The organism is Actinoallomurus sp. NPDC052274 (genome assembly GCF_040679475.1).
GTDB lineage: Bacteria > Actinomycetota > Actinomycetes > Streptosporangiales > Streptosporangiaceae > Actinoallomurus > Actinoallomurus liliacearum.
In genome coordinates, this window is the sequence record NZ_JBFAUT010000005.1 from 57,216 (window position 1) to 170,082 (window position 112,867).

Here is a 112,867-nt window from a genome sequence, read left to right on the forward strand (position 1 = left end):
AACCCGCGCTCACCGCCCTCCATCTGGAGGCCCCGATGCCGGTCCCGTACGCGGCCCAGGCGGTCGATGAGACCACCGTTCTCGACCTGCCGGTGGTCGAGGGATCGCTCGCCGGCCTGAACACCCGGACCATCGCCGTCGACCGCTCCTGGCACCGGCACGTCGGCGACACGATGCCCGTCTGGCTGGCCGACGGTACCCCGGTCGCCCTCCGCGTCACGGCGGTGGTCGACGCCGGTCTGGGCGATGGCCTGGTGATCGATTCGCGGAACGCCGGACGCTCGCTGCCGGAACGGATCTACGTGCGGATACGGCCGGGAGCCGATCGGCCCGCGGCCCTGGCGGCGTTGCGCACCGCGACCCACGGCGTGGGCGCACAGGCCGTGCCGACCGGGCGGTGGACGGCCGTGGCGCGCGACCGGCAAGGCCGCCAGACCGAACTCGGCCTCGTCGTGCTCCTCGGCGTCGCGATCGCCTACAGCGCCCTCGCGATCGCCAACACCTTCCTGACGTCCGTCGCGGGACGGGGCCGTGAATTCGCCCTGTTGCGCCTGACCGGAGCGACCCGCCGCCAGATCCTGGCGATGGCGGCGGGCGAGGCCCTGCTGTTGACGGCCGTCGGGGGGGTGCTCGCCGCCGTGGCCTCCGCGCTCCTCCTCGCCGTGGTGGGCGCCGCCCTGGGCAGGCTGGTCGGGACTCCCGTCATCGCCGTGCCCTGGTCGACGATGGGCCTGATCGTCGCCGGCAGCGCTCTGCTCGCCGTCCTCGCCTCCGTGGCGCCCGCGGGACTCCGGCTCCGCGCACGCCCCATGGAGGCCGCCGGAGTCCACGACTGACCCGTACGACCCTCCACACAAAGGAGAGCACACCGTGCTGTTCTCGTTCATACGGCCGGAGGCGGAGGCGTTCGCGCGCGCGGGCATCGCGGCCCTGATCTACGACAAGCGCACCGTCGGCTACTCCAAGGTCCACCGCGACTATGGGCTCCTCGCCGACGACGCGGCCGCGGGCGTCGCCGCGCTGCGCGCCGTGCCGGGCATCGACCCGGCGCGCGTGGGGCTGTGGGGATTCAGCGAGGGCGGCTGGGTCGCGCCGCTCGCCGCCGTACGCAGCGGGCACGTCGCGTTCCTGGTGACCCTCGGGGCCTCCGGCCTGACCCCGCTGCGCACGCAGACCTGGTACCTGGCCAACATGGCACGGCACAACGGAGTCACCGGCTCGCTGGACGGCGCGGTCACCGGACCGGCGGCCCGGCTCGTCGCGGGTGCGGGCCTGTTCCCCGAGGCGTCGTACGACCCGCTGCCGGTCCTCGCCCGACTGCGGATGCCGGTGCTGGCCCTGTGGGGCGAGCACGACATCGAAGTGCCACCCGCCGAGAGCGCCGGCATCCTGCGCCGCGCCCTGGCCGCCGACCGGTCCGTCACCATCGGGTTCCTGGCCGGCGCCGCGCACGACGGGCGGCAGACCGGCGACGGCTTCGACCGCATCGGCGGCCCGTCGATCCAGGGCCACCGACTGGGCGCACTCGCACCGGGCTACACCGCGACGATGGCCACCTGGGTACGCCAGGTCGCCGCCGGACACCCACCGGCGTCCAGCGCGCAGCGACCACCGGTACAGGCGGCGTCCAGCCGAGCGGCCGGCGGCCACTGGGATGACAACGCCCTGGTTCAGGCCATCGTGCTCGCGGCCATCACACTGACCTTCCTCGGATGCCTGATCGCCGGTCTCGCCCTCCGCCGCCGCGCGCTGCCGCGGACGGTCCGCCGGCTGTCCCGATGGCTCGCCGCCTGTGGTCTCCTCACGGTGCTCGGCACGGTGCTGTTCGTGCTCTCGGTGTACCTGACCTCCGCGCAGACCGCGGCGCCGGCCGCGCTCGGCCGTGCCGTGCCGTGGCTCGTCCTCCAGGTGCTCGCGCTGGCCACCGCGGTGCTGACCGTCGCGACCGGCACCGCCGTCGCCCGCGGCCGAGACGCGATCCTCGGCGCGCACCGGATACGACTCATCATCCTGATGGCCGCCGGCATCCTGTGCGTGGCGTGGTCCGCCCGATGGGGCCTGCTCACCCCCTGACCCCGGCCGCGCCGTGCCGGTGCGGTCAGAACTCCTCGTCGAGGCTGACCGTCCCTTCGACGGCGACCTGGTAGGCCGACACCCGGCGTTCGAAGAAGTTGGACAGCTCCTGAACGTCCTGCAACTCCATGAACGCGAACGGGTTGGCGGTGCCGTACCGGATCGGCATGCCGAGGCGGGCGAGGCGCTGGTCGGCGACGTTCTCCAGGTAGGCGCGCATGTCGGTGGCGGTCATGCCGGACAGGCCGTCGCCGCACAGGTCATGGGCGAAGGCCAGTTCGGCGGCGACGGCCTCCTCCAGCATCCTCGTCACCTGCCCGGTCAGCTCATCGTCGAACAGGTCGGGCTCCTCGGCGCGTACGGTGTCCACGACGCTGAAGGCGAACTCCATGTGCATCGACTCGTCGCGGAACACCCAGTTCGTGCCCGAGGCGAGGCCGTTGAGCAGGCCGCGGTCGCGCAGCCAGTACACGTAGGCGAAGGCGCCGTAGAAGAACAGCCCCTCGATGCACGCGGCGAAGCAGATGAGGTTGAGCAGGAACGCCCGCCGGTCCTCCCGGCCGCGGAGCCGGTCCATCGCGCCGAGGGAGTCGATCCAGCGGAAGCAGAACTCCGCCTTGTCGCGGATCGAGGGAATGTTCTCCACGGCGGCGAACGCCTTGGCCCGCTCGTCGTGGTCGGGGAGGTAGGTGTCGAGCAGGGTCAGGTAGAACTGCACGTGCACGGCCTCTTCGAACAGTTGCCGTGACAGGTACAGGCGGGCCTCGGGCGCGTTCAGGTGCGTGTAGAGGTTGAGCACCAGGTTGTTGGCCACGATCGTGTCACCGGTGGCGAAGAACGCGACCAGCCGGTTGACCAGGTGCAGTTCCTCGGGCGTGAGCCGGGCCAGGTCGGCGAGGTCGGAGTGCAGGTCGACCTCTTCGACGGTCCAGGTGTTGCGGATCGCGGCGCGGAACCGGTCGTAGAAGGCCGGGTAGCGCATCGGCCGCAGGGTCAGATCCATACCGGGGTCGAGCAGACTCATTGGCATGCCTCGCAGGTCTCGGGGTTCTCCAGGGAGCACATGAGCGCCTCCACCTCCTGGGCGGGGGCGACGGTCGTCTGCGCGATCCGGGTGGCCGGGCGCGACCGCAGGTAGTACGTGGTCTTCAGGCCGGACCGCCACGCGTAGGCGTACATCGACGACAGCTTCCCGATCGTGGGAGTGGCCATGAACAGGTTCAGCGACTGGGACTGGTCGATGTAGGGCGTCCGCGCCGCGGCCAGGTCGATCAGCGCCTTCTGCGGAAGCTCCCAGGCGGTGCGGTACAGGTGCCGCAGTTCGCCGGGAAGCTCGTTGATGTCCTGCACCGATCCGTCGGCGCGCTTGATCGCGTCACGGACCCGCGGTGTCCACAGCCCACGCGCCTTGAGATCCGCCACCAGGTAGGTGTTGATCTGCAGGAACTCCCCTGACAGGGTCTCGCGCTTGAAGATGTTGGACACCTGCGGCTCGATGCACTCGTAGCAGCCGGCGATGGAGGCGATGGTCGCGGTCGGCGCGATCGCCACCAGCAGTGAGTTGCGCAGCCCGACCGCGGCGATCCGGGCCCGCAGCGCCTCCCACTCGTCGGCGTGCGTCCGGTCGGCGTCCGGCCAGTGGTCCGGGTGCAGGACGCCGCGGGCGGCGCGGGTCTGGTCGTAGGACGGGTGCGGGCCGTAGGCCGCGGCGAGGTCGGCCGACTCCCCGTACGCCGCGAGCGCGATCTCCTCGGCGATGCGGGTGGACAGCGCGAGCGCCTCGGGCGAGTCGAAGGGCAGCCGCAGCCGGAAGAACACGTCCGCCAGGCCCATCACGCCGAGCCCGATCGGCCGCCAGCGGCGGTTCGCCCGCGCCGCCTCCGGCGTGGGGTAGAAGCCGCGGTCGATCGTACGGTCCAGGAACCGCACGGCCGTACGCGCGGTCGCCCGCAGCCCCGCCCAGTCGACCCCGTCGTCGGTCACGTGGGCGGCGAGGTTGATCGAGCCGAGGTTGCACACCGCGGTCTCGGCGTCGTGGGTGACCTCGAGGATCTCGGTGCACAGGTTGGACAGGTGGACGACGTTGCCGGGCTCGGCGGTCTGGTTGCAGGCGCGGTTGGCCGCGTCCTTGAACGTCATCCAGCCGTTGCCGGTCTGGGCGAGGGTGCGCATCATCGCCCCGTACAGCTGCCGCGCCGGGATCTGCCGGACGAATCGGCCCTCGGCCTCGGCCGCGCGGTACGCCCGGTCGAACTCCTCGCCCCACAGGTCCACCAGCTCCGGCACCTGCTTGGGGTCGAACAGCGACCAGGTCGCGTCCGCCTCGACCCGGCGCATGAACTCGTCCGGCACCCAGTTGGCCAGATTGAGGTTGTGCGTGCGCCGCGCGTCCTCCCCGGTGTTGTCCCGCAGCTCGAGGAACTCCTCCACGTCGGCGTGCCAGGGCTCGAGGTAGACGCACGCGGCGCCCTTGCGCCGGCCGCCCTGGTTGACCGCCGCGACGCTCGCGTCCAGCGTCCGCAGCCACGGCACGATGCCGTTGGAGTGCCCGTTCGTGCCCCGGATCAGCGAGCCCCGGCTCCGCACCCGGCTCCAGGAGATCCCGATGCCGCCCGCGTACTTGCTCAGCCGGGCCACCTGGCCGTACCGCTCGTAGATCGCCTCGAGCTCGTCACGCGGGGAGTCCAGCAGGAAGCACGAGGACAGTTGCGGGCGGGCGGCGCCGGAGTTGAACAGCGTCGGCGAGCTCGGCAGGTACGCCAGCCGCGACATCAGCCCGTAGAGCTCCGCGGCCTCGGCCACGCTGTCGGCCAGCCCGCAGGCCACCCGCAGGAAGAAGTACTGCGGGCGCTCCAGCACCCGCCGGGTCGTCGGGTGCCGCAGCAGGTAGCGGTCGTAGACCGTGCGCAGCCCGAAGTAGGTGAACCGGTCGTCGGCGTCGTGGTCGACCAGCGCGTCCAGCGCCTCCGTGTTACGGGCGACGAACCCCGCGGTTCGCTCGTTGAGCAGCCCCTGCTCGTAGGCGGCCGCGACGGACTCGGCGAACGTCACCGGGCCGGTCTCGTTCGCGATGGACCGGGCCAGCAGCCGGGCGGCGACCGTGGAGTAGACCGGGTCGGTGACGACCAGCGCGGCGGCCCGCCGTACGGCCTCGGCCAGGTCACCGGCTCCGGCGATGAGCAGCGGATCGGCGTCCGGCAAGCCGGCGCAGACACGCTCGATCTCGGCCGCGAGCGTCGGCTCGGGAGCGGCGATGGCCGTGGGGGACGCGATGAGCTGTTGTGTCACGTGCTCTCTCCTGGCGGGCTTCACGCTCGCGGAAAGGAGGCGCACGGACGACAGACTCCGCCGCCGACCCTCCCGCGAGGCCTGGACGACCGCGCGCTCTCACGCACGGGTCACTGGCAGGTCTTCGGACTCGCGGGCAGCACACCCGTCCATCGGGTGCGTCCTACTGACCGTCGCTTCCCAGGCCCGATCGAGCCCAGTGCCGTTGACGGCGGTCGTTCCCGCTCACCGCTGCGGGGCAGTCCCGGAATCCCACCGGGTTCCCTCTTGACACCCGCCACACGAGGCGCAGGTGAACCAGCAACACCAGAACCATACATGTAGTGGTGATGGAAACGCATCACCCCTAGATATTGGGCGCGTCGACCAAGAATCACGAGAACGCAGGCACGCCGAACGGCCCCCGGCGGTGATCCGCCGAGGGCCTTCGGATGGAACCGACTGCTACGCCGTGGCCTGCGCCTGCGTCTGCGCGCTCCGGGGGACCTCGGCCGTACGGGCGAGCAGTCGTTCGGCCATCGGCGCGAAGCACAGGCCGATCGCCGCCCACATGATCGCCTGTGCGGCCACCGAGTACAGGCGGAAGGAGAACAGCACGTCAGCCGGGAACCCCGGATAGACGATCTGCCCCTGCCGGTTCCGCAGCGGCAGCGGCGTCTCCGTCGCGTGCCGGCCGTACTCGTGGACGTTCGCCGACAGGTGCCCGAGCGAGGGCAGCACGGCCATCACGATGCCGAGCGCCACGACGCACGCCAGCCCGGCCAGCAGGGTCGCGTTCCAGTTCCCGAACCGGGGCTTGAGGCGCTGCCCCAGCCAGACCGCCAGGATCAGGAAGGCGATGGAGAATCCGACCATCAGCAGGTACAGGCCGCCTCGGTCGCGGATCGTGTCCTCATGGCCGATCGCGGGCGGGTTGGCCGGGTACTTGGCGAAGGGGATCAGGTAGAACCCCAGGAACCCGCCGAGTGCGACCAGCATCGCCAGCGTCCGCGGCCGTAGGTTGCCGGTGCGGCCGCAGGCCAGGATGTAGGCGACCGCGTACAGGCCGCCCATCGCGGCGCCGAACACGATGACGCCGACACCGATGCCGACGTTGGCCTGGATCGTGCGGCTGAAGATGTCCGACTCGGCGGCCTCGGGCGCGATGCCCGCCGCCTTGTCGAGCATGGCCTGGGCGGCGTCCCGGCCGCTCTCGTAGTCGATGGCCGCCTGGATCTGCGGCTCCGCGAAGATCCGCGCGAAGACGAACGCCAGGATTCCGCCGATCGCGCCCACGAGCAGCCCACGCAGGATGAATCGCCGTTCCACGGCGTACTCCCTCAGGTGTGGTGTCGCGGACGGGATCAGTGGCAGGGGAACCCGAGGAAGTGCCGGGCGTCGTGGACGAACTCGTGGATGGCCATGTTGTTGCCGAAGACCGAGGTCGCGCCCTGGTCGACGCCGATGAAGTAGTAGGCGGCCAGGCACAGCAGCACGGTGCCGAACAGCCACAGGGCGGCACGGCTGCCCGACACCACCACCGGCGTCGCAGGAGAAGTGGGCAGTGTCGAGGTCGTCATGTCACAGCCTCCTAAAGGGATCCAGCGTCCCTGTCTCGGTGGAGCGCTTCGATGGCGGAGGGTCTGACTCTCCGGCTCAGGGCCGGATCACAGTGGCGCGACCGTGCCGGATTTGCACCGGCTTCCTCTTAGCATCACGTTCGCCCGGATCGTACGGCCGAAAATCGGTACCGTCAACGTCGCAGGAGGTCACCCACCCCATGACCGTTCGGCTCGCGCTCATCGCGCACGCGGCCACCTCCGCCACCCGCGAGGCCCGTTTCCCCGACGACGAACCCCTCGACCCGCACGGCGCCGAGGCGGCCACGGCCGCCATGGGCGCACTGCGCCGCGTCACGGCGGCCTACCGCGGGCCCGAGGAACGCTGCCGGCAGACCGCCGCCGCGCTCGGCATCGAGGCGGTCACCGTCCCCGCCCTGGCCGACCTGGACGCGGGCGCCTGGCGGGGCAGGACCCTCACCGAGGTGGAGGCGGACCACCCCGCCGACCTGTACACCTGGCTGACCGATCCCCACGCGACCCCGCACGACGGCGAGTCGCTGGCGGAACTGATCGCCCGGGTGGCGAAGTGGCTGACCGAACTCCCCACCGACACCGGCAGGGTCGCGGCCGTCACCCACCCCGCGGTCATCCGCGCCGCCGTCCTGCACGCCCTGGGCGCCCCGCCCGAATGCTTCTGGCGCCTCGACGTGACCCCCCTGTCCCAGACCTGGCTGACCCACCACGGCGGACGCTGGCAGCTACGCGAGACCGGCCACCCGCTCGCCCCGCCACCCGCGGGCTGATCACGGACCGCGTTGTCCCGCCAGGGCACGACGCCTAGACTTCCGAGCGCAGCTGGTTCGCCCTGCCCGCCAGGCAGACGCGTCGTAAGAGGGAACCCGGTGTGAGTCCGGGACTGCCCCGCAGCGGTGAGCGGGAACGACCGCCGTCATGAAGCACTGGCCCCGGAGGACGGGGCCGGGAAGCGACGGCCAGTAGGTGTCTGCCCCGGCAGACGTGCCCGCGAGTCCGAAGACCTGCCACTGCCCGCGCGCGATCGGCGCGCGCGGAGAGCTCGGTGACCTCGAGGGCGGGTCGGCGGACGCAGCAGGGGATACCCCTGTGCTCCGGCACCCTTCGCGCTCTCATCCCGGCCCGGGCTCGGCAGAGATGCTCGCGAAGGAGAGTTTCAATGACAGCCACCACCGGAGCCGCGGCGACCCGCGCCACCGTGTACGGCCATCCCCGTCAGGGCCCCGACCGGGAGCTGAAGCGGGCCATCGAGGGCTACTGGAACGGCCGCCTCAGCGCCGGCGACCTGCGGTCGACCGCGACCGAGTTGCGCCACGCCACCTGGCGGCGGCTCGCGGCGGCCGGCATCGACGAGGTCCCGACCGGTGACTTCTCTTACTACGACCACATGCTGGACACCAGTGTCATGGTCGGCGCGATCTCCGAGCGCCATCGCGCCGCGGTCGACGCCGACGCGCTGGACGGCTACTTCGCGATGGCCCGCGGCACCCACGACGTGGCGCCGCTCGAGATGACCAAGTGGTTCGACACCAACTACCACTACCTCGTCCCCGAGCTCGGCCCCGACGCCGACTTCCGCGCCGACTCGACCAAGCAGGTCACCGAGCTCAAGGAGGCCCTCGCGCTCGGCCTCGCGGCGCGCCCGGTGCTGGTCGGGCCGGTCACGTACCTGCTGCTGGCCAAGCCCGCCCCCGGCGTCGCCGCCGACTTCGAACCGCTGACGCTGCTGGACCGGCTGCTTCCCGTCTACGCCGAGGTCCTGGCCGACCTGCGCGCCGCCGGCGCGGTGTGGGTCCAGCTCGACGAACCGGCCCTCGTCCAGGACCGTACGCCCGCGGAGCTGAACGCCGTCGCCCGCGCCTACCGCGAGCTCGGGAACCTCCCCGACCGGCCGAAACTGCTGGTCGCCTCCTATTTCGACCGGCTCGGCCAGGCGCTGCCGGTCCTGGCCGACGCGCCGGTCGACGGGCTCGCGCTCGACTTCACCGGACCCGCCGCCGCCAACCTCGACGACCTCGCCGCCGTCGGCGGCCTGCCCACGAAGCGCCTCGTCGCGGGCGTCGTCAACGGCCGCAACATCTGGATCAACGACCTGACCGCGTCCCTGTCCACCCTCGGCACGCTCCTCGGCCTGGCCGCCCAGGTCGACGTCGCCGCGTCCTGCTCACTGCTGCACGTCCCGCTCGACGCGGACCTCGAACACGACATCGACCCGCAGATCCGGCGCTGGCTCGCCTTCGCCCGCCAGAAGACCACGGAGATCGCAACACTCGCCCGAGGGCTGCGGCACGGCACCGACGCCATCGCCGCGGAGCTCGCGGCCAACCGCGCCCACCTGGCCTCCCGCGCCGCTTCCACCATCACGCGCGACCCGGCGGTACGGGCCCGGGTGGCCGCCGTCACCGGCGAAGACGCCCGGCGCCCCCAGCCGTACGCCGAACGCGTCACCGCACAGCGCGCGCGACTCGGGCTGCCGCCGCTGCCGACCACCACCATCGGATCGTTCCCGCAGACCGACGAGCTCCGCCGCGCCCGCGCCGACCTGCGCGCCGGCCGCATCGACGACGCCGCCTACGAGCAACGCATCGAGGCGGAGATCGGTGAGATCATCGCCTTCCAGGAGAAAGCCGGACTCGACGTGCTGGTACACGGAGAGCCGGAGCGCAACGACATGGTGCAGTACTTCGCCGAGCGGCTCACCGGCTACCTCGCCACCCGGCACGGCTGGGTCCAGTCCTACGGCACCCGCTACGTACGGCCGCCGATCCTCGCCGGGGACATCTCCCGTCCCGAGCCGATGACCGTCCGCTGGGCCGCCCACGCCCGGTCGCGCACCGACCGCCCGGTCAAGGGCATGCTCACCGGCCCCGTCACGATGCTCGCCTGGTCATTCGTCCGGGACGACCAGCCGCGCGCCGACACCGCCCGCCAGGTCGCCCTCGCCCTCCGCGACGAGGTCACCGACCTGGAGGCCGCCGGCATCGCCGTCATCCAGGTCGACGAACCCGCCCTACGCGAGACGCTGCCGCTGCGCACCGCCGACCACACCGCCTACCTCGCCTGGGCCACCGAGGCGTTCCGCCTCACCACCAGTGGCGTCCGCGCCGACACCCAGATCCACACCCACATGTGCTACGCCGAATTCGGCGACATCCTGGACGCCATCGACGAGCTGGACGCCGACGTGATCAGCCTGGAGGCCGCCCGCTCCCACATGCGCATCGCCGGTGAACTCGCCGCCGCCGGCTACCCCCGCCAGGTCGGCCCCGGCGTCTACGACATCCACTCCCCCCGCATCCCGAGCGCCGACGAGGCCGCCGGCCTCATCCGAGAGGCCCTGCGAGCGGTTCCGGCCGAACGGCTGTGGGTCAACCCCGACTGCGGCCTGAAGACCCGTGGCTGGCCGGAGGTCCGCGCGTCGCTGGAGAACCTGACCGCCGCGGCCCGCGCCGTACGGGACACCCTGCCCGGCGGTTCCTTCTGAGGCCGCTGGGGCGGACCTCCGTGATGTCCGCCCCGGCAGGCCGGGACGACGGCCGCCGCGCTGGAAGCGGTGACCTGGGACCTTCGTCCCTATCGTCCGAAAAACGGATGGTGTCGGATGAGGACCATGAGGACGCTGGGACCGTACGGGCGCACCACCACTCGCATGTCTCCGCGTGATCGGGCTCTGTGAGCAGGGAGACCTGCTGAGACCTTGACGAGTGGAAGGAGACGCCCCCGTGGCGAACGAACACGGTGAGAAGCATTACCGGATCGTGGTCGGCGTTGACGGATCCGAGCCGTCGCGGGCGGCCCTGCGCTGGGCCCTGCGGCAGGCGCGACTGACCGGGGCGGCGGTGGAGGCGGTGATCGGCTGGGAGGTCCCGACGAGCTTCGGCTGGGACATGGCCGTCGTGGGAGCGGACGACATCAAGGCCGCCGCCGCCAAGACGCTCGAGGCGACGATCGAGCAGGAGGCCGGGCAGCGACCCGGGGTGCCCGTCAACGCACGCGTCATGGAAGGAAACGCCGCCCGGGTACTGCTGGACGCGGCCGAGGGCGCCGACCTCATCGTGGTCGGCAACCGGGGACACGGGGGTTTCACGGGCGCGCTCCTCGGCTCGGTGAGCCAGCACTGCGTGCACCACGCGAAGTGTCCCGTCGTCGTCATTCGCGGAGAACACCGCTCGTGACGGGCGCCGCGCGCGGGTTCGCCGGCGGGGTCCCGGGAACTCCGGGTTCGTGGGCTCCGCCGATTCGGACAGGACCATCTGGACTATCGATGTGGGTGATGACATGACTGGTGAGGTAGCCGGCGGCTCGGCTCAGGCCGGGACCACGGGGTCGGGTCCGGTCAGTGGCGCGCCGGCACTGGTCTCCCTCGACGAGGCCGAGTGTCTGCGACTGATCTCGCCCGGCGGTGTCGGGCGGCTGGGTTACAACGGCCGGTACGGTCCCACGATCCTTCCGGTCAACTACAGGCTGTACGAGGACACGATCGTGTTCCGGACCGCCCAGGACAGCCCGACCGATGAGGACCTCCGCACCGGGATCGCGAACGCCGAGTACAAGGTCGCGTTCGAGATCGACGAGCTCGACCCTGCGGCGCGCGAAGGATGGAGCGTCCTCATCCAGGGTTCCTTGCACCATGTGGAGTCCGAGGACGAACGCGCGTCGGTCCGCGAAGCGGGCGTCGAGCCATGGGCGGGAGGTCCGAGGGAACTGTTCCTGCGGATCCGGCCCAGCCGCGTCACGGGCCGCCGTATCAGCAGGGACGCGCCGACCGGCGACGCCCGGTGACCTGAGCCGTCCGCGCGACCGGCCGGTCGGCATCTCCACTGCCGACCGGCCGGTCTTCGGCGTGCCGAAGACCGGCCTCGCGGCCCCTCCGCAGCGAAGGACGAAGGTCCCGCCGCCCGTGTGCTTTCGCCTCTGCGGCCGCCCCTGGCGCGTGGCGTTGAGTAAGGGCAGCCGGAAGTTCTCCGGTACGCCGAAGGAGTGAGCCCCCATGGCCGTCACCGACCGCAAGCCCGACACCCGTCACCCCGTCCGCCCGGCAGATCACGCGCCCCGCCCCACCTCCCCGGTCACCCCGTACGTCTGGGCCATCGCCCGGCTGTCGCTCGGATTCGTGTTCATCTGGGCGTTCCTCGACAAGCTCTTCGGGCTCGGTCACGAGACCGCCGCCAAGCAGGCGTGGATCCACGGCGGGCACCCGACGCTGGGCTTCCTGAAGTTCTCCGCGGCCGGTCCCTTCAAGGGCTTCTACCACGGCATCGCCGGAGCGGCGTGGGCCGACTGGCTGTTCATGCTGGGCCTCGCCGGCATCGGCGCGGCGCTGATGCTGGGCATCGGCATGCGTGCCGCCGCCGCGGCGGGCACGCTGATGCTGGTGATGATGTGGAGCGTCGTCCTGCCCCCGGCGAGCAACGTCTTCATGGACGACCACCTCATCTACGCGCTGCTCATCATCGGCCTGGCCCTGGTCCACGCCGGCGACACCCTCGGCCTCGGCGGCCTGTGGAGCAGGACCCGGCTGGTCCGCCGCTTCCCCGTCCTGAGGTGACAGTGACCGGCACCGACAGCGCGGGCGCACACCGCCCGCGCTGTCCTCTCTCCCGAAGACCGAGAACCACCGCCGTCCACGGCGAGTTCGGCGTTTGCGCAACCGATCGGATCCTTTCGGGAAGCGGCCTTTCCGTGCACCATCGCGGCCACCGGCCCGCGGCTGACGCGTTAGGGAGCGGGAACGCTCGCGTTCCTGCTCCCTACGGCCCCGTATGCCGGGCCTGTTCCGTTCGGGGTGGGTCAGGGGAAGTTGACGCCGTTCCTGGTGGGCTGGAGCGTGCCCAGGGTGAGGCTGTCGCAGATCGGAGGTTGGTAGCCGTCGTCGAGGCCGTGGTAGGTGAGCGGGATCCAGGTGCTGTGCCAGGCGACGCCGAGGCCGTCGGTGGTGCCGCCGGGGCAGCCCTTGGTGGTGTGCCACTTGGTTCCGGCTGTAGGTGATCAACTAATTGAGCAGCCTGGCGATCAAGGAATTGAACGGTGATGACGGAGACCGCCATCACGTTATTGAGCATGCTCACGACGTACGAGTCCGGAATGTCTCGTTCATCCTGAACGTTGCCAGGCGCGGACGGGTTGGTCAAAGGTATGCAGGCCCTTGGCCAGGATTGCTGGTTCCTGTGCGGGCAGCGCTCCATGATCGATGAGTAATTTGCCCGAACTCCAGGCTGATGGCTCGCCGTCGATGTGGAAGTGTGATCGCGGTTGCCGCCTGCCTTCCGCCGTCTCGCGCGCTGGGCGCCGCGCTCCAGCTCATCGTGGAGTGCTGGGAACAGGATCGGTGTGCCGTCGATCCGCTGCCCTACCTTTCGCCGTCGTCGGCGGGCCGTAGGGCCGCCCGTGCCCTGGCAGTGCGGGCGCACGCGAGAATCGGATACGGCAGCAGCAGGAACGTGATCACGACGGCGTTCAAGAACACGCGTCCGATGGTCTCCATCGGCTCGTCATTCATCAACTCGAGCAGGATCCACAGCGTGACCAACAGGACCGGCCAACCCAGATGCGCGAACGCGCGGGGGGATGGCAGCCGCAACAGCTTCGCCGCCTGAACGCCTGTGACCGCGGCCAGAGCGGGCGTCAGGAACGCGGCGAACACCATCCGCCCGAAGGAGCCCCGCACCGGCCCCTCGAAGAACCCATATGGCTGTTCGAGGCCCACCACGATGACGGCCATCCCGACCGTTCCGGCGATCAGCAGCGCTACGACGCCCGTGAGAAGCCCGCGTGCCGACGCCAAGACCAGTCCGGCTCCAAGCGACCGCATATTGTCCGGTTCGTCCCGCATGCTTAACCATGATGGTGCACGGCACCGGCGTTCCGCACACGAATGATCAAGGCCCTATCGTTGTGGTTTGTCGGTGTCGACGGAGGACGCGGGGCGTCCGGGGCGTTTGTTGGGCCGGTAGCTGGGGCCGTCCATGAACACCTGGTAGGAGTTGTTGATCAGCCGGTCCAGCAGGGACTCGCCGACGACCTTGTTCGGGAACAGCGGATACCAGTCCTTCGGTGCCCGGTTGGAGGTCAAGATCAGCGGCTTACGGGCCACGGCGCGTTCGCTGACCAGCTCATACAGGTCATCGGCTTGGGTGGCTTTGAGCTCGCGCATCGCCCAGTCGTCCAGGATGAGCACGGCGGGGCGGGCGAGTTCGGCCAGGCGTTTGTTCCATGATCCGTCGGCGTGCCCGCCGGACAGGTGCGCCAGAGCGCGGGAGGCCTTGATGAACCGGACGTCGTAGCCGGCGCGGATGACAAGCTGCCCCAACGACTGAGCGACATGCGTCTTACCGACCCCGACCGGGCCATACAGGATGACCGAGCTGCCCTCGTGCAGCCAGTTCAAGGTGGCCAGGTCCCGGATAACCGCGGCGGGGATTTTGGTCGAGGCCTTGAAATCGAACCCTTCCAGGGTGACTTGTTCTTCGAACTTGGCGCGGCGTTGCCGGCGGGCGATGGCGGCGGGCGATGGCGGAGGCTTCGCGGCGGTTAATCTCGTCCTCGCACAACGCGAGTAGGAACTCCACGTGCCCAAGGTCGCCGGCGTGTGCCTGGGTCAGGCGGGCGTCTAGGGTCTCCAGCATTCCCGACAGTTTCAGCTTGCGCAGCGCTTTGTCCAGCGCGCCGATCTCGAACTGGCTGGTCATCGGTCCGTATCCTTATCCGTTGTCTGATTCACTTTCGGGCGCCCGGCCGCCACGCCGGGCACCCGATGCCGTTGGGCCAGGGGTACCGGGGAGGTCGGGCGGTCAGGATGCTTCGGCTGACCGCGCCGCCGACAGCGGGACGACGTTGTCGGCGAACAGGCCCTGTGGGCCGCGCAGGAACGCCGCCGCGCCGCCGTCACCCGCGGGCTCATCGGCCGGCACCGCTTGGTCAGGTGCGGCGGCCAGGATGCCTTTGATCGTCCGGTAAGACGGGTCGTCGGCGGTCAGGGCCTTGGCGCAGGCCGCCTCCAGCCGGTCGGCGTCGTGCCGGTCGGCCAGCCCGAGGACGCCCTGGGCACTGCGCAGGTGATGCAGCGCGTTACCGGCCAACAGTTCTTCGATCACCGCGACGCAGGCCGGGCCGACCTCGGCGGCGCGCCGGCGGCACCACACCGGGGCGCGCTGGAAGAACGCGATCTTCTCCGGTGGGTAGTCGTTCAGATCGGTCTGCTTACCCTTCGGCTTACGAACGTGGGTCTTGATCAGCTCACCCTCGAGAAACAACTGGACCGCGTTCGCCGTGGAGCGGGCATCGATGGTCTTGCCGATGTACTTCCACGGCACCGAGTACAAGGTCTTGCCGACCTTGACGTGGATGTCCGGGCCGACCTTGCCCCGCGACCCGCCCGCATCGCCGGCGCCACGTACTTGCTGATCGTGTTACGCGCCACACCCAGACTGGCTGAGATGTCCTTGATCGACCGGCTCGCATACCAGTGCGTCAAGATCTCGGCGATATCGACCATCTCGAAGGTTCTCCTCGCCACGGCTCCCCCGACACCGTTGAAAAGACCCCCAGAGGATCTTGGGTCGCCGCTGACCAGATCCACCCGACACGCGCACGTCGTGAGCATGCTCAATAACGTGATCGCGGTTCGCCAGATCGTGCTCAAAACCGTGATCGCACCGCACGACTCCGGGCTCAATTACATGATCGGGTGCTCAATAACGTGATCGTCGACAGTTCCGGCGAAGGCCGAACGTCCGGGCCGCAGCGTGACGGTCATACCGGGACCGGGGTAGTTCACCTGGGTCGCGGGAATCGCGGTGTAGTTGTTCCGCCCGCCCTCCCCGAGCGGTGTCCAGCCGGCCGGCAGGTAGCAGGTTTCGCTCGACCGGTTGGTGAGGGTCAGCGTGGCGATCGCCTTTTCCGCTTCCAGCTCCGCTCCCAGTCCGTTGGAGCTGGGATCTTGAATCTGCAGATCGGCGTTGAGCTCGGATGCCATCAGCTCGGCGTGTCACCCCCGATCGGTGCGCGCCGCGGCCGCCTTCCCGTCGTGGGTGCCATTGGTGGCCGGTGCCGTCTGCGCCGACGAACCCGGCGCCGTCTGCGCCGATGAGCCCGACGCCGTCGACACCTTGCCGTCGACGTTGCAGCCGGTGAGGGCCAGAGCGGCCATTCCGACACCAAAAGCCAGAGCGGCAGTCGTACGCAGGTTCTTGAACTGCATGGATAAAACCTCCCCGGTTGCTTACTGACTCGACCAATAAGTTCGATGTCCGGCAATGCCGTGGATGTTCACAGGAAGATCCGGATTCCCCATTTTTCTGCCGTGACGGATGTCACGCGAATCTGGAAGGCCAACAAAGCATCTTTTAGAGAAATCGCCCTGCCCTGGGCGGTCGGCTCCGTGGCACTGCGGCGCGGGCGACCCACGGTCGTCCAACCCGTGGGAGCCGCCGCGGCGTGAGGTGTCCAAGGACGCACGAATGGCTGAACAAGGACAGTCGATGATCGGCGAATGTACAAGTGGTCCAGCAGGGTAGTTTTTCGAACTAAGGGACCCTGAGGGCCGAGTGAAGTGTCGGAGTTCCTGAAATATTGCACTGGTTCACCAGCAGGTTCTTGACCTCTGGCGCGGTCGTCGGCTGCCGGTGTGGACGGACTGCTGGCTATGTTTCCACGATGGCGAGGTGGTCGGCGGTCCCCCCGCGCCATTCGACCAGGAAAAGGGTCGCGTCGTCGGTGGTGACCCCGCCACGTTCCCGCATCAGCGCGTGGGACAGGGCCCGCACCATTTCCCGCACACTCTGACTGACGCGCCCAGTGCTCTCGACGAAGTCGATCAGGCGTTCCTCACCGAACTGCTCCCCACCGGTCTCGTGCTCCTCGACGAGACCGTCGGTGAAGAACAGGACCCGGTCGCCGGGGCGGAGCGCTTGTTCGCTGATCAGCGGCTGGGCGCCGCCGAATCCGACCGGCAAGGTTCCGGGGCTCTCCAGCCTCTTGATCACCCGACGATCGCGGATCAGCAGCGGTGCGGGATGCCCGGCGTTGACCCATTGCAGGTGCCCTGTTGTGATGTTCAGGCGCATCATTTGCGCCGTGACGAATTGGTCGGGCCCGAACTGCGCGTCGATGGACGTGTCCATGAAGGCGTAAAGTTCCGCGAGCCCGATGTCGGCGCGTCTGGCGTGCCGGTAGGCGCCGATGGCCACGGTGGCCAGTACGGCGGCGTTCAGCCCGTGGCCCATCGCGTCGACGACGGCCATGTGAAGGATGTCGTCGTTGAGGGCATAGTCGAAACTGTCGCCGGCGACGTCGTAAGCCGGCTCGAGGATTCCGGCCACCGCGACCTGCGGAGTGACCATGGCCAGCGGGGGCAGCAGTGACCACTGGATCTCCGCGGCCACGCTCATCTGCTCGCGACGCCGGGCCCGGAAGAACTCATCGGTATAGCTGTTCTTGGTGACCAGCATGCCGGCGATCAGACCGGCCAGTCGCCGCAGCAACCGCCGGTCGTCATCATCGACGGTGTCGAGGGTGACCGCCATGACCCCCACTTCGTCGCTGCCGTCCAGAAGCGGCAGGAACATCCGTACGCCGTCGGCCAGCGGCTGTTCGACGGGGAGCGCGCGAAGAAAAGCCCGGCCGGCCAGGGACTCATCGATGCTCTCAGCGGCGCCCACCGTGAGCCCCCGACCCGAGAGAGGCGCGAGCAGCAGGTGGTCATAGTCCTGCAAGAGGATCGAGATGTCCCGACCACCGATTTTGGCGACCTCTTCCGCGACCAGCGGGGCGATCAGCTGGGGCGGCATCTCATGAGCCCGGTCAAGCAGTGCCCCCAGCAGCCGCTCACCGAACCCTTCCGAGCGATCAATCCCGATCTTGCGAGACTCCGGCTCGTTCTTCATTCCCCCACACCAGTCTTTGCCCGTAACGTCTCATGTCACCTACTCCACGCGGCTGACGCGATCAATCCCATCGCGACGGGCAACTGTCGCTCCACGTGCCTCAACCGGGCGGATACCGACCAGCGCCATCGGCACATGGCGTGCGCCGATGGCTCGGCATCGCCACCACCGCCCACCACAATCGCATCCTCACCGTGCTGAAGGGGCATGGGCGCGCCCCTTGTACAGGCTCGCACGGCGTGCGTCCCCCCGGTTCGGAGAGCGCCGGCGCTCTGGACGACGCGTCAAGCTCTTGCACGCGGGTACGACCCGCCACACGGGCAAGGGCCATCTTCGGCGGTTAGACGATGGAGCCACGGTCATGAACGATCGATCACCAGCCGCCCCGAACGGCCCCACAGGCAGGCCGCCTCCGACGGCCATCAGGCCGACTCCGCCATCGCTCCCGCCGGAGATCATCGCCACGAGGAGCGGGCCGGACCGGTCGCACATCATCGGACACGATCGAGCGCCGATGGCAGCGGCAGGGTCACCCGGCGACGGTGCGGCACCAGGTCCGCCGACGACGGGTGAGATCCAGCCAGGCGAAGCGTCCGAAAGGCGCGCCGGCGACGGTCTGCCGGCAGCGCCGAATCGCGATTTCGGTGCTCCGGGGGAGCCCCCGGACGGCCATGCAGGCGACTCGGCCAGGGTATGGCAGAGCCTGACCGACGAACATGACCGCATCGCCCACAATCTGAACGACACCATCGTCCGCCAGATGTTCGCCGTGAGCATGCACCTGCACATCGCCTTGACGCGTATCGACGACGCCCACGCGACCGAAAGGATCTGTCACGCCATCGGCGGGCTGGACGAAGCCATCAAGGATCTTCGCATCACCACTTTCGGGTTCCGGCGGTCCGAACGCACTCCAAGACCGTCGCCCTGCCGACACCAGCAGGAATCGTAGCGGTGGGCACGATGTTCGCAGGCACGAGAACGGCTTCGTCCTCGGCCACGCGGACAGAGCCGGAGGTGCCGGCGCGCGGCACGCGCAATCATGCGTGACTCCCATCGGGGCCCGAGGATCCGGCCATCGCCCTCGGGCACTTCTCGAAGATGGGCAAACGGTTGCCCGTGGCGAAGATCTCGTTCGGCCGGCCCCTCGACCGGGCGGCGGGCCGGGACATGCATACCCGGCTCCGGCCCCGCCTGTGCGCGCCAGACATCGTGTGCGCCGGCTCTTCCTCTGGCCCGACGGCCGACCTGAACGGCCTGACGACGTGGCGATGCTACGACCAGGGCTCCGGTGAGCCGGACCGGTCCTCGTTCGGGCCACCGGCCGTACGTGCCCGGCGTTCGGTGAACCGGGTCGCCGTCACCTCCAGCCGTTCCAGGAACTCCGCCAGTTCCTGGCGTGCCTTGTCCCCGTCGCCGTTCAGGTCTTCCCGTTCGAAGACCCGCCATTGCCGCAGGACGGGGAGTACGACGTCGTCGAGGTGGATGCGCGGGTCGTAGATGCCCGCGTTGGCGATGGCGGCCGACTTCCGCAGGAAGCCGTCGATGGTGTGGCCGGGCATCTGGAAGTTGGTCACGACGTCGGTGACGGCGCGCATCGTCTCGTCGGGGGACAGCTCGAAGGCCGCGGCGAGCAGGTTGCGGTAGAAGAGCATGTGGAGGTTCTCGTCGGCGGCCACTCGCGCCAGCAGCCGCTCGCATACCGGGTCGCCCGAGGCCTTGCCGGTGTTGCGGTGAGAGACGCGCGTCGCCAGTTCCTGGAACGAGACATAGGCCAGAGTGTGGAGCATCTTGTCGCCGTGGTCGGCCTGGTAGCCGCCCTGCATGTGCGTCATGCGGGCCCGTTCGAGCGCGACCGGATCCACGGCCCGGGTGACCGTGAGGTAGTCGCGGATCACGATCCCGTGCCGGTTCTCCTCGGCCGTCCAGCGGTCCACCCAGGTGCCCCACGCGCCGTCCCGCCCGAAGATGGCGGAGATCTCGCGGTGGTAGCCCGGCAGATTGTCCTCGGTGAGAAGGTTGACGACCAGCGCCTCCTTCGCGGAGGGCGAGATCGTGGAGTCCTCGGGTGACCATGCTTCACCGTCCAGCGGACCGTCGAAATCCCGGCCGAGGCTCCACGGCACGTACTGATGCGGGAACCACTCCCTCGCCGTGGCCAGGTGACGGTCGAGCTCGGCCGCGACGACCGGCTCGAGCTCGATGAGCAGCTCGAACGTCGTCTCCGGCCCGGCTGTGTACGGCATGTGATCCCCCCGAATCGTGCCATGAACGGCGCCTCGCCGGCGTCAGTGATCTTTATCCCCTGAGCCTGCTCTCCCATGCCCCGTGTCATGGCCACGGCGCGGTTCGGTCGTTCCCGCCCATTGGGAGGACGCCGGCTCATGGGTCAGGCGGTCACGCCGCCGTGCGGTGAAGGGCCGGCAGGTGGCCGAGCCGTGTGGCGGCGAGGGCGGGGTGAATGACGAAGGCGCGGTCGAGCCCGGTGATGCGCAGGAGCTTGGTCACGTTGGGGCGGGGTGCGGCGAGCGTGAGGGGGACGCCGTGCAGGCCGGCGCGGCGCCAGGCGCCGACCAGCAGGGCCAGGCCGGAGGCGTCGCAGAAGGGAACGGCGGACAGGTCGATCACGACGGGTTCCGTGGTGTTCGCCACGATGGTGAAGAGCCGGGCGCGAAGGGGGGCGGTGGTCGCGATGTCGAGTTCTCCGTGGATCGCGATGATGGTCTGGCCGGATGCCCGTCGGCTGAGCAGCCTGGTTCGAGTGGTGGAGTGATGCATCGGTGAGCTCCGATCGAGATGACACGGCCGGGATCGGCCGTGATAAGCGGGGATGCGAGGCGGAATTCGCCTCAGCGTGAAACGTGTGACCCTTTGGGGCAGCGCGCCCGGTTGCGCCGGACGGTCGGATCACGGCAACGAGCAAAGCCGCTGAAAGCCGCGTCCGTCTGATGGCGTGGGGCGGGGCCGGAAACCGGCGGAGGAGAGCGCGTCGCTGTCCGGCGGCATGATCGCCGACCTGTCTTGGCCTGTGATTGAGGGCCGAGCTAGTAGGTACGCCGGGAAGGCGTCGGCTCGGCTGCCGGCACGAAGGCTCCTCGGTTGTCTCCGAGCATATCTCTTCGCCGCGCGATCGGGTCGGTAGTCACGCCCGTCCAACGGTAAGGTCCGCAGCGGTTTCGGCCTACGGGGCGACCATTACGCCGAGTCAGAAAGTCACGCCTCTTCCGCAGATCGTGACGACAACGCGGGCCGCGACGACGAGGGAGAAGTTGACGAGCAGCGTATGAGGCTGGTTGGTTCCCTGCTCGGCGACCAACAGCCGCGCCACCGCTCCATTCTGCATCCAGCCCGCCAGTTGATCTTCCGTGGGGGGCTCGTCGAGGAGTAGCAGCTTCCAGTCCGTAGTCTGCCCCACCACCCGCAGATGAAGCTCGGCCATGGGCTTGGATTCAGGCATCTCGATCCCCGTAGTCGCCTCAAAGGGAAGTCTACGACCTGAGCGCGGCCGGGGTCCTGGTGGGTGGGACCGCATGGGCGGGACCCGCACCTCCGGCGCGAGCCCCGCGACACGCTGCAGTTACGTCAGGCGGGAACGATGTTCTCGGCCTGTGGGCCTCGCTGGCCCTGCGTGATGTCGAACTGGACCTTCTGCCCCTCCTGCAGCTCGCGAAAGCCCTGAGCGGCGATGTTCGAGTAATGCGCGAAGACGTCGTTGCTGCCGTCGTCCGGCTGAATGAAGCCGTAGCCCTTATCCGCGTTGAACCATTTAACGGTGCCTTTGACCATGATTGCTCCTTCGGATGTCGTCAAAACCCACGCCATGTGGGCTTCAGTCGCCGAAATGCCCCCGACCGGAGGAATCCGGCATAAATAAGAATGCGCCTGTGGTCGAACCAGCAGGCGCACATAAAGTCTATGGGAACCAGAACTGCAACTATCGCTAAGTTATCACATGAAAATGAATCCGCAGCTCGGTCGCATCAAAAACTTCATCGTCCGTTGCGCCGAGCCTGTCGCTCGGCGATGGCGGCCACCACCTCGGTGACATGGCGGCGGCACACTGGATCACGAGAATGACGTCCGCTGAACCAATTGGTGTCCACGACCAGCTCTGCGGGATCGCCACACAGGCAGGCATCCGACGCGTCCGGCGGCAGGGGCTGGACGTTTGGCCGCTGGCTGGCCCGTCTCGAGCGGAGATCCACGGTCTCAGGATGATCGGCCCGCTCGGTACGGCCGGTCTCTGGAGGGTGTCCGCTGGGAACGCTCTGCGGTCTCGGTGTTTTGGGGGCTCGTGCGGCGAGTGGCCGGATGCCGGACATCATGCCCGCGTCCGCGCGGCTGTCGGGTGGTTGGGGTGTCATGTCCGCCGACCCGTCCCGGCCGTGAAGGCCGCATCAGTGAGCGGCCGAGAACACACCGACTCCGCCGTCGGCGCGTGATCCTCAGCCGTACCGACCGTATCGCGATCAGCTGTACCCGTCACGGCCGGGATCGCCTCCGGCACCGTCGGCCCGAGCGCCAGGCGGTCATCTGGAGCAGGGTACGTAGACCCGCCGACGACCGCCGTGTAGTGACCGCTGCGAGAGAGGACAAGCGGCCGGAACGCCGGATTCTCGGCGGCCTGCTCCGCGATTGTCTTCAGGCGCCGGCGCTCTGGGTTGCCGCGAGTCGCGGGGAGCGGCGGTTCCGCCGGCCGCGACGGCCCGGCGCGGAGCCGCCGTTTCGGGAGCCTGGGGTGCCTGGAGAAGGCAGGGTGACGGGGATGCCGGAGGGCGTGCGGGCACCGGTGATGCGGGTGAGTTCGGCATCGCCGGACCGCACTCGCGCGGAGTGCGGCGTGATTCCGGCGGTGGCCATCAGCCGGTCCATTTCGCGGCGCTGATTGGGCAGGACCAAGGTGACGACGGTACCGGATTCACCCGCGCGGGCGGTGCGGCCGCCCCGATGCAGGTAGTCCTTGTGGTCGTTGGGCGGATCGACGTTGACGACCAGGTCCAGTCCATCGATGTGGATGCCGCGCGCGGCGACGTTGGTGGCGACCAGTACCGTCACGTCGCCCGTGCGGAACCGCTCCAGGGCGCGGTTACGCTGCGACTGGGACTTGCCTCCATGCAGTGCCGCGGCGCGTGCACCCCCGGTCAGCAGCTTGCGGGTCAGCCGGTCGGCGGCGTGCTTCATGTCGACGAACATGATGACGCGGCCATCGCGGGCGGCGATGTGCGCGGTCGTATCGTGCTTGTCCGCCTCCGTGACGTGCAGGAGGTGGTGCTCCATGGTGGTCACCGCCCCGGCCGACGGGTCGACCGAGTGGGTCACCGGATCGGTGAGGAAACGGCGGACCAGACGGTCGACGTTGCGGTCCAGAGTCGCGGAGAACAGCATCCGCTGGCCTTCCGGGGCCACCTGGGCCAGCAGCGCGGTGACCTGCGGCAGGAAACCCATGTCGGCCATTTGATCCGCCTCGTCCAGGACGGTGATGCGTACGTGGTCCAACCGGCAGGCGCCTCGGTTGATCAGATCCGCGAGGCGCCCCGGGGTGGCGATCAGGATCTCCGCGCCGCGGTTGAGAGCGGCGACCTGTCGTGAGATCGATACGCCGCCGACGACGGTGGCCGATCGAAGGTCGACGGACGTGGCATAGGGGGTTAGTGCGTCGGTGACCTGCTGGGCCAGTTCCCGGGTGGGGACGAGCACCAAGGCCAGCGGTCTACGCGGCTCAGCGCGCCGACCGGCGCTTCGAGCCAGCATCGCCAGCCCGAACGCGAGGGTCTTTCCCGAGCCCGTACGGCCGCGGCCGAGGACATCGCGGCCGTTCAGCGCGTCCGGAAGGGTCGAGGCCTGGATCGGGAACGGTTCCGTCACGCCCTGCCGGGTCAATGTGGACAGCAGGGCCGCCGGCAGCTCCAGCTCGGCGAACGACGCAGCCGGGGGAAGGGGGGGCGTGGAACTCACGGGCAGTGCGAAGTCGCTCTGCGGCCGGGCGGCCGGTTGACGCGAAGCTCCGGTACGGGTGTGGGAGGAGTGACCGCGGGACGAACGGGTGGGACGGGTCATGCGTAAGCCTTCCTGAAGCGGCACGTCTCGAGGAAGGCTCCGCAGCCCATGGCCTGGAGCAATCACAAAACGAACCGAAGTGAGCCGCGAAACAGCGCCGAAGACGAAGATGTACGGCGTCAAGACGGCCGAGGCCCTTCGCGGAAGGGCGTCTGAGGGCCGAACTCAGATGGGCTGCACCGGCCTGGGGCCGGGGACACGGGGCCGTGGGCCGGATCTCCACCGAAGGGTCGCACCCTGGACGACAGCCGTCGTTATCGCTGGAAACATGAGATCCCAGGCCGGCTGGCAGGGCCCGGACCTTCGCGTACGGGCCTACGGCATACCGCGTGATGCTCAGGCAGGAATGATGTTCTCCGCTTGGAGGCCCTTCTGGCCCTGCGTGATGTCGAACTGGACCTTCTGCCCCTCTTGGAGCTCACGGAAGCCCTGGGCCGCGATGTTGGAGTAGTGGGCGAAGACGTCCGCGCCGCCGCCGTCCTGCTCGATGAAGCCGAAGCCTTTTTCCGCGTTGAACCACTTCACGGTGCCGGTAGCCATATCTGTTTCCTTCCGGGGCCTTGACGGAACCCGCACTCTGCGAGCCTCGCGTCGCCGTAATGACCCCACCCGGATGACTCCGGTGAAAAAGGCGCCTGAAGTGAAGATCGGCAGGCGTACATGAAGTCCATGGAACCACAACTGCAACCATGCGACCTTACCATCGGTAGCCGAAGCAAGCAACCTGCCGCGCCTGCCGTCTCACGCCACCAGCCTGGCCCCGCGGGCCGACGCCGACCTCAAGCTCGTCTCGGACCACTTCGGGCACTCGTCCATTGCGCCGACCACCGATGCGAATCAGCGGCCCACACGAGCACCCGAACCGTCGGTAAAACGTGCGCTCGAACCCCACCACAGCCATGTCATTGACGTCATCGACCCAGCGGTGACGCTCACCGGGGCGGCGATGAAACGAGGACATCGACCCGCTCGACCGGCATGTCCAGCGCGGTAGAGAGGGCCCGCAGTTCATCGCGTTCCCGCGTGGTTATTCCCGGGGCGAGACGGTCCAGGACCGTGATCAGCTGGTCGACGGCCTGTTCCCACTGCCCGGCGGCGGCCGAGCCGGTGATCTGCCGGAGCGTGCTCGTGGGAACCCGGTCGGTGTATCGGCCGGGCAGGCCGCGCATCGCACCGGCCAACGCTTCGCGCTGTCTCGGCGTTGTCGGCGTGCTCTCGATCTGGTAGCGCCAGCGCTGGATCACCCGATCGCCGGTCCGGCGAACGACCCACAACGCCGTGGTCCAGACGGCCAGCATGCGCCCTCCTCGAGCCGTGGTGACTTTCATCGGTCCGTCGCCCGCGTTATCCCGAGGAACGCCTTCGCTCACTGCTCCAATACCGCCGCCCAGGGCTTCCGGAAAGCTGCGGAAGGACAGCAGGTGGGGTCGGACATCACGCTCGGGGTCCCGCACATGGCTGCCGACCCATCCTCTTTCCCGCCTTCGCGGCTGCCTCAGTTCGGGCGCCCCGCCGGGAGGTCCGGGGAGGGTGCGCCGTCGTCGAGCCAGCGGCCGATCTCACCCCGCTCATCTTGCCGGGCGTCCTCGATCACCATCGGGCGTACGCTGCCGGCGCCCGCAGGGCGAAGTCCCCGGCCATCTGAGCGAACACCATCGTCCGGGACCGCGTGGCGCGTGTTCGTCCCGACCGTGTTCTCGATGCCGGCGGCGGCGAGGATCTCCTCGGGCCTGCCGCTGTTCTTGCCTGCGGCCGCCATCGCCAGGGCGGCCTTCGCCGAAGCCCTTGACGCCCGGGACGGTATGACCAGTAGCAGGATGTGGTCCTGCGGGCCGCGGGTCACGATGATCTTGTGGTTCACGTCGGCGAACCGACCGACCCGCACCACGTGCCCGCCGACCGTGAGGCGGCGGGGAATGTCATCCCAGTCGCGGGCATCGATACCGAGCCGCAGAATCACGCCGACCCGCGGGTTCAGCGACGAGATGAGGAGCGGCAGCTCCACGCTCGCGTCACGGGAACGCGGCCACCAACCGCCGTCGAGGATTCCCCGGCGCTTCAACGCCGGATCCAGGCTCAACCTCGACGCCGGCGGGATGACGGAAGAAAGGAGATCTGTGGGATCAACGTGCGGTGCCATGACGTCGGCCCCGTCCTCGGTCCCGAAGGGAACCGGATTTTCAAACGCCCAGGACGACGTCAACTTGGCCATCGGCGCACGAAATGCCCTCGGTAAATAAATCATACCCAGAAGAATCCGACGCGAACCGATGTGGCGCTTTTGATTCCGCTGTCATCTCGCCCATCAACGGCGTCAGCATGCGCGGTCTCCATGCCGGGTACCACGGGATCATGGGGGCTGAGCTGATCGATGGGGGCGACCGGCGGTCGAGGTTCTGGCCGCAGGCCCTTCGCTGGAGACCTGCTTCTTGAGCACGCCCGGCTCCGCCGTCCGGTCGGCCGTCTTGCGGCGGTTGGCGGGCGCCGTACGGTCGCTGACCACGCCGCTGCTTCCGGATGACTATCTGGCGCTGTTCGATCCGCTGTTGTGCGGGTCGGAGGTACGCGGCCGGATTCAGGCGATCCACCCGGAGACCGCGGACGCGGTGACGCTGGTGATCCGTCCCGGCCGTGGCTGGGTCCGGCACAGGCCGGGGCAGTGGGTCCGGATCGGCGTCGATATCGCGGGGGTGCGTCACTGGCGGACCTTTTCGGTGTCCTGCCCGCCGGGACGCCCGGACGGATGTATCACCATCACCGTCAAGGCGGTCCCGGACGGACTGGTCTCCCGCTACCTGGTGCGGCAGGCGGCGCCTGGCGTGATCGTCCACCTGGGCGCGCCGGATGGGGAGTTCGTTCTCCCGGAGCCGCCACCGCCGCGGCTGCTGTTCCTGACGGCCGGCAGCGGGATCACGCCGGTGCGGGCGATGCTGCGCGGCCTCCTGTCCCCCGCGGCTACGGGAGGCGCGGCGGAGCCCGGAGTCGCCGTGTCGCACCGAGATTCCGGGCGCCATGGGGTGCCCGACGTGGTCTTGATGCACTCAGCGCCTACGCCGGCGGACGTCATCTTCGGCGCGGAGCTGCGGGCGTTGGCGGCGCGGTTCGCGAATCTGCGGCTGTATGAGCGGCACACGCGAACCGGGGGGCGGCTCAGGCCGGCCGACCTGCCCGATCTGTGCCCGGACTGGGCCGAACGTACGGCGTGGGTCTGCGGGCCGGCCGAGATGCTCCAGGAGGCCGAGGAGCACTGGGCCGGATCGGCTGATCGGCTGCATGTCGAGCGCTTTCGCCCGGCCGCGCCGACGGCCGGGGGGGAGGGTGGCCGGATCCGGTTCACCCGGAGCGGCCGGCAGACCGACGCCGACGGCGGTACGCCGCTGCTGATCGCCGGGGAGCAGGCGGGTGTCCTCATGCCGAGCGGCTGCCGGATGGGGATCTGCCACAGCTGCGTGGGACGGCTCGCCTCGGGGCGGGTACGTGACCTGCGCACCGGCCAGATCCACGGCGAAGCGGGCGACCTCGTCCAGACCTGCGTGTCGGCCGCCGCCGGACCAGTCGAGATCGAGCTTTGACGCAAAAAAGGGGGACCATGTCGACCACCGCGCTTGTCAGCCCGACCGACGTCGAGGAGTTCGGACGTGAGCTGGACAGCATCCGCGACGAGGTCATCGCGAGCCTCGGGGACAGGGACGCACGCTACATCCGCGGCGTCATCGCGACCCAGCGCAAGCTGGAGCTGGGCGGCCGCGTCCTGCTGTTCGCGTCCTGGCTGCCGCCCGCCTGGGCGGCCGGCACCGCGGCGCTGGCCACCGCGAAGATCCTGGAGAACATGGAGATCGGCCATAACGTTCTGCACGGGCAGTGGGACTGGATGCGCGATCCGAAGATCCACTCCACAACGTGGGAATGGGACGTCGTGTCACCGGCCGACCAGTGGAAACACTCCCACAACTTCGTCCACCACACCTGGACCAATGTGCTCGGCAAGGACCGTGACATCGGCTATTCGCTGCTGCGGGTCAGCCCGGAGCAACGCTGGCACCCGGTCTACCTTCTCCAGCCGATCTACAACGTGCTCCTCGCACTCGTCTTCGAATACGGAATCGCGCTGTACGACCTGGAGGTCGAACGCATACCGGCCGGGGACAAAAGTCTGAAAGAGACCTGGACGCAGCTACGCGCCATCGCCGGCAAGGTACGGCGCCAGATCATCAAGGACTATCTGGCATTCCCGCTGCTGGCCGGCCCCGGCTTCATGCCCGTCCTGCTCGGCAACCTCACCGCGAACCTGACCCGCAACGTATGGGCGCACACCATCATCTTCTGCGGCCACTTCCCCGAAGGCGCCGAGACCTTCACCGAAGAGCAGTTGGAGGGCGAGACCCGCGGCGAGTGGTACGTCCGCCAACTGCTCGGCTCCTGCAACATCGACGGCGGCCGCCTCCTGCACCTCATGAGCGGCAACCTCAGTCACCAGATCGAACACCACCTGTTCCCCGATATCCCGAGCAACCGGTACGCCGAGATCGCGCCACGAATCCGCGCACTTTGCGAACGATTCGAACTCCCCTACACCAGCGGCTCACTGGCCCGCCAGACCGGCTCGGTCTACAAACGCATCCTGCGACTCGCCTTCCCAGGACCTCGGCACCACGAGGCCCCACCGGCAGAACCACCAGCCTCAGATCTCCGGGCGATCGCCTGAAGCACGATGGGTTAACCCGCCGGTCTTTCAGCGGGCGGGTTCGGGTTCTTCGGTCGGGAGGGTGGCCGGGGACGTGGGATTCACCGGGGCCGCCGTTGGTCGCGGGTCGAGACGAGGAGTCCGGGCAGACGTGTGCGCCAAGCCGATGCCCTCCGGTCCAGGCCCGAGGCGGTCGAAGAAGCGGAGCAGTTCGACGGGGACGGGCATGACGAGGGTGCTGTTCTTCTCCGCGGCGACTTCGACGACGGTCTGCAGGAGTCGCAGTTGCAGGGCGGCGGGATCGGCGGCCATGGTGGCGGCGGCTTGGGCGAGCTTTGTCGAGGCCTGGAATTCGCCGTCGGCGGTGATGACGCGGGCTCGGCGTTCGCGTTCGGCTTCGGCCTGACGGGACATGGAGCGTTTCATCGTTTCGGGCAGTGCGACGTCTTTGAGCTCGACTCGTTCGACCTTGACCCCCCAGGGCGACTCGGTGGGGCCGTCGATGATCGCGGTGAGTTCGGTGTTCAGCCGGTCGCGCTGCGACAACAGGGCGTCCAGGTCGGCTCGGCCGATGACCGAGCGCAGCGAGGTCTGGGCGACTTGAGAGACGGCGAAGGGGTAGTTCTGCACGTTCACGGTGGCCTTGACCGCGTCGACGACCCGGAAGTAGACGACCGCGTCGACGCGAACGCTAACGTTGTCCTCGGTGATGCCGTCTTGGGCGGGGACGCTCATGGTGATGACCTGGACGTTAACCTTACGAAGCCGGTCCACGACCGGTGCGATGAAGGTGAGCCCCGGCAGCCGCACACCGTCTTGGAGGCGTCCCAGCCGGAACACGACGCCGCGCTCATACTGCTGCACGACCCGCACCGACAGCATCAGGGCCAGCAGGGCCACGGCGACAAGGACGACGGCGACGGTGATGATGACGGTCATGCCATCAGCCAACCGGCATGTCCCTGGCACGGAAAGCATGAACCTGAGCAGGGCTCATCACGTCAGCTGATGGGCGGCCGCCGGCTCGGCGTCTCAGCCGGCTGTCCGGTCCGGGATCGCCAGCCAGCCCAGTCGCTGCGACATCGCCCGCGCGCAGGTGACGATGGCGCGTACGTGATCGGAGGCGTCGGTCGCCCGCCACAGGATCGACCACGGGTAGTGGGAGACCGGTTCGATCAGCGGCCGCCAGATGGTTCCGGGGAGGGCGGAGATGCAGGAGGAGGGTACGCAGTACAGGCACCGTCCTGCGGCGACCAGTGCGGCGGCGGCGCGAATGCTCTCCACGCTGCCTTCGTAGACGGCGGGCGTGAACCCCGCCGACCGGCACATCTCAACCACGAACTGATTGAACTCCGGCGCCTGCACGTCCTCTGCGAGCAGCAGAGGCTCTTGTGCGAGCGTGGCGACCGGCACACCGTCCAAAAACGTGAAGCGGTGTCCCTCGGGGACCAGTACCCCCAGCGGGTCCTTGCGGAAGAGGTGTGAGGCCACCCCCGGCGGGGCGAGCGCGGCCCGTCCGATGCCCACGTCCAGGCGGCCGTCGAGGAGTTGCTGGTACTGCTCGGGCACGCCGGCCTCGACCTGGTGGATCACCAGACCGGGGTATCTGGCCTGGACCTCGTGCAGGATCTGCGGCATCGAATCGTAGCTCGCGTCGATGATGCCGACGCGCAGGCTGGGAGATGTTCCGGCCGCGCTGCGGGCGACCTGCGCGGCCCGGTCGGTGTGAGCGATGATCTGCCGAGCCTCGACCAGGAACGCCGCTCCCGCCGCCGTCAACCCGACGTGGTGGGTGCTGCGCTCCAGCAGGCGTACCCCCAGTTCGCGTTCCAGCCGCTGCAACTGCTGGCTCAACGCCGACTGCACGATGTGCTCGCGCGCGGCCGCCCGGCCGAAGTGCAGTTCTTCGGCCAGTGTCACGAAGTAGCGAAGCTGGCGAAGCTCCATGGCCGCCACCTCCACTCACCGGCCAGGCCGACCTGCCACCGTCGCCCGGCGCGCCCGGTATCCCAGGCGCCGGTCCATGCGCGTCATGTACAGACTCGCACGTGCCGCGGGCCGTGATCCAGGCCTGCGACGAGGCTCCCGTCGGTCGGCGCCATCGCCCGCGTCCGGAGTGGCTGCCCGTTGACCGCCGCGGGCGCTCGCCTGGTGATCAGGGCAGATGATGAGCCTTGCTCGGGTTGCCGGTTTCCATCCGGCCTCGATGCGGGTCGACTGGGAGTGAATCAGCCCGCGTGGCACCGCGCGGGTTCCGGGGAGAGGGGGCGCAGATGGCCGCGGATAGAGCCGGCATGGCGCTCAATGCGCGACGCATCAGCGGGAACGGGTCGGCACCCCGATGTGAGCATGTCGATGCGCTCGTTCCGGTGGCCCCCAACTCGAGCACGTGCTGGGAATGCCGGGCCACCGGTGAGCGCTGGGCCGGCCTTGTGGCGTGCCTGACGTGCGGATGGGTGGCGTGCTCGGATGACTCGCCCCGTCGGCACGCGCTCGCGCACTACGAAGAGACCGACCATCCGGTGGTACGCGCGTTGCGGCCCGGGCCGGCCTGGAGATGGTGCTATGTCCACCGGCGTGCCGTCTGAGCAGGCCACGCCCTCGTAACAGTCGAGCAGGCCACGCCCTGCGATCTTTCAACAGTCGAAGGAGTAAACAGAATGGTCGTCGACGCCGTAGAACCGGGCACACGCTCCCGCCGAGGGCCGCCCGCCGCCGGACGCGGGAGCGCGTACGCCGAGTTGTCCCGCCAGGTCAAGCGAGCGGGACTGCTCGATGGCCGGCCCGCCTATTACGCGTTGAAGATCGCGGCGAATCTCACGTTCTTCGCTGCCGGGTGGGTCGTCTTCGCCCTGCTCGGCCGCTCCTGGTGGCAACTGCTGGTGGCGGTCTTCCTCGCGGTGATGTTCACCCAGGTCGCGTTCGTCGGGCACGACGCCGGGCACAAGCAGATCTTCGGTTCCAAACGCGCGAACGACCTGCTCGGCCGCCTGCACGGTGGTCTGTTGGTCGGGCTGAGCTATGGCTGGTGGGTCGACAAGCACAACCGCCACCACGCCCACCCGAACCACGAAGGCCACGACCCCGACATCGCAGGCGGTGCCCTCGCCTTCACCCCGGACCAGGCTCGCGCGCGCCGCGGACTCGGCGTCCTGCTGGCCAAATGGCAGGCCTACCTGTTCTTCCCGATGCTCCTGCTGGAGGGGCTCAACCTGCACGTCGCAAGCGTCCGCGCGCTCCTGGGCCGCACCGGAACATCGCCGAAGGCGAAACCGACCGAGGCGATCCTGCTGCTCACCCACACGGCAGGCTATCTGGGGGCCCTGTTCCTCGTCCTGTCTCCCTTCCAGGCCGTGTGCTTCCTGCTCGTGCAGCAGGGCCTGTTCGGCGTGTACATGGGATGCTCGTTCGCCCCGAACCACAAGGGCATGCCCATCCTCAGCGAGGACGAAAAGGTCGACTACCTGCGCCGTCAGGTCCTGACCTCCCGTAACGTGCGCGGCGGCCGATTCACCGACTTCGTACTCGGTGGTCTGAACTATCAGATCGAACACCATCTGTTCCCCAGCATGCCGCGCCCCAGCCTGCGGCGCGCCCAGGCGCTGGTCCGCGCCTCCTGCGAACAGCACGGCATCACCTACACGGAGACCTCCCTCGCCCGTTCCTATGCCCAAGTGCTCCGCCACCTCCACGCGGCCGGCAGCGGCACTGTGTGACGGCGAAGCCGCCTGGCCGCGACTCGAGACCGGCGGATGACGCCCGCGCGGCGTGATCCACAAGGAAGGACCGGACGATGTACAGGCGAATCTTGGCCGCGATCGATTGGACGCCCAGTACGGAGGCTGTGCTCGACCAGACCCGGCAACTTGCGTCGCTGACCGGCGCCGCGGTCCTCGTTCTGCACGTGCGGGCCACCGACTTCCCCTCCCTGCCATCGATACTGGGCGCCCTGGCGAGTCAGGCACTGGCCGGCGAACCGGCAGAGAATGACGTGAGCAGCGTGGCGCGACGGATGGTCGACGACGCCGTGGTCCTCCTGTCCGCGGCGGGCGTGCACGCCGAGGGCCTGCTGCTGGAGAGTACGCCGGGATACACGCCACGAGCCGTACTGGATCAGGCACGGAAGCTGGAGGTGGATCTGATCGTCCTGGGTTCCCCGCACCACGGCGGCCCCTCCGCGCTGTTCCGGTCCAACGTCGCCGACGAGGTCTCCCGACACGCGAAGTGCCCGGTCCTCATCGTGCCCTGACATGGACCCGCACGACATGTCCGCCGACCGGGAAGCGGCGCGGGACGTCACCCGGACGCGTGCGTCGACGCCCACGCACAAGTCGCTGGGCCGCCCATCAGACGATCACCGGCCCGGCCCACGCCGAGCGGGGTTGCGCCCTTCTCGCATTGCATCCGTGGCCGGCCCGGGCGTCCGGTCCGCGGGAAGCGTCGCCGGGCCGGTTGGGTCGTCCTGGTTCCTGGGACCGGGGACGAGGGCACACTTGAGAGTGTCGGGGTCCGCGCCGAGGTGCGGACTGGGGGCCGGGGTCAGCCCGGCGGGGCCGCCCGCCTGGATTCCGCGCAGAGGGGGATCGGCCGTGCCTGACAAGATCGTACTTGTCCTACGATTCCACCCGGTGGGCGGGGAAGATGTCTCCGTGGTGTGCCGGGACTTCAGTGACGAGAATGAGGCGCTCGAAGCGGTCGCCCATGCCATAGACGAGCATCGCAGCCTGGTCCTGAACGAGGCGAGGTATGAGCGCGAGTCCGATGAGAGCGGCATCGTCATCAACATGGCCAATGTGGTGTCGATGCGGGTGTCGAGGACCAATGGCGCCGCGACGGGCCAGTACCTCTAACCGAAGCTGCTGCTGGGGACATGGACGGCTTCGAACGGCGTTCTCGTCGGTGTGCGGCGGGAGGGTGAGCAGGCCGACGCGGTGACCATCGGCACTGATCGCGATGAGCGGGCCGACCCGCAGGGTGTGGAACCAGCTGAGCCGCCCGACGCGGGTGTCGATCAGCTTCCGTGCCCTCGATGCGCAGCCGACTTGGCCCTGGAAGGCCAGGACCAGGCCCGGCGGCTCCGCGACCGGGTCGGTCGACGCTCGCTGTGCGCCGGCACGCCGGTCACGCACCGGTTCGTCGACGAGGTCATGGGTGAGTTGGCCGCGCTCAGCCCCGGCCGCTACCTGCACATGGGAGGGGATGAGGCGGCGCGCACCGACCCTCGCGACTATGTGCGGTTCGTGACCATGACCGGCGCGGTCGTCCACGGCCACGGCAAGGCGGTGATGGGCTGGGAAGAGATCGCCGCCGGCGACCTGCCACCCGGCTCGGTCATCCAGCACTGGCACACCACCAGCGCCGCCAACGCGCTGGCCCGGGTCGGCGTGCGCAAGGGCGCCAAGATCGTCATGTCCCCCAGCCCGCTGGCCTACCTCAACAGGAACGCCTCGGTACGCCAGTCCTATGAGTGGGAACCGGCCACCCTCGTGAACGGCGTCACCGAAACCGACATCCTCGGGGTGGAGGCCCCTTTCGGCTCCCGCGCGGGACAGAAGGGTTATCCGCCTACTTCACGCGCCCATTCAGAAGCGGTGGCTCTTGAAGTCGGCCAGCAGGACCTTGAGTTGCTTCTCCTGCTTGGCGGCTGGAGCCGGCTTAATGTGGCCGTGGTCGATGGCGTACGTCTTGAGGACCGCGTCCATCTGGTTGTCGAGCAGGGTCCAGGTCTTCTTGTTGACCGCCTGCAGCGAGGTGGCGTCGGCGTCCCAGTCATCGCGCATCTTCTGCACGGTGGCGTGGGAGGCTGCGGCCTTCCCGGCCCGGTCCTGGGCGATCGCCGTCTGGGCGAGGTTCTCGTACTTCGTCACTGCGGCGGTCGTCTGGTCGCCGGTCAGGGGCGGCTTCGGACAGGCCGGCATCGTCTCGCTCTGACCGGTCGGGTCGCAGGTGACGTGGGGCTGGTTGTGGGCCCAGACCATCAGCGCGGCGGTGCCGGCGGCGATCACGCCGACGGCTCCCAGCGCGATGCGCTCCCGGCGCGCGTTGGTGGTGACCGACGGCGCGTGCGTCGCCTCGTAGGTCTCGGCGACGTCGCTACGGCTGATCGACAGGTAGATGACCGTCGCCAGGATGGCGCCGAGGAAGATCAGGCTCGTGATGAAGGTGCCCAGGCCGAGTCCGACCGGGTCGCCCGGGTTGGCCGCGACCTTCGGGGAGGCGAGCCAGTCACCGATGTTGGCGCCGAGCGGGCGGGTGAGGATGTAGGCCAGCCAGAACGAAAGCACCGGGTTGGCGCCGAACTTCCACAGCCCGGTGATCAACACGATGAGGCCCAGCGGCAGGAACACCGACTGCGCGGGCGTCCAGTTGGTCAGCTCCAGCGTCCAGTCACCGGTGGCGGTGCCCAGCGCGAACGTCACCAGGACGGTCAGCCAGTAGAACGCCTCACGCGGGAAGGTGGTGATGCTGTGGATCGACAGGGTCCGCTCGCGCAGCCACCAGACTCCGAAGACGATGGCCAGCAGGACCGAGAAGACCGTCGAGCTCAGCCACAGCGGGACGTGTTGCTTATCGGTGAGCATGTCGGTGTACAGCGTGCCGGTGACACTGACCACCACCACGGTCAGCCAGTACGGGAACGGGCTGTAGCGCTTGGTACGGAACTGGACCGTTAGCACGACCGCGAATACCACGGTGAACAACAGCATGGTGTTGGTCAGGCCGAAGCCGAGGGTTTCGTTGATGTAGTCGGCGAAACTCTCGCCGACGGTCGTGCAGAGGATCTTGATGATCCAGAACCAGACCGTGACCTCAGGCACCTTGTTGAGCATCTGCCGGCCGGTCGGTTCGCCCATCCGGATCTGCTGGGTTGTTGTCATCGGGGAAGGCTGGCACGGCGTGCCTGAACACAACCTGAACGCTTCGGCAGGCAGGTGGGCTCAGGTTACGGGAAGGTCCGTAACCTGACGATGTGACCATCCACCGCGTCCTGGTCGTAGAAGACGACCACGGACTTCGTGACGTTCTCGCCAGGGGCCTGCGCGAGGAGCATTTCGAGGTGTTGACAGCCGCGGACGGAGCAGGCGCGCTGCGGACGGTAGATGACCAGATCGACGCAGTCGTGCTGGACATCGGGTTGCCCGACTCCGATGGCAGGGACGTCTGTCAGGCCATGCGCGCTGCCGGGTTGGACATGCCGGTCATCTTCTTGACCGCTCGTGATGGCCTCACGTCCCGGCTTTCGGGCTTCTCCGCAGGCGGCGACGACTATCTCGCCAAGCCCTTCCACCTGGCCGAACTCGCTGCCAGGGTCCGCGCGGTGCTGCGCAGAGCCGGCCGCGAGGCGGCCACCGAGGTCGACGGGCTGCGGCTGGACCCGGTCGCACACGTCCTGAAGACCGCGGACGGCACACAGGTGCCCCTTACACCCACCGAGTTCCGGCTGCTGGCCTGCTTGATGGCGGCCCCTGGCGCGGTCGTCCGGCGCCATGCCCTGGTGCGCTCGGCCTGGCCCGAAGGCGCCCAAGTCAATGACAACACCCTCGACCAGTACCTGAGGCGCCTGCGCCGTAAGCTCCGTGAAGCCGGGTGTGAGCGGGGCATCAGCACCATACGCGGCGTCGGCTACCGATTCACATGAGGGCCCTCACGCCGGCGACTCTACGCGGCCGCCTCGCTCTGCTCGCGCTGACCACGACGGCGATCTGGGTCACGCTGCTCACCGTCATCTTCAACCTGGCGCTTCACGCACAGCTGCGTAGACAGTCTGATGACCTGCTGCGGACTCGGGCGGCGGCCGTGGCAGCGACTCTGCAGACCTGGCCGGACGGCCATATCCGAGTGCTGGAACCCTCCGACGACCGTGCTTTGGATGTCGGAGTCTGGATCTACCAGGGTTACACGGCCATCGAGCGCCCCAGAGCACCCAAGGGGCTGCAGGCGAGTGCGGACCGCATGGCCGGGCAGCGCAAGACCTTCATGGATATCAAGACGCCTTACGCCTGGAGGGTTTACTCGCTGCCGGTGATGTCCGAAGGCCGGCGGGTGGGCACGGTGGTCAGCGCGGTTGATCTTGACCCCTACAGCGACCTGGCCCGTCTGGTGCTGGCCGGTTCCGCCGTCCTCGGCCTGCTGTTGCTCTTCGGCGTCTACCTGCTGACTCGCGCGGTCGTTCGCGGTGCCCTCCGGCCGGTGACACAGATGAGCGAGCAGGCCACGCAATGGGGAGAGCACGGAACCCATCACCGGTTCGGCGCGGAACACCGTCCTGCCGAACTCGCCGGGCTGGCGAGAAACCTTGATCAGCTACTCGATCGGCTCTCCGCCGTCCTGCGCCACGAACAACAGCTCACCGCTGAACTCTCACACGAACTACGGACCCCGCTGACTCGGATCACTGCGGAGATCGACTGGCTGATCGCGCGAAACCGCACCGCTGCCGAACGAGACACCTCACATCAAGCGATCGCGGCGAGCGCGGCCACCATGCAGCAGATCTGTGAGTCACTTCTCACCATTCCCACCGATCGCATCCGTGACCGATGCTCGCTCCTCCACCTGGCCCGTGATCTGGCCGAGCGCAACACGGAGGGGCCGTCGATCGTGGTAATCGGTAAGAACGTGACGGCTGGGGTACCCGCGAACCTGGTCGAGCGCATCCTCGTGCCCCTGCTGAACAACGCACGCCGCTACGCGCGGACCCAGATCACCGTGGAGTGCACGGCCGACGTGGAGATCATCATCACCGATGACGGTCCCGGCGTACCAGTGGAACTCCGTAACGCAGTGTTCGAACCGGGTCGGCGCGCCAACCCCGACGACGGTCACGACGGCGTCGGACTCGGGCTCGCGCTCGCTCGACGCCTGGCCCGTACCGCTGACGGAGACATCGCCATCGACGCGGCCGGACGGTTCGTCATCTCCCTGCCCCGCGGCTGATCACCCGATCCTGGTCCTTACGCGAGACGGCGAGGTAGACGAAAGGCCCAGGATCGTCACGAGAAAGAGCGCGCTGGTGACGACAGCGCCCAGGCCGAGGCCGCCATCGCCGCGGGCTTGGGATAGGTAGTCGCCGATGGAGGCGCCGAAGGGGCGGGTGAGGATTTAGGCGGTCCAGAAGGTCAGAACGGCGTTCACCTTGACGCCGAACGAGCAAGGGGCGCTCACCAGGTGATCTGCGCCTGGCGGCTGCTTGTCCGACTGGCGATCACCAGATGTGATCGCTGGAACGTAGCGGTCTCAAGATCCGCCTGCTTTCGGCGGCGCGGCGCACTAATGTCTCTGACTCGCCGGCGGTAGCGTGAGCCGGCATGCACATTGGGCTCGCGGTCGAAGCCGGCCGACCGGAGCTGACACGCCAACGTTCCGCGCCGGAATCTCGAGGGGAATCAGGCGCCCACTGACGAGCGTTGACGCTATGGCCCTCGGCGGCGGCAGAGATCAGCTTTAGATTTGCGTTCATGAAGTCAAGCGCCGACCGGAAATCATCAACGCACTTCACGGAGATTCCAAACGTTGGTCGACGTTCCCTTTCGGATACCGCATCGATCCATGCTTCATCGGCGCTTTGGGTGGTTGGCGGTCATCGTTGTGGCTTGTGTTGCGGGCGAGGCCAGCGAATCGGTCGTACCCGCCTCGCACTTGCTGATTCCGCTGCTCGCCGGGTTCGCCGCAGCGATGAGCGGGCTCGTGACCGGCCAGGTCCCATCGCGGGTCAATCGCGTCTCCCACGCGGTCCTCGGCGTGATGATCGGTGCTTCCCTGAGCCCGGTCGGCTTGCACCGGTCAGCCGGAGCGATTCTCCCGCTGGTCGCTGTGACTGTGATGACCGTGGTGTTCAGCCTGGCCGCCGGAGTGGTGCTGCACCGAGTCGGCCGGGTCGACCGAGCCACGGCGTTCCTGGGCATGGTTGCGGGAGGCTCCGCCGCCGTGGTCTCCTGCGCCGAGGATCTGAAGGCCGACGCACGGATGGTCGCCATCATGCAGTACTTCCGCGTGGGCTTGGTCGCCGCCACCGCACCGGTACTGGCCGGCTGGCTGCTGACCTCACCCGACGTGTCCGTCGGCCCCGGTAACGCCACTCAGCCGGCCTGGCATCCGATATCCGGTCCGCATCAGGGCGCCGGGCTGGTACTGGTGGCGGTCGTCGCCATCGCCGGAGCCGAGGCGGGCAGCCGGCTCCGCCTGCCCAGTGCCGGGCTGCTGGGGCCGATGCTCGTGGCTGCGGCCCTCACCATGACGGGTGCGGCCAGCGACTTCGCCCCCTCCGGCGTATTGCGGAGCGCGCTGTTCACCATCATCGGCCTCGACGTCGGCCTGCGATTCACCCGGTCGGCCATCACCCGGATGGGTCGGATTCTGCCGCTGGCGCTCGCCTGCACCGTCGCCGTGAGCATCGCCTGCGCCGCCGCGGCGTGGATACTGTCCAGGCTGGCGCACATCCCTCTACTGGACGCTTACCTGGCCACCACACCCGGCGGCATCAACGCCGTTCTGGCCGCTGCCGCCACCTCCCACGCCGACATCTCTTTGATCTCGAGTGTGCAGAGCCTGCGCCTGTTCTCCATGGTGCTGATCACCCCGCTCCTCCTCCGCGTGACGGAGCGATGGATCAACCGACCATGCATTCCGTAGTACCGGCCGACGGCCGTGTGATCGGCGGCGGGGGCGAGGGCGAGGCGGACGCGGACGAGTCGGCGCTGAAAGCCGCCCGTGAGGAAGAAGCGGGCCGCGTGGTCTACTCCGGCTCGGCGGTCTCTCGCGACGGCCCGTCACGCGCGTGCTGTGCACCGGAGCTCGCACCGTGTTCGGCCGTACCACGAGACTGGCGGGCCGCCGGCAGTGCGCGGTCATCCGCATCGGCACCAACCTGATCCTGTTCGCGACCGGGCCGGGCCGATCGGCATTGCAGGTTCGCGAGCACTCGTGGCCTTGAGCGGCGACGGCGTCCGGCGCAACCCATGGCCCCGGTGCCGGGACCGCCCGAATCAGACAACACGCCGGGCCGTTTCCCGAACCTTCACTACTACCCGTGTAGTAGATTATCCGACAGTAAGCGAGCGACTGCGGAGAGTCGCGGTCGCCTGCATGCCGACAGTCGAACCCTGGGGAACGGATGACGAAGCCGGAAGCCTTCACCGAAGCCGACATCGCCGGCGCCGGCCGATACACGGTGAAGAAGCTGCCAGCGGTCACTCTGGCCTTCTGGATAATGAAGATCGCCGCGACGACGCTCGGCGAGACCGCGGGCGACCTGTTCGCCCAGACGCTGGAGCTGGGCTACTTCCTCACGACGATCGCCCTGTTCCTCATCTTCCTCGTCACGCTGGTCATCCAGCTCGCCTCAAAGCGGTACAACCCGCTGTTCTACTGGACGGTGATCCTGTCCACGAGCATGGTCGGCACCACGACGTCGGACTTCATCAACCGCGACGCGAGCACCAAGTACCTTCCCGAAGGCGCGAAATCGCTCGGCTGGGGACCACAAGGTCTCGGCCTGAATTACCCGGTCGGCGCCGCGATCCTGGTCTCGATCCTGATCGCCGTCTTCATCATCTGGAAGTGCACGGGACTGAGCTTCGCGATCCGCGACATCGACACCTTCCGCGGCGAAACGCTGTTCTGGTCGGCGATCCTCGTCTCCAACACGCTCGGCACCTCGATGGGCGACTTCCTGTCGGACAGCTCAGGTCTCGGCTACGGCGGCGGCGCCCTGCTCATCACCGGGCTGCTCGCCGCACTCCTCGCGCTCAGATACGTGCCCGCGGTGCCGAACGTGCTGCTGTTCTGGGTCGCCTTCGTCCTGACCCGCCCGTTCGGCGCCACGGCCGGCGATCTCCTCACCAAGCCGACCGCGAAAGGCGGCCTCGCCCTCGGCACCGCCGGCTCATCCGCCGTCCTGCTCGCCGTCCTGTTCGCACTCATAGGCTGGGCCCACCTCCGGAACAACCGGCGGCCGCTCACGGCGACCACCCGCATCTCCTGACCCACCGGCCCCAGGCCGCCGACGACCCGGTGACACGGCGCGCGGGCGACGCACCGCGAGGATCGCGAGGATCGCGAGGATCGCCGCCAGGCCGATCAGTACGTAGAGGTTGCCGCGAACGAGTTCCAAGCCGTGCCAGTGGTCTTCCCGGTGCCGTCCGAACGGAACGGTGCGGATCAGGCCCTGCGGCAACGCCGGAAGGCCGGGAACCGCGAAGATCCATGCCCCGAAAAGGGCATCGAGCCCTGCGGTTCCGACGGCCCAGACCCACGCGCGCCGCGATGGCCCGGCCATCCGATCGGCGATGAGTACGAGAGCCGGGGCGATCCACACCCAGTGGTGCGACCAGGAGATCGGCGAGATCAGCAGACCGGTCGTCGCGCAGGTCAGGGTGGCGACCGGCTCGCGGCCGCTGCGGCTCTGTCGGGCCGCGAGCCACAGCCCGGCGGCTCCGACCACTCCTACAGTGGCCAGCCAGTACGGCCGGGCCGTGTGCTCGCCGCCGAAGAAGCGTACGAGCATGCCGTACAGCGACTGGTTTCCCACCCAGTCGGTCGGGCCCACCCGGCTCGGCGTCATGAACAGCCTGTTCCCCCAGTACTGCCGGGACTCGTGCGGGAGGGCCACGAAACCCACGACGATCGTCGACAGGAATACGGCGATCGCGACTGCGGCCGCGCGGAACCTGCGGGTGAGGAGCAGGTAGGCGATGAAGATGCCAGGCGTGAACTTGATGCCCGTGGCGATGCCGATCCCGGCGCCCTTCCAGCGGCGACCGTCGCCCTGCCGGAGGTCGGTCAGGACCAGCGCCATCAGGATCAGATTGATCTGGCCGAACCACAGCGTCTTCTGCACCGGCTCGGTCCACAGCGCCGCCGCGGTCACCAGGAGCGTCGCTCCGAACAATGCGGGGCTGCGACGGCGGCCGGCGAGCCGCCACGTGGTCCAGACGGCCGTCACCAGCGCGGCCAGGCTCACCAGCGTCATGACCCAGCGCAGCACGGCCATCGGAAACACCGACAGGCCGGCGAAGATCACGGCCGCGACCGGCGGATAGGTGAAGGCGAAGCCACCGGTCGTCCGGTCGTACAGGTGGTCGGAGCGCCGGGCGAGCAGGCCGCCCCAGCGGTAGACCTTCAGATCCGACATCGCCCACAGGTCATGGGGATGGACCAGCACGGTCATCGTGTAGGCGGCGACCGCGACGCCGAACGCGAGCAGGCCGGCGGCCGACAGGACGAGGTCGCTCCGGCGCGCCGCGCCACCGGTCATCCGCGCGGTGCCCGCCCGCCGGTGAGGAGGGCGAACTGCCGTTCCCAGCGGTCGAGGATGGTGTCGGGCTCGTAGCGCCGGACCGACTCGCGGGCCGCCTCGGCCAGGGTGTTCCGCAGGCCGGGGTCGCTGATCAGGCGGTCGAGGGCGGCGGCGAGTTCCGTCGTGTTGCCGGGGGCGACGATCAGGCCGTCGTGGCCGTCGGTGAGCAGTTCACGGACGCCCGGCGCGCAGTCGAAGGCGACCGTGGGCAGCCCGTACGCCATCGCCTCGATGATCGACATGGGGAAGCCCTCCTCGCGCGAGGACAGGGCGAAGATCGACGCGCCGGTCAGGGCCCCCTCGATGTCGGAGGTCGGGCCGGCGAACTCCACGCTGCCGGACAGGCCGAGTTCGGCGGCCTGCGCGCGCAGCGCCGCTTCTTCGGGCCCGGAGCCGTACAGGCGCAGCCGCCAGGACGGGTGACGCGGTGCGATCTCGGCCCACGCCTCCAGCAGCATGTCCTGGCCCTTCTCGAAGGCCAGGCGTCCGTGCCGGACGACGACAGGTTCGGTTCGTGGTGAGACCGTACGCGGGGTGACGTGCAGGGGGTTGGGCATCGCGCCGGCGTTGGACATGTCGTCGAAGGCCCACGCGTCCGCGTCGGCCTCGGTGAGCGCGAGCAGGAGGTCGGCATCGGCGAAGTGGCGTTTCACCCGCTTGTACCGCGAGGACCGGCGGGTCGCCTCGTACGACTCGTGGCTCATGCCGATCACCGGCATGCCCGCGGTGTCGGCGCGCGCCACCCATTCCATGGCCCAGACCTGCGCCGCGATGACGACGCCGCCCGGGCTCGCGGTGCGGAACAGCGCGCTGAGGCGTGCGGCGCCGCGCCGGACCCTCAGGTGATGACGCAGTCTCCGCAGGCCCGCTCCGACCGGTCCACGGGCCGGCGGCAGGGCGCGTTCGTGCAGCACGGTGACGGTGTACGGCAGGTCGCGGCCGTAGTCGTGGGGGTGTTCGGCGTGCGTGATGCCGACCAGGTGCACGCGGTGGCCACGGGCGGCGAACATCCGGCCGATGTCGTGCGCCCAGCGCTGCAGGCCGCCGAGCTCTTCGGCGTTGTTGCAGACGATGAAGACGTCGCGGGTCTCAGCCACGGTCACCTCCGGTGAAGAAGCGCTCGACGATCGCCTTGGCCGCGGTTCCGGTGTCGTACTCACCGAAGCGTTCGACGAAGCGCCGCCGCCGGTCGGCGTGGTCACGGCGATTCCCGTCCAGATCCCCGAGTGCGGCGAACAGCCCCGCCTCGTCGCCGACGACCGGGCCCGGCACGTGCTCGGCGAGGTCGAAGTACGCCCCGCGCCGTCGGCTGACGTAGTCCTCGGCGTCGGGCGTGTAGAAGATCATCGGTCGCTCCAGCAGCGCGTAGTCGAACATGACGGACGAGTAGTCGGTGATCAGGGCGTCGGCCAGCAGCATCAGCGTGGTGACGTCGTGCTCGCCGCCGACGTCGATCACGGTGCCGCGCAGGCCCGGTGGCACGACCACCCGGCTGAGGTAGTGGGCGCGGATCAGCAGGACGTGCGTCTCACCGAACTCGCGGACGAAGCGTTCGAGATCGAACGGTATCTGGAAGCGCTCGGCGGGCCGGCCGTTCTCGCCGGTCCGGAAGGTCGGCGCGTACAGCACGACGGTGCGCTCGTCGTCTTCCAGGCCGAGCCGACGGCGCAGTGCCGTCTGCTCTTCCGAGTCGCCGCCGGTGACCAGCGCGTCGTTGCGCGGGTACCCGATCCGCAGGAGGTCTGCCGTGACACCGAGTCCCTTGACGAGGGTTCGCACGTCGTGCTCGGAGCGTACAAGGAAGTGGTCGTACCGGCCGACCATCGTGGCCAGTCGTGCGTGCTCGGATCGGGTGGCCTGTTTGACCGTCGGCTCGTCGAAGCCCATCCGTTTGAACGCCGAGCCGTGCCAGGTCTGGATGTAGGTCGTCTCGGGACGTTTGACCAGCCCGGCGGGAAAGCCCTGGTTGTCGATCCAGTACTCGGCGCGGGCCAGAGCCCGGTAGTACGCCCATGAGCCGCGCCTGACCAGCGTCGCGTCGGAGGGAAAGCCGCGGCGGCTACCGCTGTAGGACCAGATCGCCTGGTACGGCACGCCGGACTCGCGCAACGCACGGTGAATGTACTTGGGATTGTCGGAGTACTGGGCGCCGAGGTGGCTCTCGAAGACGATCGCCCCCTTCTTCACCGGCAGCCGGACCAGCAACCGGTTGAACACCGCGACCTTCGTGGTGCGGCCGGTGAGCCTGCGGATCAGCGCCCGCTCGATACGGCCGAACCACTGCCACCAACGCCGACCCACAGCGGTCCGGGCGACGCGGCGCAGGACGGGCAGTGTCACGCGCGCGGGCCACCGGTCGCCCACGATGCGCAGCGCCAGCTCACCGGACTCGGCGACGTAGGCCTCCAAGTGGTCGCCGGCCAGCCGGGTCAGCCGTGGCCGAACGGGCACCCGCACACCGTCGTGCGCGGTCCCGTCCGAGGTGAGCCGGACGGTGACGGTATCGCCGCCGACCTTCAGACGCAGCCAGAGGCCCCAGGTCTGATCGACCAGCCCGAACGGCCGGATTTTGCGGGCCGGCGCGAACTCGGTCTCCCACCGGATGCGGTCCGCCTCGTGCCGTACGGTCACCGGAATCCGGAAGGCCCGGTTCTTCCGGCGACGGTCGCGGATCTCCAGCGTCCCGGATGGTTCCAGGTCGGCGCCGAGACGGCCGAGCGGGTTGACGACCGTACCGGCGAGGCGGAGCTCTCCCCCGGCTCGATTGATCGCGGTGACCTGACCGCCCAGGTCGAAGGCGTCCAGCGGAGCGGAGTGGAGACCCAGGTCGGTGACGTCCAGGATCCGGCGGCGCAGCGCGGCCTGAAGATGGTCACCGGACCAGTAGATCCTCCCGTCGCGCTCGACCGGTTCGACGGACAGGACGGGTTTGCGGCCTCTCTTCGCGGCGTAGTCGGCCGCCGCCACGGCCCCCTCGATGTCCCCGCGCCGGACCAGGTACGCGCCGATGGCGGGAAGCGGATTGCACTCCGCGAACACCGCAGGGTCCAACTCGGCGAGGTAGGACCGGGCCAGTTCGAGGAACGCTCGCCGGTACTCCGGATCCCGGCTGCGCAGTTCCCGCAGGTAGAGCAGCAGGTCGTGGTTGACGAACTTCACGTTCTTCAACCGGGCGAGCTCATCGGCCCCATGCGCGTGGAAGACCGCGTCGATCCGCCGGTGGATCTCCAACCGGTCGGCGAAGTTGCGCAGCTCCGCACGGCGATTCGTGATCGACAAACTGTCGTCCCGCGGGACCACGAACCAGTTGTAGACCCGGTGCGGGATGGTGACGATCCTTCGCGCGGCGACATACGCCTGCGCGCTGAACAGCAGGTCCTCGTAGTGCAGCCCGTCCACGAACCACAGGTCGGCCCGGTCGAGGAAGTCGCGTCGGTAGCACTTGTTGGTCGACAGGGTGTCGTACAGCAGATCGGGGTCGTCCAGGACGCTTTCGTACACCCGGCGCTCGCGATAGAGCCACGGGTACCAGTTCTGCTCCCGATCGGGAAAGACACGGACGCAACGGCCCGAGACCAGGTCGGCTCCGGTCTCATCCGCGGTCGTCACGAGGTTGCGGCAGGCATGACGGTCAAGGGTGTCGTCGCTGTCGAGGAACATCACGTACCGACCACGAGCTGCATCGATCCCGACGTTGCGTGGTCGCCCGCATCCGCCGGAGTTGGCCTGCAGCGTGAACACTCGTATCCGATCCTGGTGGGCGGCGGCCAGCCGGGCGGCCACCTCCGGCGTCGCGTCCGTGCTCGCGTCGTCGACGATGACGACCTCGACCCCCGGCAGTGACTGCTCCAGCACCGAGCGGACCGCGCGGGCGAGCCGGGCCGCGTCGTTGTAGACGATCACGACGACGGTCACATCGGGTTCCAGAAGCAAACGGTCCCACCACCTTCGTCCTTGAACACAACTACTATCGCGATAGTACGATTCAGATAGTAATTGCAACGTAAGACGTCGATCCGGACGGATCGGCAGGTGAGACGAGGGCAATGCAGCACTTCATCGCCGACTTTGGGTACGTGGCCGTCTTCCTGTTGATGGCCGCCGAGTCCGCCTGTGTCCCCGTGCCGTCCGAGCTGATCATGCTGTTCGCCGGGGCGCTGGCGGCCGGGGCCGTCCCGGGAAGCAGCCCGGATCTCACCCTGATGATCGTGAGCGGCACCGCAGGGAACGTCGCCGGAAGTTACGTCGCCTGGGCCGTCGGGCGGTACGGCGGCCAGGCCGCGCTCCGCCGCTGGGGCCGGTACGTCTGGCTGAAAGAGGAGGACATCGACCGGGCCGCCCGCTGGTTCGACCGGTACGGCGGCAAGGCGGTCTTCTTCGGGCGGCTGCTGCCCGTCGTGCGGACCTTCATCTCCCTGCCGGCCGGGTTCGCCCGCATGTCACCGGGCCGGTTCGGCGTCTACACGCTGGCGGGCTGCATCCCGTGGACCGCGGCACTCGGCATCGCCGGCTACGCCGTCGGACGCAACTGGCAGCGCGTCGCCGACGCCTTCCACGGCCCCAGCTACGCCATCGCCGCCATCGTCGCCGTGGCCGCGGTCGTCGCCGTCATCATCTTCGTCCGCCGGCGACGACGTACGGGCCAGGCCACTGGTCGCTCCATCTGAGAGCGGGAACTCTCACCGGGAGGCCTCTTCCTGCGGGTTCACCCTCGGCCGGTCGTCCACACGTCGGTGATGGGGCTGCGCGAGGCGCTCGTCCCGGCGTGGGAGAGGCCGTAGGCGTCCGGACATAGCCGTCGAGGTTGCTCCGGTCTTCACCGGGCAGTTGTGCATGTCGTCGCACATGTCCGGGATCACGAACGACACCGCGGGCAGCGCGGAGTAGTCGGACGGGAAGTCGGCGAAGGACCGGCTCACCGCGTCCGACAGGTCCGGGAAGTTCGCCCACGGGACGTGCTTGCGCGCGAAGCGCCCGCTCACACAGGAGGCCCGGTCGAACGCCGGGAGTCCCTCGGCGAACCCGGCGAAGGTCAGCCCCGCAGCGGACAGTTCCGAGGCGAGGTTCGGAGCCGTGTAGGAGTGCGGGCAGGAGTCGTCGGTGAGCCCTTGCGTCGACCCGGAGAACAGCGCCAGGTAGTTCGGCTGGCTCGGGTGCCGGACCGCGTAGGAGTTCGTGAACAGCGCACCGCTCCGCGCCAGCGACGTCAGGTACGGCGCGTCACGGGCACCGATCACCTGAGAGTCGGACTTGTTCTCCAACACGACCACGACCACGTGCCCGAACCGCGGCACCGTACCCGTCGTGGGGTGCGGACTGATGGCAGGGACGGGCCCGCCCTTGGCACACGCTGCCGTCAGGCACCCGGTGAGGGCCATCACCGTAAGGAGCAGAGCGCGGTGGACACGCCGTTCTTTCACGACCGGCCTCCGGGATGATGCGTAGGCTAGGTCCCGGCCGGGGCTCAGGCTCCTGCGGCGGTCACGATGGCATCGGTGGCGAATCCGGCCAGCACGCCCAGCAGGATGCCCCAGGTGGTCAGCGTCTTCAGCCCCAGTTTGCGGGCCACGGCCAGCAGTTCGATCACCACGTACAGGATGGACCCGGCGGCCAAGGTGAGGAATCCAATGGACACCGTGTCATTGACGACACGCTGGCCGATGAGAGTGCCCAGGAACGTCGGGCCGCCACCGATGAGGCCGAGTAGTGCCAGGTAGCCCCATGACGGGCGGCGGTCTTCGGCGGCCATCGGGGCGACGATTCCGAATCCTTCGGTGGCGTTGTGCAGGCCGAATCCGATGATGAGCAGGACGGCGAGTTGCAACTCGCCGTGGGCGGCGGAGTTACCGATCGCCAGTCCCTCGGCGAAGTTGTGCAGCCCGATACCGATCGCGATCATCATTGGCAGGTCGCCCAGACGCGACAGACCGGTGGGATCGGCCCGGAATTCGGTGGCCGACGCGGTGCCGGGACCGGATCGTGCCGGGGCCGCCGGCCTGGCGCGGCGGGCGACCGCGCGATCGAAATGAACGAGGCCCAGCAGACCGATACCGAAGCAGACCGCGAACACCGCCCCGTTGCCGGTCGCCGCGCCGTACCCGTGATGGCCGAGGGCGGTGTCGATCGGCTCCCATGCGTGTGCGAGCACGTCCCACAAAAGGAAGATCAAGATACCGGTGGCGGTCGCGTTCAGCAGGGCTCGAACCTTCGGCAGAGGCGCGCGCAACCGACCGATCGGCAGGCCGAGGTAGATGGTGAAGCCGGCTATTGCTCCCAGCACGGCGATCTGAGCGGATCCCATGAGCACACTCCGAGGGGTCGAAAGGTGACGCGCGCCCTTGCCACACCGTCCGCGCACGCTAGATTAGGCAAGGCTCACCTAATACTATTGGAATAGTAGTGACCGCCGGTGCTCAGCCGGCGTTGTCGTGGCGCACAAGTTGCTGCAACAGGCGTTCGTCCTCGGGGGCCAGGTCGGACACGAAGCGGGCGAGTACGGCCGCGCGGTCATGACGCCGCTGGAGCAGGTCATGCATGGCGGTGGCCGTGTGCGCCGCCTCGTCGACGTTGGGCGAGTAGACGAATCCACGCCCGACCCGCGTGCGGGCGGCCAGGCCTTTGCGATGCAGCCGTGCGAGCGTGGTCGTCACCGTGGTGTAGGCCGGGGCCCCGGGAAGGACCGCCTGCACGTCGGCGGGGCTCATCGGCCGGCCGCCCTGCCACAGCGCGGCCAGCACGGCGTCCTCGAGCATACCGGCGGGCCGTCGCCCCTGCTCGCGCTCCTTGGTCACGCCGATCTCCATGCACGTTGGTATTACTTCGATAGTAGATCACCCGGCGCGAGAGGGCGTCCGAGCGACCACGGCGCGTACGCCCATAATGAGGGGCATGGTCCTCGCCGTATGGATGCCGCTGCTGATGCCTTTGCTCGCGGTGCCGCTCATCCGTCTCCTGACGGACCGGCTGTCACCGCGGTCGGCTTCGTGGCTGCTGGCCGCCACCGGCGCCCTCCTGGCCGGCTGCACCACGCTCGCCCTCCTCTCATTGACCGGCACCGGACTTCTTCAGATTCCGTTCGTCGCGGCCATCGAGCACCTGTCCCCCTTCCTACTGCGGCGAATGTCGCCGGTCCCCGTACCGGTGGCTTGCGCGGCCGGCACGGCGCTGGCCGCGACGCTCGTCCTCGCGGCCCGGAGGCTTCGCCGACGGCTGGCCGCGCTGGCACTGGCCCGGAACGCCGTCCGGTCCCGGCCGGGCGGCCTGGCCGTGCTACCGGACGACCTGCCCGACGCCTATGCCGTCCCCGGCCGCCCCGGCACGGTCGTGGTCACGACCGGCATGCTGCGGGCGCTGGACGCCCGCGAACACGATGTGCTGCTCGCCCACGAGCATGCGCATCTCGCCGGCCGCCACCACTGGTTCACCCTGGCGATGGACGTGGCGACCGTCGTCCATCCCGCACTGACCACGCTTCGCGCCCCCTTGCGCTATCACCTCGAGCGCTGGGCCGACGAGTCGGCGGCGGACGCCGTCGGAGACCGGCGTCTCGTCGCCCGTGCGATCGCACGGGCCGCGCTCGCGCGGAGCCGGGCGGGAGTGCCCGGATCCACACCCGGCCCGGTCCTGTCCGCCACCGCCGGTCCCATCCCCCGCCGCGTCGCGGCGCTCCTGACCTCGCCTACGCCGCGACGCTCCCGGTTGCTGCCCGGCATAGCGACCGCCCTGGCCGCCTGCCTGGCGATGTCCGGAGCCGGAGCGCTGGACGCCGCCACCGATCTGCACGGGAACATGGAGGCCATGGAGGAACGCCATCACCCTGAGGTCGGCGGCCCTCACCGGACCTTCAGCGGCCATCGGCACGCCAGGAGCGAGGCCGGCAGGCTTACTCGTGATCACCACGGCAAGGCCCGCCCGGTCGGTCGCTCAGTGGTGACCGGTGGTGAATCGACCCAGGTCGGCCGCGACGCCGGGCGCCGAACGCGGACGTGAACCCGGCCGGGCACGACCCGGAATGCGGCCTTGATCGGGCGTGGCGGTCGGGCGGCCGGCCCGGCGGACACGGGGGAACAGTAGCGGCAGGCAGACCAACAGGTGCATCGCCACGTCGTTCACTCCTGATCCGGCAGGCCGCCGAGGAGCTGCCGCAGCAACTGCTCATCCTGGGGGGACAAGTCTTCCACGAAGCGGGCGAGCACCGACTCCCGGTCCGAGCCGGAATCCAGCACCTGCCGCATCCGCCGCGCGGTCAGCCCGTGGGTGTCGGCGACCGGCGCGTACGCGTACGCCCGGCCCTGCTTGCCACGCTTCAACAGACCTTTGTCGAACATCCGGGACAGCACCGTGACCACAGTGCTGTAGGACAGATCGTCACTCAGACGTTGGAGAACCTCGCCGGGGGTCAGCGCCTGCGGGGTGGACTGCAGGATACCGAGGACCTCGGCCTCCAGCGCGCCGCCCGGTCTGCGCTCCCCTGGAGCGTGTCCGGCGTTCACGAGTTGGCTCCCCTCCGTTCATCATCTACAGTCCTGTGAAACTTCTACGAACATGTAGAAGTCGGTGCGCCGACGAGTCTGTCATGCCGGCCGGGCGTGGCAGGCACGCCCCGGTCGGCGCGCCGCCGGAACCCGGTGCCACCCCCGGAACCTTCACAACGCCGTGAATCCTGGCTTGGCGGCCCCGGTCCGGCCGACCTGCGGCCTTCCTCGGCTTTTGGAGATCGTCTTCGATGACAGTCCACCCCGTGCAGCTCGCCTTCGACGGCTCCGGCATCGACGGCTCGCTGTTCACCGCGATCACCGACATCGCCCGCGACACCCGGTGGCTCAACACGCCACTCGAGATGTGGACCAACGCCGGACTCGGGGTGTTCGCTGTGCTCATGCTGGTCGGCTGGTGGAACGCCCGGCGCCGTGACACTCCCGCCATGACCGTCGCCCTGGCGGCGCCGGTCGCCGTAGCAGTGGCCTTCACCATCGCGGAAGTGGCCAAGAAGCTGATCACCGAGGTACGGCCGTGCTACTCGCTGCCACATGACTACTTCGTGTCCGCCTGCCCCGTCCGCACTGACTACGCCTTCCCCAGCGGCCATGCCACCGTCGCCGCCGCCACGGTGGCCGCGCTGTGGCTGCTCGATCGCCGCCTCTCCATCATCGCCGCAGCCTTCGCGGTCCTCGAGGGCTTCACCCGCGTCTACCTCGGCGACCACTATCCACACGACGTCATCGGCGCCGCCCTCCTGGCACTGCCGGTCGCCTACCTCCTCAGCCGGGCCCTGGGCCACGTCGCCGTCCCCCTCGTCGCCCGCCTGCGCACCGGAGCCCTGGCACCTGTGCTGACCGCCGCGCCCGCCGGCGCCCACACCACCCGCTGAAACACACGGGCGAGGAGATAACGCCAGCCACCGCCGCGATGCGCGGTTCTCGAGCTCCGTGGCTGCTGGGGGCGAACATACGCTGAAGTTGTGGCGCTGATGGTCGACGACGAGTGGATCCGCAGTAACCGGTGCCCGCAGACGGCGGTGGCGATCTCCGGCGGCCGCTGGGTGCTGTCGTGGCGCCCCGGCTCCTACCAGCTGCGCCAGGCGATAGCGGCGATGAGGCTGGCCGAGAAGGGCGACGTGGAGGCCGATCCGGCATCCGTCACCTCGATGCTGGGTGCGTGAAGGCGGGGTGGATGGCCGGCCATCCATCCAAACGACACCGGTCATCGTCGCCGATGGTTGCGGCCACCCGCGGCGGGAACGTGGAGTGGTGATCTTCCATTCCGACCGCGGCAGGAGCTCACGTTCGGGGGCCGACGGCCAGGGCGATGTCGTCCGCGTACGGGGCCGTGTGCGGCGTCGCGGGATGGACCACGGTTCGGTGTGGCCCATCCCGCGCAGGCGCGTCAGCGCCGCCGCAGCTTTGCGAGCATCAGGGTCGGGTCGTTCCCGGCGAGGTTCGCGCCGTTGGTCACATAAACCCGGTTTCCTCGAACGCGGACGGCCGTGGTCCCCTGCATGCCGTCATCGGCGTCCAGCAGGGTCTCGTGGGCGCCATCCGCGCTCACACGCACGAGCTTGCTGCTCTGGTTGATCGCGGCAAGGATCTCGCTGTTCCGACCGGTGAAGTCGAAGTCGTCGATGCCCTCCAGCCCCGTGGCCCGGACCTCGGCGCGCCCGGAGCCGCCGTCCTTGGTCACCGGGATGCGGACGATGGTGCCCCGGTCGGAGTTGGTCGCCCACACGGCGCCGTCGTGGATCTTCATGCCGTTGGCGCCGAAGAAGCCGGCGGGCGTCAGGGCCGGGTCCGCCGACCACACCGAGGCCTCGCCGCCGCTCAGCGGGGCCTGCCAGATGCGCCCGCCTGCGGAGTCGGTGACCAGGAAGCGATGCCGCCTACCGTCGATGACCAGTGCATTGGGGAAGGTGTCGGCGGGCAGCGGCACGACAAGCCGGGGCTCGCCAGAGCGCCGGAGCTGCCAGATCCCGGTCAGCCCGCCCTGCCCGGAGGAGTAGAGGAAGTACACGGCGCCGTTGTCCGACCGGGCGACCCCGGTGACATCGGGGGCCCCGACGACCGGGGTAGTGGTGCCGCCGCCCGGAGGCAGCGGCATGGTGGCGAGTACCTGGAGGGCCCCGTTCCGCGCGACCCTCACCACCTGGCGGGCGGAGATCATGCCGATGACCACGCTGCCGCCGGGCTCCAAGGCGATGCTCTCGGCGACCTGGCCTGCGGCCCGGTCGAAGTGGGCGAGGACGCGCACGTCACCCAGGCGGGTGCCGGCTGTGCGGTCAGGGTCTGTCGGCGAGACCGCGGTCGGCTCCGGGGCGGCGAGGGCCGCCGGAGCCGTAGCGAGCGCGGCGAACAGGCCGACGAGACCGAGCGTGGCGGCGCGCCGCCGCAACCGGACCGGTCGGTCGAGGGACATGGCTTTCCTTTCCGTCGTACGGGACGGAGAGGGACGGCGATGGCGCCGACCGTGATCGCAGACACGGAGCCGACGACGCCGGGCGCCCCGTGGTGTGAGATGACGAACACAGTTCTTCTTCCACCTCCCCGCCAGACTGTATCGCTCAGTACAGAAGTTCTGCGGCAGACTGTATCAGTCAATACAAAGGAACTGTACTGGGAAGTACAGAACATGGAGGAGGTCCATGGGACGCACACCGACCACCACACGGGGTCGCGCGACTCGAAAGCGCATCCTTGACTCGGCGGCAGACCTCATCGAGCGGCGCGGCGTCGCGGCGGTGACGCTGGAGGATGTCGAACGCGCCGCGGGGGTCGGCCGCAGCCAGCTTTACCACTACTTCGACGACCGTGACGACCTCATCCGATCTGTGGTTCATTGCACCGTGGACAAGGTGTTGGCCGCGCAGGAACCGCTGCTCTTGGAGGTCGACTCGCTGGCCGGCATCGACCGCTGGTTCGACGCGATCGTGGCCAACGGAACGCGGCGGGACGCGGTCGGCGGCTGTGCGATCGGCTCGTTGGCCAGCCAGCTCAGCGGCCGCGACGACCTCACCCGGCAGGCGTTCGTGGACGCCTTCGCGCGCTGGGAGGCCCCCCTCATCTCGGGCCTGCGCCGGATGCAGGAGTCAGGCGAGCTGCGCCCGGACGTGGAAGTGACGGAGTTGGCCGACCTCACCATGGCCGCGATCCAGGGCGGCCTCCTGCTCGCCCAGGTCCGCCGTGCACCGGACCAGCTCCGCCTCGCCCTGCGCGGCGCGCGGGCGGCACTGGAAGACGCGCTCACCCCCTGACCTGAACGCTGTCCGCCTGCCGCTCAGCGCAGGCGGCCCATCATGCACTACCGGAACCACCTGCTGGGTGCACAGCAAGGCGGCTGCGCTGCCGAAGGGAGCGAAATCCTCGGCGGCCTCGGGCGTCGTGATCAAGAATGTGATGACCGGGATGTGCGTCGACATCCCTGATTTCGGCAGAGGGACGATCGACGGCCGGGTGCAGCAGCACACGTGTGACGGATCGTCCGCCGACAACCAGCGGTGGGATCTGGTCGTGGGCCAGAAGGGCGCGGGCCCGAATGGCGCCGACCTGTTCACCATCCGCAACACCAAGGACGGCTACTGCCTCGACCTGCCCGACTACGGGACCGCCAACGGGGCTGATGTGACCGAGTGGTACTGCGACCCCGGCCCCGGCGACAACCAGATGTGGTATCTGGAAAGGAAATCCTCGGGCGAGTACTGGATCCGGAACGTCAAGAGCCCGGGCGACGAGTGCCTCGACGTGGCCGGCCCCAGCCGCCATGTGATGCCCGTGGACGCTCCGCCGGCGAGCCGCCGTTTCCCGACGTCCTCCGCCCGTGCGGACCGGCGAGGGTCGTCCGACACGCCTCGGTGGCTGATCACCGCGGGCGCCGTGGCCGCGCCCGGAGCTGTTGGAATACTCGCTCTAGCTGTACTGACCCGTGAGGTTGGGAACGCGGCTGGCGGGTGGGAGGCCGCCGAGTGCGGTGTGGCCGCGGTGGTGATTGTAGGTGTGCAGCCATTGCGGTAGTGCTTGGCGGCGTTCGGTCTCGGTGCGGTAGGGGCGGGCGTAGGCCCATTCGTCCAGCAGGGTGCGGTTGAAGCGTTCGACCTTGCCGTTGGTCTGGGGCCGGTAGGCGCGGGTGCGTTTGGGTGTGATGCCGGCTGCGGTGAGGGTGTCGTGCCATAGGCGGGAGCGGTAGCAGGAGCCGTTGTCGGTGATCACACGGGTGACGGTGATCCCTGCGGCGGTGAAGAACGCCTCGGCTCGTTGCCAGAACGCGGTGGCGGTTTCCTTGGTCTCGTCGGGGAGGATTTCGGTGTAGGCCAGACGGGAGTGGTCATCGACGGCGTTGCAATTCAGAATCGCTTTCCACAAGGGCGACCCCACCGGGACCTACGATGGAGTCACCCTGATCGGCGCACGCACCACCTGCGGGCAGACGCTGCTCGCTGCGGCCGGCGGCCTGGAAGCCGCCTACCGCCCCTGATCTCGCAGTGGGACGGTGGCGGTTCCCTCAGCGGGTGCAGCCGTGATTCGGCGGGACGAAGCCGGGAGCGAAAGCATGTGCCAGTCGTACGGGTTGAGCGCGACTGCCTGCACCTGGACCAGCACGTCGTCCGGCCCGATCTCAGGTGGGTCGGTGTCCGCCGGCCGCAGGACGTCCGGCGGGCCGAACCGCTCCTGGACGATCGCCTTCATCTGGTCTCCTCAAAGTTCGCATGGCGTGGTGGCCGCGGCCGCGGAATCCGCGTACGACAGGGTGGGCCGGGGTGGTACGGAGCGGCTCGGTCGGCGCCTGCGGATGATCCATTCAGCGAAGGCGAGATTGATCAGCCAGCCCGCGCCCATGAGCAGCGCCTTGCTGGGCTTGCCGAGCGGCCCGACCAGCAGGATCCAGGGCAGCTGAGTGAACACCTGAGTGCCCGCGCCGAGCCCGATCGCGTAAGCGCGGATCATCCAGGCGCGATGCCGGACGATGTCCCGCCGCCTGATCGCGGCGAAGCCGAGGACGATGGACAAGACCATGGCCGAGCCGAACACGAGCCGGAGGCCGGTAAGCAGATCGCCGGTGTCGTCGGGACGGGGATAGAACACGGTCATCCACAGGCCCGAAAGCGCTGCGGCGAGTCCGCACGGCACCAGGAGCCGCCCGATGACGCGGTGTCGGCGGGGATTCCGGCGGCGGAGACCCGGCGGGAACTGGAAGGCGCCGAGAACGCTGTACAGGGTGACGCTGACGATGTGCACGATCACGGGTACGGGCGACGCGAAGAACCGGGCGTTCTCCGGCGTGACGACCGCGCCGCCGAGCAGTTCGGCCAGGCGGGCCATACCCGCGGCCACCGGAACGACGGTGAGCACGAGCAGGCCTGCCGGCATGAGCCAGTTCGCCCTGGCGCGCTTCACCTTGGCGGAGGGGATCACAGCGAAGTCCCTTCTGGGGTCCGATCGACGGACGGCCCGCGTCGTGGTGACGTGGGAGGTGGTCACGTCGGTCATGACTCGATGGTGACCGCTGACGTGGTGCGATTCATCGGCAGAACGGCCTGAGCCGAGTCGGCCGATCCTCCGACGGAAGGGCCGTACTTTCGGCCGATCGGCCTCCGCGTCGCCGGAGTCAGCGCATCCCGAACCGGTTGCCGACGCGCTTTGTCTCGTACGCCCAGATGGCGATGTCAACGCGGTTCCGGACACCGAGCTTGACCATCAGGCTGGTGATGTGCGTCTTGACCGTGCTGAGCGTGATGTGGAGCTCGCGGGCGATCTCGTTGTTGGTCCGCCCCCGTGCCACGGCGGCGAGGATCTGCTCTTCGCGGTCCGTGAGCGCGTCGATGGGCTGGGCCGTCGCCGGCGCGGGTGCGGCGTCGGCGAAGGCCTGCAGGAGTCGTGCGGTGATGCTCGGCGCGATGAGCGCCTCGCCGTCGGCGGCGGCCTGGACCGCCTGGGCGAGCAGTTCGGGACCGGCGTCTTTGAGCAGGAATCCCCGGGCGCCGGCCTTGAGAGCGGCGTAGACGTATTCGTCGAGGTCGAAGGTGGTGATGACGACGACGGCGAGAGGAGCCTCGACCGTCGGGCCGGCGAGGACGCGGGTGGCTTCGATGCCGTCCATGCCCGGCATGCGAATGTCGAACAGGCACACGTCCGGGCGTTCGCGCTGGGCGAGTTCGACGGCTCGCCGTCCGTCGGCGACCTCGCCGATGACGTCGATGCCCGGCTGCGCGTTCAGGATCATCCTGAGGCCGGTGCGGACGATCTCCTGATCGTCAGCGACGATCACCCGGATGCTCATCTCGCCCACCCGGCACGAGGCAGTACGGCGGTCACGGTCCAACCTCGCTCGGGATCCGGGCCGGCCTCACAGGTGCCGCCGAGGAGGCCTGCGCGTTCGCTCATGCCGATGAGCCCGTATCCCGGAGACGTGGTCGGGCGCATGAGGCTGATGTCACCGTCATCGTTCACACGCAGGCGCACCGACGTGTCGTCGGCGGCGACATGGACCTCGATACGGGTCGCGTGCCGCGCGTGCCGCCGGGCGTTGGTGACCGACTCCTGGGCCAGGCGGTAGATGGCTGCGGCGATCGACGGCGGGAGATCGCCGAGGTCACCGTTGATCTCTACCTTCACGGACGGACCGGAGCGCGTCTGGCTCGCGAGTCGTTCGAGATCGGTGATGTGCGGGCTGGGCGCCAGTTCCGCCGGCTGGTCGCGCCGAAGGGCGCGGACGATGGTGCGCATCTCGGCAAGGGTGCGCGACGCTTCGTTCTCGATCAGGCGAAGCGCGTCGGTCGCGGCGTCCGGGTCCGACGGCGAGGTCGCCAGACCCGCCTGGGCACGGATCGCGATCGCCGATACATGATGCGCAACGGTGTCGTGGAGGTCGCGGGCCAGTCGTTCCCGTTCGAGCAGTTTGACTCGATCGAGCGCGCGCATCCTCGCGCCGGCTCGATACCGGAACGCCCCGCCCAACGCCATCACCCCGAACAGGATGGCGAACGCGGCGACCGTATCGCCAGGGCTCATGTCGCCGGAGATCAGCGAGATGACGACCTTGATCAGAATGATCGCCGCCCCGGTCGCGGCCTCACGTCCGGACCCCCACCGGAACAACGCGTAGGGTAGGAGCACGATGTACGCCAGAGTGTCCAGCCCTGGCGGGTCTCCGCTCGTGAGCAACGCGGCGAGGCCGGAGGCGCCGAAGGCGATCGCCACCATCAGCAGCGGTCTGGTCCGGCGCCACAGCAGCGTGGGCACCAGCCCGACGGTGAGGATCAGCGAGAGCACCCGCCACGGAACCTCCGGCCGCAGAACTCCTTCGAGCACCGCGGCCGGCACGAGCGCCCCGACGAGGGCCCAGTCTCTCCACACCCGCGTCGGCGGGCCGGGGGGACGGGGCTCCTGCCACACCGAGCGGAGGAGGGCGAACATGACACCAATGGTACGGAGGACCGCGCCGTACGCCAGGGGACGCTGACGGTCTCAGCCGGCGAGCGCGCGATGGCCATGTCGCCGTTCTTCATCCTCGCTTGCGCCCACCATCGGCCGGCTGCGATCGTCCGGCCGAAGCGCGGTGATCGACGTCGCACACCACCCACGCCGACCGAGCACACGCCCGCTCGTCCGAATCAACGCTCCGCGCGGCCGCGCCCTCGGCCGATGCCCAGTGAGCGGCCATCGACCTGAGAGAAGCCGATCGCCGCGACACGTTGGACAGCTCGGCCCCACCATGGCCTAACCCTGGCCCCACCACAACGACCGCGGCTCCGCCCGGGCAGGCGAAACCCCACGTCAGGACTGGTAGGGCGCCTGGGACTCGAACCCAGAACCTATGGATTAAAAGTCCGCAGCTCTGCCAAGATTGCGATGTCGCACCGTGTCCCGCACTGCCGGTACGTGTCGTTCGGTCCGCATTTGCCATTCACCTCGCGGCGCGTCAACCCGATGCCGTGCCGGATGCTGCCGGGCCGTACCGCGACATACGAGCACCCGCCGAGCACCCACGCTGGCAGCTATCCGACGCGATCGCGATGTGACCGAAATCCCCGCCTCCCGAGAGCACGGCCTTGCTCTCGTCCACCACTTCCATGGAACGTGACCCTGGTATACACGTCCGTGGACACAACAGGACAGGCTCGTACGGCATTCGGGAGCAGCGCACATGGATGTCGTCGAGCCGGGGCCCGGCCGGTCATACCTCCTTCGCAGCCTGGCCGTGGCGCCTCCCTGATCACCTGGTTTTGCGGTAGTCGTGCGGTGGCAGGTAGTTCTGCTCGATACTGGACGCCATGACAGAAAAAGAGGACCGGTCCGTACACCGCGTGAACACGCTAGGTGAAGGTGAGTTCCGCGAGGGTGCCAAGATCATCCCCACCGAGATTCCGCCAGGCTACGTCCCACCCTCAGCTTCTATGGACCCTGCAGCTTCCACGGGGTCTTCCGCGACGTCTCCGCCCAGCACCGACTCATCAGAATGATCAATAGTGGCGCCACCTGCGACCTTCGGTGCGCTGATCATTGTCCTCGCGCTCGTACCCGGTTGGTCGTATCTCAGACTCGTCGAGCGGTTCAGCCCGGCGCGGTCCGCCAACGCTCTTCACCAGCTCCTTGAGGTATTCGCCGTTGGCATGGCAACAACTGGGGTCAGCGTCCTCCTTCTGTTGCTTGTACCCCATGGGTGGTTGCCGTTCACGCTGCGGGCCGATGCATGGGCGGCTGGAGGCAACCAGTACCTAGGACGCCATATACGCTCGGCCGCCGCGAGCATCGCGATGCTGCTGGCCAGCGCTCTCCTGATCGCTTACGGTCTCTTTCGATTCCGCACGCGCGGCAAGCCAGAGGGATTCCGTCCCAGTGGCGATGTCTGGCTGCATGGTCTCAGTGACCAGCCTGCCGGCAAAGTCCCCTACGTAGGGCTCCACCTCGTGGACGGGCGACTCGTGGAGGGAAAGCTCTACGCATTCACCTTCGATGTTGAGAAGGGCCGTGGCCTGGTAGTGGCCAAGCCGATCCGTGTGACCCAAGCGAACGAGACCCTGGCTCAGGACCTGCCAAATCTCGACCGGCTCATCGTCGATGCATCACAGATTTCCTTCGTCACCGTCGTTTACGTCCCGGGCATGCCCGCGAGCTAAGACACCGGCTCGGCACGTCGGAGCCCATGCATAGCGATGGAGCGAAAACGGACGTTAAGCCGCGATCTTCGAGCCGATATGCGGCTCGGTTGACCTTGGGGATTTACCGGTTTGTCCGACCCTCCGCCTACTGTAGTGCGTCAGGGAATTGGAGGTGCCTAGTGGGTAATGGGTCGGCGGGGAAAAAAGCAGATCACAACGTGGGGAAGACTCGCGACCACACCGTGCCGCAGATGTACCTACGACGCTTCGCTGAGGACCGCGGTCGCGAGCAGCCTGAACTAACTGTTCGCCGTATCGATCACGTTGACCGACCGTTTCCGACTGGTCCGAAGAACATCCTGGTCGAGCGGGGTTTCTACTGGGGGTCGACCCTTGAGGGCGTGCCCCATCACCTCGTCGAAGAACTGCTCATGCAGTTCGAAGACGATGCCGCACCCGTCATGAAGGCTGTGTTGGACGCGCCGGAGGGCGCGCTGCCCGAGAGCTGGCCCCTGGCTCCTGTCGAGCGCATGCACCTGGCCTGGTGGATGGCGGCTCAGATCTTGCGCACCACCCGCCAACGCAAGCGCTTGACCCATGCGAGCCAGGGCGGCAAGGCCCTGGAGGTGCCGGCTGGCATCGCTGCGATAGCAGCGAACAACCCGCACCTGCAGTACATCGTTGGGCATCTGGCAGCCCTCGCCCTTACCCTCTACGCGCGGCCGTGGGGCCTGGGCTTCAGCGGCATGTGCCTGCTGACCAGCGATGTACCCGTTGTCTTGTTCAACGCCCAGGACGCCGACGATCAACTCGCCGCGGCCGCGTTCTGCGACATCGTCCTTCCCTTGGACCCCCATCGACTGCTGCTTCTCCCAGGCATTGCCACGCAGGCCCTGGACTCGCGCAAGCGCACCGACCATCGCATGGTGATCCAAGGCGCGGTTGGGATGGCTCTTGTCCAGGTCGTCTACGACGCGGCTGACACCTTCGTCGTCCACCATCCCTTGCACGACCCCTGGCGCTACTGGAAACCTTCAGGCCCTCGCCTGCCATCTCCTTGGGACGGGCAGAACCACCCTGCACCGACCTACGCCATCGAGTACGACATTCTCCCGCCGGACCTCACAGTCGAAAGGCGATGGCTTACCGAACATCCCCCGCCGACCACAACGTCTTAGACAGTTTTCCCCAGCCTGGGAATCGTGTGATAACCAGGATCCAAGCAAAATATCAACACAACCAGCACCCACTGCCATCGGTGAAGCGCGCCCGGCGCTGGCTCCACTACGAACACCGCAGCTCCGCACGTCCAGGAGAAACCGCAGGTTGGACTGGCAGGGAGCCTGGGGCTCGAAGCGAATCTATTGGAAAGACGTGCTTCTACTCGCCGGAGTGCCGCCGGAGAGCTTCGTTCTCGGCTTCAAGCTCGGCTATTCGTGCTTCAAGCTCTTTGCGCGTGGGGCGTCGCAGAGGAACCCCGGCATCGGGCGTAGAGGTAATCGCGGATGCCGAAGGGCTTCCGAGTGGCTTGGCGGCGATGATTGTCGCTGGGTACAGACCGCATTCGGAGCACCGGGCGCAGCCCGTAAACGCTTGATGAACGGTCTTGTTGCTTATATGCGAGGTCCGCTCGATAACGTGGCCGCAGTAGAGACGAAGCCGCCAACGCATGAGCTCACTATCTGGCCTTCTCGCGCTGGCGTGAAAGACCGCCCTTAACGTTGCAATCTGTTCGGGCTCCAGTGGCGGCGCGGTGGCGGCCGCTTGCTTGGCTGTCTCGGCCATCTCGACGAAAGATTCTTGTCGTCGATGATCTCGGAAATCTAGCGTGCGGTCAGCGTCCGGATCGCCGAGATACTCGTAATCGGTTAGGTCCTGCTCCATAGGATGAATGTTAGCTTGCTGCGTCCGTGATCGTAGGGCTCGTATCAGCATCTTTGCGTGATCTACGACGACGCGCTTCGGGCCGAGCACGGAGCGGCTGTATATCCGATGACGGCCCAGCCGGAGTTCTCTGCGGCGCCCGTGGCAGGGGACCGTACAGCGGTGTGCTCTCTTTTGCAGGCCGTCGACCAGCAGCGATGATCGCGGCAATGTCGTCGGCGGTGAAGTAGATCTTATTTCGTATGCGAGTGTGCTGGAACTCGCCTGTCTGCGCTGCCCTCCGCATCGCCGCAGGCGTGATGTCTGCGAGCCAACGGTGAGAGAAGACCTCTTCAGGTGTATATAGGCGCCAACGCTGGGGCCCAATGTCAGCGACGATCAGCGACAGCCCCAAAGTCAGTATTGGTCGATGAGTATCCACAAGTCTCTCCGATTACTCAGCCCGCCTGACTCCAAAGCAGGATGAGTTCGCGGCCTGGATGCGGCGGCGCCTCATTTGGCCGCGATGACTAATGAGACGCCGATGCCGCATCGTTTTACATTAGAGAGCTCGACTGAAAGCACGAACTCAAACCCCGCCCTGATGTGCAGTAGACCTGCACGTCACAAACGTAGGCCAGCGGGCTAGCTCCGGTTGACGGACTCTCATTCGGCTGATGATGGTGGCGCTTCCGGCCGGATCTCCTGCGCGGTGCGGACAGTCGCCGCGAGTGTGTGCAGGACGTTAGCGAGTTGGTCGGCCTCCTCTGCGGTCAGGCGGCTTCTCGACTTGTCGTCGTGGCCGATGACTGCGATGTAGGACGGTTCGTCGTCATCGATGTTAATGGCGGCGAGTATCGGCGCGTGGTAGGTCTCGGGCTGCCCGCTCGCAACACTGACCGTATAGGGATGGGCCGTCAGTGCGACGCCGTAGATCTCACTGATGTGCTCGTGGTGACTCAGCGGGGAGTCGTGATCGTCCACACACCATGATGGGCAGCCGGCCCGGCTGTTGCTCGAAGGCCGCGTGAGTCTACCGATGGCCACGCGCTTGAGCACCTCGTGGGCGAACTGCTCGGCCTCATCCAGCGTGAGATGCATACCGGTCGTTCTGCCGTCGCGGCCGACCCACACGCGCGGAGTCGCCTCCCGGTAGTGCTGTTCTAGGTAGATGTCTGCCTGGACCGGCTGAGGGTAGGAGACCGACTCTCCGGTCCATCCCATACCGTCCGGCGTCACGCCGGGCCCCAAAGGCGGCTCTTCGGCGGTGAGGGTGATCTGCGTCGCCGATCCAGAGTGGACGCGATCGTCGAGGTGGTCGCTGTCCTTGTGGAGAGGGCCCATGTCGCACCAGGGTGGGCAGCCATCTGGCAGCCATGCCGGACGGGCCGCTGTCTCGGCCGGTGGGATCGGCCGCGCCGCGACCGCGACGGTGGCCCCATCAACTATCCGCTCTAACGGACGATCGGTATCAATCTTGACGTCGGTGATGGTCATTCCGGTTCCCCTGTCCTCTCTTTCGATCGCTTTCTGTCACCACATCATGCCTGAGCGCCACTCATCTTCGTCGGTAAATGACGCGTTTCTCTGCTCCGCACGGGTTGCCTGAAGGCATGGCCCGAGAGGCCATGACTCTGCTGCGTCATACCGAACGCTTACTCCCACCATGTCGTTGGCCGGTGGTCTACTCTCACCGCTGGGGTCTCAGCGCCAGTTCATGGCTGGTCTTGGCTCGTTTGTCCTGCCCCTGCGAGTACCTCCGGCACCTGCGGGAGCTGGTAATCGTTCACTTCTTCTCCATGATGTAATCGGCTTGCCTCGCCGCGTTGCGCAAGTGTTTGCGCAGGCTGGACCGTAGTTCTGGAAGGGGAAGCGTGGCGCCGAGCCGTTGCAGGAACTGATCGACGGTCCAGGTGATCAGGCGGCCTTGGCGGGAGAGGTATAGGCCGACGCGGTCGATGCGAAAGTCGTCGTCGTAGTCCAGGAGGAGGTAGCCGGCGAGCTGGTAGATCTCCTCGTGGCCGAGCCGCCGTGGGTCTTTGGTGGCTTTGCAGTCCAGGAGCAGGCCGTCGAGGATGAAGTCGGCGTCGGCTCCGCCGATGTCTCCGCTTCCGCTGAATACCGGGCCGCATACCTTGCCCGGCTGTGGCAGGGCGCGGAAGGGGGCGAGAGGTGCTTCGGCGAGTTTCATTTGGCCGGCGATGTCGTCGATGACGTAGGAGGGGACCTCGGCGATCAGGTCGTTCAGGGTGGTGTCGGGGGTTGCCTCGGCGAGCATGCTGTAGCGGCGGATCTGGCCGGTGCGGGTGATGTCTTCGAAGAAGGCGGCGACGAAGCACAGTCTCACTACGGTTTCCTCGGTGAGGCTGTCGGGGTCGTCGAGGTAGGTCTCAACGGCGGCCAGGAGTTGCCGGCCCGTGGCGTGCAGGGCTTCGCGGACGGGCGGTGCCGGTGCGCCGGGGAACGGATCGGTGCCCTCGAGCGCGAAGACGCCGGAGGCGACGGCGCCGCCGAGATGCCCATCGAAGGACAGACGAAGCCGGTAATCGATGGCGTGTCCGAGCGCGGACCAATCCGGGTACTGCACGTCGATCGGCTGTACTGGGTACGGAAGGCCGTTCAGGTGCTGCAGGTAGTCACGTTCGAGGTTCACGCTGTCGGGCAGGTGCTCGGCCATGAACAGGGAGACCGGTGAGCTGTCGTGCTTGAGCTGGGCGGTCAGGCTCAGCTCGATCATCGGCCGTCCGGCGACGGTGCCGGGCGGGCTCGCGGTGGCCTTTTCGTAGGCGTCAATCCAGGTGATGCCTTCGGGGTCGAGGAGGTCGCGGGCGCGGCTGACGGCGACGTAGATTAGGCGGGCTTCGGCTGAATGCAGCGGGCGTGGCATGCCTTCGTCGTCCACCGGTGGGGCGGCGAAGCCTTGCCCGATGCGGACGCTGGACCATTCACGGCCCTTGGCCTTGTGCGCCGTGGAGACGGTGACCTTCGCGTCCTGCTCGGCGGAGAGCCGGTCCACGGCCTGGATGATCTGATCCGTGCCGTACTTGTCGACCAGTTGGACAATCGCTTTGAGGTCCTGGCCGGCGGTGTCGTTTTCGGCGTAGTCCTGGACTTCGTCCCAGGAGTTGAACAAGAACAACTCGGGGTGGCTGGTGCGTTTGCCGGCTTTGAGCTCTTCGGCGGCGGTGGCGATGCGGCGCAGGGCGCTGCCTCCGCCGGTCAAGGCGACGGGCACCCCGAGTTCCAGGAAGGCCAAGACCTCGGCCATCGCGTCGGCGTTACCGCGGCATAGCACCGCGTCCGGCATGGGTGCGGCGCCGACGCGTGAGGTGGCGGGGCTGCTTCCGGTCAATTGCATGTCCGATTCGGCGTGCCGCAGCCACCGGTTGGCCACCTCGGCGATCTGTGGGCCGAACCGGAAGGATTGGGTGAGGTGCAGGTGTTCGGCCGGGAATCCGGTCATCACGTCTTTGGCGCTGCGCCAGCCGTAGATCTGCTGGGCGGGGTCCCCGACACACACCCGCTGAGCGTCCTGGGCGAGGAAGACCTCCTCCAGCACCGGGTTGGTGTCTTGAGCTTCGTCCAGCAGGACGAAGTCTGCCTTCAGTACCGGGCCGGTCATCGCCCACATCTTCATGTAGTGGTCGTGCTCGAACCGCAGCTTTCCGTTCGGTGAGCGGATGTCCTCCCACGCTTTGGCCGCATAGCGCTGGAGGGTGCGGGCGAGATAGTCCTGCCCGAGCGCGTCCAGCCCGTTCACCGGTTCTATGTGACGGGCCATGACCTGACGGTCGGTGGTGTAGCAGAACTTGCGGATCATTCCCATCACCAGGCGGGCCTGATGATTGACCTTGACGGTGTGGGAGTTGATCTGCAGGTCTCGAGTGATCCCGAGGATCTTGGCGGTCTGGCTCGCCGGGATACGCGCCGAGACGTTCAGCCGGTCGCGGTAATGCCGCCCGACGGCTTGGAAGGCGAGAGAGTGCGCGGTACGGCACTCCACGTTCGGCCCGAATCGTCTGCGGGCGTCATCGGCGATCGCCCTGTTGAAGGCCACGTACAGGCCACGCTTGCGCGTGGCAGCGCCCATCAGGATCAAGGTGGAGGTCTTGCCCGTGCCCGCGCCGGCGACCAGGGCCAGGTCCCGTCCCGCGGCGAACACATCACGGGCAGCCTGCTGTTCTTCGGTCGGCTCGATGGCCATGGAATTCCTCTCTGGGAACGCGGCTTCATGTACCGCAGGCCCAGAGGCTGCCCGGCGCGGTAACGAGCCGTCAATCCGGATATACATTCTGTTATTGATCGAGTTGCGGGTCAGACGGCTGGCGCCATTGGGGATCGTCGTGGGCGATGGCTCAGCCGTCGTCGCCGGTAGGGTCGGTGGCCCGCCAGTCACGGGACGGTCGGCCGATTGCCGAGGTGACCGCAGCCACCTGGTCGTGGTCGTAGCAGGTACGCACACCGGAGATGGACATTCCGGCGGCCTCGGCGAGGTCCGCGAGGGTGTAGGGGCGCGGCCGGGTGAACTCGCGGCCGTAGGCGACCAACCGCCGGATGTCCTCTTCTGCCTGTTCACGACGACGCCGGGCTTGGCCGATGGCGTTGAGTAGCGGTTCGGCGTCCCCTCCGTCCCAGGCGCCTTCCAACCATTCGGCCGTCTGGCGCCGCTCATTGTCGACGGCCCGGCAGGCATCGTTGTACAGCTCTTCTGGCTCCACTGAGCCTGGCTCGGGCAGCGGGTGCAGGATCGCGGCGATCTCTTCGAACACGGTCATGCATGCATCATACGCAAGCTTTTGCGTTCAGTGCAATAGATTACGATTGCTGCAACTACCGGTTAGTTTAGATGGACGCTCGTCCAGGTGTGAGGGCACGCGCAGCGCAATGGGGATCTGTCGGGGGTTACCACCCACCGGAGTCGCCGCCGTAGTGGGACCAGAGGATCTTGGCGGAGTCAGCGGCTACGCGAGCCGCACCGCGGATCGTGGATGGTAGCTCTGGGCGGTGCGCAAGCCGGTTGGTGATCTCTTGGAGCGTCACGCCGAGAGTGATCAACGCTCCGCCGATGTGGTCGATGTCTTCGACGGTGTACTCGCGCAGTTCGGCCTCGGCGGCGTCGGCCAGTTGGCCGATCTCCGCGTCGCTGGTGCCGTTGGCGTAGCGGCGGATCAGCTGCGAGCCAAGGACGTCCCGGAGCATCATGGCGGTCCGATGACAGTAGTCGTCGCAAACGGCGTAGTTGTCGCGGCGGACGATGGCGTAGTCGTACAAGAGGCTGCTGCCCACTCCCCCAATCACAAATCCCCGACAGGCGTAGGCGAGCACGACGGGTGCCGGTGGCTTGGCGGCGACGGCAGCCTTGATGTCCTCGGCCATCGCGAATATGCAGGCGGCCAATGGAGAACCTACGGCGCCTTGGTCGGTGATCACAGGCGGTTCCCTCCGGGGTTGCTTTGACGGGGATCATCGGACAGTCACGTGACGCAGGGCGTCCCCCCTTGTCGTCGTCGGTCGCCGGCTGTAGAGCTCAGGGTCTCCAAGCGGGCGTGTCCGTGGGCCAGCGAAGGTGACGATGTCTTCGCCCGCCTGCAGATCCCGCTCGTCAACAATGCGAATCTTCGGCACACGGCTCTGCATTCCTCCGCAATGACACGTGGCCAGACTTAGGGCGGTCGGCGCCGCAGAAACGGCAACCTCGGTGTGGGAGTGGACCTAAAAGCCATATATCGGCAGGCCGTATTGAGGTCGGACCCCTGAGATGCTCGCTGCACGATCACCCTCCGGTCACGACAAAACGGACGTTGACGGTTGTGTGCATATTCCGGAAGACGGTGGCTGATAATGGGCCTTTGGCAGTCACCTGGCCAGCGGGAATCGACGAAGAGGAGTCCCATGCAGCAACGACGCACGGTTCGCCCCGGGATCTCCCATGACCTGCGCGAGCTGAATGCTGCACTGGCCACCGCGAACTCCCGGGTCGACGACCTGGACGCTGGCTCACCCTCCGAGGGGTTCGACGAGGCAGCTGACGAGCTGTTCCGCGTCTATAACCTTGCGCGCAACCTCGGCAGCCGCGAATCGTTTACCGGCTGCCCACTCCATCCCGACGGCGCGGTCGATCCGCTAGCACCGATGGGCTGGGGTAAGTGCCTGCTGTGCAACGAGCGCCGTAAGAAAGGGGGCGCCTCGGTTCCAACCGCCGATCAGATCACCGCGCCATGGCAGACGTCGGACCGCCGCAGGAAGATTCCCGACTCCGCCACGGGGCTCCAAGAGCTGCGGTCAGTGATGCGTACCGTCAACGACCTGGCATTCCGCTTGAACGTGGAATCGCCGCCCGGCGACTTCGAGCGGATCGCCGGGCGTACGTACACGGCGTTCTGCATCGCACGAGAGCTCTCCCGCCCCATCCCGCGCACCGGCTGCTCGATTCATCCCCAAGGACCGGTCGACCGCAACCCTCCAACCGGATGGGGCGACTGCCAGCTGTGCAACACGATCCGATGGGGCCGCGAAAAAGCCTCTGCGCCGGGCTGGCGTGAGCGGCTGCCGACGGACTCCATGCGACGGCCGATGCTGCGGCCGCACGACCAGCCGTCGATCAGGCGACCTTCTGATCGGCGCAGATGACGCTAGCGCGAGTTCGAAGCCATATAAACGAGGAACAGGGAGGGCCGCATGGGTAAGCGCGAACGTCGACGTAGGCGGGAACGGGCGAAGCGAGCACAGACCGCCCCTGCGCCGGTGATCATTGAAGTCCCGCACAACAGCCCACGGATCCGTGTGGTCATTAAGGCCGACCAGCCGAAGGAACTGCAGGAAGTCGCCACGAAGTATTGGGAGATCGCGGAAGACGGAACGTGGGCCCGTACCGTCGGAAGTATCGGCGAGCAGCAGTGGGTCGCAGCGACGGTGAACTCTGTCTCACACGCGGTCCTACTCAACTCGCTGTGCATCAACTGCGACGAGCCGATCCGCGTCAACAACCGATCATGGGCCGCCAAGGTAGGCGGCAAGTACCTCGACCGGCTCAACGACAGATACCTCTGCCCCGAGTGCAGCAACGTCCAGAGGCAAGAGCAGGAACACGAGGAAAGGCTCAGGGCAGAGGCAGCACGAGCCGAGAAGGAGCGAGAGAAAGAAAAGGCTGAAGAAGAGGCACGCAAGATCGCTGATGCCCTTGCGGATGAAGATGCCAAGGACGGGTCGACGAGCCGACTACCAAGCGACGGTTCACCAGGACTCCCGCTCTATCTCGCCTTGGTCAACCACGCCGCCTACCGACCTAGCGAGCCACTGCCCAGCCTAGCCGATCTAGATCCGCTCGGGTGGACCGGCGACACCGACCTGGACACGGCGGCTCTTCTCGACCTGTACCGCGCTCACCTTGTAGCTATCGCCTCCGAGAGCCCCCATGACGCGTTCGTTCTCTCGGAACAGGACGGTAACGTCCGGTTTCTTGTCACGGACATTAAATGGCGGCTGGTCGGTGGCAGCAAGGTGACCACATCGATCGCTGAAGAGATCAGCAACTACTTCGTGATCGGAAGCGGCCCGGAACCTCAGAACGCTCGCCAGGCCCTCGCAGAGTTGGTCGAGCGCATGGAGATCACCAACGTCATCTCCTACCTCGACGGGCTGCTGACGAAAAAATATGACTACCCCGAGGTTCCCGAAGCGCGGCGCCAAGAACTCGCCGAGGTCGTCAAGAAGGGTTTCGCCGCCGGCTACACGGCCGGGCAAATGATCTGCTTCGCCTGGCGGGCAGCAGACTCGGCAGCCGCTTGGAAGGAACGCAACGCGCACATGGGACCTCCGGAAGCGTCTTCCGCCACGGTCACCATCCTCAACAACAAGATCGATAAAGCCATCGAAGTCCGCCACGCCATACCTGAGTACGATCCACCGCGCTGGCATCAACAGCCGGTCGCACTCATCGTGCTCCGGAAGCTGAACGCCGACGTTAAGCGAGTCCGCGACCGCTCCGTGATCGACGCCTGCCAGCAGTGCGACCATCAAGGGCTACGCGAAACAGACACTGGCGCCCTGATCCGGTGCATCCACGCCCCCGGTCCACAGAACGAACTGCAGGACGAGGCCGCCGACGTTTGAGATCGCCTCCGCGCACCGTTGGGCCGTGGCATCCGCGAGTGACCCCATATCTGGCGGCCGGATTCTTCTGCACGAACCTTTCCTCACCGGGAGACCTACGCCAGAGGGGAAGCTTTCGCTCGGCCGCTCGCCGTCCCTGCAGCGTGACTCATCCGCGACATCTTTGCATGGCGTCAGGGCTCACTAAGAAGGCATCAGGAATCAAGCGGGCCAGGACATGACCAGTTGGGTGTGGCGTTTGGTGAAGATCCGGCCGACAGCCGGGGCCGGGACTGCCGCATCAGCCGGGTCGAGGGTGAAGTCCGGGCCGGGGCCGTTCCTGCGATCGCGGTCCCATGTCGCCACGTGCTCGGCGAGTTGCTGGACGAGGTCTGCGCCGTGGCGTCCGTGCCCGTGGGCACCGAACCGGTGTCGTCGTTCCTTTGCCTCGTCGTTGCTGTGAGCGTCGCGGATGGTCAGGTAGGCGAAGCTGTCGGGTGTGATGAGCGCGGGGCAGAACCAGCGGATCGCGGGGCTGATGAGGTCGCGGTCGTGGTCCGGGTTCGGCCAGATCCAGCCGAAGGTGTTCGTGACGGTCGCGAGCCACAGGTGGAGGGTGTCGAACGGCTCGCCGTTGCCGACCGTGACGGTGGTCCACAGCTCGGTCCGGGCACCGGCCAATGCGCGGTCGAGCGCCGCGGTGTCCAGGGCGGGGCCGCCGTCGATCGTCAACTTCACGGCGCCGCCGGCCAATACGGCTTCCTGCTCGGCGTGGGCTCCGGCACCCTGGATCGGGACGAAGCCGCACACCGTCGGGTTCTGTCCGATGAGCCGGTCACCGTCCCGCATGAAGGTGAGCGACCGGGTGATCGAGGCGAAGCGTAGTGGGACGACCATCCGGCCGCCGGGGGCGAGTAGATGCCCCCATGGGCAGTCCCAGGCACCGGCCGTGACGAGGATCGCGTCATAGGGGCCGTATGGTTCGGCGGCGTGTTCGGCGTCGCCGAGGACGACCTTGACGTGCGGGTAGCCGGTCTCGGCGAGGAACCGGGCCGCTCGCTCGGTGACGTACGGATCGATGTCGACGGTGACGACCAGGCCGTCGGGGCCGACGATCTCGGAGATGAGCGCGGCGTTGCACCCTCCACTGCCGATCTCCAGCGCCCGCGCTCCGCGCTCGAGCCGGGCGGCCTCGAGCATCTCGGCCTGCAGCCACGGCGCGCTCACCGAGCTGATCGCCTCTCCCCCGGCATCGCGTTTGGTGACGATGACGTCGTAGGCGGAGTACGCCGCCGACAAGGTCACCTCGGGCGCGAACTTCTCGCGCGGAACGTTCGTGAACGCCGCGGCAACCGCCGGCGAGCGGATCGACCCCCGCTCCCTCAGCGTGGCGACCAGCTTCGCGCGCAGGCGATCAGAGGACTCCGAGGGCGAAGTGTCGGCGGTCACCGGGCTGACGTTAGCCGCAGGCGCAGCTTGATCGGGCGAGCATCGCCGACATTACCTCGTTCGCGCGTGGACGTCGCTGGCCACTGGTAGCCCCGCCTTACTCAACAAGGGCTCGTGCCGCGATCAGGTGGAGCAGACGGATGAACGCAGGCCGCGAGTCTGTCCTGCCTCGATCCGGGCGGATATTCCCCCATCACCAGCGCCGTCCAGCCCTGATTCGCGGACGACCCAGCGATCGATGCACGGCACCCATAGACTCAGGCGCTGCGGTAGGAGCCGAAGCGAAGGCGGGACACGGTCGGAATGCCGGAACAGGTGGTGACTGCGGCACTGGTCATCGTTCCCGGGCCAGGCGAGACGGTGACCTTCGTCCGGCAGGAACGTGGCCCGTACGCAGGCTTTTGGTTGCTGCCGGGCGGCAAGGTCGAGTTCGGTGAGCCCATCGTCGAGGCGGCCCGGCGTGAAGCCGTTGAGGAATCCGGCTGCCAGGTCACCGATCTGCTGCTCACCGGAGCGTACGAGATCCTCGGCCCCGATCACCATTTCGTGATCTGGGCCTACCGCAGCAAGCACATCCTCCAGGTACCGGAAGGATTCCAGGGCCACCATGTAACCGGCATCCGGCAGGCTCCATGGAGCGCAGTAGAACCGCACCCGACCGACATGCCGATCCTCAACGACGCAGGCGCCGCAGCCTATGCCCAGGAGGTGATCGCAAACCGGATGCGCCGCGAAGGCATCGTGATGACGAACCTGCTGAACGGAGAGACCTTCGGAGCCACCGAGACCTCCGTCGCCGAACGCCCATAGCGCATCCATCAGCCTGGTCCGCCATCCACCACGGGATCGGCGCAGACTTGAGCGCTGGTCCGTCTCATCTCGGCGGTCACGCATACGTAGTGGCGCTGTGGTCAGTACCGTCGTCACCGTGACGACCGACGGGGTCGCAGCGGCGGGCGATGTCTACCAGGACGCGCCGGACTCCGGTGATCTGGCGCGCGCGTGCAAGAGGAGTTCGGGCTGGGAGAGGTCATGAGGGCGACCTTCTTGGCTGACGGGCTCATGAATCGCAATTGGCGCCTGGACACCGCGACGGGTGTGTATGCGCTCAAGCTCCTGCGTGATGTCCCGGTGGAGACCGCAGCGCGGAGCGCGAAGGTGCTGAACGGGCTTGACGGAACCGGTAGTCATATCTATCCGTACCGTGTTCACCACCGCCACAGGCCCTGGCCGACCTAGTCTTGGCGGCATGCCCATCGGCGTTCCAGCGAATCGGCGCATCCGCCGAGGTCTGGGCTGGAGATGAGGTTGCCGACGCGGGCTTCACCTGACCCGGATCGCGCGGGTGCTCGGAGACCGCGGACGGCGGCCAAGCTCGCGCAGATGGTGGCGCCCCTGCGCGGCAACCCACGGTACCGACGGTACTGGCTGGCCGGGCTGACATCCTCGGCCGGCACGGCCATGGCAACCGGTGCCGTCGCGGCCGCAGTCCTGCGCCACGGAGGCGGTGCGGGCGGGGTCGCGATGGTGCTGATGGGGCAGATGGTCGCCCAAATCATCATGCTGCCGATCGGCGGCGGTCTGGCCGACCGGCTCCCACGGATTCACCTGATCGTGGCAGTGGAGATGACAATCGGCGCCTTGGTCGCCGTGCAAGCCACATTGATCGCCTCAGGGAACGCACGGGTGCTCAGCCTGGCGTTGATCGCCGGCGGCGTCAGCGTCGCCAGCGCCTTCGCCGAACCCGCCCGATCCGGGCTGATCACGGACCTCGTACCGGCCGAACACCGGCAGCAGGCCAACGCCTTGGCCAAGCTCACCCACTACAGCATGATCACCTGCGGGCCGAGCGTGGGCGGCGTCGTGGTCGCAGCGGCCGGGCCCGCCTGGGGCGTCGGCGCCAACGCCGCCAGCTTCTGGGCGTCAGGGCTGCTGCTGATCGGCATCACTGCCCCACCCGCACACCGCGCCGCCAGCCGATTCGCCGCTGATCTGGCTCAAGGATGGCGGTTGGTGGCCCGGACCCCGTGGATCGCATGGAAGGTCGCGGCGGGGTCGGTTGTGGTGGCCGGGTGGCATCTGGCGTACGGAATCGTCGGACTCACCTACGTCCAGACCCGCCTGGGCGGCCCTGCCGCCTGGGGACTGATCGCCTCCAGCCTCGGGCTCGGCATGGTCGCCGGATCATTGATCGCGTTGTCGTGGACGCCACGCCGCGCCGGATACGCCACCTGCGTGGCCACCGCCCCGATGGCGCTCCCAGGGGCCTGCATGGCCGTCGCGGCGCCGCTGCCGGTGATTGCCGCCGCCGTGGCCCTGGCCGCAGCCGGGCTGGCGGTCGCAATGGTGACCTGGCGCAGCGTCATCCAGCGGAACATCCCCGAAACGTTGCAAGGCCGCGTCGCCGCCTGGACCACCATCGGAGAAATTGGCCTCGCACCCGTGGCCTACCTGCTGGTCGCTCCCGCCACCACCGCCCTCGGACTCCGAGGGACCCTCGCGGTCTGCGCGATCGCGATCAGCATCTCCGCGATGGCCCCGCTGCTGCACCTCTCCGTCCGCCACCTCACCTTCGACCCCGCGCCATCACCAGAACGCACTCTCGCGACAGCCGCGCACTCATCACAACGATGATCAACTCAACGCGGAAACAGGTCCCCCTGGGAATGCAGACGCTGCGCCCGGATTCACACGGAATCGTCCGCGTGGGAGGCTGAGCACACACCGCACTTGTTGAGGAATGCCGAAACGTAGATTCTGATTCTTATTCGCCCCTGCTACCGGTGTGGCGGTTGAGGAACTCGCGGGCGCCCCGCAGTCTGGTGCGTAGGCGTTGCTGGGTGATCGTGCAGTCGAGGCGTATGTCGGCCGGCCCGGGCAGGTCGGTGTCGGCTCGTCGTCCGGACGGCAATGCGGCGGCGTCGAGACCGTCCCGGCGGGCGATCAGAGTTGCGAGTTCGTGGCGGCTCACCGCATCGGTTCCGGCGATGTGGCAGATGCCAGCGTGGTCGGATGAGGCAAGTTCGAGAAGTGCTGCGGCCAGGTCGGCGACGTGGACGGGGCAGCGCACGTCGTCGGTGAACAGCACGCCGGTGCATTGTCCTGTGGCCAGAGCATGTACGTGGCGTTCGTGAAAAGAGCCGCCGTCACCGATGATTAACGAGGTACGGGCGGTTACCGCGGTCGGGCTGATGGCCTTGACCGCGGTCTCGGCCGCAGCCTTGGCAGCGCCATAGGGCGTGGTCGGGTCAGGCACCGACGTCTCGTCATAGCGGATCGCACTGCCGGAGAACACCGCGTCGCTGGAGACATGAACCAGCCGCGCGGCCACCGAAGCGGCAGCGATGGCAACGTGCGCGGCGCCGTCGGCGGTGCTCGCCCAGTCGGCCTGCTGAAAAGCAGCATTGATCACCAAGTCCGGCTTGACCGAACTCACCAGGCAAGCGACCTGCTGACGGTCACGGATATCCAGGGCGTGCCACGCTGCGCCGGCCACGTCGGCCGGTCGCCTCAGGTATGTCGCGGCCACCGGGCGCCCCGTAGCCAGTAACTGCCGGACGACCTCGCTGCCGAGGAATCCGCTACCACCGACGACGAGGACTGTCATAACCGCTCACGCTACAGCCGGCCCGCCACGCTCATCGGCCGAACCCCATGCGGATCTGCGGGACCGTCGTTGGCTATGAGCACTGCGCGGAACAGCTCGCCGACCTCCTCACCGAGCTTGAGGCATTGAGATTCGATGGCGAGGCGATCCAGACCGCGCTCGGCCTCCATCTCCGTGACGTAGTCCTGGATCTCGCCCAGTGATGCTCCATGGGGCAGCAGGTCCATGAGGTGATCCCTAAGGTGTTGCGGACTGGTTAGGTCGCGACGGCAACGCCAATCACGGTTGCGTACGCCTTGGTCGAGTAAGGCGGCGTGTATCACGATGCCTTCGCTGGTTAGGCTGCGCACAGCCGGTCGAGGGAGCAGTCGGAGACCCTGAGGAACTAGCTGATGCACAACACCTGGAGGACGAGGGCCGTAGCCTCTGTTCGGGCCATAGATCGATCAGTTGAAGACGTTCAAAGCTTTTCGTAGCTCATCGACAGCTAGTCGGCGATGTGAGACCGCGTTCTTCTCTTCACTTGACATCTCGGCGTAAGTCCGATGGTGGCCATGGGGGACGAATATGGGGTCGTAGCCGAAGCCGTTGGTGCCGCGTAGCTCGGTGGTCAACGTTCCATTCACGGTTTTGGTGACGACCTGAACGCCCGTCTCGTCCGCGTATCCGATCGCCGTGGTTGCGGCGGCGCGGCGGTTGCTCACGCCTGCGGCCATCGTGAGGACGCTATCAGCTGACGGTACGTTCGACCGGCATCCGAGCCAAGGCCCGAATTGGCTTGGTTATACACATCACTTGGTCAGTTGGTCGAGAGCTTATTTGAGTGCCTTAACAATACTGGCGGGACTTCTCCGACGGGATCGGCTTGTGCGCCCAGCGATCGACAGCACCGGAGGGCTCGGGTAGGGGCGCCGTTTCTGGCGCCCTCCTCCTCACCGGCTGCCGCGCATTCGTCAGTCCACGAGGTAGTGGGCTTCGATGTAGGCGACGGTGGAGTCGTACGGCTCGCCCACCGGCTTCAGCCTGTATCGGCGGAAGACCGCGGCGGTGGCGCGACGGACGCCTCGGTTGCGGGCGTCGGCGTTGTCCCATGACTGGGCGAGGGTGCGGGTGACTACCTGGTCGATCTCTTCGGCCAGGTTCCTTTCCGTGATTGTGAGGCCGGGCGGTGCGTGGTCGTGGATGATTCGCGATAGGACACCCACGTGGTCGTCGTCCAGCACGACGACGGCTTCGTCGGGGTGCTTCTCGGCGTTCACGATGGCGCGGGCGACCCGGAGTGCTTCGGATAGGAAGTCCAGGGCGTCCTGGGCGTTCTGGATGATCCGGTCCCGCAGCTGCTTGATCCGCTCCGCGAGGGCGGTGTACTTCGCGGACCCCGGTTCGACGCCCTTTTCGAGGGCGGCCTTGATGTGGTCCAGGATCTCCGCCGCGGACGGCGGCGTCTTGTCCTCGCCGTCGTCCTTGTCGGGCTTGGGGCGGACGAGGGCCAGCAGCTCCTTGAGGACGGCGATGCCCTGGGCGTCCAGGACGAGGGCTTCCTCCTGGGAGGCGACCACGGAGAAGGAGTGGACGTGGGCATTGATGATCTCCAGGACCATCGGCCCCAGCTCGGCCAGCCGTTCCTTCCTCTCCTCGTCGGAGGACTTCTTGAACAGAGTCGTGTACACGGACCCGAACAGCCCGAGGCCGTCCTGGTACTTGGCCACCCGCTTGTCGGTGTTGATGAGCGGGTACAGGCGGGCCAGGAGCCGGTAGTCCTTGCTGAACGCATCGGCGGCGCCAGGGCTGGCGTCCAGGAAGGCGTTAATGGCTCGCACGGACTCGTATCCGTTGACCGTGAGGTCCAGGCCGTCCACGTCTACGAAAAGGTCTTCGATGCGGGCGAAGGTGGTGCGGAACTCGGCGACCAACTCGGTCAGGTCGGTGACGAACCCTCCGCCCTTGCCGGCCCCCGGGGAGGTGGGGTCGACGACAGCTCGCTGAACCTCTTCGGCCAGGCCGATGTAGTCCACGATCACGCCGGAGGTCTTCACGAACCCGGTCGGGGACACCCAGGTACGGTTCGGGCGGGTGATCGCCTGGAACAAGGTGTGGGCCTTCAGCGGCTTGTCCAGGTACAGGACGCCCTCGTTGGGGGCATCGAACCCAGTCATCAGCTTCGCGGTCACCACAAGAAAGCACAGCGGGTCGTCCGGGGTGAGGAACCGCCGCTTCTGCTCCTCCTCCTCGGCCTCCGAGAGCCGGAACGCCCGCATGGCGGGGTCTTCGTCCTTGGAGTCGGAGACGGAGATGTTCACCTCGGCGGTGATCCGGTCATGCTTGCCGACCTCGGCGAGCACCCGTGACACCTCAAAGCCGGCCAGCAACTCGTTGATCTTGTCCGTGTACGCCACGGCCAGCTCACGGTTGTAGGCGACGACCTGGGCCTTGAGGCCGTTGCGGTAGGCGCCGGCCAGGTAGTGGTCCACGATGTGCTGGCAGACCTCGTGGATGCGGTCGGGGTTGGTGAACACCGAGGTGAGGCGCCCGAACTTGCGGGACAGGGTCTCACGGTCGGGGTCGTCGAGGTCGAAGTCGTCGGCGAACTGGTCGAACTCGGCCTGCAACGCCTGGTCGTTTATCTCGAAGTCGACCGGGTGCGGGTTCAGCAGGACCGGGACGGTCGCTTCGTCCCGCAGGGAGCGGGACACCGAGTATCGGTGCAGCACTCTGCCCGGGTCGGTTTCCTCGCCGAAGAGGGCGAAGGTGTCGGTGGCGAGGTTCCTGACAGGTGTGCCGGTCATGCCGAAGAACTTCGCGTGCGGCAACGCTGCGCGCATTTGCCCGGCCAGGGATTTCGACCGGGCGGACTGGGTGCGGTGTGCTTCGTCGACCAGCACGATGATGTTGCTCCGGGTCGACAGGTTCTTGCCGGCGTCGGCGAACTTGTGGACGGTCGTGGAGATGACGCCGCGCACATCGTCGGCCAGCAGGGAACGCAACGCCTGGCTGGTGGCGGGCTGGTGGAAGTAGGCGTCCCCCATCGCGGAGGTGAACACCCCGGAGGTCTGCCGGACGAGCTGGGTTCGGTCCGACAGCAGGATGATCGTGGGCGACTCGGTACGGGTGTCGGCCAGCAGCAGCGAGGCGGCGAACACCATCAACAGCGTCTTCCCCGACCCCTGGTGGTGCCAGATCAGACCCTTCGACCCGCCCTCCAGGACCCGCTCGTGAATCAGGTGCGCGGCCTCCATCTGCGGGTAACGGGGCAGGTACTTCTTGTCCACCCCACCCCCGGAGGTGTCGAACAGGGCGAAGTTGGCGAGCACGTCCAGGATCGTGGCCGGGTTGAGCAGCAGCTCGACGGAGCGCTGCACGTCGGCCTGCCCGGACAGGTTCTCATCGTCCGCGGTGGACCGGAACGGCTGCCACAGGTTCGTGGGCGCGCCGGCGGCACCAAACCGCAGCTTCAGCCCGTCGGAGGCGACGGCGAAGACGTTGGGGGTGAAAAACCACGGGTACTCGGTGGCGTACACGTCGTTGATCTCACGGGCGGCATCCGCCCACGCGGACTTCGCGGTCGGTGACTTCACCTCGACCACCACCAGGGGCAGGCCGTTGACCCAGTACACGAGGTCGAACCGACGGGGGGTCTTCCCGGGGATGGTGATGGTCACCTCGTCGGACACGACCAGCGTGTTGGCGTTCGGGTGCTCGAAGTCGATGACCTTCAGGGCGTGCCACACGCCGTCGGCGTCCCGGAACTCCTTACGCCCGCGCAGCAGGTGCAGCACCTGCTCGTTTGCCCGCACCAGCCCGCCTTCGACGGCGTTGACCGTGGCGGCGATCTCCTCGACCACCGCGTCCACGTCGAACCCGTCGATCACCCCAGGATTGAGCCGGACGATGGCGTCCCGTAGCGGGCCAGCGACCACCGTCTGCGTCGTCTCACGTGGGAGCGACCTGCCCGCTGTGTAGCTCCAGCCCATCGGGAGGGACCACTGGATCATCAGGTTCTGGAACTCGCGCTCTCGAATGCCTTTCGCCACTACTCACATCTCCAACTCGGGGGGCGATGCCGATGGTGCGGTCCAGCAAACCCTCAAGCAGGCCAGAGCGTGCATCCCGAAGGCGGGCGGCCTCAGCACGTACCGCATCGGCGTTCGCGCGAACGGACAGCACGGTGGAGGAGATCTCCCGCTGGCGGTCCAGATCGGGAAGCGGGATCGGTGTCTCACGGATGCGATCCTGGCTGACATTGAACATTGAGGCGCTGGTGCCTGTAGCCGAACTCGTGAGGTGGGTCCGGGCCGACTTCAGCGCCATTACTACTACGAGGAAGTCCGGGTCCAGCCCTGACGACGGCATGAGCCGTAGAGTCTTGTCAGAGAGGTAGAGGCCGCTCCGAACATCGGCAGGGACTCGCGCGACGACACCTACTCGCAAAGGTGTGTTCGCCCGCGTGATGAGAACGTCTCCAGGCCGAACAAGCGCGGACTCTGGCATGGACGTGCCAGGTAGAAGCGTCTTGGCCTCTTCCGGGAGGAACCTGAACGGTGTGACCGCGCTGACCTTCAACACGCCAAGGTCGTCATTGCCTGGGGGCTTCTTATTTGCCTGGGGACTCCTGCCGCCTTGAATATCATCGAGCATCATTCCGAGCGCCACGATTGGTTCGTTGGAGAGCAAGTCTCCGGCAAGGGTCATCGACATGCGCTCCAGCGCCTCGGTCTCTTCGTCGAGTGCGCTGATCTGGTGGTCAACTGCGTCGAGTATCTCGACGACCCTCGCTTGTACCTCGCGGGGTGGGATCGGGAGTTGGATCTGCAAGAGTTGCTCTGGGTTGAGGCGCTTGCGCCGTTGAACTGTCCCGCTCACTCGGTTCTTCATTTCTGCCCAAAGTCGCGGTGAGCGGCAGACGTGCCTCATCCAGTCGGGCACCAGTTCTGGACCAAGCGTGAATGTCGGGAACTCATTGCTGACGACGAATCCGTCGAACTCGGCGGGTACTACGGTGATCGGGCCTTCCCACGCGGTCAGCTTTCGCATCACGACCTGGTCGACACGCAGCACGTTCATGGCCGTGTACTCTGTGTCTCCGCCGTCGAATTCGCCTTTAGCTACAAGCCCCTGCCCTGCGTTCAAGACCCCGGCCAGACGGTACGTGGTTGCAGACAACATCGGTATGCGCTGGATGTCAAGGCACATCACCTCCCCGAGCGGGCGAAGCGGATAGCCGTCACTCATCGAAGCCCTCGATCCCGGCCTCCGCCAGCACTGCGAGCATGTGCTTCTCAGCTCGCTGACGCTCTACCCTGGCGAGGTTGTACGCCTCGATGAGAGTGCCAAGGTCTTCCTGCTCGGCGGCGGACTGCTTGATGTAACGGCCAATATTGAGGTCATACCCGTTCGCCACGATCTCCACGGTGGGGACGAATCGCGCCGCGAGTCCGCCGTCTCCGTCGGGGTCCACCGGGTTGTTGTCGGCGTCGAATTTCGAGTGGTAGGCGGTCACGACGTCGGCGATGTCGGCGTCGGTGAGGACGTTGCGATTCTTCGCCTTGGCGAACCGCTTGGAAGCGTCGATGAACAGCACGCCGCCCTGCCGCTCGGGGGCCTTGGTGCCGGGCGCGCGGAACACGAGGATCGCCGTGGGGATGCTGGTGCTGTAGAAGAGGTTGGCGGGCAGCCCGATGACCGCTTCGAGCAGGTCGTCGTCCAGGACGCGCTGGCGGATGGCCGCTTCCTGCCCGCCGCGGAAGAGGACGCCATGGGGCAGAACGACGCCGGCGCGGCCCTTCTTCGGACCCATGCTGGCGATCATGTGCTGCACGAACGCCCAGTCCGCCGACGACTGCGGGGCGACCCCGCCGAGGGCGCGCGGGTCGTTCCTCCAAGGCTTCCACTTCAGGCTGTAGGGCGGGTTGGCGACGATCACATCGAACTGCGCGACCGACCCGTCCGGCTTCTTGAAGCGCGGGTCCTTCAGGGTGTCGCCGACCTCGACCTGGAACTGGGTGAGGTTGTGCATGAAGAGGTTCATGCGGGCCACACCCGCCGTGTCCGGTACGGCCTCCTGCCCGAACAGTCGGAGCGTGTAGCCACGCCCGCCGTGGGCCTTCAAGAGGTTCGCGGAGGCGATGAGCATGCCGCCCGACCCACATGTCGGGTCGTACACCGACTCGTAGCTCTTGGGGTCCAGGACCTCGACGATCAGCTCGACGACCTCGCGCGGGGTGAAGAACTGACCGGCGCGGGTGCCGGACCCGTCGGAGAACCGCTTCAGCAGGTACTCATACGCCCCACCGAGAACGTCGTGGGACATGTTGCCCTCGTGCATCTTCGGGGTGCGGTCCATCGCCTGCATGACCGCCGCCAACACCTCCGCAGACAGCACCTCTTCGGAGGTCCAGGTCATGGACCCGAACAGGCGGGAGAACTTGTCAGGGTTGGCCGTCTCGATGGCCTGCAGGGAGGCGCGGACCCGCTGGCCGAGGCCGGGCTGGGTGATGGTGGCGAGGATGGACGACCAGGAGGCGCGACACTCCCGGACAGTGCCGGGGTGGATGAACGGGATCTCGAACGACTGGTAGTCGCGGTACTCGATCTCGTGGGCTTCCTCAGCAGAGAGGCCGTCCAGGCCCTCGTTGTCGACCAGGAACTCCTGGTGCTGGTGCTCCCAGGTATCCGACAGGTACTTCCAGAACATCAGCGGGAAGACAACGGAGGAGTATTGCGCTTCGGGCATCGCCACGCGCAACTCATCGGCGGCATCCCACAACCGGTTCTCGATCTCCTGCTGGGTCACTGCCATCAGTCGGGGGGTCCTTCTAGTCAAAGGGGGGCGACCCGAAGGCCGTAGTGTTCTCGCTGGTCAGGCCCTTTCGGGCGTGCTCGGCCGGTACATGCCGAGCGTGTCTTGCCGGGTGAACACACTCGGGGCGTCGTATTCTCTGGGCGGGCGACTCATCAACGATATCCCTCCCGGGTGACGAATTACGATATCCCTCCCGGACCACGAAATAGGGACCAACTCCAGCTCGTTGGCCCCCTTCCGCTCCCAGCAGACTCCACCTGAGTTACGCTGCCGAACTCCTCGGCCGGGCATGCGCCACGGTGGCAGTGCCGCCCGGGACCCTGCCCAGCCCCGGCTCCACGACCCGCCCCGGAACCGGACACGCGGCCGGAAGTGCGTCTTCCCGTGAGACGCTGCCGCGCTACGCCTCCCTCCACGAACACGAGAAGGTTTCCCGCCCACACCTGAACCCAACGATTGGCCCTTTTGTCTACTTATGGGGTGTTTGACAAAAAGGGTTTCCCCTCTGGTTGAGTTGCTCCTGCCGCTCGCGCGGAAAGCGCAGGTGGCAGATACGAACGGCGGGGGTGTCGAGTGTGGGTTGAGCCGGCCGGTGGCGTATCGGCTCAGGTAATCCCCGCCATCGTGAGACCTGCCGCTCGGATCCCCGCGCGCTCGACGGTCGCCCGGTCCTGCGGTTCGGCTGTGCCGGGAGCGGTCTTTTCTGTCCGGTCGCGAGCAGGTGCGGTATATGGCCGTTGACCGTGTGCATGGCGCCGACGATGACGCCGACAAGGGCCAGGAACAGCCTGCCTCCGATCGCCGTCTTCCTCGCGATCAGCCGGGCACCGAACCGAAGGGGATTTCACGGGCCGATAGCCGGGCCGCCGCAGCAGCCGCTAATGAGGCTGCCCGGCAGCAGGCCGATAAGACCGATACCGGCAAGCACGACGCAGCGGCACCGTCCGCTGAGACGCGCGAAAAACCCGCTGCAGGCAGCGCCGAGACCGAGGAGAAGTCCGCTGGCGCGTCGAAGGCGGACCGGTCCGCTGCCGCGGAGACGGAACCAGGCTCCTGGGGGAAGGATGACGGAACGCCGCTGCGCGATGAGGCAGGAACAGGCACAGGCGAAGGCAACGTCACCGACCAGAACCCCGGCACCCCCACACCATCACCGGCCGACCTCACGACCTTCGATCGCGAGTCGCCCGCGACGGCCATGCCTCACGCCGCCGATCGTCACACACCAGCCCGCGATGACGACACCGGGGTAAACGAGGCATCCGCAGCCACGCCAACCGAACAACCGAGTGCCGACGACCGCCCCCTTGCAGCCGACCAGGCTTGGGCCGAAGGCACCACCCCGGTCCTGAGCGAGCGCGAAGAATCGCTGCGCGACCGTGCTGTCCGGCAGGACAGCCCAGCGGCGGCCACCGGCGTGGCAGCAGTCGAAACGGCCGTTGACCAAGACGTTCGCGCCGACGCCCAGTTCCGAGACGACCAGACTGGCGGACCGGCCGGCGGTGCCCAGACGGTTGATGACGGTGTCGTCGGTGGCGACACGGCCGCCAGGGACGCCTTCGATCACTCGCTGGTTTCCCCTCGCGACGGCCGAGCCGATGAAGGCCACCGCGGACAGACACCTACCGCGCCAGCAGAGAACGCAAGGCCCGCAGGCGAAGTGGCCCCCGGCCCCGCCGAGGCGGACGTACCGGCGTTCGCCGAGTTGGGCGAAGCCGGTCATGCGGAGTTGAAAGCCAAAGGCGAACTGCCCCGGCAACGCGAGGCGGCTGAAACCTCATCCACCGAGTCAGGCCGCAGGTGGCGTACCGTCGCTGAGGAAGTCGGTGAGGTCCGGTCGTACCCGTCCTTCGATGCCGTCGGCAAGGACCTTGGTGTCCGGCCGGGCAAGGAACTTCACCACATCGTGGAGCAGAACCAGGCCAGACCCGAACGCAGCGGCTTCAGCGTCGTCCGCATCAACACCACCGACAACCTGGTGTACCTGCCCGCCGACGTACACACCGAGGTCAGCCGCCACTACTCGACCCGCCAGTTCGGAACCAAGACGACCGTCCGCGACTCCCTCACCGGCAAGACATGGGAGCAACAGCACGAGTACGGCCGCAAGACCATCGATCAAGCGTGGCAGCAGATCGAGGAACATCGCAGCCCCGAGGACGCGAGCAAGGAACCATCGTGGCGTACCGTCGCCGACGAACTCGGTGAGGTCCGGTCGTACCCGTCCTTCGATGCCGCCGGCAAGGACCTTGGTGTCCGGCCGGGCAAGGAACTTCACCACATCGTGGAGCAGAACCAGGCCAGACCCGAACGCAGCGGCTTCAGCGTCGTCCGCATCAACACCACCGACAACCTGGTGTACCTGCCCGCCGACGTACACACCGAGGTCAGCCGCCACTACTCGACCCGCCAGTTCGGAACCAAGACGACCGTCCGCGACTCCCTCACCGGCAAGACATGGGAGCATCAAAACCAATACGGCCGCAAGGCCATCGATGCAGCCTGGAGGAGAGTCCGAAGTGATGGCGAAGCCTGAAACAAACGATGATCGCATTGCATTCCGCGCACACGCGATCGCGTTCTGGGCTGAAAGCCGTTCTGGTACGGCCGAGGGGGCCAATGCTCATACCGATGCCGCAGACGTAATAGTCGAACGGTGGGCCGAGTCAGGGAACGCACACGAGATTCTCGCGTCGATGCTTGACTATAAACTAATCGAGGTCCGTTACGCTGCAGCAGCGTACCTTCTCAGCCTCGGTGACGCCGACGCAGCGGTGCCGGTACTCGAAGAAATTGCGCAAACGAAAACATCAGTTGGGCTGATCGCCTCAGGTGCCGACCTCCTCCTGATGAACTACCGAAGCGAGCACCCGCCCCAATGATCACCAGGGCCCGTCTGATCGCGGCCCGCCTGCGGGACCTAGATCGGCAACCGGCCGTGTACGCGAGTCCGAACATTGACAAGGCGCGAGGCATGCACCAGATTGTCCGTTCAGTTTCGCTGCACTGAGGGGTCCATCGTTGCGAAGATAGGGCTCATGCCAGATCAGATGCGATGCCCGCATGGCCTGCGGTTCCCGCTCACCCTGCTGGATCAGCTGCGCCGAATCCCGTACGGCGCTAATGAAATCAACGCAGTCGGCTGGTGCTCCCTGGTCGAAGGTCACTCCGGCCCTCACCACGCCCTGGGTCAAAGCGGCGGCGAGGACGATCACTGGGTTCGGTGGACCGATGCTGGCATCGAGGTAACGGTCCTGCCGTTCTGCCCCACTGTAATGCCAGAAGACGAGGATCAGCCGTGCACACTGTTCGACGGCCATGAGGGTCCGCACGATTACGAACTCGAGGACTACCCGACCACCGTCGATCAACGATTCGCCGCATATTACTGGGCCCCTCCCGCAGCGAATTGACGATCAAGCCAGAACACCGGAGCCGTCGACGCGTACCGCACAGCCGCAGCGGCTACCGCTAGCGTTCGGCAACCCCGCCGCAGGCAGTGATCGGCGCAAATTGAGCGCTGGCCCGTCTCATCTCGGCGGTTACGCATGCGAAGTGGTGCTGCTGTCAGTACCGTCGTCGCCGTGACGACCGACGGGGTTCCAGCGGCAGGCGAGGTCTCCCAGGGCCCGCCGGACGCCAGTGATCTGGCGCGCATGCGGGAGGAGTTCGAGCTGGCAGAGGTCAGGAGGACGACCTTCTTGGCTGACGGGCTCATGAATCGCAATTGGCGCCCGCGGCGCCACGGTGCGCAGCCGCCAGGGACCACCGCCGGAGGAGGCACGAGGCATGTGGCTTGCCCTCAACCATCGCCATCCCGGCCTGGTGCGCCGCTTCAGCGCCGAGGACCTGGTCATCAGCGCGCCCGACTGTGGATCCTGGGTGACGGCCCGCCCTGACGGCACGGACGGCTGGGTGGTCACCGCCGGGGGACCACGGGACATCTGGGGCGAGATCCAGGACACCGCCGCCCGGTGGCGGGCCGCCGGCGAACCCGACACCTACCGGCTGGAGTTTCGGCCGAGCGGCAAGCAGCAAGCCAGCGCTGGATCCGGCAGCGACACCCTGTCCTGGCAGCTCACGGCTCCGTACGACATCGACAAGGAGGCACCGCGATGAGCTGCCCTGACCACCCCGCCCCCACCCCGAAGATGAGTTCTGGCAGTTCAGGGATGTTGCCGCCGGATCAGTATCTGGCGTCCCTGGCGCGCAAGCGGATGGGTGCTGGTGCGTTGTTCCTGGACGGGACCGGGCGAGTGCTGCTGGTGGAGCCGACGTACAAGCCGACCTGGGAGGTGCCGGGCGGCGCCGTCGAGCGTGAGGAGTCTCCGACAGCGGCATGCCGCCGCGAAGTGCTCGAGGAACTCGGCCTGGACCGGCCGGTCGGGCGAGTCCTGGCGGTCGACTGGGTCCCATCGCGGCCGGAACTTCCCGAGGGGCTGATGCTCATCTACGACGGTGGCGTGCTGCCAGACGAGGAAATCACGCGAATCCGGCTTCAGGCCGATGAACTCGCCTCCTACGCGTTCGTCGAGCCCCACCGCGTGCCTGAGCTGACCAGCGCGCTGCTCGCTCGCCGGATCGCCGCGTGCCTGGACGCGCTCGCCGCAGGCACGGCCGCCTCGCTGGAAAACGGCCGCCCGATCGCTTGAGCTCCAAATGAAACCGGCCGTCCACTGCAAATGATTGGCCAGTGCCCTGGGAGGCTGGCCGATGTCCGTGGATGAGGATTTCCGGCGGGTGCGGCCGAGCTTGCCATCGGTTACGACGGCAGCGTCCGCTACGTAACGCAGCAATGCGAGCATCAATTCACCCGCATCTCTGTGTAGCTGCGTCTCCCACTCGTTCACGACCTGGCTGATACGGCCGGCCACACCGCTCCGGGCTTTGCCTCTTGTTCCATGGTGTTACGCGCGGATACCTCCGGCATCTCGAACACCTCGGGACCTTATCCGCCGGCCTGCAACTACCACCAGGCACTTCTCGCTGTTTCATGCAGAAGTAAGTGCGACTGGCTATTTCCCGGCTTTGGAGCGACGGTCTATTCACGCGTCATAGCCAAAGGATCAGTGACGTGCACCACGCCAACCGTCGTCAGCGAAAGAAGCAATCAATAATGGCCGTTACCTCTTCAGCGACTCCAGATCCGGATCCCGAGTCGCCGACGAACGGCGCCGGAGAAACCCGCGCCAGCCGATTCGGTGAATGTTCGCCCCCTTCCTCCCAGGCCGTATCGCGGAGGTGGCTTCCGCTCAGCGGCCGGGTGACGCCTCGCCGATACGGTGTGCTGTGCTGGCGGCGCACGTTCACCGGAACCCCGGAGCAGGTCAGCGCCGCCCGCCAGTTCACCCGCTACCTGCTCGCCGACTCCTCCGCGGCCGATGACGCGGCCTGGGTGGTCGGCGAACTGGCCACGAACGCGGTCAAGTACTCACGCTCGGGCGACGCGGGTGGGGTGTTCACCGTCGAGGTGCTGCGGTGGCGCCACCGCGTCCAGGTCCAGCTCACCGACGCCGGCGGAGACGGCGAACCCGTCCTGCCCACCATCGACCCGGCTACCGCCGTCTCGAGACGCCGCAAACTACCCGAGGGCCGACTCGGCCTGTACGGGGTCGGGGTGCTGGCGTGCCTGTTCGGCACCTACCAGCACCTGGACGGCACTCGCGTCGTGTGGGCCCGACTGGAGACCGACCCCGCCGTCGTCGGGACCGGCCGGTGAGCGCGGCTCCCTTCGGCCCTCATTCGGCCGGTCAACCACCCGACGACCAGCAGGACGCGGAACTCCCTGCTGACCACCGGCCGACCGGGCAGGACGAGGAGTCGGAGCTGGCGCGGCTGCGCCGTGAGATCCCGGCGTTCGGGTTCTTCTTCGACGGCCGTCACTGGTGGGGCATCTACGGCTCTTTGGTCATCGTGGGTGCCAGCGACCTGGACCTGCTCCGTGAGCGCTTCCCCGAAGCCGTACGCACAGCGCACGAGGACGCCGCCCGTAACCACCGCAACGACCACCGGTAAGGGCTTGCCTCGGCTGTGGCGTCCACTGAGCACGCTCACGGTCAGGAGCAGGTCAGTCTGCTCGGCGGCGGTCACGGCGGCCGTCGTCAGTGACTCATCGTCTCCAAGCGTCCTGCCTGGTAGCCGCCAGCCGGTTGGGCTGCTCGGGTTGTGCACGAGCATCCAGCGGCCGGCGGTGTCGGTGACCAGGAGGTAGGCGGTGATGCGGCTACTACTCACGCTTCGGCTCCAAGCGATTGGATGCGCGCGTGGACGTGGCCGGCGGGCGGTAGCTGAGCCGGTGCGGGCATCCGCGGGGACGCGAACATCACGTTCCCGTTGATGGTGTGGGCCTGCAGGCTTGAGCTGACGACCGATCCGGTGATGGTGCTCCCTCTGGGGCCGGCAGCGCGGCTTTTCTCCTCCGCCATCTAGAATCGGCTGACGTCGAGATTGTTCAGGCGGACGATCCGGCCGAGCAGCGGGGCCAGATAGAGCGCTTCAAGACGCAGGATTCGCCGGGTCTCCTCATCGTCGGAGCATCCGTAGACGTCCAGGAGAAGCACGCGGACCTCACGGACCTTCTTTCGGATCCACACCATCCGGGCTGCGGTGAGAAAGGCGACCGCACCGAGAAGCAACACCGCCAACATGGGCAAAGGCATGGGCATCTCTCCTGAGCGAAAAGGGGAATGACCAATCGGCTATAACCGGGCTTCGAAACGCTCACCCATCAGCACCAACCATTCGGGGTCGGCCTCCAAAGGTGTGAAGCCGGCAACGTCGAGCACACGCTTGACAGCAGCACCAGGGACCCGCCGGGGCAGAGAAGGACCGGTGGGTAGCCGCGCCGACGGCGGGGCGTTTCCCAGCACCACCGGCGCGGCGGCGAACGGGTGTCCAGATGATCAAGCCGCTCGCGTCGTCACGGGTGGCGTAGGCGACAAGGCCAAGCCGTTCATAGCCGTCCAGACCCGAACGGACGCGGGAGATCCGTCCGGCTGGGCCCGTACCGGGTGGGGCCTCGATGAGGAAGTCCTGGACGTACTGGATCGCTTCGTTCTCCTCGCGGGCAAGGCCGCGGAGTTCCTCCCGGCGGACGGCGCGGGCCCGAAGGTAACGGACGTGCCACTCGAACATGGGCGTCGGCGAGGCCGTCATGACCGGGCCCCGAGCGTGAGGTATTCGTGATCCTCGCTGATACGGACGATTGCCTCAACGGCGTCAGCGAGATCGAAGTAAGGAATCCGCACCGCTTCCCGGTCGCCGTTCTTCCAGCTGAAGTTCTCTCCACCGCACCAGATGGTCAGATGCCGAAGCGACAGCACGGACCGGTCGTGCAGGTCGTTGTGGTACATGCCGCCCAGGCCGCGGGCGGTCAGCTGGTCGCGGAGAGCGCGTACGGCCTCGGCCGGGCTGAGACGGACGGCCGGCGGCTTGGCGGCAAGCGAGGTCGCGGAGATGGGGACCGTGAACCAGGCGACCTTCCCGGAGACGCGATACTGCCCCAGCCGAGATCGCGTCCGGTAGAAGCCGTACCGGCCACCCGAAAGCGCCCGGACGGTATCAAGGCCCCGTTGACCAGACCACCATTGCGGCGGCAGTTCACCGACGGCAGCAGGCGGTGACTCGGGCAGCGGATTATCCGGCAGGTCACCCAGTAGTTGATCGAGGACATCGGCAGGCAGCGACTCGTTCAGCGGCTTGTCCGGCAACTGATCCAGAACGGGCACCGAGACCGCTCCAGCGACCGCATCAAGGTCGGAGCGGGGATCGAACACCGTCACGACCAGTTCGGCGCTGTCCTCGGGGCCGCGCCGATAGATCGCGAGTTCGGACCGTCCCACGACAGGCGCGTGAGTGTTGTCGAACTCTCGGCCGCCAAGGCCATGGAGCCAGGCGTTGGTGGCGTATTCGCTGGCCATGACGAGACAGTCGTCGAGCCGGTCGGGCACCAGATCGGCGAGGGCAGTACGGACGATCGAGCGCGCTGCCTCGGCGCATGAGCGGGTGTGAGGAAGGGGCCATACGGGGCAGCCGCCGGTGATGATCAATGCGGAGGGGCTCATCATCGGCGTCCCTGGCAGGGTCGTCATCATGGCACCGCCTGAACGAGATGGTGAGGGAAGGGGGTCCGTGCTGCCCCGAGGGCCACGAAGGCTGGGACAGCACGGACCCTGAGCGGCTCGGCCGGATTGATCTGCCGCCCAATCCCGGCGAGGCCCAGGGGGGCTTGGGCGCATGACGCCGGGGAAGGCCATCCGGGACTACGGGGATAGGTCCCTGGACGGCGAGGCTGATGGAAGAATTCATCGGCCGCTGGCCGGAGCCCAACCGCAAGCGCGGCACTGTTCCACACGCGCTTATTCGGATCTATCGCAAAGATCTTTCCGCTTCTCTGCGAATCATTATCGGGCATATCGATGAAAAGCTGATCAGAGGCGTCCAAAGCGGCAGCGACCGGGCCTGTGGCCGAGATGCACTCCAGGTCATGGCTGGGTGCGCCGACGTGGCGAGCAGCAGCGGCAAACCGCGTCAAAGGCCTAACGCTGGCTTGATTTCGGTCGTTGACTATCGGCCTCATCCGCTCGCCACCTCCCTCCCTGCGGGTGCATACTCGGAGGATTTTGTTCGCTACCGAACCGGCCTGCTCAGGCAACAGGGAGTCAAGCACCCCGAGGGTTCTGCATGCAAGACTTCAGATAGAAGATTCGGCTAGCATGGTCCGGAAAAGCAATTTCATTGCGAAGCGTGGGAGCTGATGCTTTCATATCGAGTGAAAGACTCCCCCGCAATGCAGGAAGGCGGTGAGTGATGCCGGACGGGACGACAGGGTCGACCGTGCCGCGCAGACAGCTCGGTCGGTACCTGCGCGAAATGCGCAACCGGGCCCGGCTGACCGTGAAGGCGGCGGCCACCAAGCTGGAGTGGTCCGAGGCAAAGATCTGGCGCATCGAAACGGGCCAGACCTCGCTGCGCAGCCTCGACGTGGAGGCGATGTGCAAGATCTACGGTGCGCCTGCGGACGTCACCGAAGGGCTGATGGGGCTGGCAAAAGAGACGAAGGCCCGCGGCTGGTGGCACGCGTACGGCGATGTCATCCCCGAGTGGCTGGAGGTCTACGTTGGTCTGGAGGAGGCGGCATCACGCCTATCCATGTACGAGTCCGAGCTCGTGCCGGGACTCCTCCAGACCGAGGCTTACGCACGTACGGTGATCGCAGCAGACAATCCCGGCGTCGACGATGCCGAGATCGAAAGGCGGGTGCACGTCCGGATCGAACGGCAAGCACTCCTTACGCGAGTGACCGCAGCACCGCAGGTAGAAGTAGCTTTGAACGAGGCCGTCCTGCGCCGCCCGGTCGGCGGGCGGGAAGTCATGGCCGATCAGCTTCACCGCTTGGCAGCCGCCGCAGACCGCTCCAACGTGTCGGTGCGGATCGTGCCTTTTAACGCGGGTCTACACCATGGGCTGATGTCCGGCCCGTTCAACATCCTCCGGTTCCCCGTCAACGGCGATGGACGGGAGACCGAGCCGCCAACCGTGTATGTGGAGGGGTTCACCGGGGCGCTATACCTGGAGAAACCGAACGAGATCGAGCGCTACAGCTCGGCGTTCGAGAGGATCTGGGGGTCCGCGCTCGACGAGACGGCCTCCAAGAACATGATCATTCAAGCAGCAAGGGACCTCTAGAGCAGTGAACGCAACGGATCTTTTGGGCGCGCTGTGGCGGAAGAGCAGCCGCAGCAACGGGCAGGGGGCTTGCGTGGAAGTTACCTCCATCACGCCCGCTGAAGCGCCTCGAGCTGCCGAGAACGCCACGAACGCCGGCTGATAGCGAGGGACTTTCAAGGCGCCTGAGTCTGGGAAGCTCTATGCAGCAGCCCATTGATCACTTCACTGGCCTCACTGTGGCCAGCGACGAGCAGCCAGGCGTGCCCGGGCTTTCCCCGGCCGGCGTGCCCCCCTTCTCGCGGACGCGCTGGTTGGGGTTACGGGCGACTTGTCGTCATACCCGCCGAGGACACGATGCGGCCTGGTGTGATCCGCCCCGAGAAACGATCCACTGTGGGGGCCGCGCTCCTGCGGATCAGCTGGCGACGAGCAGCACGGCGACCTGCACGCAATCAGCGTCCCACCTTCCGCTGTAGCTGCTCGTCCGCCAGTCGGTCGTGCTGTTCGTGGTGGTCATCTCCCTTTACCTCCTCCAGGGCTCAGTCAAGGCGTCCGGGACCGCGTGGCATTTTCCCAGAATGGGGCATGTCGTCACTCGTCGTTCACTGGGCCGGAGTGAGTGGTCCTGGTGCTATTCATGATCGATCTGGGGAATGAAGGCGAAGGACGGGGGCGCCTGCTGCATTGGGCGATTGGCCCGGTCTGCCTTGCCCGGACGGCCGGGGGTCTCTGGGCGGCGGCCTTCTTCTCGTGGGTTCGGTCGTGGGGCGGAGCAGCTTCAGACGCAGGCGGTCGGTTTCCTCGTCAGGTTCGACGTCGAGGTCGGCGAGGCGGTTGGTCAACAGCTGATAGGTGCGCCGTACGGCGTCCAGGCGGCCGAGCTGTGCTTGCAGGCGCATGAGGTCCTGGTAGAGGGGTTCTGCGTAGCGGTCGTGGTCGATGGCCTGCTCGAGGACGGCCAGGGCGCGCTCAGGGTGGTGGTCTTGGAGGAGGCGGGCGAGGTGGGCCAGGGCGTCGGTTGCGTGGCGGCGGAGGCGTTCGCGTTCGGTTTCGGCCCATTCATAGGTCAGGTCGTCGGCGAGTTCTCCGGTGTACAGGTCCGGGATCTGCTGGAGGGCTGTGACGCGCTCGGCGTCGCTGGTGGCGTGCTGGGCTTGGTGCAGAACGGTCTGCAGGTGCCATAGGTCGACGTCGATGAGGGTCGGGTCGAGGTGGTAGCGGCCGGCAGTGTGGTTGATGAACATCGGCTGGCGCAGGCCGGTGGCGGCGCGCAGGGTTTTGCGGACGTTGTTGATCCCGGTGTGGAGCATGGTGGTTCCGGTGTCGGGGTCGCGGCCGGGCATGAGGGCGTCGATGCCTTGGTCGCGGGTGATGCCGTCGGGGTGGAGGGCGAGGTAGGCGAGTAGGTCGCGGGCGATGCGCCGTAGCCCGGTGGCGACCGTCTCGCCGCCTGCGTCCAGTCGTACGGCTCCGAGCAGGTGTAGCTGGACCGGCCGGGAGGGCGCGCTGTCGGCCGTTGCGGTCTCCTGATGCGGCGTGGCCGTGGATGGCGGTCGGGTGGGGGCAGGCCGGGGTGAGGGCTCAGCGGGCGACGTGGTGTCGGGTCGTGCCTTGGGCGGGAGCGGAGTGGCGGGCGGGCCGGGGGTCTGGGGTTCGGGGGCTCCGTTGGCCGTACGGATGACCTGCAGCATGGGCCCGGCGTCGGCGGCGGGCAGGTGGAACAGCCGGGCGCCGCTCCAGGTGCCGGCGTCGGGTCCGGTGGCGCGGGTGCTGGTGCCGTCGGTGGCGAGGGTGAGAGTGGTGCCGGGGCCCCAGTCTCCGAGCAGGAGGCCGCCGACGTCGTAGGGCCGTCCGAGTTGGAGGATGGCCTGCAGCGTGTCACCGGCGGCGGGGGCGGTGGCGATGAGGATGACGGCGGGCAGAGGTTCGCCGGGGTCGGCTTGTCGGAGGGCGGCAACGTCGGGTTGGTCGGTGGTTTCCATCAGCCGGGCCCGGTGGATGATTTCAGCTTCCAGGTGGGTGATGGCGGCGGCGAGGGATGCGGTGATGACGAGCCCGGGGACCGCGCTGGCCAGGTCGGCGGCGTCGATGCCGGTTCCGGCGAGCAGTGCTGTCGCGTCGGGTTCGGGGATGAGGAGTTCGACGCGGTAGCGGCGGGACTTGGCGAGCAGTTCGGTCATGATCGCCCGGGCCGCATCCAGGTTTCCGGGGCCGGTCAGGGCAAGGTTGAGCCCGCCCAGGGTGATGGTGAGGTCCCGGCCGTCGCGGGTTCCGATGGTGAGCTGGCCTGGGGGCGGGGTGGTGGCGTCCTGGGTGAGGAGGTCGGCGTCGGACGGGATGGGCCGGCTGTGGTGGGTGAGGGTGTCCAGGTGGGTTTTGCGGGCGCGGGCGACCGGTGCGGGTGGTGGCGGGGCCGGGTCGGTTCCGGTGGGGTCGGGCCATTCGTCGAGGTGGGGGCGGCGTCGGCGGCGGTGCAGGCGGGTGGCGGCCAGCGCGAGGCTGATCGCCCCGGCCAGTCCCAGGCCGACGTACGCGCCTGAGGGCAGCCGCACCGCAACCGGTGCCCCATGTGCCTGGTCCTGGGGGTGTGCTGGTTCGCTCGGAGTCGGTTCCGGTCGAGGGTGGGCGGATCGTGCCGGCGCGGCGGGTGGGGCCGGTGTGGGCGTCGCTGGCGCATGCCCGGTGGCGGGCTGGGACGCCGTGCCCGGTTGGCCGGTCGGGGGCGGTGTCGTTGCCGTCGGGGACGCTGCTGGGGTAGCCGAGGAGGCGGCCGGTGGTGACGCGGTGGCGCTGGACCGGGCTGTCGTGGGATTCGGGGTCGGGTTCGCTGGGGCGGCAGCGGATGGCCGTCCGGTCTGAGATGGCGATGCCGCGGGGGGTGGCGTGGAGTCGTGGGCGTGGCCGGGGGTTCGGTGCCGGGCCGGGTGGGTGGCGCCGCCGTTGCCGGTGGTGGGGATCTTCAGGTGCTGTCCGGGGTAGATCCGGTCCGGGTCGGTCAGGTTCGGCAGGCCGTGGGGTTGGGTGAGGTGCTTGCTGGCGTTGAAGATCCGCAGGTACTTGATGCCGGAGCCGTACTCGTGCCGGGCGATCGCCCACAACGAGTCGCCGCGGGTGATGACGCGCGTCTTCCACGGGCGCGCCTCCGTCGTCGGTGCCTCATGCGCGGCCAGCCGAACGCGACCGTCGAAGACGGCCGAGGGCGTCATGGTGTTCGCGGCCCGTACGTCCGTGGGCCGTTCGTCGGCAGCGGCGACGGTCTCGTGCGTAAGGGATGCGGTGGTGGAATTCGCGAGCGGAGCGCCGGTGCTGATCAGGAGGGCGACCGTGGCGACCAGGTCGCGGGCCAGATGCTGCATCGGCCGGATCGGCCGTGGCAGTCGCCGGGCCGGGCACCCGCGTAGGTAGGCGACCGTCTCGGCGAGCGTCGCTATCGCGAACAGGATCCAGGCGATCCATCCGATCACCTTCACCACGGCCAGGAAGAGCGTGTTGCCGGTGTCGGGCTGGGTCAACGTCGCGGTGATCTGCGCCCAACTCGGCACGCCATGCGGAATAGGGGACCCGGCGACCACTGTCAGGGCGGCAGGGAACCCGGCCAGCAGGAGCAGCAGCACGATGAGTGCGCCCAGACCGCGCCTGATCTCGGCGGTTCGTGACCGCCCTGGCTGGTGTCTCATCGGTTCTCCCCCTTGATGCCGGTAGCCAGGTCGGCATCGGCCGTGGCGTCGGCGTGCAGACTCGTAATCCCGATCACGGGCAGGAAGATCGCCGGCCGGGTGACCGTGACCCGGACGCGGATCCGATGGGCTCCGACCGGGGTGGCCGACCCGTGGTAGCCGCCGGCACGCAGATACTCCTGGGCCGTGTGGATCGCGCCCTCGCGATCCACACGGAAGGATCCGTGGGCGTAGGCGCGGTCGCGGTCGACCTGGCCAGCGCCGGCGCGGGCGGCTTCTTCGGCGGTGACGTTCGCGTCGTGGCGGGCTTCCAGCTTCTGACTGAAGTCCACGATCGCGCCGAAGAACACGATGACGACCATCGTGATGATCACCGTGAAGATGCTCAGCGCGCCCCGCTCGCGTCTCGAGCGCTCTCCTGCCCGGGCCTGTGGCCGGATGATGGGCATGACCGGTCACCGAGCCGTCAGTGTCGCGGGTTCATGCGAGATCCCTGGGCGGTCATCAGTGCAGGTGGACAGCTCAGGCGCAACGTTCGCTGCGTCAATGCCGAGCTGCTCGAAGACGAGGCCCGTAGGACGCAGCCAAGCCACGATTGGCCCATCCCCTGCCGCATCGAGATTCTCATTCCCATGACCGACAGGACATGGCTGAATCGCGACCACCAGATGGAGCCAGGCGCCGAGCTCTTCCGCAGCGACCGCCGCTTCTTCGCGGAGGCCTACTCCGCCAGCCACAGCCAACTGCTCCTGCGCAGCGTGGAAGGCGACGACGGCCTCGGTCGACATCACGAGACCACGATCGACATCCTGTTCAAGCCGGTCGACGCTCTCAAGATCGAGACAGATTTCCGCGGCCTGACCATCCGCCGCGCCACCGACGACGAAGCCTCGAAAATCAAAGAACCGCTGGTCGGCGTCGACGACGCCCCCGACGTCCGGGTCTTCCTGCTCGACAGCCAGAACACCACCGGATACGTCGTCAGCATGGCCGTCGGCTGGCAAGAAGGCGTTCTCGGACCCACCCGACGCAGCTTCTTCAACAACGCGGGATCCTACGACCCCCGCTGGCCCAACCAATCCCTCCACGGAGCGAACCCCGGCTTCAATGAAGCCTCTGTCCAGGACCTCATCCAAGCGCTCAAACATCCCGCCGACCAGCGGCGGGACCGCTTCCGGACCGTGCACGTCCTCATGACCTGCATCGACCTTCGCGACGGGCCAGACATCGCTGGTTCGGGAGTCTTCCTGACCAGGGAAGACGCCGAAAACGCCCGCGCTCAGCTCGCGCCCGAAGTCACCGACTGCTGGATCGAGACCCTGCCGATCGGTCTGTGACCTCAAATCCACCGAACCCGACACCTTACGGGGGACCATCGCGTCCCTCCCTGCTCCGGTTCAGCGCGACGACCCGTTCAGAATTCGGGAACCCGAAAGCCTTGCCTCGGAACGGGTCCAGCATGGACCGATGAGTAGCGGTGACCGTCCGCGAACCGGGCATTCCTGGGGCTGTGATCTCGGCGAGGTGGACGGTGCAGGTCACCCGTGCGGTGACCGTGCCGGCCCGGCCGACGGGCAGGGCGAACGCGGTCAGGTCGAGGCTGACGCGTGGGGTGCAGTGCAGTCCTTTGTCGCGCAGGGTGGCCAGCGCGCCGCTGGTCGCGGCGGTGCGGGCTTGGGCGGCCGTGCGGGCGATCGAGGCTTGGCGGGCGGCGTCGGCGGCGGCCTGGTCCACGGCCCCGCCCGCGTTCCGGATTCGCGCGCCGACCAGCAGGGCCGCCAGGAACACGACGAACAGCGGGGCGAGGATGGCCGCTTCAACCACGGCATTACCCGCATCCGCGCGGCACCGGGCGCGTGCGGCGTGTTCCGCGCTGGTCATGTTCCCTGCCCGGTGGTGAAGACCTCGCGCGCGCCATGGGCGGTCGCTGCGACGGCCAAGCGGACGCCGGGCAAGAGGGAGGGTGCGCGGCCGTGGACGGTCACGGTGATGCTCGTGCCACCGGACACCGCGACCTGGGGGACGAGCAGAACCGGCTCCTGGCGGGCGAACCTGAGGGCGGCGGTTCGGCCACCGGTCAGTGTGGCGTGGTGTGCGCGGGCGACTCGTAGGCCGTCCTCGGCGGCGGCTAGGGCGACCTGGTGGGCGGCGGCGACCATGACGGCCTGGGCCAGGGCGAGGAACAACAGCGCGATCGCGGGGAAGACGATCGCGATGGAGACCGAGGCCGAGCCTGCATCGCTGCGAGCGCCGTGCTCGGCCGGTGGTGTCGTGTGCATGACGGCGGTCAGGGGATCTTGGCGATCCAGGCGTGGACCTTGCCGGACACAGCCGCGTAGATCGCGGCGGCCAGGACCGCGAATCCGGCCACGATGATGATCGTTTCGACCACGTTCGCGCCCCGATCCTTCCCCTCGGCGCTGCGGGCGCGGATCGTCTCGCGGATATGGGTGGCCTGATCGGCCGGCCCGCTCACCAGGAGCAGGCTTGCCTGGAGTAGTCGATGTCGCATCAGTGTCCTTCCGTTGGTGGGTGGCTTCCGGTCATCCGGGGCCGATCAGCCGGGCGAAGAACGGGAAGCCGACCAGGACGACGAACCCGAGCATCAGCAGGGAGGTCGGCACCCACATCGCGGTGGTCCGGGCGTTGGCTTCGGCGCGGGTCGCGGCGGCGGCCTCGTGCCGCATCGCGGTGATCTTGGCGGCCAGGACGTCGTGCATCTTGGCGCCCTCGGCCCCGGCGATCTGCGCGCTGTAGGCCAGATCCACCAGATCGGCAACCCCGATCTGCTCGCCGAGGTCGGACAGGGACCGCCAGGGTTGCTGCTGTCCCCGCCGCGCGGACTCCAGCGCGGCGGCGATCCGCCGGAACGGCCAAGCTTCAGCGGCGCTCACCGGACCCTCGAGCGCGGCGTTCAGGGCCGCGCCGGCGGCCCGCTCTAGCAGCACTAGTTGCAGGTAACAGGCGAAGGCGTAGCGGAACTCGCTGCGGCGGTGACGCGCCTCGGTGCGCACCCAGGCATCGGGGAGGAACGACAACCCGGCCGCCAGCAGGATCGTCACTGCGGCGGGCAGCGCCCACGGCAGCGAAGCGCCCGCTGCCGCCAGCGCGCCGAGCAGGACAGACGGGATGATGATGCCGGCGAGGAACAGGGCGAGCTTGTCCAGCATGAACCGCTCGGCGGTCCGGTCCAGCAACGCCAGATCCGTGCGCGGGACCGCGAGCATTCCTGCCGGGCGGGTCAAATGAGTGGCGAGCCAGGCCCCAACCCGCTCGCCAAGCTCGGGCGGGGTCGCCGGTTCGGCGGGGCTGAGGCGGGTGGCCTGGATCCGGGCCAGCGCCACATCCAGACGGGGCGGTGCGGGTCGCAGTTCCCGGGCGATCAGCAGTACGCCCACCACGGTGAGAGCAGCGGCTATGACAGCGAGTGCGGTCACGGCGCACCACCAGTTCCGTGGCGGTGCGATCCATCGTCGCTGGTGATGTCGTCGTCGATGAGGCGGGTGCCGGTGGTGATGGTGGCCAGGCGACGCATCCATCCCAGCCCGCACGCGTACAAGGCGGCGACCGCGGCCAGGACCAGTTGGCCCAGTGGCGTGCTGTAGGGAGCGGCCAGGGTGCCGGACGCGGCGAACAACGCGGTCAGCGTCCCGACCGAGATTATGATGACCAGCAGCGTGGTCCGCAGCGAGGCGCGTTCGGCCTCGACCTCCCGGCGGACGCGGACCTCTTGGGCGACCGCGTCGGCCAGCGCGGTCAGAGCGTGGCGGGTTCCGGGCCCGCGGCGCCGGGCCGCCAGGATCAACGCGGTGGCGATCAGGTCCCCGACCGGGTCGGCCAACTCGGCGGCGAAGGCACGCAGGGCCTGTTCGGTGCCGGCCCGGTTGTTCAGCCGCTCGGCCAGCAGCCCGACCGGCTCACGGATCGGGGCGGGGGCCACGCGCAGGCTGTCGGTGAGGGTCTGTTCCAGACCGCGGCTGGCGCCCATCACCTCGGCCAGCCGCCGCGCCCACGCCTCCAGCGCCTCCAACCGAGCGATCCGCTGCCGAGCCGGACGACCGGACAGCATCCGCGGCAACACGTACGCTCCGGCGGCGACCGCCACAGCGGCCACCGGCCACCCCACAAGCAGCAATACGGCCAGCCCAGCCCCGCCGGCGGCTAGCAGCCGGTTACGGCGGGATCGATCGCCCGCCGACCGCAGGAGTTCGCGCCAGCGGGCCGGCGGCCGTCCTGCCGCCGTCTCGGTCGGGGGGACGCCGGTGAGGCCGCGGGCGGTCAGCAGGATGCCGCTGCCCGTGCACAGCCCGGCCAGCCCGGCGAGCAGCCCCATCATCGGGACCACCCGCCCTCGGCACCGAACCGAACGCGGTCGCCGTCCGCCCTGCTTGTGATGAGCGTGGGGTCCAGGCCGTAGGCGGCGAGTTCGTCGAGCAGGCTGGTGCTGATGTGCCCGCCTGTCGGGGTGGCGCGGCCGTCCGGGCCGGGGACGAAGATGCGGTTGCGGGCCGGTTCGGGCCCGTCGGCAGGCGGGCCGGCCTCCATCACCTCCGCGACGAACCGCGCGTTGGTGCGCGGGTCGCGTTGCAGGTAGACGATCAAGGGTTCGGCCAGCCCGAACATCAGGTGCAGGTCTTCGGGGCTGAAGCCGAGCCCGGATCGGCGGCCCAGCTGGATGACCCGGTTGAACACGTGCTGGGGGCGGTGGACGTGGAACGTGCACATGGAGCCGCGCGCCCCGGAGTACATCACTTCCAGCATCGGCGCTAGTTCTCCCTGGCGTGCTTCCCCGACGATGACGCGGTCGGGGTTGAGGCGCAGGCTGGCCGGGACCAGGTCTTGGAGGGTGACCTCGCCGGCGCCTTCGGAGTTGGCGTGCCGGGCCTCGAGCGCGACCACGTCGTGATGGCGGTGTGCCAGCCGCGGGTCGTCCAGGAAAAGCTCGTAATCGGACTCGAGTGTGATGATGCGCTCGTCCGGGTCGATCTCGTTGGCGAGGGCGCGGATGAGGGTGGTCTTGCCTGTGTTGACCTCCCCGGCCACGATGATGTTCCGCCGGGCCCGCACCGCCGCCCGCAAAAACTCCTCCACCGCCCTGGTGAGAGTGCCGAGCTCGGCGAGCTGATTGAGGGTGACGTCAACGAGGCGGTGGATCCGCAAGGCCAGGTGCGGGCGGCGCGAGACCCAGTGCACGACCGCCAGGCGCACCCCGTCTGAAAGGGCCACATCAAGGAGTGGGGTGGCGTGGGAGAACTCCCGGGTGGAGTTCCCGCGCCTAGCCAGCAGCTGGATCCACTCGATGAGCTCGTCGTCGCTGGCCGCGACCGGTGGCCCGGGGGCTTTGGTGCCGTTGGTGTAGGTGACCCAGGTCTGGTCACAGCCGTTCACGACGATGTTCTCCACATCGGTGCGTTCCAGGAACGGCTGCAGAACTCCGAGGCCGTAGCGGCGGTCGAAGACCAGCCGGGCCAGGTACTGCTGGGCTTGCGCCGACGGCATCGCCTGGCCGGTCGTGGTCTGCTCGTGCGCCCAGTCCTGTACCGCCCGTACGATCGCTTGCCGCGCCTGAGCTCGGTCGAGGTCGTCGCTGAGCACGTCGACCAGCTGCTCGCTGATCCCACGCGCCGCCGCCCACCACGCCCGTGCATCCGAACCAGCCGCTGGTGCTCCGCTGGAGCCGGTCACTGAGCGGTCGGACGGCACGTCGACGGTGGGCCGGATGGTGGCCGGGGTGAACGGGGACCAGCCGTAGCGCGTCACCGCGCCTCCCCGGAGGAGACGATGTGGGCGGGAAGGGTCTCGGGATGGAACGCCCGTTCCTCCACCAGCTTGCGCATCTGATGCCCGAGGTTGCCCGCCGTGCGCAGCAACAGGCACGTACGGAACGCCATCCGGGGCCGGGCCCCGTCGGACAACACGTTCGCATCGGTCGGCGCGTGCGGCAGCTCGGCCAGCACCGGCAGTTCGAACAACGCGCGGCCCACCTCGGCCGCGGAATAGCGCCCGGATTGAATCAGGCACAACGCCACTGGTACCCGCCAGTTCAACGCGCTCAGCAGGGCGTCCAGGCGGGGCTGGGCGGCATCGACCTGCGCCAGCGTTCCGCGCAGCACCATCACCACCAGATCCGCGTCCGCCAAAAGCCCCATCGGGGTGTCCGGGCTACCGACCCGGCCGACGTCGGCGATGACATCAGCCTCCGATTCGGTGAACAAGCCAGCCAGGGGTTGCCACAACCGGGCCAGCTGGGCAGCGTGCCGAGGGTCGCGGATACCGTGCAGCAGCCGCACCCTCCCCGACTCGGCCAGGGGAATGGTGTAGTCCTCCATCCGCGTGTCCTGGCCGCCGAGTGCCGTCGCCAGGCCCAGCAGCCCGGGGCCGGGTGACCCGTCGAGCCGCTCGGCGAGATACCCCGGCAAGATCCGCCGGCCAGCCGGATCGCACTCGGCCAGCATGACCTCACGCGGCCAGCCCAGCGCCAGCGCCAGCGCGGTCGTCGTCACCCCCGGCGACCCACCCGCAGAGCACACGCAATACAGCGCCATCACGAACCCGCCCGGCTCGTCACCACGAGCGCCACCCGCCCCGCCGCGGCAAGACGCGCGACCGCGCTCGCATCACCATCAGCGACCAGCAGCGACACCGTCACCGCCCCGTCGGCGTCCGGGCCACCGGCCGCATCGACGACCCCCGCGACGTCCTTACCGGACGTCGCACCAGACGAGCCGCTCTGACCCGCCGGGCCGGAGGCGTCGTCCTGGCCTCCAGAGGTGGCCACGATCCGGACCTGCGAACCCGGCTCCAACCCACGGGGCGGCAACTGACTCGGCTTGAGCGCCACCGCGACCAGCGCCTGCCCCGGACCAGGCGTCAGCTGCGCCGTCACCTGGCTGGCCGTCAGCAACGTCCCCGCCCGCAACCCCACCGCCGCACGCCGCCCGACCACCTCCCCCAGCTGACCGCCCGGGATCGCCCGCACTCCCGGGCCGAGCGCCACCACTGCGGTGTCCAGGTCCGCGCGGGTAAGCGGCTGGCCGACCGCAACGTCTCGCGCCACCCGCACGACCGAGGTTCGGTCACTCGCGGCCCGGAACAGATACACATTCGCCAGCACGCCCAGCGCCAGGATCGCCACCCCCGCCGCGATCCACGCCGGGCGCCGTTGTCGCGCCAGCCGCACCGGACCACGAGCCGGACTGCTCGCCGCCGTCGCCTGCGCGCGGGCCGAGGGGCTCTGCCGTCGCCCGCTCGTGCCAGCCGTCATCTCCCCGCCCCTCCCCCGTACAGGCCCTGAGCCTCGGCCACCTTGAGACCGAACGTCGTCGACCGACTGATGTCCGGCAACGCCCCGCCAGCCCCGCCCGAGCCAACCCAGCTGCCGCCCCACACCACCGTCACCTTCACCCGATACACCGCACCCGCCTCACCAGCCGAGGACCGGGAATAGGTGAAGGAACAATCCGTGTGCTGACCCGACGCCGGCTTGACCGGGTCGTATGCCATCCCCGGCCCCGGACATGTCACCGTGGGCAGGCCCGGGCCCGGCTCGATGACCATCTGCTTAGGCGTCGCGGTGACGTCCGCCCACACCACCCCCGCCGAGGCGCGCCTGGCCATCGGATGCCACTGGTTGCGTGGGACCCATACCCACTCGGGCAGACCGACCAGCCCCTGGGATCCGCGAGGGGGTGCGGTGCGCACCGCGGGGATCGGCAGGCCGAGCTTCTTCCACGCCGCTTGAGCCAGTTCTTGCGGCGTTACGGCAGGATGGGGGTCAGTTCCACACACCACCGGTCTTCCAGCGATGGCTCCCGGCACGCCTACAACGCTGCTAGCGGCGGCGGCCTCGACGCAGTAGGGCGGAAGGCTGTCCTTAGGATCGGCTACTGACCGCGCGATGCTGGCTCGAATGGGCGGGTGGGCGCCGTCACTGCCGGGAGTTCTCGCGTAGGGGTTGTAGGAGTGAAGCCCGGCGATCACGCCGCGATCACTCCCTCCCGGCTTCTGGCCAGCCTGCGCGGGCACGGAAAGGGCGCTGAGGAGCATCCCTGTCGCACTGACGATGGTCGTTATGTGTGACACGTGGCTTTGAATTGTCTGACTTCCGAGATTCGCCATCGTCCGTCACCTCCTAGTGTCAGTTTTGCAGTGAGGTTTCGGTGTGCCGTACCGCGCGTTTCTGGTACCAGCTGGTGGCTCTGCGCGTTGGCCAGCCCGGCATTCGAAGCGTCTTGGCAGTCGTGGACCGTGGCTGCTCCTTGACTCACGTCGACTTGGGTGACGTGCACGATCACGTGACCCCACGGCTCGAGATGCCGCGCCTGCTCCTCAATAATCTGCCGGATTTCAAAGTCCAGGTACCAGCCTGACGCAAATTGCTCCAATATGGAACGGACCCGCTCTGGGGGTGCTACGAGAGCCGCGTCAGCGGCCGGAAAGAGACTCGTGTATGCGGTGATGATCGCGCCCCGTGGCGTGGCGGGCGAAGGTGAACTCGATGGAGATGCCGCTGTTTCCGGAACACCGGATCTGGCGGACGTAGACGGGAAAGTGATTTTTGAGTGATGGCGACTGCAGCTAGCGACCAAGATTGAGATCAAAGCTACGTAAAGCATGCCCCGATAGGACCGGGGTATCGAGGCGACCCGAGGGCGGCCCATTAGCGCGGCCGACCTTGAAATTATCGCTACGACACGACCAGTAGCTCCAGGCAAGAGCATTAAGCAGACTTCCTTCCCAAGAACACGCGCCACCAGTGAACGCCCGGTGCACCCGCCATCGATCCGTCCCCTCGTCCTGGACGCCAGCTCCGCGCGCCGAGCCCGAGCCGTGAGCAACACGGGACCGACCGTAAGCGCGCCGGATCACCGGCCCATCACCGAAAAAGCCGACCCGCCATCACAATAAGTAATCACCAATAACACACGGTGTCCACAGCTGGCCACGCTGGAGAGTCAGGACTCGCTGTAGCGTGGTCGGCTCCGAAGATCCGGGGGCAAGGACAATCGGGGATGAAATTTCGCATTCTTGGGCGCTTCGAGCTGGTCAGCGAGGAAAGCACGCGTGCCATTACCCGTCCGCTGGCACGCGGCGCGCTGTTCGCGTTGGTGCTGTACCGCAACCAGTCTCTGCCGCCGGGTCGTCTGATCGACCTACTGTGGGGACCGGCGGCAGAAGACGATGGCCGGCTTCATTCGCTGCGCACCCGCATGTGGAACATCCGCCAGATCCTCACGCCGGACCGGCTGGTAACCGACGACGTCGGCTACCGCCTGCGTATTGATCCCGACGACGATGAAGTCGATGTGGATCGCTTCCGGGATCTGCACCGGCGAGGCCGCAAGGCGGTGAGGGACGGTGATGCGATCACCGCGGTAGGCCTGCTGGAGGAGGCGATCGCCGAGTGGGAAACCGCTCAGCTGGCGGATCTGCTTCCGGTCACCCCGGCGATGGGCTCGCTGGTCACCGGACTACTCCAGGAACGCCGAGATGCCCGCAACGGGTTGATGCGAGCCCATCTGGCATTGGGCCGGCATCGGGAACTGCTGCCCGAGCTGCGAACGCTCGTCACCGCCGAGCCGGACAACGAGCAGCTGTGGGCCGACCTGATGCTCGCCCTGCACCGATGCGGCCTCCAGGCCGATGCGCTGCAGGCCTTCACTGAAGCCCAAGCTGCCCTCACCACGCACGTAGGGGCCGAGCCCGGGCCTGAGTTGTGTGCGCTGCGACGCCGAATCCAGGCCAATGACCCCGCGCTGCGACTCCCAACCACTACGGATCCGGCAGCGCTCCATAAGGCAAGCCAACTGCTGCCGCGTCAACTCCCAGCGGACCTGGCGGACTTCACCGGCCGGGAGGACGAGGCGGCGGAGCTCATCGCATTGCTATCGCCAGTCTCCCCGATCAGGGCGCCTCGTCTAGCCGAAGTCAGCGGACCACCCGGGGTCGGGAAGACCGCGCTGGCGGTGCGGGTCGCCCACGCCGTCGCCCACGACTACCCCGACGGCCAGCTCTACCTGCGGCTCGCGGGAGCATCACCGACCCCACGGAAGGCATCGGAGCTGCTGGGTGAGGTCCTGCACGGCTTGGGCGTGACGGCATCGACGACTCCGCATACGCTCGCCCAGCGCGCCGCGCTGTTGCGGACCCGGCTGGCGGACCGGCGGATGCTGATCGTGCTCGATGACGCAGCCTCACCGGAGCAGGTCCAGCCGCTGTTGCCTGGTGCCGCCGGATGCGCCGTCATCATCACCAGCCGCGCCCTACTGCCGGGCGTCGCCACAGGCCGCTCGATCAGCCTGGCACCTCTCCATCGCGCCGAAGCGCTGCACTTGCTGACCCGCCTGGCCGGGCACGAACGGGTGAGCGACGATCCCGAGGCCGCCGGTACGGTCATTGAGGCGTGCGGGCGGTTCCCGCTTGCGGTCCGGATCGCCGCCGAGCGTCTGGCCGCGTGCCCGTCGTGGCCGATCGCCTACCTCGCCCACCGCCTGGCCGATGAAAAGACCCGGCTCGATGAGCTGGTCGCCGGGAACCTGGCTGTACGCGCCAGCATCGCCCTCAGCTACCAGACCCTTGAGCCTGCGGCACAGCGGGCGTTTCGGCTGCTCGCGCTGGCCGGGAGCGGGGAGTTCCCGGCCTGGGCCGGTGACGTCATCCTCGGCGAACCCAGCGGTGCGCTGATCGATGCCCTCGTCGGCCACTCATTGCTGGCCAGCGTCGGCGTCGATCCACTCGGCCAGCCGCGCTACCGCTTCCACGACCTGATACGCGAATACGCCGCCGAACTCCTCACCACCGATTCCGACGCAGATGCCGCGCGCGAACGTCTGATGGGGGCGTGGCTGGAACTGGCCGACATCGCCGACGCCTCCATCCCGCGCGGCCTGCACGCGCCCCCACGGACCCGCCCTCCGCTCGCGGCTCGCGGCGTCCAGCCGAGCCTGGCGCAGCAGGTCGCCGACGCCGCGGAAAGCTGGTTCGCGGCAGAACGCCGGAACCTGCTGGCCGCCGTCGAGGCTGCCTGCGACCTCCCTGATGGATATCAGCTGGCCCGGGAGCTGGCGCTGCGGCTGGCCGCGTTCTTGCACCTGCACGGCTACCACGACGACGCCGAGCACATGTGGATCACGATCGCGCAGGCCGCCGAGGCCTCCGGGGAGGCGGCGTTCGCCGCCCGGGCGTGGCTGCGGGCCGCCATCGCCCTGGCCGGTGACCGGGCCGACCCGATCCCCGCGTTGCCGTTGGTCGCACGATGCGTCACCGCCCTGGAACAGGTGAAAGACTTGCAGCGGCTTGCTCGCGCCTATGGGCTGCGCGCCTACTGCACCATCGCCACCGGCGACTTGCCCTCCTCATCAGCCGACGCCGAACGCGGCCTGGCCTTGGCGCGCACGACCGGCGATCCGCACGCGGAGTTCTTGTGCCTGCGGGTCCTGGGCGGAACGCTGATCCGGCTCGGCCGGCACGCCGAAGGGATCATCCGCTGCGAGGAAGCGCTCGAACTCGCCCGCCGCCAGGGCAACACCCGCTACGTCTGCGTGGCCCTGCACTCGCTCGCCAAGTCCCGCCTACACGCCGGCCAGCCCGACGCCGTCCTCGACCTATGCCGGCAGGGACTCGACCTCAGCACCGACGGCCGCGAACCGCTCCGCGCCTACTTCCATCGCCAAGCCGGGCTGGCCTACCAGCGCCTGCACCGTCATGACGCCGCGATCGAGGCGCTCACGATCGCCGCGGACCTCTTCGGCGCCGCGCACGATGACTATCAGCGGGCCTGCTGTCTACAGGCATCGGCAAAAAGCCATCACGCCGAAGGCCACCGCGATAAGGCGACCAGCGACCTGGAGAAGGCCATTGCACTGTTCCACAGCCTTGGCCGTACGGACCTGGAGAGCCAAGCACGCAAAGACCTCGCGAAATACCAGGAATGAGCGAGGGTAAAATGGCGTAAGCCGGAAGCCGACTTGTCAGCGCATGCGGGGCCCATGAAACAATAGATAGGCGGCCATCAACTCTGCACATTCGGGAGGTGGCCGATCCGGCCGGATAGTCGGCGGCGATAAACATATCTCGACCCCTAGAAAGCTGCTTCCGCCGCCGCACAGCCGTGGGCTCTCGGTGACACGGAATGGACCGCGACGACGCGCTGACAGCTCTTGCTCGGCTACCCGCCTTGTATATGCGTACGAGGTCCATGGACAATGGCTAGGCGGAAATCAACGATGCCCGGGGATGACCGATCCGGCTGAACAGACGATGACTGCCGCCCGCGAAGGCCGCCCACGGTCGCGGGCTCTCGCCGGCCGGGCTGGATCCCGACGCCACGCGGACACGTCGCGCCCGGCACGGCCTGCCCACGAGGCGAGCTCGTGCGCCAGTTGGCCTGCCGCCCAGGCCAGCACCCCTGCATGAAGGAGAACTCGCAGGTCAGCGCCGATCTGCATCTACCGACGGGTCGTCCGACTCATAAAAGAACTCCCCTGTCTCAAATGATGGGCGACCGCCGCCACGGCTCCTGGCCACGCCGATACCGACCCACCCGCCCACCACCAAACCAGCCCTCAGAAAAACCCTTCATTAGATATTCATGCATTCGGCCGACGCCTCTGCTCAGTTGCCCATTAGAATCTCGATCGGCAAGTCGACCTAACCATCCCACGACAATCTTCAAAAAGAGTCTTCTAAACGAACGCTGAATGGCGTTTAGCAACCCCGGCGAACGGGGTATGAATTATTCATCAACCAAAACGAACCGCTTCCCACGGGGGATGAGATGACCGTCACGGCCGATCAATTCGACGGCGAATTCATTCACGTCGACGCCGCCAACATCCGGCAACACGACATCATTTTGGGCGGTGCCCGCCCGGTCATGGCCCCGCCGGTCACCACCGCCGACGGCCGTATCACCGTCACCACCACGAACGGCCCGGAAACGTTCACCGCCACCGCGCCCGTGCATGTGTTCCGGCCCGCCGCCGGAACCATCGGCGAAGAATGCCCCGAATGCTATTCCGCGCCCGGTGAACCATGCGCCCCGCATTGTCTGAGCTACGCCGCGCTCGATGACGCGGCCGGTACCGACATCGCGTGACCCCGTTCCGGTGCGCCACACCGCCCGGGTGTGGCGCACCGACGCCGTCGGCATCACCGCGACACTCATGGCCCCATCGGGTGAGTCACGCCCGTACGGACGGCCTACCGCCCCCGGCGAGTTAGCGGGGACGGTACGCCGCCCATACACATCGGCCCGGTCCACACCCCGCCGCGCGCGGGGATGACCGGGTCGTTTGTCGTTCCCGGGGCGACGCGGCGGGGCAGACCGCGTTCGGGGTTGGTTCGTGGCAATGGTCGGCGCGCCACCCCCGACGGGGGCTGAACGCCCCGGGACGTAGCGGACTGCTCTCGTCAGCGCCGCCATGGCGCGCCGTGTGTCATCCCCCGGGCGCGGTTTGCGGGATTGCCGGTAATGCGCGGGGGGTGCGCTGTCCTGGAAGCCATCGCATAGCGGGCACGCCCGTAGGGCACGCGCCGTCCGAACGGCAGCGGCGCATGGGTGTGGTCGATCAGGCCACGGGCGGCACTGTCCGCGCGGCGGGCGTCACATCGCGGGCATTATCCAGGCAGGCGTAACGGATAAAAGCCTCAGTCGGGTGATTGCGCCCGGCCGCTTTCCCGGCGCCACTGACGTCCATCACATCCCCCGTTGATCAGTTCGCGTTTCGGTGTAGCGCTAGGTTCCATTGGACCTCGTAATTGCGTGAAGTCTCCGGATCGAGTCGATTACCGGCCGGACCTGATACCGGGCAGGTAAGGGACTCCAGCCGTTAAGGGCTGGTCGTCGGCGCGGACGGAAAAGGTGAGGCTGTTCAGTCCCCGGCGACATCCGCCCATCCTTGACTACGGCACGTTTACCGAGGTAGAGCGCATGATCACGAGGTGGTTGCGGTTAGGTGGTCCAGCCGTTCCGGTAACCGAGGAGCCAGCGTTTCCCTATTGCGCGGACACCGGGTGTCGAGAAATGGTCGAGCTCCACGCGACAGGAAACGGCACCAAATGAACGGTGCCGACACCATCTGAAAGGACCGCCCAATGGCCGCCATCGACACCCGCACCACCGGCACCGAAAACACCGCCGCTAATGACGTCGTAAACGGCGCTCAGACGGCCGGTACGGCGACCGGGGCCGCCACCGTGGCCGTTGGCCCGGTCGAGTTGGCCGGGGCCGTGTGGGGCGCGCTGAACGCCAACCCAGGCGCGTCGGCCGCGACCATCGCCACGGCGGCGGGGGTGTCCCAGCCCACCGCCCGCCGTGCCCTGAACGAGTTGGAGGCCGCCGGGCACGCCACCCGCATCCCGGGCGGCTACCGCGACGGCAAGCGCGTCCCGGACGCATGGAACGCCACCCCGGCCACCGACACCACCGGCACCCCGGACACCGCACCCGAGGCGGCCACGGATACCACCGGCACCGACCGGCCGGAGGTGACCATCACCGCGTCCGATGACGACACCGCCCCGGCCCCGCCCGCCGAAATGAGCCCGGTGGACGAGGCCACCGGAGACGCCCCCGCCACCGACGGCGACGGCGGGTCGGACGGCGAGGAGGACGCGGCCACGGATCCGGCGGACGACCCCGCCCCGGACACCGGTACCCCGCCTATCGAGGAGGTCACTTCCGCGCAGGTCGAGGACGGGGGTGAGGGGATGGATCCGGCGGCGGTCAGCGATGCGCGCGAGGCCCTGACCGCGTTGGGTGAGGCGGTCGCCGGTGCGTTGTCGGCCCTGCAGGCGGGTGACCGGGAGGCGGTGCTGGCGGCAGCTGAGACGTTCTACGCCGGTTCCGGTAAGGCCCGCCGTCGGGTTCGGACCGCCGCGCACCGGCGGCGGCGTGGCGCGTCGGGGGCGGCGCATGCCGCGCCGGGGCAGCTGCGGGAGAAGGTTGCCGGGCATCTGGCGGCGCACCCGGGCAAGGAGTTCACCCCGCACGAGATCAGCAAGGTGATCGGGCATTCGGCCGGTGCCATCGCCAACGCCCTGGACCGGTTGGCCGCGCTTGGGCAGGCCATCGAGACCTGTGAGCGGCCCCGCCGGTTCGCCGCCACACAAGACACCCCCGTATCCGCTACGTCCGCCGCCGGTGCGGCTACCGGCACCGCGACCGCCTGAATCCGCCCCGGGCGGGCGGCGGCCGCGTTCGGGCCGGTCCGCCCGCCCGGGGCGGTCCCCCCGGAACCGACACGACGCGTCGAGGGAGATCACGTTGAGCACCACCACACCCGCGTCGCTAGCGGGCATCGGAACCACGGCCGCACCGCCGGGCGCGCCATCGGCCACGTCGGCCATGGAGTTCGCGGTGCGGCGTACGCCGACCGGCCGGTTGGGACAGGGCGAGTTGCGCCGTCAGGTGGCCGCGCACCTGCTGGCCGACCCGGCCAAGGAGTACACCCCAGGGCAGATCGCCACGGCGGTCGGTGCGCGATCGGCTGGTGCGGTCGCCAACGCGTTGGAGACGCTGGTGGCCGGTGGTCACGCGCAGCTGACCACGGCCAAACCGCGCCGGTTCCGCGCCACTGCCACCACCGCCGAGGCCACCAAAAGCGGGCCGGTCCCGGGCCGCCCACATCCCGCCCCGCCCACGCCGGGCGCGCCATCCTCGCGTACGGCATCCTCTGGCACAGGCACGCCGGGCGCGGCGGCAGCGGACGCCTCGGCGGTGGAGGCGGGTGGGGGTGTGCGGCGGCCGAACGGGCAGACCTACCACCCGCGCGCTCTGGCTGATCTGCCGGACGTGACCGCGTTGCGCAAACTCCGCGAGGCGGGCGTTGCGGCCCTGTTGTACGGGCCACCCGGCACCGGAAAGACCTCCCTGGTCGAGGCGGCCTTCCCCGACCTGATCACGGTGGCCGGGGACGGAGACACGGCGGTCGCTGATTTCGTCGGCGAATACACCCAGACCAGCGCGGGCGCGTATGAGTTCGTCTACGGGCCGCTGGTAACCGCGATGACCGAGGGGGCGTGCCTGTTCATCGACGACGCCACATTGATCTCCCCCAAGGTGCTGGCGGTGGTGTATCCGGCGATGGACGGCCGCCGCCAGATCACCGTCAAAGCCCACACCGGCGAGACCATCACCGCCGCCGACGGCTTCTATGTGATCGCCGGGCACAACCCCGGCGTTCACGGCGCGGTCCTCACCGAGGCGCTCGCCTCCCGGTTCGCCGCCCAGATCAAGGTGTCGACCGACTATGACCTGGCCCGCACCCTGAAGATCGATCACCGCGTGGTCCGGGTGGCCCGCAACCTCGCCGCGCAGGTCGAGTCCGGGCTGATCGGGTGGGCCCCGCAGCTACGCGAACTGATCGCCTACCAAAAGATCACCCGGGTCCTGGGCACCGACGCGGCGGTGGCGAACCTGATCGGTATCGCCCCAGAAGAAGACCGTGACGAGGTGGCCAAGGTCATCGCCACTGTCTACGGCCGCACCATCAAACCCCTCGCCCTGGGCCGCCAACTCTGACCCGCCGCCGGTCACCCACCACCGCCCGTCACCTACGCGAAAGAAAGGGCCCGTCATGTCCGCGCACCTGATCACCACCCGCCCCGAACCCACCACCGCGAGCGGCGCGTGGCTGAAACTGTCCGCCGCGTTCACCGACCAGATCACGCACCTGACCGGGCGCGAGGACCTGACCGTCACCTGCGCGCCCGGGGCCGGGCTCGGCTCACCGGGCTGTTTCATCCCCGCCCTGGCCACCATCGAACTGGATGGCACCCACCTCGGTCACAACCCGGCCACCTGCAACCCGCGCCGCCCTTCGGACCGGGAACGCTACCCCGCACTATGGGGCGTGTTCGTCCACGAGGCCGCCCACGCCCGCCACTCGACCTGGACCACTACCCTCAGCGAGGCGCCCACCGCCCACGCCGAGGCGGCCAAAATCTTGGAGGAGTCCCGGATCGAAGCCGCGCAGGTGCGGCGGCGCCCCGCTGACCGGCGCTGGCTACGCGCCTCAACCCGCCAGCTCATCCTCGCCGACTTCACCACCCCACCGGCCGCCCCGCCATCGACGTCCGGCGCGGCCACCACCCCCGCCGGTGCCCACGCCATCACGAGGGCCACCCCCGCAGCGGATACGTCGGGCACCGCCGCCCGCAGTGCGGAAACGGCAGGGGTTCCCCAGGTGGCGATGACGCCGTGGCAGGCCGGGCGCGCCGCCGCCCTGCTACTCGCCCGCGCCGACGCCGACGTACTGGACGCCGACGAGGTCACCGCGCTGAGGGCAACCATCACCGAGGTGATCGGGGCCAGCCGATTGGGTGCGCTGGCCGCCCTGTGGCACATCGCCCACAGCACCGCCGATGACGACGCCACCACGATGCTGGAGCTGGGCCGCCGGTGGTGCACCATCCTCGGCACCGATCCCGACGCACCCCCACCTTCACCCGACGACGAGCGAGGCAAAGAGGACGGAGAGTCGAGCCGGCCGTCACCTCTGGCCGCTGCGATCACCGCCGCACTCGTCGCCATCGCCGCCGCCGACGCCCCGCCCGCCCTACCCTCCGGCCCGGCCAAGGCGAAGGAACGCCGAGAGGAGAACGACGCCCGGCAGCGCGCGGAACGCGCCGCACGGGCAGTGTTCGGTGAACCCGGCGGGGACGGGCTCGGCAGCGGCGGAAGAACCCAGATCACCGGCACCCGCCCACCCACCACCGCCGAGCAAGGGGCCGCGCGTCAGCTCGCCCGCCATTTGAAAACCGCTGCCCACCGCGAACGCGTCACCATCACCACCACCTCGGCCACCCCACCCGGACGGTTGCGGATGCGCGGGGCGCTGGCCGCCGACGCCCAGCGCGCCGCCGGGGCCACCCCCACCGCCGAACCCTTCACCCGCACCACCCGCCGACACGTCCCCACCCCTCCCCTGCGGGTCGCTATCGCCTGCGACGTGTCCGGATCCATGCGCAAGTTCGCCGCACCGGTCGCCTCGGCCGCCTGGATCCTGGCCCGCGCCACCGCCCACATCCCCGACGCCCGCTCGGCCACCGTCATCTTCGGCAACCACGTCCGTCCCCTCACCCACCCCGGACGCACCCCACGCCAGGTGAGTGAGTTCTCCGCCTCCGACAGAACCGAACGCTTCTGCCACGCCATCGACGCTCTCGACGCCGCCCTCGACCTAACCCGCCCCGGTGCCGCCCGCCTGCTGGTCATCGTCTCCGACGGGCTGTTCAAAGGCGACGAACTACCCGACGGCCAGCAACGCATC

Annotated in this window: 104 protein-coding genes, 2 pseudogenes and 3 riboswitches (2 of these 109 only partly in view); of the genes and pseudogenes, 47 read left to right on the top strand and 59 right to left on the bottom strand. The window is 68.1% G+C overall.

Annotation, left to right across the window (positions count from 1 at the left end; all coding sequences use genetic code 11):
- A protein-coding gene (locus tag AB0K82_RS06135) for an FtsX-like permease family protein (protein WP_364393346.1) crosses the window boundary here: on the top strand, positions 1-836 show its 3' portion. Its footprint begins 1,621 nt before the window's first position; 836 of the gene's 2,457 nt are visible here — the last part of the coding sequence; its start codon lies beyond the left edge, outside the window; it ends in the stop codon at positions 834-836.
- Positions 837-870: 34 nt separating this feature from the next.
- Positions 871-2,073, top strand: coding sequence for a hypothetical protein (locus AB0K82_RS06140; RefSeq protein WP_364393348.1), 1,203 nt, complete (start codon positions 871-873; stop codon positions 2,071-2,073).
- A 25-nt stretch (positions 2,074-2,098) separates the two neighbouring features.
- Here the strand turns inward: AB0K82_RS06140 and AB0K82_RS06145 are convergent, their stop codons facing one another.
- The 4 genes from AB0K82_RS06145 to AB0K82_RS06160 all read right to left on the bottom strand — a co-directional run bounded on the left by AB0K82_RS06145 (position 2,099) and on the right by AB0K82_RS06160 (position 6,920).
- Positions 2,099-3,097 (bottom strand): ribonucleotide-diphosphate reductase subunit beta, encoded by a 999-nt coding sequence (locus AB0K82_RS06145; RefSeq protein ID WP_364393350.1) that lies wholly within the window; start codon positions 3,095-3,097, stop codon positions 2,099-2,101.
- On the bottom strand, positions 3,094-5,361 hold the full coding sequence (locus AB0K82_RS06150) for a ribonucleoside-diphosphate reductase subunit alpha (protein ID WP_364393351.1): 2,268 nt from the start codon (positions 5,359-5,361) through the stop codon (positions 3,094-3,096). Before AB0K82_RS06150 ends, AB0K82_RS06145 begins: the two co-directional genes overlap by 4 nt.
- 97 nt (positions 5,362-5,458) lie before the next feature.
- Positions 5,459-5,678, bottom strand: a riboswitch (cobalamin riboswitch).
- A gap of 127 nt (positions 5,679-5,805) precedes the next feature.
- A complete protein-coding gene (locus tag AB0K82_RS06155; RefSeq protein ID WP_364393353.1) occupies positions 5,806-6,669 on the bottom strand; it encodes a CbtA family protein in 864 nt (287 codons plus the stop codon).
- A gap of 35 nt (positions 6,670-6,704) precedes the next feature.
- Entirely contained in the window at positions 6,705-6,920 is a 216-nt protein-coding gene (locus tag AB0K82_RS06160; protein ID WP_364393355.1) for a CbtB-domain containing protein, read from the bottom strand.
- Between the two features lie 37 nt (positions 6,921-6,957).
- Positions 6,958-7,098: riboswitch (cobalamin riboswitch) on the bottom strand.
- Positions 7,099-7,120: 22 nt separating this feature from the next.
- On the opposite strand from AB0K82_RS06160, the gene AB0K82_RS06165 reads away from it, so the two are divergent.
- The 5 genes from AB0K82_RS06165 to AB0K82_RS06185 all read left to right on the top strand — a co-directional run bounded on the left by AB0K82_RS06165 (position 7,121) and on the right by AB0K82_RS06185 (position 12,483).
- Complete coding sequence (locus tag AB0K82_RS06165) at positions 7,121-7,705, top strand: histidine phosphatase family protein (protein ID WP_364393357.1); 585 nt, start codon at positions 7,121-7,123, stop codon at positions 7,703-7,705.
- 36 nt (positions 7,706-7,741) lie between these two features.
- Positions 7,742-7,962, top strand: a riboswitch (cobalamin riboswitch).
- Between the two features lie 132 nt (positions 7,963-8,094).
- Positions 8,095-10,419 carry a 5-methyltetrahydropteroyltriglutamate--homocysteine S-methyltransferase gene (gene metE, locus AB0K82_RS06170; RefSeq protein WP_364393359.1) on the top strand — a complete coding sequence of 775 codons (2,325 nt, stop codon included), beginning with the start codon at positions 8,095-8,097 and terminating at the stop codon, positions 10,417-10,419.
- 238 nt (positions 10,420-10,657) lie between these two features.
- Positions 10,658-11,110, top strand: coding sequence for a universal stress protein (locus tag AB0K82_RS06175; protein ID WP_364393361.1), 453 nt, complete (start codon positions 10,658-10,660; stop codon positions 11,108-11,110).
- Between the two features lie 103 nt (positions 11,111-11,213).
- On the top strand, positions 11,214-11,717 hold the full coding sequence (locus tag AB0K82_RS06180) for a pyridoxamine 5'-phosphate oxidase family protein (protein ID WP_364393363.1): 504 nt from the start codon (positions 11,214-11,216) through the stop codon (positions 11,715-11,717).
- A gap of 208 nt (positions 11,718-11,925) precedes the next feature.
- A complete protein-coding gene (locus AB0K82_RS06185; protein ID WP_364393366.1) occupies positions 11,926-12,483 on the top strand; it encodes a hypothetical protein in 558 nt (185 codons plus the stop codon).
- 801 nt (positions 12,484-13,284) lie between these two features.
- On the opposite strand, the gene AB0K82_RS06190 is transcribed toward AB0K82_RS06185, so the two are convergent.
- The 3 genes from AB0K82_RS06190 to AB0K82_RS06200 all read right to left on the bottom strand — a co-directional run bounded on the left by AB0K82_RS06190 (position 13,285) and on the right by AB0K82_RS06200 (position 15,247).
- On the bottom strand, positions 13,285-13,767 hold the full coding sequence (locus tag AB0K82_RS06190; protein ID WP_364393368.1) for a hypothetical protein: 483 nt from the start codon (positions 13,765-13,767) through the stop codon (positions 13,285-13,287).
- A 54-nt stretch (positions 13,768-13,821) separates the two neighbouring features.
- Positions 13,822-14,511, bottom strand: coding sequence for an ATP-binding protein (locus AB0K82_RS06195; protein ID WP_364393370.1), 690 nt, complete (start codon positions 14,509-14,511; stop codon positions 13,822-13,824).
- A 214-nt stretch (positions 14,512-14,725) separates the two neighbouring features.
- Positions 14,726-15,247 (bottom strand): hypothetical protein, encoded by a 522-nt coding sequence (locus AB0K82_RS06200; protein WP_364393372.1) that lies wholly within the window; start codon positions 15,245-15,247, stop codon positions 14,726-14,728.
- Between the two features lie 123 nt (positions 15,248-15,370).
- Here AB0K82_RS06200 and AB0K82_RS06205 point away from each other — a divergent pair, with 123 nt between their 5' ends.
- The gene (locus tag AB0K82_RS06205) at positions 15,371-15,637 is read left to right on the top strand and encodes a hypothetical protein (protein ID WP_364393374.1); all 267 of its coding nucleotides are present in this window, start codon (positions 15,371-15,373) and stop codon (positions 15,635-15,637) included.
- Here AB0K82_RS06205 and AB0K82_RS06210 read toward each other — a convergent pair.
- The 3 genes from AB0K82_RS06210 to AB0K82_RS06220 all read right to left on the bottom strand — a co-directional run bounded on the left by AB0K82_RS06210 (position 15,610) and on the right by AB0K82_RS06220 (position 17,818).
- On the bottom strand, positions 15,610-15,909 hold the full coding sequence (locus tag AB0K82_RS06210) for a DUF4232 domain-containing protein (RefSeq protein WP_364393376.1): 300 nt from the start codon (positions 15,907-15,909) through the stop codon (positions 15,610-15,612). The two genes, AB0K82_RS06205 and AB0K82_RS06210, sit on opposite strands and share 28 nt — an antisense overlap.
- Before the next feature lie 12 nt (positions 15,910-15,921).
- The gene (locus tag AB0K82_RS06215) at positions 15,922-16,134 is read right to left on the bottom strand and encodes a hypothetical protein (protein WP_364393378.1); all 213 of its coding nucleotides are present in this window, start codon (positions 16,132-16,134) and stop codon (positions 15,922-15,924) included.
- Between the two features lie 442 nt (positions 16,135-16,576).
- Positions 16,577-17,818 (bottom strand): PP2C family protein-serine/threonine phosphatase, encoded by a 1,242-nt coding sequence (locus AB0K82_RS06220; protein WP_364393380.1) that lies wholly within the window; start codon positions 17,816-17,818, stop codon positions 16,577-16,579.
- A gap of 514 nt (positions 17,819-18,332) precedes the next feature.
- On the opposite strand from AB0K82_RS06220, the gene AB0K82_RS06225 reads away from it, so the two are divergent.
- The gene (locus tag AB0K82_RS06225; RefSeq protein WP_364393382.1) at positions 18,333-18,770 is read left to right on the top strand and encodes a histidine kinase; all 438 of its coding nucleotides are present in this window, start codon (positions 18,333-18,335) and stop codon (positions 18,768-18,770) included.
- A gap of 322 nt (positions 18,771-19,092) precedes the next feature.
- Here AB0K82_RS06225 and AB0K82_RS06230 read toward each other — a convergent pair whose 3' ends face one another.
- The 8 genes from AB0K82_RS06230 to AB0K82_RS06265 form a co-directional block, all read right to left on the bottom strand.
- Positions 19,093-20,064: an acyl-ACP desaturase gene (locus AB0K82_RS06230; protein WP_364393384.1), complete on the bottom strand. Its 972-nt coding sequence runs from the start codon at positions 20,062-20,064 to the stop codon at positions 19,093-19,095.
- 151 nt (positions 20,065-20,215) lie between these two features.
- The gene (locus tag AB0K82_RS06235) at positions 20,216-20,596 is read right to left on the bottom strand and encodes an STAS domain-containing protein (RefSeq protein ID WP_364393385.1); all 381 of its coding nucleotides are present in this window, start codon (positions 20,594-20,596) and stop codon (positions 20,216-20,218) included.
- Between the two features lie 427 nt (positions 20,597-21,023).
- Entirely contained in the window at positions 21,024-21,275 is a 252-nt protein-coding gene (locus tag AB0K82_RS06240) for a hypothetical protein (protein ID WP_364393387.1), read from the bottom strand.
- Between the two features lie 125 nt (positions 21,276-21,400).
- The gene (locus AB0K82_RS06245) at positions 21,401-21,604 is read right to left on the bottom strand and encodes a cold-shock protein (RefSeq protein WP_364393389.1); all 204 of its coding nucleotides are present in this window, start codon (positions 21,602-21,604) and stop codon (positions 21,401-21,403) included.
- 855 nt (positions 21,605-22,459) lie between these two features.
- Positions 22,460-23,875 (bottom strand): DEAD/DEAH box helicase, encoded by a 1,416-nt coding sequence (locus tag AB0K82_RS06250; RefSeq protein ID WP_364393710.1) that lies wholly within the window; start codon positions 23,873-23,875, stop codon positions 22,460-22,462.
- A 336-nt stretch (positions 23,876-24,211) separates the two neighbouring features.
- Positions 24,212-24,415: a cold-shock protein gene (locus tag AB0K82_RS06255; RefSeq protein WP_364393392.1), complete on the bottom strand. Its 204-nt coding sequence runs from the start codon at positions 24,413-24,415 to the stop codon at positions 24,212-24,214.
- Positions 24,416-24,807: 392 nt separating this feature from the next.
- On the bottom strand, positions 24,808-25,173 hold the full coding sequence (locus AB0K82_RS06260; protein WP_364393394.1) for a hypothetical protein: 366 nt from the start codon (positions 25,171-25,173) through the stop codon (positions 24,808-24,810).
- 197 nt (positions 25,174-25,370) lie between these two features.
- Positions 25,371-26,120 (bottom strand): DUF5994 family protein, encoded by a 750-nt coding sequence (locus tag AB0K82_RS06265; protein WP_364393396.1) that lies wholly within the window; start codon positions 26,118-26,120, stop codon positions 25,371-25,373.
- Between the two features lie 184 nt (positions 26,121-26,304).
- On the opposite strand from AB0K82_RS06265, the gene AB0K82_RS06270 reads away from it, so the two are divergent.
- On the top strand, positions 26,305-27,447 hold the full coding sequence (locus AB0K82_RS06270; protein ID WP_364393398.1) for a ferredoxin reductase: 1,143 nt from the start codon (positions 26,305-26,307) through the stop codon (positions 27,445-27,447).
- A gap of 17 nt (positions 27,448-27,464) precedes the next feature.
- Positions 27,465-28,580 carry an acyl-CoA desaturase gene (locus tag AB0K82_RS06275; protein ID WP_364393400.1) on the top strand — a complete coding sequence of 372 codons (1,116 nt, stop codon included), beginning with the start codon at positions 27,465-27,467 and terminating at the stop codon, positions 28,578-28,580.
- Between the two features lie 27 nt (positions 28,581-28,607).
- Here the strand turns inward: AB0K82_RS06275 and AB0K82_RS06280 are convergent, their stop codons facing one another.
- Positions 28,608-29,498, bottom strand: a complete 891-nt coding sequence (locus tag AB0K82_RS06280) for an SPFH domain-containing protein (protein ID WP_364393403.1) — start codon at positions 29,496-29,498, stop codon at positions 28,608-28,610.
- Between the two features lie 93 nt (positions 29,499-29,591).
- Positions 29,592-30,506, bottom strand: coding sequence for a LysR substrate-binding domain-containing protein (locus AB0K82_RS06285; protein WP_364393405.1), 915 nt, complete (start codon positions 30,504-30,506; stop codon positions 29,592-29,594).
- Between the two features lie 347 nt (positions 30,507-30,853).
- Here AB0K82_RS06285 and AB0K82_RS06290 point away from each other — a divergent pair, with 347 nt between their 5' ends.
- From AB0K82_RS06290 to AB0K82_RS06305, 4 genes and pseudogenes are all read left to right on the top strand, one after another.
- Positions 30,854-31,147 carry a UBP-type zinc finger domain-containing protein gene (locus tag AB0K82_RS06290; protein ID WP_364393407.1) on the top strand — a complete coding sequence of 98 codons (294 nt, stop codon included), beginning with the start codon at positions 30,854-30,856 and terminating at the stop codon, positions 31,145-31,147.
- A gap of 72 nt (positions 31,148-31,219) precedes the next feature.
- A complete protein-coding gene (locus tag AB0K82_RS06295) occupies positions 31,220-32,275 on the top strand; it encodes an acyl-CoA desaturase (RefSeq protein ID WP_364393409.1) in 1,056 nt (351 codons plus the stop codon).
- A gap of 77 nt (positions 32,276-32,352) precedes the next feature.
- Positions 32,353-32,808 (top strand): universal stress protein, encoded by a 456-nt coding sequence (locus AB0K82_RS06300; protein WP_364393411.1) that lies wholly within the window; start codon positions 32,353-32,355, stop codon positions 32,806-32,808.
- 727 nt (positions 32,809-33,535) lie between these two features.
- Positions 33,536-33,976, top strand: a pseudogene (locus AB0K82_RS06305) (family 20 glycosylhydrolase); the annotation flags it as partial.
- A 165-nt stretch (positions 33,977-34,141) separates the two neighbouring features.
- Here AB0K82_RS06305 and AB0K82_RS06310 read toward each other — a convergent pair.
- Positions 34,142-35,437, bottom strand: a complete 1,296-nt coding sequence (locus tag AB0K82_RS06310) for a hypothetical protein (protein WP_364393413.1) — start codon at positions 35,435-35,437, stop codon at positions 34,142-34,144.
- A 92-nt stretch (positions 35,438-35,529) separates the two neighbouring features.
- On the opposite strand from AB0K82_RS06310, the gene AB0K82_RS06315 reads away from it, so the two are divergent.
- On the top strand, positions 35,530-36,198 hold the full coding sequence (locus tag AB0K82_RS06315; protein WP_364393415.1) for a response regulator transcription factor: 669 nt from the start codon (positions 35,530-35,532) through the stop codon (positions 36,196-36,198).
- A complete protein-coding gene (locus tag AB0K82_RS06320) occupies positions 36,195-37,496 on the top strand; it encodes a HAMP domain-containing sensor histidine kinase (protein ID WP_364393417.1) in 1,302 nt (433 codons plus the stop codon). The genes AB0K82_RS06315 and AB0K82_RS06320 overlap by 4 nt, the downstream gene beginning before the upstream one ends.
- On the opposite strand, the gene AB0K82_RS06325 is transcribed toward AB0K82_RS06320, so the two are convergent.
- Complete coding sequence (locus AB0K82_RS06325) at positions 37,497-37,661, bottom strand: hypothetical protein (protein ID WP_364393712.1); 165 nt, start codon at positions 37,659-37,661, stop codon at positions 37,497-37,499.
- A gap of 447 nt (positions 37,662-38,108) precedes the next feature.
- On the opposite strand from AB0K82_RS06325, the gene AB0K82_RS06330 reads away from it, so the two are divergent.
- Together AB0K82_RS06330 and AB0K82_RS06335 are read left to right on the top strand one after the other, a co-directional pair.
- On the top strand, positions 38,109-39,191 hold the full coding sequence (locus tag AB0K82_RS06330) for an AbrB family transcriptional regulator (RefSeq protein WP_364393714.1): 1,083 nt from the start codon (positions 38,109-38,111) through the stop codon (positions 39,189-39,191).
- Positions 39,192-39,672: 481 nt separating this feature from the next.
- Positions 39,673-40,542 (top strand): hypothetical protein, encoded by an 870-nt coding sequence (locus AB0K82_RS06335; protein ID WP_364393419.1) that lies wholly within the window; start codon positions 39,673-39,675, stop codon positions 40,540-40,542.
- Here AB0K82_RS06335 and AB0K82_RS06340 read toward each other — a convergent pair.
- The 3 genes from AB0K82_RS06340 to AB0K82_RS06350 are packed head-to-tail and all read right to left on the bottom strand — an operon-like array spanning position 40,444 to position 45,789.
- Positions 40,444-41,814: a glycosyltransferase 87 family protein gene (locus tag AB0K82_RS06340; RefSeq protein ID WP_364393422.1), complete on the bottom strand. Its 1,371-nt coding sequence runs from the start codon at positions 41,812-41,814 to the stop codon at positions 40,444-40,446. The two genes, AB0K82_RS06335 and AB0K82_RS06340, sit on opposite strands and share 99 nt — an antisense overlap.
- Positions 41,811-42,953, bottom strand: a complete 1,143-nt coding sequence (locus AB0K82_RS06345; RefSeq protein WP_364393424.1) for a glycosyltransferase — start codon at positions 42,951-42,953, stop codon at positions 41,811-41,813. Before AB0K82_RS06345 ends, AB0K82_RS06340 begins: the two co-directional genes overlap by 4 nt.
- Positions 42,946-45,789 (bottom strand): CDP-glycerol glycerophosphotransferase family protein, encoded by a 2,844-nt coding sequence (locus AB0K82_RS06350; RefSeq protein WP_364393426.1) that lies wholly within the window; start codon positions 45,787-45,789, stop codon positions 42,946-42,948. Before AB0K82_RS06350 ends, AB0K82_RS06345 begins: the two co-directional genes overlap by 8 nt.
- 113 nt (positions 45,790-45,902) lie before the next feature.
- Between AB0K82_RS06350 and AB0K82_RS06355 the strand changes: the two genes are divergently transcribed.
- Positions 45,903-46,523: a DedA family protein gene (locus tag AB0K82_RS06355; protein WP_364393429.1), complete on the top strand. Its 621-nt coding sequence runs from the start codon at positions 45,903-45,905 to the stop codon at positions 46,521-46,523.
- Between the two features lie 12 nt (positions 46,524-46,535).
- On the opposite strand, the gene AB0K82_RS06360 is transcribed toward AB0K82_RS06355, so the two are convergent.
- The 3 genes from AB0K82_RS06360 to AB0K82_RS06370 all read right to left on the bottom strand — a co-directional run bounded on the left by AB0K82_RS06360 (position 46,536) and on the right by AB0K82_RS06370 (position 48,647).
- Complete coding sequence (locus AB0K82_RS06360) at positions 46,536-47,276, bottom strand: alkaline phosphatase family protein (protein WP_364393431.1); 741 nt, start codon at positions 47,274-47,276, stop codon at positions 46,536-46,538.
- A 44-nt stretch (positions 47,277-47,320) separates the two neighbouring features.
- A complete protein-coding gene (locus tag AB0K82_RS06365) occupies positions 47,321-48,157 on the bottom strand; it encodes a ZIP family metal transporter (protein ID WP_364393433.1) in 837 nt (278 codons plus the stop codon).
- 112 nt (positions 48,158-48,269) lie between these two features.
- Complete coding sequence (locus AB0K82_RS06370) at positions 48,270-48,647, bottom strand: BlaI/MecI/CopY family transcriptional regulator (protein WP_364393435.1); 378 nt, start codon at positions 48,645-48,647, stop codon at positions 48,270-48,272.
- A 97-nt stretch (positions 48,648-48,744) separates the two neighbouring features.
- On the opposite strand from AB0K82_RS06370, the gene AB0K82_RS06375 reads away from it, so the two are divergent.
- Complete coding sequence (locus tag AB0K82_RS06375) at positions 48,745-49,845, top strand: M56 family metallopeptidase (RefSeq protein WP_364393437.1); 1,101 nt, start codon at positions 48,745-48,747, stop codon at positions 49,843-49,845.
- Between the two features lie 119 nt (positions 49,846-49,964).
- On the opposite strand, the gene AB0K82_RS06380 is transcribed toward AB0K82_RS06375, so the two are convergent.
- Positions 49,965-50,348 carry a BlaI/MecI/CopY family transcriptional regulator gene (locus tag AB0K82_RS06380; protein ID WP_364393439.1) on the bottom strand — a complete coding sequence of 128 codons (384 nt, stop codon included), beginning with the start codon at positions 50,346-50,348 and terminating at the stop codon, positions 49,965-49,967.
- Positions 50,349-50,581: 233 nt separating this feature from the next.
- Here AB0K82_RS06380 and AB0K82_RS06385 point away from each other — a divergent pair, with 233 nt between their 5' ends.
- Entirely contained in the window at positions 50,582-51,226 is a 645-nt protein-coding gene (locus AB0K82_RS06385; protein WP_364393441.1) for a phosphatase PAP2 family protein, read from the top strand.
- Between the two features lie 90 nt (positions 51,227-51,316).
- On the top strand, positions 51,317-51,517 hold the full coding sequence (locus AB0K82_RS06390) for a hypothetical protein (RefSeq protein WP_364393443.1): 201 nt from the start codon (positions 51,317-51,319) through the stop codon (positions 51,515-51,517).
- A gap of 224 nt (positions 51,518-51,741) precedes the next feature.
- On the opposite strand, the gene AB0K82_RS06395 is transcribed toward AB0K82_RS06390, so the two are convergent.
- Positions 51,742-52,764 carry a hypothetical protein gene (locus AB0K82_RS06395; protein ID WP_364393444.1) on the bottom strand — a complete coding sequence of 341 codons (1,023 nt, stop codon included), beginning with the start codon at positions 52,762-52,764 and terminating at the stop codon, positions 51,742-51,744.
- 226 nt (positions 52,765-52,990) lie between these two features.
- Here AB0K82_RS06395 and AB0K82_RS06400 point away from each other — a divergent pair, with 226 nt between their 5' ends.
- The gene (locus AB0K82_RS06400; protein ID WP_364393446.1) at positions 52,991-53,599 is read left to right on the top strand and encodes a TetR/AcrR family transcriptional regulator; all 609 of its coding nucleotides are present in this window, start codon (positions 52,991-52,993) and stop codon (positions 53,597-53,599) included.
- Between the two features lie 67 nt (positions 53,600-53,666).
- Complete coding sequence (locus AB0K82_RS06405) at positions 53,667-54,356, top strand: RICIN domain-containing protein (protein ID WP_364393448.1); 690 nt, start codon at positions 53,667-53,669, stop codon at positions 54,354-54,356.
- Here AB0K82_RS06405 and AB0K82_RS06410 read toward each other — a convergent pair.
- The 5 genes and pseudogenes from AB0K82_RS06410 to AB0K82_RS06430 form a co-directional block, all read right to left on the bottom strand.
- A pseudogene (locus tag AB0K82_RS06410) lies at positions 54,252-54,689 on the bottom strand (integrase core domain-containing protein); the annotation flags it as partial. The gene AB0K82_RS06405 and the pseudogene AB0K82_RS06410 overlap by 105 nt on opposite strands.
- 114 nt (positions 54,690-54,803) lie before the next feature.
- Positions 54,804-55,028: a hypothetical protein gene (locus AB0K82_RS06415; protein WP_364393451.1), complete on the bottom strand. Its 225-nt coding sequence runs from the start codon at positions 55,026-55,028 to the stop codon at positions 54,804-54,806.
- 9 nt (positions 55,029-55,037) lie between these two features.
- Positions 55,038-55,829, bottom strand: a complete 792-nt coding sequence (locus tag AB0K82_RS06420; protein ID WP_364393453.1) for a DUF2306 domain-containing protein — start codon at positions 55,827-55,829, stop codon at positions 55,038-55,040.
- A 118-nt stretch (positions 55,830-55,947) separates the two neighbouring features.
- Positions 55,948-56,619 (bottom strand): response regulator transcription factor, encoded by a 672-nt coding sequence (locus AB0K82_RS06425; RefSeq protein ID WP_364393455.1) that lies wholly within the window; start codon positions 56,617-56,619, stop codon positions 55,948-55,950.
- On the bottom strand, positions 56,616-57,755 hold the full coding sequence (locus AB0K82_RS06430) for a sensor histidine kinase (RefSeq protein WP_364393458.1): 1,140 nt from the start codon (positions 57,753-57,755) through the stop codon (positions 56,616-56,618). Before AB0K82_RS06430 ends, AB0K82_RS06425 begins: the two co-directional genes overlap by 4 nt.
- Positions 57,756-58,807: 1,052 nt before the next feature.
- Here AB0K82_RS06430 and AB0K82_RS06435 point away from each other — a divergent pair.
- Positions 58,808-59,458, top strand: a complete 651-nt coding sequence (locus AB0K82_RS06435) for a DUF6338 family protein (RefSeq protein WP_364393460.1) — start codon at positions 58,808-58,810, stop codon at positions 59,456-59,458.
- A gap of 26 nt (positions 59,459-59,484) precedes the next feature.
- On the top strand, positions 59,485-60,618 hold the full coding sequence (locus AB0K82_RS06440) for a DUF4238 domain-containing protein (RefSeq protein WP_364393462.1): 1,134 nt from the start codon (positions 59,485-59,487) through the stop codon (positions 60,616-60,618).
- Positions 60,619-60,820: 202 nt separating this feature from the next.
- Here AB0K82_RS06440 and AB0K82_RS06445 read toward each other — a convergent pair whose 3' ends face one another.
- The 5 genes from AB0K82_RS06445 to AB0K82_RS06465 all read right to left on the bottom strand — a co-directional run bounded on the left by AB0K82_RS06445 (position 60,821) and on the right by AB0K82_RS06465 (position 66,679).
- On the bottom strand, positions 60,821-61,324 hold the full coding sequence (locus tag AB0K82_RS06445) for a hypothetical protein (protein WP_364393464.1): 504 nt from the start codon (positions 61,322-61,324) through the stop codon (positions 60,821-60,823).
- A 645-nt stretch (positions 61,325-61,969) separates the two neighbouring features.
- Entirely contained in the window at positions 61,970-62,800 is an 831-nt protein-coding gene (locus tag AB0K82_RS06450; protein WP_364393466.1) for a hypothetical protein, read from the bottom strand.
- Positions 62,801-63,089: 289 nt separating this feature from the next.
- Positions 63,090-65,507, bottom strand: a complete 2,418-nt coding sequence (locus AB0K82_RS06455) for a UvrD-helicase domain-containing protein (protein ID WP_364393468.1) — start codon at positions 65,505-65,507, stop codon at positions 63,090-63,092.
- Between the two features lie 151 nt (positions 65,508-65,658).
- On the bottom strand, positions 65,659-66,078 hold the full coding sequence (locus AB0K82_RS06460) for a hypothetical protein (RefSeq protein WP_364393470.1): 420 nt from the start codon (positions 66,076-66,078) through the stop codon (positions 65,659-65,661).
- A 127-nt stretch (positions 66,079-66,205) separates the two neighbouring features.
- Positions 66,206-66,679, bottom strand: a complete 474-nt coding sequence (locus AB0K82_RS06465; protein WP_364393472.1) for a hypothetical protein — start codon at positions 66,677-66,679, stop codon at positions 66,206-66,208.
- A 516-nt stretch (positions 66,680-67,195) separates the two neighbouring features.
- On the opposite strand from AB0K82_RS06465, the gene AB0K82_RS06470 reads away from it, so the two are divergent.
- Together AB0K82_RS06470 and AB0K82_RS06475 are read left to right on the top strand one after the other, a co-directional pair.
- Entirely contained in the window at positions 67,196-67,933 is a 738-nt protein-coding gene (locus tag AB0K82_RS06470; protein WP_364393474.1) for a hypothetical protein, read from the top strand.
- A gap of 114 nt (positions 67,934-68,047) precedes the next feature.
- Positions 68,048-69,415, top strand: coding sequence for a hypothetical protein (locus AB0K82_RS06475; RefSeq protein WP_364393476.1), 1,368 nt, complete (start codon positions 68,048-68,050; stop codon positions 69,413-69,415).
- A gap of 201 nt (positions 69,416-69,616) precedes the next feature.
- Here the strand turns inward: AB0K82_RS06475 and fxlM are convergent, their stop codons facing one another.
- On the bottom strand, positions 69,617-70,843 hold the full coding sequence (gene fxlM / locus AB0K82_RS06480; protein WP_364393478.1) for a methyltransferase, FxLD system: 1,227 nt from the start codon (positions 70,841-70,843) through the stop codon (positions 69,617-69,619).
- Between the two features lie 303 nt (positions 70,844-71,146).
- On the opposite strand from fxlM, the gene AB0K82_RS06485 reads away from it, so the two are divergent.
- Both AB0K82_RS06485 and AB0K82_RS06490 read left to right on the top strand, forming a co-directional pair.
- Positions 71,147-71,653 (top strand): NUDIX domain-containing protein, encoded by a 507-nt coding sequence (locus AB0K82_RS06485; protein WP_364393480.1) that lies wholly within the window; start codon positions 71,147-71,149, stop codon positions 71,651-71,653.
- Positions 71,654-72,226: 573 nt separating this feature from the next.
- The gene (locus AB0K82_RS06490; RefSeq protein WP_364393483.1) at positions 72,227-73,477 is read left to right on the top strand and encodes an MFS transporter; all 1,251 of its coding nucleotides are present in this window, start codon (positions 72,227-72,229) and stop codon (positions 73,475-73,477) included.
- A gap of 130 nt (positions 73,478-73,607) precedes the next feature.
- Here AB0K82_RS06490 and AB0K82_RS06495 read toward each other — a convergent pair whose 3' ends face one another.
- The 6 genes from AB0K82_RS06495 to AB0K82_RS06520 form a co-directional block, all read right to left on the bottom strand.
- Entirely contained in the window at positions 73,608-74,450 is an 843-nt protein-coding gene (locus AB0K82_RS06495) for a sugar nucleotide-binding protein (RefSeq protein ID WP_364393485.1), read from the bottom strand.
- 11 nt (positions 74,451-74,461) lie between these two features.
- On the bottom strand, positions 74,462-74,677 hold the full coding sequence (locus AB0K82_RS06500; protein WP_364393487.1) for a hypothetical protein: 216 nt from the start codon (positions 74,675-74,677) through the stop codon (positions 74,462-74,464).
- Between the two features lie 219 nt (positions 74,678-74,896).
- On the bottom strand, positions 74,897-75,166 hold the full coding sequence (locus AB0K82_RS06505) for a non-canonical purine NTP pyrophosphatase (protein ID WP_364393489.1): 270 nt from the start codon (positions 75,164-75,166) through the stop codon (positions 74,897-74,899).
- A 237-nt stretch (positions 75,167-75,403) separates the two neighbouring features.
- Complete coding sequence (locus tag AB0K82_RS06510; protein ID WP_364393490.1) at positions 75,404-78,481, bottom strand: HsdR family type I site-specific deoxyribonuclease; 3,078 nt, start codon at positions 78,479-78,481, stop codon at positions 75,404-75,406.
- Positions 78,381-79,679, bottom strand: coding sequence for a hypothetical protein (locus AB0K82_RS06515; RefSeq protein WP_364393491.1), 1,299 nt, complete (start codon positions 79,677-79,679; stop codon positions 78,381-78,383). Before AB0K82_RS06515 ends, AB0K82_RS06510 begins: the two co-directional genes overlap by 101 nt.
- Positions 79,672-81,246 (bottom strand): N-6 DNA methylase, encoded by a 1,575-nt coding sequence (locus AB0K82_RS06520; RefSeq protein WP_364393492.1) that lies wholly within the window; start codon positions 81,244-81,246, stop codon positions 79,672-79,674. The genes AB0K82_RS06515 and AB0K82_RS06520 overlap by 8 nt, the downstream gene beginning before the upstream one ends.
- 733 nt (positions 81,247-81,979) lie before the next feature.
- Between AB0K82_RS06520 and AB0K82_RS06525 the strand changes: the two genes are divergently transcribed.
- From AB0K82_RS06525 to AB0K82_RS06555, 7 genes are all read left to right on the top strand, one after another.
- A complete protein-coding gene (locus AB0K82_RS06525; protein WP_364393495.1) occupies positions 81,980-83,785 on the top strand; it encodes a hypothetical protein in 1,806 nt (601 codons plus the stop codon).
- Positions 83,772-84,131, top strand: coding sequence for a hypothetical protein (locus AB0K82_RS06530; RefSeq protein WP_364393497.1), 360 nt, complete (start codon positions 83,772-83,774; stop codon positions 84,129-84,131). Before AB0K82_RS06525 ends, AB0K82_RS06530 begins: the two co-directional genes overlap by 14 nt.
- 156 nt (positions 84,132-84,287) lie before the next feature.
- Positions 84,288-84,662, top strand: a complete 375-nt coding sequence (locus tag AB0K82_RS06535; RefSeq protein WP_364393500.1) for a hypothetical protein — start codon at positions 84,288-84,290, stop codon at positions 84,660-84,662.
- 376 nt (positions 84,663-85,038) lie between these two features.
- A complete protein-coding gene (locus tag AB0K82_RS06540) occupies positions 85,039-85,368 on the top strand; it encodes a hypothetical protein (protein WP_364393502.1) in 330 nt (109 codons plus the stop codon).
- Complete coding sequence (locus AB0K82_RS06545; protein WP_364393505.1) at positions 85,365-85,901, top strand: NUDIX hydrolase; 537 nt, start codon at positions 85,365-85,367, stop codon at positions 85,899-85,901. The genes AB0K82_RS06540 and AB0K82_RS06545 overlap by 4 nt, the downstream gene beginning before the upstream one ends.
- A gap of 611 nt (positions 85,902-86,512) precedes the next feature.
- The gene (locus AB0K82_RS06550; protein ID WP_364393507.1) at positions 86,513-86,968 is read left to right on the top strand and encodes an ATP-binding protein; all 456 of its coding nucleotides are present in this window, start codon (positions 86,513-86,515) and stop codon (positions 86,966-86,968) included.
- Positions 86,965-87,264, top strand: coding sequence for a hypothetical protein (locus tag AB0K82_RS06555; protein ID WP_364393510.1), 300 nt, complete (start codon positions 86,965-86,967; stop codon positions 87,262-87,264). Before AB0K82_RS06550 ends, AB0K82_RS06555 begins: the two co-directional genes overlap by 4 nt.
- Positions 87,265-87,674: 410 nt before the next feature.
- Here AB0K82_RS06555 and AB0K82_RS06560 read toward each other — a convergent pair whose 3' ends face one another.
- Complete coding sequence (locus AB0K82_RS06560) at positions 87,675-87,908, bottom strand: hypothetical protein (RefSeq protein WP_364393512.1); 234 nt, start codon at positions 87,906-87,908, stop codon at positions 87,675-87,677.
- A gap of 492 nt (positions 87,909-88,400) precedes the next feature.
- Positions 88,401-89,342, bottom strand: a complete 942-nt coding sequence (locus AB0K82_RS06565) for a hypothetical protein (RefSeq protein WP_364393515.1) — start codon at positions 89,340-89,342, stop codon at positions 88,401-88,403.
- A gap of 200 nt (positions 89,343-89,542) precedes the next feature.
- Here AB0K82_RS06565 and AB0K82_RS06570 point away from each other — a divergent pair, with 200 nt between their 5' ends.
- The 3 genes from AB0K82_RS06570 (at position 89,543) to AB0K82_RS06580 (ending at position 91,078) form a co-directional block, all read left to right on the top strand.
- The gene (locus AB0K82_RS06570) at positions 89,543-89,962 is read left to right on the top strand and encodes a hypothetical protein (protein ID WP_364393517.1); all 420 of its coding nucleotides are present in this window, start codon (positions 89,543-89,545) and stop codon (positions 89,960-89,962) included.
- A gap of 95 nt (positions 89,963-90,057) precedes the next feature.
- A complete protein-coding gene (locus AB0K82_RS06575) occupies positions 90,058-90,936 on the top strand; it encodes a helix-turn-helix transcriptional regulator (RefSeq protein ID WP_364393519.1) in 879 nt (292 codons plus the stop codon).
- Between the two features lie 4 nt (positions 90,937-90,940).
- Complete coding sequence (locus AB0K82_RS06580) at positions 90,941-91,078, top strand: DUF397 domain-containing protein (protein ID WP_364393521.1); 138 nt, start codon at positions 90,941-90,943, stop codon at positions 91,076-91,078.
- A 475-nt stretch (positions 91,079-91,553) separates the two neighbouring features.
- On the opposite strand, the gene AB0K82_RS06585 is transcribed toward AB0K82_RS06580, so the two are convergent.
- A complete protein-coding gene (locus AB0K82_RS06585) occupies positions 91,554-94,595 on the bottom strand; it encodes a BTAD domain-containing putative transcriptional regulator (protein ID WP_364393524.1) in 3,042 nt (1,013 codons plus the stop codon).
- A complete protein-coding gene (locus tag AB0K82_RS06590; protein WP_364393527.1) occupies positions 94,592-95,044 on the bottom strand; it encodes a pilus assembly protein TadG-related protein in 453 nt (150 codons plus the stop codon). The genes AB0K82_RS06585 and AB0K82_RS06590 overlap by 4 nt, the downstream gene beginning before the upstream one ends.
- A 183-nt stretch (positions 95,045-95,227) precedes the next feature.
- Here AB0K82_RS06590 and AB0K82_RS06595 point away from each other — a divergent pair, with 183 nt between their 5' ends.
- A complete protein-coding gene (locus tag AB0K82_RS06595; protein ID WP_364393529.1) occupies positions 95,228-95,932 on the top strand; it encodes a hypothetical protein in 705 nt (234 codons plus the stop codon).
- 25 nt (positions 95,933-95,957) lie between these two features.
- Here AB0K82_RS06595 and AB0K82_RS06600 read toward each other — a convergent pair whose 3' ends face one another.
- Genes AB0K82_RS06600 through AB0K82_RS06635 form a run of 8 tightly spaced genes read right to left on the bottom strand, consistent with a single transcriptional unit; the run spans position 95,958 to position 101,730 of the window.
- Entirely contained in the window at positions 95,958-96,419 is a 462-nt protein-coding gene (locus AB0K82_RS06600) for a TadE/TadG family type IV pilus assembly protein (protein WP_364393531.1), read from the bottom strand.
- A 53-nt stretch (positions 96,420-96,472) separates the two neighbouring features.
- Positions 96,473-96,874 carry a hypothetical protein gene (locus tag AB0K82_RS06605; RefSeq protein ID WP_364393533.1) on the bottom strand — a complete coding sequence of 134 codons (402 nt, stop codon included), beginning with the start codon at positions 96,872-96,874 and terminating at the stop codon, positions 96,473-96,475.
- Positions 96,875-96,882: 8 nt separating this feature from the next.
- A complete protein-coding gene (locus AB0K82_RS06610; protein WP_364393536.1) occupies positions 96,883-97,107 on the bottom strand; it encodes a hypothetical protein in 225 nt (74 codons plus the stop codon).
- A 31-nt stretch (positions 97,108-97,138) separates the two neighbouring features.
- Positions 97,139-98,032 carry a hypothetical protein gene (locus AB0K82_RS06615; RefSeq protein WP_364393538.1) on the bottom strand — a complete coding sequence of 298 codons (894 nt, stop codon included), beginning with the start codon at positions 98,030-98,032 and terminating at the stop codon, positions 97,139-97,141.
- Positions 98,029-98,931, bottom strand: a complete 903-nt coding sequence (locus AB0K82_RS06620) for a type II secretion system F family protein (RefSeq protein WP_364393716.1) — start codon at positions 98,929-98,931, stop codon at positions 98,029-98,031. Before AB0K82_RS06620 ends, AB0K82_RS06615 begins: the two co-directional genes overlap by 4 nt.
- A complete protein-coding gene (locus AB0K82_RS06625) occupies positions 98,928-100,355 on the bottom strand; it encodes an ATPase, T2SS/T4P/T4SS family (protein ID WP_364393540.1) in 1,428 nt (475 codons plus the stop codon). The genes AB0K82_RS06620 and AB0K82_RS06625 overlap by 4 nt, the downstream gene beginning before the upstream one ends.
- The gene (locus AB0K82_RS06630; protein ID WP_364393542.1) at positions 100,352-101,098 is read right to left on the bottom strand and encodes a hypothetical protein; all 747 of its coding nucleotides are present in this window, start codon (positions 101,096-101,098) and stop codon (positions 100,352-100,354) included. Before AB0K82_RS06630 ends, AB0K82_RS06625 begins: the two co-directional genes overlap by 4 nt.
- Before the next feature lie 41 nt (positions 101,099-101,139).
- Positions 101,140-101,730, bottom strand: a complete 591-nt coding sequence (locus tag AB0K82_RS06635; RefSeq protein WP_364393544.1) for an SAF domain-containing protein — start codon at positions 101,728-101,730, stop codon at positions 101,140-101,142.
- A gap of 1,876 nt (positions 101,731-103,606) precedes the next feature.
- Between AB0K82_RS06635 and AB0K82_RS06640 the strand changes: the two genes are divergently transcribed.
- The 5 genes from AB0K82_RS06640 to AB0K82_RS06660 all read left to right on the top strand — a co-directional run.
- Complete coding sequence (locus AB0K82_RS06640) at positions 103,607-106,528, top strand: BTAD domain-containing putative transcriptional regulator (RefSeq protein ID WP_364393547.1); 2,922 nt, start codon at positions 103,607-103,609, stop codon at positions 106,526-106,528.
- 842 nt (positions 106,529-107,370) lie between these two features.
- The gene (locus tag AB0K82_RS06645; protein ID WP_364393550.1) at positions 107,371-107,691 is read left to right on the top strand and encodes a hypothetical protein; all 321 of its coding nucleotides are present in this window, start codon (positions 107,371-107,373) and stop codon (positions 107,689-107,691) included.
- A gap of 998 nt (positions 107,692-108,689) precedes the next feature.
- The gene (locus tag AB0K82_RS06650) at positions 108,690-109,766 is read left to right on the top strand and encodes a DeoR family transcriptional regulator (RefSeq protein WP_364393552.1); all 1,077 of its coding nucleotides are present in this window, start codon (positions 108,690-108,692) and stop codon (positions 109,764-109,766) included.
- Positions 109,767-109,860: 94 nt separating this feature from the next.
- The gene (locus AB0K82_RS06655; RefSeq protein ID WP_364393554.1) at positions 109,861-111,117 is read left to right on the top strand and encodes an AAA family ATPase; all 1,257 of its coding nucleotides are present in this window, start codon (positions 109,861-109,863) and stop codon (positions 111,115-111,117) included.
- Positions 111,118-111,172: 55 nt separating this feature from the next.
- A protein-coding gene (locus tag AB0K82_RS06660; RefSeq protein WP_364393557.1) for a VWA domain-containing protein crosses the window boundary here: on the top strand, positions 111,173-112,867 show its 5' portion. The gene runs 156 nt beyond the window's last position; only the first 1,695 of its 1,851 coding nucleotides appear in the window; the start codon lies at positions 111,173-111,175; its stop codon lies off the right edge, out of view.

Excerpts from the sequence above, each read along its gene's own strand:
- AB0K82_RS06145 (WP_364393350.1), bottom strand. The coding sequence starts at position 3,097 with ATGAGTCTGCTCGACCCCGGTATGGATCTGACCCTGCGGCCGATGCGC.
- AB0K82_RS06160 (WP_364393355.1), bottom strand. The coding sequence starts at position 6,920 with ATGACGACCTCGACACTGCCCACTTCTCCTGCGACGCCGGTGGTGGTG.
- AB0K82_RS06165 (WP_364393357.1), top strand. The coding sequence starts at position 7,121 with ATGACCGTTCGGCTCGCGCTCATCGCGCACGCGGCCACCTCCGCCACC.
- metE (WP_364393359.1), top strand. The coding sequence starts at position 8,095 with ATGACAGCCACCACCGGAGCCGCGGCGACCCGCGCCACCGTGTACGGC.
- AB0K82_RS06180 (WP_364393363.1), top strand. The coding sequence starts at position 11,214 with ATGACTGGTGAGGTAGCCGGCGGCTCGGCTCAGGCCGGGACCACGGGG.
- AB0K82_RS06185 (WP_364393366.1), top strand. The coding sequence starts at position 11,926 with ATGGCCGTCACCGACCGCAAGCCCGACACCCGTCACCCCGTCCGCCCG.
- AB0K82_RS06190 (WP_364393368.1), bottom strand. The coding sequence starts at position 13,767 with ATGCGGGACGAACCGGACAATATGCGGTCGCTTGGAGCCGGACTGGTC.
- AB0K82_RS06205 (WP_364393374.1), top strand. The coding sequence starts at position 15,371 with ATGTCCTTGATCGACCGGCTCGCATACCAGTGCGTCAAGATCTCGGCG.
- AB0K82_RS06210 (WP_364393376.1), bottom strand. The coding sequence starts at position 15,909 with ATGGCATCCGAGCTCAACGCCGATCTGCAGATTCAAGATCCCAGCTCC.
- AB0K82_RS06215 (WP_364393378.1), bottom strand. The coding sequence starts at position 16,134 with ATGCAGTTCAAGAACCTGCGTACGACTGCCGCTCTGGCTTTTGGTGTC.
- AB0K82_RS06220 (WP_364393380.1), bottom strand. The coding sequence starts at position 17,818 with ATGAAGAACGAGCCGGAGTCTCGCAAGATCGGGATTGATCGCTCGGAA.
- AB0K82_RS06225 (WP_364393382.1), top strand. The coding sequence starts at position 18,333 with ATGGCAGCGGCAGGGTCACCCGGCGACGGTGCGGCACCAGGTCCGCCG.
- AB0K82_RS06230 (WP_364393384.1), bottom strand. The coding sequence starts at position 20,064 with ATGCCGTACACAGCCGGGCCGGAGACGACGTTCGAGCTGCTCATCGAG.
- AB0K82_RS06235 (WP_364393385.1), bottom strand. The coding sequence starts at position 20,596 with ATGCATCACTCCACCACTCGAACCAGGCTGCTCAGCCGACGGGCATCC.
- AB0K82_RS06240 (WP_364393387.1), bottom strand. The coding sequence starts at position 21,275 with ATGCCTGAATCCAAGCCCATGGCCGAGCTTCATCTGCGGGTGGTGGGG.
- AB0K82_RS06245 (WP_364393389.1), bottom strand. The coding sequence starts at position 21,604 with ATGGTCAAAGGCACCGTTAAATGGTTCAACGCGGATAAGGGCTACGGC.
- AB0K82_RS06250 (WP_364393710.1), bottom strand. The coding sequence starts at position 23,875 with ATGACCCGTCCCACCCGTTCGTCCCGCGGTCACTCCTCCCACACCCGT.
- AB0K82_RS06255 (WP_364393392.1), bottom strand. The coding sequence starts at position 24,415 with ATGGCTACCGGCACCGTGAAGTGGTTCAACGCGGAAAAAGGCTTCGGC.
- AB0K82_RS06260 (WP_364393394.1), bottom strand. The coding sequence starts at position 25,173 with ATGCTGGCCGTCTGGACCACGGCGTTGTGGGTCGTTCGCCGGACCGGC.
- AB0K82_RS06265 (WP_364393396.1), bottom strand. The coding sequence starts at position 26,120 with ATGATTTATTTACCGAGGGCATTTCGTGCGCCGATGGCCAAGTTGACG.
- AB0K82_RS06275 (WP_364393400.1), top strand. The coding sequence starts at position 27,465 with ATGTCGACCACCGCGCTTGTCAGCCCGACCGACGTCGAGGAGTTCGGA.
- AB0K82_RS06280 (WP_364393403.1), bottom strand. The coding sequence starts at position 29,498 with ATGACCGTCATCATCACCGTCGCCGTCGTCCTTGTCGCCGTGGCCCTG.
- AB0K82_RS06285 (WP_364393405.1), bottom strand. The coding sequence starts at position 30,506 with ATGGAGCTTCGCCAGCTTCGCTACTTCGTGACACTGGCCGAAGAACTG.
- AB0K82_RS06290 (WP_364393407.1), top strand. The coding sequence starts at position 30,854 with ATGGCGCTCAATGCGCGACGCATCAGCGGGAACGGGTCGGCACCCCGA.
- AB0K82_RS06295 (WP_364393409.1), top strand. The coding sequence starts at position 31,220 with ATGGTCGTCGACGCCGTAGAACCGGGCACACGCTCCCGCCGAGGGCCG.
- AB0K82_RS06300 (WP_364393411.1), top strand. The coding sequence starts at position 32,353 with ATGTACAGGCGAATCTTGGCCGCGATCGATTGGACGCCCAGTACGGAG.
- AB0K82_RS06310 (WP_364393413.1), bottom strand. The coding sequence starts at position 35,437 with ATGACAACAACCCAGCAGATCCGGATGGGCGAACCGACCGGCCGGCAG.
- AB0K82_RS06320 (WP_364393417.1), top strand. The coding sequence starts at position 36,195 with ATGAGGGCCCTCACGCCGGCGACTCTACGCGGCCGCCTCGCTCTGCTC.
- AB0K82_RS06330 (WP_364393714.1), top strand. The coding sequence starts at position 38,109 with ATGCTTCATCGGCGCTTTGGGTGGTTGGCGGTCATCGTTGTGGCTTGT.
- AB0K82_RS06335 (WP_364393419.1), top strand. The coding sequence starts at position 39,673 with ATGACGAAGCCGGAAGCCTTCACCGAAGCCGACATCGCCGGCGCCGGC.
- AB0K82_RS06340 (WP_364393422.1), bottom strand. The coding sequence starts at position 41,814 with ATGACCGGTGGCGCGGCGCGCCGGAGCGACCTCGTCCTGTCGGCCGCC.
- AB0K82_RS06355 (WP_364393429.1), top strand. The coding sequence starts at position 45,903 with ATGCAGCACTTCATCGCCGACTTTGGGTACGTGGCCGTCTTCCTGTTG.
- AB0K82_RS06365 (WP_364393433.1), bottom strand. The coding sequence starts at position 48,157 with ATGGGATCCGCTCAGATCGCCGTGCTGGGAGCAATAGCCGGCTTCACC.
- AB0K82_RS06375 (WP_364393437.1), top strand. The coding sequence starts at position 48,745 with ATGGTCCTCGCCGTATGGATGCCGCTGCTGATGCCTTTGCTCGCGGTG.
- AB0K82_RS06385 (WP_364393441.1), top strand. The coding sequence starts at position 50,582 with ATGACAGTCCACCCCGTGCAGCTCGCCTTCGACGGCTCCGGCATCGAC.
- AB0K82_RS06395 (WP_364393444.1), bottom strand. The coding sequence starts at position 52,764 with ATGTCCCTCGACCGACCGGTCCGGTTGCGGCGGCGCGCCGCCACGCTC.
- AB0K82_RS06400 (WP_364393446.1), top strand. The coding sequence starts at position 52,991 with ATGGGACGCACACCGACCACCACACGGGGTCGCGCGACTCGAAAGCGC.
- AB0K82_RS06415 (WP_364393451.1), bottom strand. The coding sequence starts at position 55,028 with ATGAAGGCGATCGTCCAGGAGCGGTTCGGCCCGCCGGACGTCCTGCGG.
- AB0K82_RS06420 (WP_364393453.1), bottom strand. The coding sequence starts at position 55,829 with ATGACCGACGTGACCACCTCCCACGTCACCACGACGCGGGCCGTCCGT.
- AB0K82_RS06425 (WP_364393455.1), bottom strand. The coding sequence starts at position 56,619 with ATGAGCATCCGGGTGATCGTCGCTGACGATCAGGAGATCGTCCGCACC.
- AB0K82_RS06430 (WP_364393458.1), bottom strand. The coding sequence starts at position 57,755 with ATGTTCGCCCTCCTCCGCTCGGTGTGGCAGGAGCCCCGTCCCCCCGGC.
- AB0K82_RS06440 (WP_364393462.1), top strand. The coding sequence starts at position 59,485 with ATGCATAGCGATGGAGCGAAAACGGACGTTAAGCCGCGATCTTCGAGC.
- AB0K82_RS06445 (WP_364393464.1), bottom strand. The coding sequence starts at position 61,324 with ATGGAGCAGGACCTAACCGATTACGAGTATCTCGGCGATCCGGACGCT.
- AB0K82_RS06450 (WP_364393466.1), bottom strand. The coding sequence starts at position 62,800 with ATGACCATCACCGACGTCAAGATTGATACCGATCGTCCGTTAGAGCGG.
- AB0K82_RS06455 (WP_364393468.1), bottom strand. The coding sequence starts at position 65,507 with ATGGCCATCGAGCCGACCGAAGAACAGCAGGCTGCCCGTGATGTGTTC.
- AB0K82_RS06460 (WP_364393470.1), bottom strand. The coding sequence starts at position 66,078 with ATGACCGTGTTCGAAGAGATCGCCGCGATCCTGCACCCGCTGCCCGAG.
- AB0K82_RS06465 (WP_364393472.1), bottom strand. The coding sequence starts at position 66,679 with ATGGCCGAGGACATCAAGGCTGCCGTCGCCGCCAAGCCACCGGCACCC.
- AB0K82_RS06470 (WP_364393474.1), top strand. The coding sequence starts at position 67,196 with ATGCAGCAACGACGCACGGTTCGCCCCGGGATCTCCCATGACCTGCGC.
- AB0K82_RS06485 (WP_364393480.1), top strand. The coding sequence starts at position 71,147 with ATGCCGGAACAGGTGGTGACTGCGGCACTGGTCATCGTTCCCGGGCCA.
- AB0K82_RS06490 (WP_364393483.1), top strand. The coding sequence starts at position 72,227 with ATGGTGGCGCCCCTGCGCGGCAACCCACGGTACCGACGGTACTGGCTG.
- AB0K82_RS06495 (WP_364393485.1), bottom strand. The coding sequence starts at position 74,450 with ATGACAGTCCTCGTCGTCGGTGGTAGCGGATTCCTCGGCAGCGAGGTC.
- AB0K82_RS06500 (WP_364393487.1), bottom strand. The coding sequence starts at position 74,677 with ATGGACCTGCTGCCCCATGGAGCATCACTGGGCGAGATCCAGGACTAC.
- AB0K82_RS06505 (WP_364393489.1), bottom strand. The coding sequence starts at position 75,166 with ATGGCCGCAGGCGTGAGCAACCGCCGCGCCGCCGCAACCACGGCGATC.
- AB0K82_RS06515 (WP_364393491.1), bottom strand. The coding sequence starts at position 79,679 with ATGAGTGACGGCTATCCGCTTCGCCCGCTCGGGGAGGTGATGTGCCTT.
- AB0K82_RS06520 (WP_364393492.1), bottom strand. The coding sequence starts at position 81,246 with ATGGCAGTGACCCAGCAGGAGATCGAGAACCGGTTGTGGGATGCCGCC.
- AB0K82_RS06525 (WP_364393495.1), top strand. The coding sequence starts at position 81,980 with ATGGCCGTTGACCGTGTGCATGGCGCCGACGATGACGCCGACAAGGGC.
- AB0K82_RS06530 (WP_364393497.1), top strand. The coding sequence starts at position 83,772 with ATGGCGAAGCCTGAAACAAACGATGATCGCATTGCATTCCGCGCACAC.
- AB0K82_RS06535 (WP_364393500.1), top strand. The coding sequence starts at position 84,288 with ATGCCAGATCAGATGCGATGCCCGCATGGCCTGCGGTTCCCGCTCACC.
- AB0K82_RS06540 (WP_364393502.1), top strand. The coding sequence starts at position 85,039 with ATGTGGCTTGCCCTCAACCATCGCCATCCCGGCCTGGTGCGCCGCTTC.
- AB0K82_RS06545 (WP_364393505.1), top strand. The coding sequence starts at position 85,365 with ATGAGCTGCCCTGACCACCCCGCCCCCACCCCGAAGATGAGTTCTGGC.
- AB0K82_RS06560 (WP_364393512.1), bottom strand. The coding sequence starts at position 87,908 with ATGCCTTTGCCCATGTTGGCGGTGTTGCTTCTCGGTGCGGTCGCCTTT.
- AB0K82_RS06565 (WP_364393515.1), bottom strand. The coding sequence starts at position 89,342 with ATGATGACGACCCTGCCAGGGACGCCGATGATGAGCCCCTCCGCATTG.
- AB0K82_RS06570 (WP_364393517.1), top strand. The coding sequence starts at position 89,543 with ATGGAAGAATTCATCGGCCGCTGGCCGGAGCCCAACCGCAAGCGCGGC.
- AB0K82_RS06575 (WP_364393519.1), top strand. The coding sequence starts at position 90,058 with ATGCCGGACGGGACGACAGGGTCGACCGTGCCGCGCAGACAGCTCGGT.
- AB0K82_RS06585 (WP_364393524.1), bottom strand. The coding sequence starts at position 94,595 with ATGAGACACCAGCCAGGGCGGTCACGAACCGCCGAGATCAGGCGCGGT.
- AB0K82_RS06590 (WP_364393527.1), bottom strand. The coding sequence starts at position 95,044 with ATGCCCATCATCCGGCCACAGGCCCGGGCAGGAGAGCGCTCGAGACGC.
- AB0K82_RS06595 (WP_364393529.1), top strand. The coding sequence starts at position 95,228 with ATGACCGACAGGACATGGCTGAATCGCGACCACCAGATGGAGCCAGGC.
- AB0K82_RS06605 (WP_364393533.1), bottom strand. The coding sequence starts at position 96,874 with ATGCACACGACACCACCGGCCGAGCACGGCGCTCGCAGCGATGCAGGC.
- AB0K82_RS06610 (WP_364393536.1), bottom strand. The coding sequence starts at position 97,107 with ATGCGACATCGACTACTCCAGGCAAGCCTGCTCCTGGTGAGCGGGCCG.
- AB0K82_RS06620 (WP_364393716.1), bottom strand. The coding sequence starts at position 98,931 with ATGATGGGGCTGCTCGCCGGGCTGGCCGGGCTGTGCACGGGCAGCGGC.
- AB0K82_RS06640 (WP_364393547.1), top strand. The coding sequence starts at position 103,607 with ATGAAATTTCGCATTCTTGGGCGCTTCGAGCTGGTCAGCGAGGAAAGC.
- AB0K82_RS06645 (WP_364393550.1), top strand. The coding sequence starts at position 107,371 with ATGACCGTCACGGCCGATCAATTCGACGGCGAATTCATTCACGTCGAC.
- AB0K82_RS06650 (WP_364393552.1), top strand. The coding sequence starts at position 108,690 with ATGGCCGCCATCGACACCCGCACCACCGGCACCGAAAACACCGCCGCT.